At 61.4% G+C, this 112,281-nt stretch carries 111 protein-coding genes, 2 tRNA genes, 1 other RNA gene, 1 pseudogene and 1 riboswitch (2 of these 116 running past the window's edge); of the genes and pseudogenes, 44 read left to right on the top strand and 71 right to left on the bottom strand.

Annotated elements, in window-relative coordinates; translation table 11 throughout:
* The 4 genes from BFN67_RS01070 to BFN67_RS01055 all read left to right on the top strand — a co-directional run.
* Positions 1 to 233, top strand: the end of a protein-coding gene (locus BFN67_RS01070; RefSeq protein WP_080917926.1) for a helix-turn-helix domain-containing protein. 310 nt of this gene lie to the left of the window's left edge; the window shows 233 of its 543 coding nt (coding positions 311–543); the start codon falls outside the window, past its left edge; the stop codon is at positions 231 to 233.
* A 34-nt stretch (positions 234 to 267) separates the two neighbouring features.
* A complete protein-coding gene (locus BFN67_RS01065; RefSeq protein WP_080917726.1) occupies positions 268 to 2,721 on the top strand; it encodes a GcvT family protein in 2,454 nt (817 codons plus the stop codon).
* A 1-nt stretch (position 2,722) separates the two neighbouring features.
* The gene (locus tag BFN67_RS01060; RefSeq protein WP_080917725.1) at positions 2,723 to 3,904 is read left to right on the top strand and encodes a pyridoxal phosphate-dependent aminotransferase; all 1,182 of its coding nucleotides are present in this window, start codon (positions 2,723 to 2,725) and stop codon (positions 3,902 to 3,904) included.
* Between the two features lie 121 nt (positions 3,905 to 4,025).
* The gene (locus BFN67_RS01055; protein WP_080917724.1) at positions 4,026 to 6,470 is read left to right on the top strand and encodes a GcvT family protein; all 2,445 of its coding nucleotides are present in this window, start codon (positions 4,026 to 4,028) and stop codon (positions 6,468 to 6,470) included.
* 3 nt (positions 6,471 to 6,473) lie between these two features.
* On the opposite strand, the gene BFN67_RS01050 is transcribed toward BFN67_RS01055, so the two are convergent.
* From BFN67_RS01050 to BFN67_RS01025, 6 genes are read right to left on the bottom strand one after another with little or no spacing between them, the layout of a single operon-like run.
* Positions 6,474 to 7,058, bottom strand: coding sequence for an NAD(P)H-dependent oxidoreductase (locus BFN67_RS01050; RefSeq protein WP_080917723.1), 585 nt, complete (start codon positions 7,056 to 7,058; stop codon positions 6,474 to 6,476).
* Between the two features lie 13 nt (positions 7,059 to 7,071).
* Positions 7,072 to 8,475 (bottom strand): FAD-binding oxidoreductase, encoded by a 1,404-nt coding sequence (locus BFN67_RS01045; RefSeq protein WP_080917722.1) that lies wholly within the window; start codon positions 8,473 to 8,475, stop codon positions 7,072 to 7,074.
* A 2-nt stretch (positions 8,476 to 8,477) separates the two neighbouring features.
* On the bottom strand, positions 8,478 to 9,812 hold the full coding sequence (locus tag BFN67_RS01040; protein ID WP_080917721.1) for a cytosine deaminase: 1,335 nt from the start codon (positions 9,810 to 9,812) through the stop codon (positions 8,478 to 8,480).
* On the bottom strand, positions 9,784 to 10,635 hold the full coding sequence (locus BFN67_RS01035; RefSeq protein ID WP_080917720.1) for an ABC transporter permease: 852 nt from the start codon (positions 10,633 to 10,635) through the stop codon (positions 9,784 to 9,786). Before BFN67_RS01035 ends, BFN67_RS01040 begins: the two co-directional genes overlap by 29 nt.
* Positions 10,632 to 11,444 (bottom strand): ABC transporter ATP-binding protein, encoded by an 813-nt coding sequence (locus tag BFN67_RS01030; protein ID WP_245295119.1) that lies wholly within the window; start codon positions 11,442 to 11,444, stop codon positions 10,632 to 10,634. The genes BFN67_RS01035 and BFN67_RS01030 overlap by 4 nt, the downstream gene beginning before the upstream one ends.
* Before the next feature lie 35 nt (positions 11,445 to 11,479).
* Positions 11,480 to 12,484 (bottom strand): ABC transporter substrate-binding protein, encoded by a 1,005-nt coding sequence (locus BFN67_RS01025; RefSeq protein WP_080917718.1) that lies wholly within the window; start codon positions 12,482 to 12,484, stop codon positions 11,480 to 11,482.
* A gap of 251 nt (positions 12,485 to 12,735) precedes the next feature.
* Between BFN67_RS01025 and BFN67_RS01020 the strand changes: the two genes are divergently transcribed.
* Positions 12,736 to 13,119, top strand: a complete 384-nt coding sequence (locus BFN67_RS01020; protein ID WP_080917717.1) for a RidA family protein — start codon at positions 12,736 to 12,738, stop codon at positions 13,117 to 13,119.
* A gap of 40 nt (positions 13,120 to 13,159) precedes the next feature.
* Positions 13,160 to 13,963 (top strand): creatininase family protein, encoded by an 804-nt coding sequence (locus BFN67_RS01015; protein WP_080917716.1) that lies wholly within the window; start codon positions 13,160 to 13,162, stop codon positions 13,961 to 13,963.
* Positions 13,964 to 14,183: 220 nt separating this feature from the next.
* On the opposite strand, the gene BFN67_RS01010 is transcribed toward BFN67_RS01015, so the two are convergent.
* Both BFN67_RS01010 and cobD read right to left on the bottom strand, forming a co-directional pair.
* On the bottom strand, positions 14,184 to 14,693 hold the full coding sequence (locus tag BFN67_RS01010) for a tyrosine phosphatase family protein (protein ID WP_080917715.1): 510 nt from the start codon (positions 14,691 to 14,693) through the stop codon (positions 14,184 to 14,186).
* A complete protein-coding gene (gene cobD / locus BFN67_RS01005) occupies positions 14,693 to 15,748 on the bottom strand; it encodes a threonine-phosphate decarboxylase CobD (RefSeq protein ID WP_080917714.1) in 1,056 nt (351 codons plus the stop codon). The genes BFN67_RS01010 and cobD overlap by 1 nt, the downstream gene beginning before the upstream one ends.
* On the opposite strand from cobD, the gene cbiB reads away from it, so the two are divergent.
* Positions 15,747 to 16,718 carry an adenosylcobinamide-phosphate synthase CbiB gene (gene cbiB / locus BFN67_RS01000; protein ID WP_080917713.1) on the top strand — a complete coding sequence of 324 codons (972 nt, stop codon included), beginning with the start codon at positions 15,747 to 15,749 and terminating at the stop codon, positions 16,716 to 16,718. The genes cobD and cbiB overlap by 2 nt on opposite strands.
* Here cbiB and cobO read toward each other — a convergent pair whose 3' ends face one another.
* Genes cobO through BFN67_RS00985 form a run of 3 tightly spaced genes read right to left on the bottom strand, consistent with a single transcriptional unit; the run spans position 16,719 to position 19,083 of the window.
* The gene (cobO, locus tag BFN67_RS00995; RefSeq protein ID WP_080917712.1) at positions 16,719 to 17,333 is read right to left on the bottom strand and encodes a cob(I)yrinic acid a,c-diamide adenosyltransferase; all 615 of its coding nucleotides are present in this window, start codon (positions 17,331 to 17,333) and stop codon (positions 16,719 to 16,721) included.
* Positions 17,333 to 17,848, bottom strand: a complete 516-nt coding sequence (gene cobU / locus BFN67_RS00990; protein ID WP_080917711.1) for a bifunctional adenosylcobinamide kinase/adenosylcobinamide-phosphate guanylyltransferase — start codon at positions 17,846 to 17,848, stop codon at positions 17,333 to 17,335. Before cobU ends, cobO begins: the two co-directional genes overlap by 1 nt.
* Before the next feature lie 35 nt (positions 17,849 to 17,883).
* The gene (locus BFN67_RS00985; protein ID WP_080917710.1) at positions 17,884 to 19,083 is read right to left on the bottom strand and encodes an MFS transporter; all 1,200 of its coding nucleotides are present in this window, start codon (positions 19,081 to 19,083) and stop codon (positions 17,884 to 17,886) included.
* A gap of 235 nt (positions 19,084 to 19,318) precedes the next feature.
* Between BFN67_RS00985 and BFN67_RS00980 the strand changes: the two genes are divergently transcribed.
* Both BFN67_RS00980 and BFN67_RS00975 read left to right on the top strand, forming a co-directional pair.
* Positions 19,319 to 20,326: a heparan-alpha-glucosaminide N-acetyltransferase gene (locus BFN67_RS00980; protein WP_080917709.1), complete on the top strand. Its 1,008-nt coding sequence runs from the start codon at positions 19,319 to 19,321 to the stop codon at positions 20,324 to 20,326.
* On the top strand, positions 20,323 to 20,799 hold the full coding sequence (locus BFN67_RS00975) for a methyltransferase family protein (protein WP_080917708.1): 477 nt from the start codon (positions 20,323 to 20,325) through the stop codon (positions 20,797 to 20,799). Before BFN67_RS00980 ends, BFN67_RS00975 begins: the two co-directional genes overlap by 4 nt.
* Before the next feature lie 51 nt (positions 20,800 to 20,850).
* Here BFN67_RS00975 and BFN67_RS00970 read toward each other — a convergent pair whose 3' ends face one another.
* Positions 20,851 to 21,237: a MerR family transcriptional regulator gene (locus BFN67_RS00970; protein ID WP_080917707.1), complete on the bottom strand. Its 387-nt coding sequence runs from the start codon at positions 21,235 to 21,237 to the stop codon at positions 20,851 to 20,853.
* 128 nt (positions 21,238 to 21,365) lie between these two features.
* Entirely contained in the window at positions 21,366 to 22,784 is a 1,419-nt protein-coding gene (gene mgtE / locus BFN67_RS00965; protein ID WP_080917925.1) for a magnesium transporter, read from the bottom strand.
* Positions 22,785 to 23,060: 276 nt separating this feature from the next.
* Here mgtE and BFN67_RS00960 point away from each other — a divergent pair, with 276 nt between their 5' ends.
* Both BFN67_RS00960 and BFN67_RS00955 read left to right on the top strand, forming a co-directional pair.
* Complete coding sequence (locus BFN67_RS00960) at positions 23,061 to 23,405, top strand: hypothetical protein (RefSeq protein ID WP_080917706.1); 345 nt, start codon at positions 23,061 to 23,063, stop codon at positions 23,403 to 23,405.
* A gap of 264 nt (positions 23,406 to 23,669) precedes the next feature.
* Positions 23,670 to 24,638, top strand: coding sequence for a DUF6242 domain-containing protein (locus BFN67_RS00955; protein ID WP_080917705.1), 969 nt, complete (start codon positions 23,670 to 23,672; stop codon positions 24,636 to 24,638).
* Positions 24,639 to 24,667: 29 nt separating this feature from the next.
* On the opposite strand, the pseudogene BFN67_RS00950 reads toward BFN67_RS00955, so the two are convergent.
* The 3 genes and pseudogenes from BFN67_RS00950 to BFN67_RS00940 all read right to left on the bottom strand — a co-directional run bounded on the left by BFN67_RS00950 (position 24,668) and on the right by BFN67_RS00940 (position 27,430).
* Positions 24,668 to 25,491: pseudogene (locus BFN67_RS00950) on the bottom strand (IS5 family transposase).
* A gap of 77 nt (positions 25,492 to 25,568) precedes the next feature.
* Entirely contained in the window at positions 25,569 to 26,537 is a 969-nt protein-coding gene (locus BFN67_RS00945; RefSeq protein WP_158083452.1) for a D-glucuronyl C5-epimerase family protein, read from the bottom strand.
* Positions 26,538 to 26,833: 296 nt separating this feature from the next.
* Positions 26,834 to 27,430 carry a TMEM175 family protein gene (locus BFN67_RS00940; protein ID WP_280951301.1) on the bottom strand — a complete coding sequence of 199 codons (597 nt, stop codon included), beginning with the start codon at positions 27,428 to 27,430 and terminating at the stop codon, positions 26,834 to 26,836.
* 210 nt (positions 27,431 to 27,640) lie between these two features.
* Between BFN67_RS00940 and BFN67_RS00935 the strand changes: the two genes are divergently transcribed.
* Positions 27,641 to 28,132: an EF-hand domain-containing protein gene (locus tag BFN67_RS00935; RefSeq protein WP_080917702.1), complete on the top strand. Its 492-nt coding sequence runs from the start codon at positions 27,641 to 27,643 to the stop codon at positions 28,130 to 28,132.
* Between the two features lie 112 nt (positions 28,133 to 28,244).
* On the opposite strand, the gene BFN67_RS00930 is transcribed toward BFN67_RS00935, so the two are convergent.
* Positions 28,245 to 28,329 (bottom strand) — tRNA-Leu (locus BFN67_RS00930).
* A gap of 212 nt (positions 28,330 to 28,541) precedes the next feature.
* On the opposite strand from BFN67_RS00930, the gene lipB reads away from it, so the two are divergent.
* Positions 28,542 to 29,285 (top strand): lipoyl(octanoyl) transferase LipB, encoded by a 744-nt coding sequence (lipB, locus tag BFN67_RS00925; protein WP_080917924.1) that lies wholly within the window; start codon positions 28,542 to 28,544, stop codon positions 29,283 to 29,285.
* Positions 29,286 to 29,558: 273 nt separating this feature from the next.
* Here lipB and BFN67_RS00920 read toward each other — a convergent pair whose 3' ends face one another.
* The 22 genes from BFN67_RS00920 to BFN67_RS00815 form a co-directional block, all read right to left on the bottom strand.
* A complete protein-coding gene (locus BFN67_RS00920; protein ID WP_192856741.1) occupies positions 29,559 to 30,248 on the bottom strand; it encodes an ABC transporter ATP-binding protein in 690 nt (229 codons plus the stop codon).
* Entirely contained in the window at positions 30,245 to 31,471 is a 1,227-nt protein-coding gene (locus BFN67_RS00915; protein WP_080917922.1) for a lipoprotein-releasing ABC transporter permease subunit, read from the bottom strand. The genes BFN67_RS00920 and BFN67_RS00915 overlap by 4 nt, the downstream gene beginning before the upstream one ends.
* Positions 31,472 to 31,548: 77 nt before the next feature.
* Positions 31,549 to 32,877, bottom strand: coding sequence for a proline--tRNA ligase (gene proS / locus BFN67_RS00910; RefSeq protein ID WP_080917701.1), 1,329 nt, complete (start codon positions 32,875 to 32,877; stop codon positions 31,549 to 31,551).
* Between the two features lie 572 nt (positions 32,878 to 33,449).
* On the bottom strand, positions 33,450 to 33,722 hold the full coding sequence (locus BFN67_RS00905; RefSeq protein ID WP_080917700.1) for a DUF1467 family protein: 273 nt from the start codon (positions 33,720 to 33,722) through the stop codon (positions 33,450 to 33,452).
* On the bottom strand, positions 33,719 to 34,123 hold the full coding sequence (gene mce, locus BFN67_RS00900; RefSeq protein WP_080917699.1) for a methylmalonyl-CoA epimerase: 405 nt from the start codon (positions 34,121 to 34,123) through the stop codon (positions 33,719 to 33,721). Before mce ends, BFN67_RS00905 begins: the two co-directional genes overlap by 4 nt.
* A 115-nt stretch (positions 34,124 to 34,238) precedes the next feature.
* Positions 34,239 to 35,909: a ribonuclease J gene (locus tag BFN67_RS00895; RefSeq protein ID WP_080917698.1), complete on the bottom strand. Its 1,671-nt coding sequence runs from the start codon at positions 35,907 to 35,909 to the stop codon at positions 34,239 to 34,241.
* Positions 35,910 to 35,928: 19 nt separating this feature from the next.
* Entirely contained in the window at positions 35,929 to 36,753 is an 825-nt protein-coding gene (locus BFN67_RS00890; protein WP_080917697.1) for a biotin--[acetyl-CoA-carboxylase] ligase, read from the bottom strand.
* A 4-nt stretch (positions 36,754 to 36,757) separates the two neighbouring features.
* Positions 36,758 to 38,191, bottom strand: coding sequence for an NADH-quinone oxidoreductase subunit NuoN (nuoN, locus tag BFN67_RS00885; RefSeq protein ID WP_080917696.1), 1,434 nt, complete (start codon positions 38,189 to 38,191; stop codon positions 36,758 to 36,760).
* A gap of 12 nt (positions 38,192 to 38,203) precedes the next feature.
* Positions 38,204 to 39,709 carry an NADH-quinone oxidoreductase subunit M gene (locus BFN67_RS00880; protein ID WP_080917695.1) on the bottom strand — a complete coding sequence of 502 codons (1,506 nt, stop codon included), beginning with the start codon at positions 39,707 to 39,709 and terminating at the stop codon, positions 38,204 to 38,206.
* Positions 39,709 to 41,682 (bottom strand): NADH-quinone oxidoreductase subunit L, encoded by a 1,974-nt coding sequence (gene nuoL / locus BFN67_RS00875; RefSeq protein WP_080917694.1) that lies wholly within the window; start codon positions 41,680 to 41,682, stop codon positions 39,709 to 39,711. Before nuoL ends, BFN67_RS00880 begins: the two co-directional genes overlap by 1 nt.
* 3 nt (positions 41,683 to 41,685) lie before the next feature.
* Positions 41,686 to 41,994, bottom strand: a complete 309-nt coding sequence (gene nuoK / locus BFN67_RS00870; protein ID WP_080917693.1) for an NADH-quinone oxidoreductase subunit NuoK — start codon at positions 41,992 to 41,994, stop codon at positions 41,686 to 41,688.
* 1 nt (position 41,995) lies between these two features.
* Complete coding sequence (locus tag BFN67_RS00865) at positions 41,996 to 42,616, bottom strand: NADH-quinone oxidoreductase subunit J (protein ID WP_080917692.1); 621 nt, start codon at positions 42,614 to 42,616, stop codon at positions 41,996 to 41,998.
* A 178-nt stretch (positions 42,617 to 42,794) separates the two neighbouring features.
* The gene (gene nuoI, locus BFN67_RS00860) at positions 42,795 to 43,286 is read right to left on the bottom strand and encodes an NADH-quinone oxidoreductase subunit NuoI (RefSeq protein ID WP_080917691.1); all 492 of its coding nucleotides are present in this window, start codon (positions 43,284 to 43,286) and stop codon (positions 42,795 to 42,797) included.
* Positions 43,286 to 44,329, bottom strand: coding sequence for an NADH-quinone oxidoreductase subunit NuoH (nuoH, locus tag BFN67_RS00855; RefSeq protein ID WP_080917690.1), 1,044 nt, complete (start codon positions 44,327 to 44,329; stop codon positions 43,286 to 43,288). The genes nuoI and nuoH overlap by 1 nt, the downstream gene beginning before the upstream one ends.
* 2 nt (positions 44,330 to 44,331) lie before the next feature.
* Positions 44,332 to 46,413, bottom strand: coding sequence for an NADH-quinone oxidoreductase subunit NuoG (nuoG, locus tag BFN67_RS00850; protein WP_080917689.1), 2,082 nt, complete (start codon positions 46,411 to 46,413; stop codon positions 44,332 to 44,334).
* Positions 46,413 to 47,045 (bottom strand): NADH-quinone oxidoreductase subunit E, encoded by a 633-nt coding sequence (locus BFN67_RS00845; RefSeq protein WP_139788966.1) that lies wholly within the window; start codon positions 47,043 to 47,045, stop codon positions 46,413 to 46,415. The genes nuoG and BFN67_RS00845 overlap by 1 nt, the downstream gene beginning before the upstream one ends.
* Positions 47,042 to 48,346: an NADH-quinone oxidoreductase subunit NuoF gene (gene nuoF / locus BFN67_RS00840; protein WP_080917688.1), complete on the bottom strand. Its 1,305-nt coding sequence runs from the start codon at positions 48,344 to 48,346 to the stop codon at positions 47,042 to 47,044. The genes BFN67_RS00845 and nuoF overlap by 4 nt, the downstream gene beginning before the upstream one ends.
* 13 nt (positions 48,347 to 48,359) lie before the next feature.
* The gene (gene nuoE / locus BFN67_RS00835; protein WP_080917687.1) at positions 48,360 to 49,436 is read right to left on the bottom strand and encodes an NADH-quinone oxidoreductase subunit NuoE; all 1,077 of its coding nucleotides are present in this window, start codon (positions 49,434 to 49,436) and stop codon (positions 48,360 to 48,362) included.
* A complete protein-coding gene (locus tag BFN67_RS00830) occupies positions 49,436 to 50,626 on the bottom strand; it encodes an NADH-quinone oxidoreductase subunit D (protein ID WP_080917686.1) in 1,191 nt (396 codons plus the stop codon). The genes nuoE and BFN67_RS00830 overlap by 1 nt, the downstream gene beginning before the upstream one ends.
* The gene (locus tag BFN67_RS00825) at positions 50,627 to 51,229 is read right to left on the bottom strand and encodes an NADH-quinone oxidoreductase subunit C (protein ID WP_080917685.1); all 603 of its coding nucleotides are present in this window, start codon (positions 51,227 to 51,229) and stop codon (positions 50,627 to 50,629) included. It abuts the gene before it with no gap.
* Between the two features lie 5 nt (positions 51,230 to 51,234).
* Positions 51,235 to 51,816 carry a NuoB/complex I 20 kDa subunit family protein gene (locus tag BFN67_RS00820; protein WP_080917684.1) on the bottom strand — a complete coding sequence of 194 codons (582 nt, stop codon included), beginning with the start codon at positions 51,814 to 51,816 and terminating at the stop codon, positions 51,235 to 51,237.
* Positions 51,807 to 52,172 carry an NADH-quinone oxidoreductase subunit A gene (locus tag BFN67_RS00815; protein WP_080917683.1) on the bottom strand — a complete coding sequence of 122 codons (366 nt, stop codon included), beginning with the start codon at positions 52,170 to 52,172 and terminating at the stop codon, positions 51,807 to 51,809. Before BFN67_RS00815 ends, BFN67_RS00820 begins: the two co-directional genes overlap by 10 nt.
* Positions 52,173 to 52,486: 314 nt before the next feature.
* On the opposite strand from BFN67_RS00815, the gene BFN67_RS00810 reads away from it, so the two are divergent.
* The 4 genes from BFN67_RS00810 (at position 52,487) to cobT (ending at position 56,340) form a co-directional block, all read left to right on the top strand.
* Positions 52,487 to 53,686: a winged helix-turn-helix domain-containing protein gene (locus BFN67_RS00810; protein ID WP_080917682.1), complete on the top strand. Its 1,200-nt coding sequence runs from the start codon at positions 52,487 to 52,489 to the stop codon at positions 53,684 to 53,686.
* 128 nt (positions 53,687 to 53,814) lie between these two features.
* Positions 53,815 to 54,014: riboswitch (cobalamin riboswitch) on the top strand.
* A gap of 32 nt (positions 54,015 to 54,046) precedes the next feature.
* Positions 54,047 to 54,472 carry a DUF1636 family protein gene (locus tag BFN67_RS00805; protein ID WP_192856740.1) on the top strand — a complete coding sequence of 142 codons (426 nt, stop codon included), beginning with the start codon at positions 54,047 to 54,049 and terminating at the stop codon, positions 54,470 to 54,472.
* A gap of 74 nt (positions 54,473 to 54,546) precedes the next feature.
* The gene (cobS, locus tag BFN67_RS00800; RefSeq protein WP_080917681.1) at positions 54,547 to 55,305 is read left to right on the top strand and encodes an adenosylcobinamide-GDP ribazoletransferase; all 759 of its coding nucleotides are present in this window, start codon (positions 54,547 to 54,549) and stop codon (positions 55,303 to 55,305) included.
* 24 nt (positions 55,306 to 55,329) lie between these two features.
* A complete protein-coding gene (gene cobT / locus BFN67_RS00795) occupies positions 55,330 to 56,340 on the top strand; it encodes a nicotinate-nucleotide--dimethylbenzimidazole phosphoribosyltransferase (RefSeq protein ID WP_080917680.1) in 1,011 nt (336 codons plus the stop codon).
* Between the two features lie 205 nt (positions 56,341 to 56,545).
* Here cobT and BFN67_RS00790 read toward each other — a convergent pair.
* Both BFN67_RS00790 and BFN67_RS00785 read right to left on the bottom strand, forming a co-directional pair.
* Positions 56,546 to 56,621 (bottom strand) — tRNA-Lys (locus tag BFN67_RS00790).
* Positions 56,622 to 56,723: 102 nt separating this feature from the next.
* The gene (locus BFN67_RS00785; protein ID WP_080917679.1) at positions 56,724 to 57,650 is read right to left on the bottom strand and encodes a PhzF family phenazine biosynthesis protein; all 927 of its coding nucleotides are present in this window, start codon (positions 57,648 to 57,650) and stop codon (positions 56,724 to 56,726) included.
* A 103-nt stretch (positions 57,651 to 57,753) separates the two neighbouring features.
* Between BFN67_RS00785 and BFN67_RS00780 the strand changes: the two genes are divergently transcribed.
* From BFN67_RS00780 to BFN67_RS00770, 3 genes are read left to right on the top strand one after another with little or no spacing between them, the layout of a single operon-like run.
* Positions 57,754 to 59,028 (top strand): efflux RND transporter periplasmic adaptor subunit, encoded by a 1,275-nt coding sequence (locus BFN67_RS00780; RefSeq protein ID WP_080917678.1) that lies wholly within the window; start codon positions 57,754 to 57,756, stop codon positions 59,026 to 59,028.
* Positions 59,029 to 59,034: 6 nt separating this feature from the next.
* On the top strand, positions 59,035 to 59,739 hold the full coding sequence (locus BFN67_RS00775; protein WP_080917677.1) for an ABC transporter ATP-binding protein: 705 nt from the start codon (positions 59,035 to 59,037) through the stop codon (positions 59,737 to 59,739).
* Positions 59,736 to 60,944, top strand: coding sequence for an ABC transporter permease (locus BFN67_RS00770; RefSeq protein ID WP_080917676.1), 1,209 nt, complete (start codon positions 59,736 to 59,738; stop codon positions 60,942 to 60,944). Before BFN67_RS00775 ends, BFN67_RS00770 begins: the two co-directional genes overlap by 4 nt.
* Here BFN67_RS00770 and BFN67_RS00765 read toward each other — a convergent pair.
* Positions 60,930 to 61,670: an NUDIX hydrolase gene (locus BFN67_RS00765; RefSeq protein WP_080917919.1), complete on the bottom strand. Its 741-nt coding sequence runs from the start codon at positions 61,668 to 61,670 to the stop codon at positions 60,930 to 60,932. The genes BFN67_RS00770 and BFN67_RS00765 overlap by 15 nt on opposite strands.
* Before the next feature lie 209 nt (positions 61,671 to 61,879).
* On the opposite strand from BFN67_RS00765, the gene BFN67_RS00760 reads away from it, so the two are divergent.
* Positions 61,880 to 62,353: a BA14K family protein gene (locus BFN67_RS00760; protein WP_080917675.1), complete on the top strand. Its 474-nt coding sequence runs from the start codon at positions 61,880 to 61,882 to the stop codon at positions 62,351 to 62,353.
* A 96-nt stretch (positions 62,354 to 62,449) separates the two neighbouring features.
* On the opposite strand, the gene ilvC is transcribed toward BFN67_RS00760, so the two are convergent.
* The 9 genes from ilvC to BFN67_RS00715 all read right to left on the bottom strand — a co-directional run bounded on the left by ilvC (position 62,450) and on the right by BFN67_RS00715 (position 72,049).
* Positions 62,450 to 63,469, bottom strand: coding sequence for a ketol-acid reductoisomerase (gene ilvC, locus BFN67_RS00755; protein ID WP_080917674.1), 1,020 nt, complete (start codon positions 63,467 to 63,469; stop codon positions 62,450 to 62,452).
* A gap of 25 nt (positions 63,470 to 63,494) precedes the next feature.
* Positions 63,495 to 64,136, bottom strand: coding sequence for a TetR/AcrR family transcriptional regulator (locus tag BFN67_RS00750; RefSeq protein WP_080917673.1), 642 nt, complete (start codon positions 64,134 to 64,136; stop codon positions 63,495 to 63,497).
* A 91-nt stretch (positions 64,137 to 64,227) separates the two neighbouring features.
* Positions 64,228 to 66,141, bottom strand: a complete 1,914-nt coding sequence (locus BFN67_RS00745) for a potassium transporter Kup (protein ID WP_080917918.1) — start codon at positions 66,139 to 66,141, stop codon at positions 64,228 to 64,230.
* 116 nt (positions 66,142 to 66,257) lie between these two features.
* On the bottom strand, positions 66,258 to 66,998 hold the full coding sequence (locus tag BFN67_RS00740) for a pyridoxine 5'-phosphate synthase (RefSeq protein WP_080917672.1): 741 nt from the start codon (positions 66,996 to 66,998) through the stop codon (positions 66,258 to 66,260).
* 88 nt (positions 66,999 to 67,086) lie between these two features.
* Positions 67,087 to 68,214, bottom strand: coding sequence for an ATP-dependent DNA helicase (locus tag BFN67_RS00735; RefSeq protein WP_080917671.1), 1,128 nt, complete (start codon positions 68,212 to 68,214; stop codon positions 67,087 to 67,089).
* A gap of 61 nt (positions 68,215 to 68,275) precedes the next feature.
* Complete coding sequence (locus BFN67_RS00730; protein WP_080917670.1) at positions 68,276 to 68,824, bottom strand: NADPH-dependent FMN reductase; 549 nt, start codon at positions 68,822 to 68,824, stop codon at positions 68,276 to 68,278.
* Positions 68,825 to 69,002: 178 nt separating this feature from the next.
* Positions 69,003 to 69,599, bottom strand: a complete 597-nt coding sequence (locus tag BFN67_RS00725) for a LysE family translocator (RefSeq protein ID WP_080917669.1) — start codon at positions 69,597 to 69,599, stop codon at positions 69,003 to 69,005.
* A gap of 23 nt (positions 69,600 to 69,622) precedes the next feature.
* Positions 69,623 to 70,195 (bottom strand): acetolactate synthase small subunit, encoded by a 573-nt coding sequence (gene ilvN, locus BFN67_RS00720; RefSeq protein ID WP_080917668.1) that lies wholly within the window; start codon positions 70,193 to 70,195, stop codon positions 69,623 to 69,625.
* Positions 70,196 to 70,267: 72 nt separating this feature from the next.
* Entirely contained in the window at positions 70,268 to 72,049 is a 1,782-nt protein-coding gene (locus tag BFN67_RS00715) for an acetolactate synthase 3 large subunit (RefSeq protein WP_080917667.1), read from the bottom strand.
* Between the two features lie 375 nt (positions 72,050 to 72,424).
* Between BFN67_RS00715 and BFN67_RS00710 the strand changes: the two genes are divergently transcribed.
* The gene (locus BFN67_RS00710) at positions 72,425 to 74,248 is read left to right on the top strand and encodes an ATP-binding protein (RefSeq protein ID WP_080917666.1); all 1,824 of its coding nucleotides are present in this window, start codon (positions 72,425 to 72,427) and stop codon (positions 74,246 to 74,248) included.
* 44 nt (positions 74,249 to 74,292) lie between these two features.
* On the opposite strand, the gene BFN67_RS00705 is transcribed toward BFN67_RS00710, so the two are convergent.
* Positions 74,293 to 75,084, bottom strand: coding sequence for a GGDEF domain-containing protein (locus BFN67_RS00705; RefSeq protein WP_080917665.1), 792 nt, complete (start codon positions 75,082 to 75,084; stop codon positions 74,293 to 74,295).
* A gap of 128 nt (positions 75,085 to 75,212) precedes the next feature.
* Entirely contained in the window at positions 75,213 to 76,169 is a 957-nt protein-coding gene (miaA, locus tag BFN67_RS00700) for a tRNA (adenosine(37)-N6)-dimethylallyltransferase MiaA (RefSeq protein WP_080917664.1), read from the bottom strand.
* Between miaA and serB the strand changes: the two genes are divergently transcribed.
* Positions 76,147 to 77,034, top strand: coding sequence for a phosphoserine phosphatase SerB (serB, locus tag BFN67_RS00695; RefSeq protein ID WP_139788965.1), 888 nt, complete (start codon positions 76,147 to 76,149; stop codon positions 77,032 to 77,034). The genes miaA and serB overlap by 23 nt on opposite strands.
* A complete protein-coding gene (locus BFN67_RS00690) occupies positions 77,031 to 77,606 on the top strand; it encodes a GNAT family N-acetyltransferase (protein ID WP_080917663.1) in 576 nt (191 codons plus the stop codon). The genes serB and BFN67_RS00690 overlap by 4 nt, the downstream gene beginning before the upstream one ends.
* Before the next feature lie 46 nt (positions 77,607 to 77,652).
* Here the strand turns inward: BFN67_RS00690 and BFN67_RS00685 are convergent, their stop codons facing one another.
* From BFN67_RS00685 to modA, 9 genes are all read right to left on the bottom strand, one after another.
* On the bottom strand, positions 77,653 to 79,164 hold the full coding sequence (locus tag BFN67_RS00685; protein WP_080917662.1) for a DegQ family serine endoprotease: 1,512 nt from the start codon (positions 79,162 to 79,164) through the stop codon (positions 77,653 to 77,655).
* 126 nt (positions 79,165 to 79,290) lie between these two features.
* Positions 79,291 to 79,476, bottom strand: a complete 186-nt coding sequence (locus BFN67_RS00680; RefSeq protein ID WP_080917661.1) for a DUF2065 domain-containing protein — start codon at positions 79,474 to 79,476, stop codon at positions 79,291 to 79,293.
* Positions 79,477 to 79,479: 3 nt separating this feature from the next.
* Positions 79,480 to 80,421 (bottom strand): protease modulator HflC, encoded by a 942-nt coding sequence (hflC, locus tag BFN67_RS00675; protein WP_080917660.1) that lies wholly within the window; start codon positions 80,419 to 80,421, stop codon positions 79,480 to 79,482.
* On the bottom strand, positions 80,421 to 81,527 hold the full coding sequence (gene hflK, locus BFN67_RS00670) for an FtsH protease activity modulator HflK (RefSeq protein ID WP_080917659.1): 1,107 nt from the start codon (positions 81,525 to 81,527) through the stop codon (positions 80,421 to 80,423). The genes hflC and hflK overlap by 1 nt, the downstream gene beginning before the upstream one ends.
* Positions 81,528 to 81,692: 165 nt before the next feature.
* On the bottom strand, positions 81,693 to 82,214 hold the full coding sequence (locus BFN67_RS00665) for a dihydrofolate reductase (RefSeq protein WP_080917658.1): 522 nt from the start codon (positions 82,212 to 82,214) through the stop codon (positions 81,693 to 81,695).
* 199 nt (positions 82,215 to 82,413) lie between these two features.
* Positions 82,414 to 82,755 carry a winged helix-turn-helix domain-containing protein gene (locus BFN67_RS00660; protein WP_080917657.1) on the bottom strand — a complete coding sequence of 114 codons (342 nt, stop codon included), beginning with the start codon at positions 82,753 to 82,755 and terminating at the stop codon, positions 82,414 to 82,416.
* An 83-nt stretch (positions 82,756 to 82,838) separates the two neighbouring features.
* Entirely contained in the window at positions 82,839 to 83,951 is a 1,113-nt protein-coding gene (modC, locus tag BFN67_RS00655; RefSeq protein WP_080917656.1) for a molybdenum ABC transporter ATP-binding protein, read from the bottom strand.
* Complete coding sequence (gene modB, locus BFN67_RS00650) at positions 83,948 to 84,652, bottom strand: molybdate ABC transporter permease subunit (protein WP_080917655.1); 705 nt, start codon at positions 84,650 to 84,652, stop codon at positions 83,948 to 83,950. The genes modC and modB overlap by 4 nt, the downstream gene beginning before the upstream one ends.
* Positions 84,653 to 84,661: 9 nt before the next feature.
* A complete protein-coding gene (gene modA / locus BFN67_RS00645; RefSeq protein WP_080917916.1) occupies positions 84,662 to 85,459 on the bottom strand; it encodes a molybdate ABC transporter substrate-binding protein in 798 nt (265 codons plus the stop codon).
* Positions 85,460 to 85,621: 162 nt separating this feature from the next.
* Here modA and BFN67_RS00640 point away from each other — a divergent pair, with 162 nt between their 5' ends.
* Complete coding sequence (locus BFN67_RS00640) at positions 85,622 to 85,828, top strand: TOBE domain-containing protein (RefSeq protein ID WP_080917915.1); 207 nt, start codon at positions 85,622 to 85,624, stop codon at positions 85,826 to 85,828.
* Positions 85,829 to 85,841: 13 nt separating this feature from the next.
* Here the strand turns inward: BFN67_RS00640 and gcvA are convergent, their stop codons facing one another.
* Positions 85,842 to 86,720 carry a transcriptional regulator GcvA gene (gene gcvA / locus BFN67_RS00635; RefSeq protein WP_080917654.1) on the bottom strand — a complete coding sequence of 293 codons (879 nt, stop codon included), beginning with the start codon at positions 86,718 to 86,720 and terminating at the stop codon, positions 85,842 to 85,844.
* A gap of 169 nt (positions 86,721 to 86,889) precedes the next feature.
* Here gcvA and speB point away from each other — a divergent pair, with 169 nt between their 5' ends.
* The 5 genes from speB to BFN67_RS00610 all read left to right on the top strand — a co-directional run bounded on the left by speB (position 86,890) and on the right by BFN67_RS00610 (position 91,897).
* Positions 86,890 to 87,948 carry an agmatinase gene (gene speB / locus BFN67_RS00630; RefSeq protein WP_080917653.1) on the top strand — a complete coding sequence of 353 codons (1,059 nt, stop codon included), beginning with the start codon at positions 86,890 to 86,892 and terminating at the stop codon, positions 87,946 to 87,948.
* A 65-nt stretch (positions 87,949 to 88,013) separates the two neighbouring features.
* On the top strand, positions 88,014 to 89,102 hold the full coding sequence (locus BFN67_RS00625; RefSeq protein ID WP_080917652.1) for an ABC transporter substrate-binding protein: 1,089 nt from the start codon (positions 88,014 to 88,016) through the stop codon (positions 89,100 to 89,102).
* Positions 89,103 to 89,194: 92 nt separating this feature from the next.
* On the top strand, positions 89,195 to 90,232 hold the full coding sequence (locus BFN67_RS00620) for an ABC transporter ATP-binding protein (protein WP_080917651.1): 1,038 nt from the start codon (positions 89,195 to 89,197) through the stop codon (positions 90,230 to 90,232).
* Positions 90,233 to 90,242: 10 nt separating this feature from the next.
* Complete coding sequence (locus tag BFN67_RS00615) at positions 90,243 to 91,097, top strand: ABC transporter permease (RefSeq protein WP_080917650.1); 855 nt, start codon at positions 90,243 to 90,245, stop codon at positions 91,095 to 91,097.
* A complete protein-coding gene (locus BFN67_RS00610) occupies positions 91,094 to 91,897 on the top strand; it encodes an ABC transporter permease (protein WP_080917649.1) in 804 nt (267 codons plus the stop codon). The genes BFN67_RS00615 and BFN67_RS00610 overlap by 4 nt, the downstream gene beginning before the upstream one ends.
* Positions 91,898 to 91,915: 18 nt before the next feature.
* Here the strand turns inward: BFN67_RS00610 and BFN67_RS00605 are convergent, their stop codons facing one another.
* Both BFN67_RS00605 and BFN67_RS00600 read right to left on the bottom strand, forming a co-directional pair.
* Entirely contained in the window at positions 91,916 to 92,710 is a 795-nt protein-coding gene (locus BFN67_RS00605) for a thymidylate synthase (RefSeq protein ID WP_080917648.1), read from the bottom strand.
* Between the two features lie 157 nt (positions 92,711 to 92,867).
* Positions 92,868 to 93,179 carry a DUF2853 family protein gene (locus BFN67_RS00600; protein ID WP_080917647.1) on the bottom strand — a complete coding sequence of 104 codons (312 nt, stop codon included), beginning with the start codon at positions 93,177 to 93,179 and terminating at the stop codon, positions 92,868 to 92,870.
* Positions 93,180 to 93,360: 181 nt separating this feature from the next.
* On the opposite strand from BFN67_RS00600, the gene ssrA reads away from it, so the two are divergent.
* The 5 genes from ssrA (at position 93,361) to BFN67_RS00575 (ending at position 95,538) form a co-directional block, all read left to right on the top strand.
* Positions 93,361 to 93,716: a transfer-messenger RNA gene (ssrA, locus tag BFN67_RS00595) on the top strand.
* A 93-nt stretch (positions 93,717 to 93,809) separates the two neighbouring features.
* Positions 93,810 to 94,355 (top strand): AAA family ATPase, encoded by a 546-nt coding sequence (locus BFN67_RS00590; RefSeq protein WP_204842108.1) that lies wholly within the window; start codon positions 93,810 to 93,812, stop codon positions 94,353 to 94,355.
* Positions 94,356 to 94,518: 163 nt separating this feature from the next.
* Positions 94,519 to 95,049, top strand: a complete 531-nt coding sequence (locus tag BFN67_RS00585; RefSeq protein ID WP_080917645.1) for an SspB family protein — start codon at positions 94,519 to 94,521, stop codon at positions 95,047 to 95,049.
* Positions 95,050 to 95,064: 15 nt separating this feature from the next.
* Entirely contained in the window at positions 95,065 to 95,250 is a 186-nt protein-coding gene (locus tag BFN67_RS00580; protein ID WP_080917644.1) for a DUF4169 family protein, read from the top strand.
* Between the two features lie 57 nt (positions 95,251 to 95,307).
* Positions 95,308 to 95,538, top strand: coding sequence for a ribbon-helix-helix domain-containing protein (locus tag BFN67_RS00575; protein WP_080917643.1), 231 nt, complete (start codon positions 95,308 to 95,310; stop codon positions 95,536 to 95,538).
* A 2-nt stretch (positions 95,539 to 95,540) separates the two neighbouring features.
* Here BFN67_RS00575 and BFN67_RS00570 read toward each other — a convergent pair whose 3' ends face one another.
* Entirely contained in the window at positions 95,541 to 99,320 is a 3,780-nt protein-coding gene (locus BFN67_RS00570) for an AsmA family protein (protein WP_080917642.1), read from the bottom strand.
* 245 nt (positions 99,321 to 99,565) lie between these two features.
* On the opposite strand from BFN67_RS00570, the gene BFN67_RS00565 reads away from it, so the two are divergent.
* On the top strand, positions 99,566 to 100,198 hold the full coding sequence (locus BFN67_RS00565) for a DUF1326 domain-containing protein (protein ID WP_080917641.1): 633 nt from the start codon (positions 99,566 to 99,568) through the stop codon (positions 100,196 to 100,198).
* Positions 100,199 to 100,213: 15 nt separating this feature from the next.
* Positions 100,214 to 100,984, top strand: a complete 771-nt coding sequence (locus BFN67_RS00560) for a DUF2182 domain-containing protein (protein ID WP_080917640.1) — start codon at positions 100,214 to 100,216, stop codon at positions 100,982 to 100,984.
* A gap of 76 nt (positions 100,985 to 101,060) precedes the next feature.
* Here BFN67_RS00560 and BFN67_RS00555 read toward each other — a convergent pair whose 3' ends face one another.
* Positions 101,061 to 102,476: an FAD-binding oxidoreductase gene (locus BFN67_RS00555; protein ID WP_080917914.1), complete on the bottom strand. Its 1,416-nt coding sequence runs from the start codon at positions 102,474 to 102,476 to the stop codon at positions 101,061 to 101,063.
* A gap of 109 nt (positions 102,477 to 102,585) precedes the next feature.
* On the opposite strand from BFN67_RS00555, the gene BFN67_RS00550 reads away from it, so the two are divergent.
* The gene (locus tag BFN67_RS00550; protein WP_080917639.1) at positions 102,586 to 103,071 is read left to right on the top strand and encodes a thioesterase family protein; all 486 of its coding nucleotides are present in this window, start codon (positions 102,586 to 102,588) and stop codon (positions 103,069 to 103,071) included.
* Positions 103,072 to 103,311: 240 nt separating this feature from the next.
* Positions 103,312 to 103,506 carry a hypothetical protein gene (locus tag BFN67_RS00545; RefSeq protein WP_080917913.1) on the top strand — a complete coding sequence of 65 codons (195 nt, stop codon included), beginning with the start codon at positions 103,312 to 103,314 and terminating at the stop codon, positions 103,504 to 103,506.
* A gap of 11 nt (positions 103,507 to 103,517) precedes the next feature.
* Here the strand turns inward: BFN67_RS00545 and BFN67_RS00540 are convergent, their stop codons facing one another.
* Both BFN67_RS00540 and BFN67_RS00535 read right to left on the bottom strand, forming a co-directional pair.
* Positions 103,518 to 103,766 carry a hypothetical protein gene (locus BFN67_RS00540; protein ID WP_080917638.1) on the bottom strand — a complete coding sequence of 83 codons (249 nt, stop codon included), beginning with the start codon at positions 103,764 to 103,766 and terminating at the stop codon, positions 103,518 to 103,520.
* Between the two features lie 199 nt (positions 103,767 to 103,965).
* Positions 103,966 to 104,841, bottom strand: coding sequence for a dienelactone hydrolase family protein (locus tag BFN67_RS00535; RefSeq protein ID WP_245295118.1), 876 nt, complete (start codon positions 104,839 to 104,841; stop codon positions 103,966 to 103,968).
* A gap of 148 nt (positions 104,842 to 104,989) precedes the next feature.
* Here BFN67_RS00535 and BFN67_RS00530 point away from each other — a divergent pair, with 148 nt between their 5' ends.
* The 3 genes from BFN67_RS00530 (at position 104,990) to BFN67_RS00520 (ending at position 109,949) form a co-directional block, all read left to right on the top strand.
* Positions 104,990 to 105,427 carry a hypothetical protein gene (locus BFN67_RS00530; protein WP_080917637.1) on the top strand — a complete coding sequence of 146 codons (438 nt, stop codon included), beginning with the start codon at positions 104,990 to 104,992 and terminating at the stop codon, positions 105,425 to 105,427.
* Positions 105,428 to 105,521: 94 nt separating this feature from the next.
* Positions 105,522 to 108,200 carry an ATP-dependent helicase gene (locus tag BFN67_RS00525; RefSeq protein WP_080917636.1) on the top strand — a complete coding sequence of 893 codons (2,679 nt, stop codon included), beginning with the start codon at positions 105,522 to 105,524 and terminating at the stop codon, positions 108,198 to 108,200.
* A gap of 465 nt (positions 108,201 to 108,665) precedes the next feature.
* Positions 108,666 to 109,949, top strand: coding sequence for a DUF2778 domain-containing protein (locus BFN67_RS00520; protein WP_245295117.1), 1,284 nt, complete (start codon positions 108,666 to 108,668; stop codon positions 109,947 to 109,949).
* Positions 109,950 to 109,960: 11 nt separating this feature from the next.
* On the opposite strand, the gene BFN67_RS00515 is transcribed toward BFN67_RS00520, so the two are convergent.
* Positions 109,961 to 110,602 carry an LbetaH domain-containing protein gene (locus BFN67_RS00515; protein WP_080917634.1) on the bottom strand — a complete coding sequence of 214 codons (642 nt, stop codon included), beginning with the start codon at positions 110,600 to 110,602 and terminating at the stop codon, positions 109,961 to 109,963.
* Positions 110,603 to 110,658: 56 nt separating this feature from the next.
* Complete coding sequence (locus tag BFN67_RS00510) at positions 110,659 to 111,123, bottom strand: CreA family protein (protein WP_139788990.1); 465 nt, start codon at positions 111,121 to 111,123, stop codon at positions 110,659 to 110,661.
* A gap of 191 nt (positions 111,124 to 111,314) precedes the next feature.
* On the opposite strand from BFN67_RS00510, the gene BFN67_RS00505 reads away from it, so the two are divergent.
* Positions 111,315 to 111,896: an SCO family protein gene (locus BFN67_RS00505; protein WP_080917632.1), complete on the top strand. Its 582-nt coding sequence runs from the start codon at positions 111,315 to 111,317 to the stop codon at positions 111,894 to 111,896.
* Between the two features lie 15 nt (positions 111,897 to 111,911).
* Positions 111,912 to 112,281: the beginning of a 50S ribosomal protein L11 methyltransferase gene (locus tag BFN67_RS00500; protein ID WP_080917631.1), read on the top strand. The gene runs 506 nt beyond the window's last position; the window shows 370 of its 876 coding nt (coding positions 1–370); its start codon is at positions 111,912 to 111,914; the stop codon falls past the right edge of the window.

The raw sequence follows: 112,281 nt of genomic DNA, 5'->3' as shown, positions 1-112,281 counted from the left end.
AGATGGTTCGCTCCGAATTCGCCGCCGGCGCCGAGCTTGCGGCGCCCAACCTGCGCCAGACGGAGGAAGCCGGCTACGTCGTGTCCGGCGTCTTCGAGATCGAGATCGACGGCATATGGCACCGGCTGACAGCCGGCGACAGCTTCCGCTTCGAGAAGAAACCCCACCGCTGGCGCAATCCCGGCACGGAACCCGCAGTGGTGATCTGGGTCGTGTCGCCGCCGGTTTATTGAATGGCCGTTTGTTGAATGGAACGGGGAGGAAAAAATGGCTGATCTTCCGGCACGCGCCCGCGTGGTCATCATCGGCGGCGGCGCCGTCGGCTGCTCCTCGCTCTATCATCTCGCCAAGGCCGGCTGGACCGACTGCGTGCTCCTGGAAAAGAACGAGCTGACCTCCGGCTCGACCTGGCATGCCGCCGGCAACGTGCCGACCTTCTCCACCTCCTGGTCGCTGATGAACATGCAGCGCTATTCGACCGAGCTTTATCGCGGGCTGGCGAAGGCAGTGGACTACCCGATGAACTACCATGTCACCGGCTCGCTCAGGCTGGCGCATACCGACGAACGCATGCGCGAATTCCAGCGCGCCAAGGGCATGGGCCGCTATCAGGGTATGGACATCGAGGTGATCGGCGCCGACGAGATCGTCAAGCGCTATCCCTTCATCGACACGCACGGCCTGAAGGGCGCGCTCTACGACCCCAACGACGGCGATATCGACCCGGCACAGCTCACGCAGGCGCTGGCCAAAGGCGCGCGCGACATGGGGGCGAAGATCGTGCGCTTCTGTCCCGTCACCGGCGTGCGGCAAGAGAACGACGAATGGGTCGTCGAGACCGAACAGGGCGAAATTCGCTGCGAGATCGTCGTCAACGCCGCCGGCTACCGCGCCGCCGAAGTGGGAAAGATGTTCGGCCGCGACATCCCGATGATGGTGATGAGCCATCAGTACATTCTGTTCGAGGAAATCCCCGAGCTGGCCGCGTGGTCGAAGGAAGCCGGCCACAAGCTGCCGCTGCTGCGCGACGTCGACACCTCCTGGTATCTCAGGCAGGAAAAGAACGGCATGAACCTCGGCCCCTACGAGCGCAACTGCCGCGCCCATTGGGCGAATGCCGACGACCCGATGCCGGTCGACTTCTCCTTCCAGCTCTTCCCGGACGATCTGGAGCGGCTGGAATGGTATTTGAACGACGCCGTCGAGCGCGTGCCGATCCTCGGCACGGCGGGGCTTTCCAAAGTCATCAACGGCCCCATCCCCTACGCACCGGACGGCAACCCGCTGATCGGCCCGATGCCCGGCGTACCCAACGCCTTCGAAGCCTGCGTCTTCACCTTCGGCATCGCGCAGGCGGGCGGTGCCGGCAAGGTGCTGGCCGAATGGGTCACGCAGGGCGCCACCGAATGGGATATGTGGAGCTGCGATCCACGCCGCTTCACCGCCTTCGCCTCGGCGCCCGACTACGCAGTGGCCAAGGGCAAGGAGATCTACGGCCACGAATACGCCATCTCCTTCCCCCGCCACGCCTGGCCGGCGGCGCGCGGCCGGAAACTCTCGCCGCTGCACGACCGGCTGAAGGCGCTGGGCGCTGAGTTCGGCGCGGCCAACGGCTGGGAGCGCGCCAACTGGTACGCCCATCCGGGCGACGACACCTCCGAGGAAGCCACGCAGACATTCCGCCGCGAAGGCCCCTGGCAAAAGCGCATCCGCGAGGAATGCCATGCCGTACGCGACGCCGCCGGCATCCTCGACCTGCCCGGCTTCTCGCGCTTCCGCCTTGCCGGCGACGGCGCGCGCGACTGGCTGGCGACGCAGATCACCGGCATCGTGCCGAAGCCCGGCCGCATCGGCCTCGGCTATTTCGCCGACGACAAGGGTCGCATCGTCACCGAAATGTCGATCATGGCGATCGAGGAAAACCTGTTCTTCCTCATCACCGCCGCGGTCGCCGAACTGCACGACTTCGAGTGGCTGCGCAGCCATCTGCCGCAAGGCACGGCACTGACTCTGGAAAATGTCACCGAGCGGTTCTCCTGCCAGATCCTCTCCGGGCCGAACTCTCGTGCCATTCTGGCCGAGGTGAGCGACGCCGACCTTTCCCTACCCTGGCTCACGCACCAGTCATGCCAGATCGCCGGGCGCTGGCTGCAACTGGTGCGAGTCTCCTTCGCCGGCGAATTCGGCTGGGAACTGCACACCAAGGTGGAAGACACCGCCGCCGTCTTCGACGCCGTATGGGCCGCTGGGCAGAAGCACGGCCTGAAACCCTTCGGCATGTTCGCGCTGGATTCGCTGAGGCTCGAGAAAAGCTACCGCGCCTGGAAGCAGGACCTTTCGACCGACTACACGGTGCTGCAAGGCGGGCTGGAGCGCTTCGTAAAGTGGGACAAGCCCGACTTCCGCGGCAAGGCGGCACTGGCAAACGAAAAGCAGCAGGGCGTGAAAAAGCGCTTCGTCACGCTGGTGGTGGAAAACCCCGGCGAGTGCGACGCGCCCTACATGGCGACGCTCTGGCACGACGGCAAGATCGTCGGCGAAACCCTGTCAGGAGGTTGGGGGCACCGGGTGGACAAGTCGATCGCGCTGGGCATGATCCGGGCCGACCTCGCCGAGCCCGGTTCCACCGTCGAGGTCGAGATCTTCGGCGATCGTTTCAAGGCGGTCGTGCAGAAGGACGAGCCGCTGTGGGACCCCAAAAACGAACGGTTGAGAAGCTAGGATGCCCCACCCTTCATCCCGCATTTCCAACATCATTCCGTCCGGCAAGGACGGCTGGGAGGTGCATTTCGCCGCTTGGCAGCGCAAGGAGGCCGGCGAGCCGATCGTCATGCTGTCGGTCGGCGACCACGATTTCGATACGCCCGCCGAGACGGTGGAAGCCTGCGTCGGCGCCGTGCGCGGCGGCCATCACCATTATACGCCGCTGCCCGGCATACCGGCGCTGCGCGATGCCATGGCGCGCATTTCAACGCAGTGCACCGGCGTCGAAACCGGCGCCGACGAGGTGATCGTCACGCCGGGCGGACAGGCCGCGCTCTACGCCGCCGTGCAGGGCGTGCTCGACCGGGGTGACCATGCCATCGTCGTGGCGCCCTACTACGCCACCTATCCCGGCACCTTCCGCGCGGCGGAAGCCGACTTCACCGTGGTCGAGACGCGCGCCGCGAACGGCTTCCAGCCGGATGCGGGGGCAATCGAAAAGGCTGTCAGGCCCAACACCCGCGCCATCCTCATCAACACGCCGAACAACCCGACCGGCGCCGTCTATACGCGCGCGGCCCTTGAAGGCCTGGCCGATGTCTGCCGCCGGCACGATCTCTGGCTGCTCTCCGACGAGGTCTACTGGACGCTCGGCGGCGGCGAGCATGTCTCGCCGCGTGCCCTGCCCGGCATGGCCGAGCGCACGCTGGTCATCAATTCCATGTCGAAAAGCCACGGCATGACCGGCTGGCGGCTCGGTTGGCTGACCGGTCCGGCCAACTTCATCGCGCTGACCGTCAACCTCAATCTGGTCACCACCTACGGCCTGACCGATTTCGTCAGTCATGCGGCGATCGAGGCGCTGAACAACGGCTATGGCGTCAGGGAGATCGCCGAACGCTATGCCGGCCGCCGTACCGTGTTCCTCGACGCCGTGCGCGGCATGAACGACGTCACCGTGCGCGGCTCGGAAGGCGGCATGTACGCCATGCTCGACATCTCCGCTGTCGAGCCGGACGACGAAAAATTCGCCTGGGCCTTCCTGGATGCCGAGAAGGTCGCCGTCATGCCCGGTTCCTCCTTCGGCGAGGCGGCCGCCGGCCATATCCGCATCAGCCTGTGCCAGCCGGAAGACGTGCTGCGCGAGGCAGCGCAACGCCTGCGCCGGTTTGCCTCCACCTATCGGAGCAAGGCGGCGTGACAGTCAATCTCCCCCTTACCGTCTCGGCTTCGCCGAGCCACCTCTCCCCCGGGCAGGGGGAGAGGTGGCACGCGCAGTGTGACGGTGAGGGGGTGTTTTCCCTCGAAGCGAGTTGTTCAGCATGACCTCCCTTCCCTCCAAAGCTCGTGTCGTCATCATCGGCGGCGGCGTCGCCGGCTGCTCGGTTGCCTATCACCTCGCCAAGCTCGGCTGGACCGACATCCTGCTGCTTGAGCGCAAGCAGCTCACCAGCGGCACCACCTGGCATGCCGCTGGCCTGATCGGGCAGTTGCGCGCGTCCTCCAACATGACGCGGCTCGCCAAATACACGGCCGACCTCTACGTCAGGCTGGAGGAGGAGACCGGCGTCGCCACCGGCATGCGCCAGTGCGGCTCGATCTCGGTCGCGCTGACCGAGGCGCGCAAGGAGGAACTTTATCGCGGAGCTTCCATGGCCCGCGCCCGCGGCGTCGATGTCGAGGAGATCTCGCCGGCCGAGACTAAGGAAAAATACCCGCACCTGGAAATCTCCGACGTGGTCGGCGCCGTCTTCATCCCGAAGGACGGCCAAGGCGACCCGGCCAACATCACCCAGGCACTGGCCAAGGGCGCGCGCATGAACGGCGCCCGCATCGTCGAGCAGGCCAAGGTACTGGAAATTCACAAGGACAAAGGCCGCATCACCGGCGTCACCGTCGAGCATGAAGGCGAGACGACCCGCATCACCTGCGACCACATCGTCAACTGCGCCGGCATGTGGGCGCATGGCGTGGGGGCGATGGCGGGCGTGACCGTGCCGCTGCATGCCTGCGAGCATTTTTATATCGTCACCGAGGCGATCCCCGATCTCGGCCGCCTGCCGGTGCTGCGCGTGCAGGACGAGTGCGCCTACTACAAGGAGGACGCGGGAAAGATCCTGCTCGGCGCCTTCGAGCCGGTGGCGAAGCCCTGGGGCATGAACGGCATCCCGGAAGACTTCTGCTTCGACCAGTTGCCGGAGGATTTCGACCATTTCGAGCCTATCCTCGAAAAAGCGGTGAAGCGCATGCCGCTGCTCGCAACCGCCGGCATCCACACCTTCTTCAACGGCCCGGAAAGTTTTACCCCGGACGACCGCTATTATCTCGGCGAAGCGCCGAACCTGAAAAACTTCTGGGTCTGCTGCGGCTTCAACTCCATCGGCATCCAGTCGTCCGGCGGTGCCGGCATGGCGCTGGCTGAGTGGATGCAGGACGGCGAGGCGCCGTTCGACCTGTGGGACGTCGACATCCGCCGCGTCCAGCCCTTCCAGGGCAACAAGACCTATCTCTACAACCGCTCGGTCGAGACGCTCGGCCTGCTCTATGCCGACCATTTTCCCTACCGCCAGCCGGCCACGGCGCGCGGCGTGCGCCGCTCGCCACTGCACGAGCACCTCAAGGCGCGCGGCGCCGTCTTCGGCGAGACCGCCGGCTGGGAGCGCGCCAACTGGTTCGCTCGGCCAAGCCAGGAGCGTGAATACCGCTATAGCTGGAAGCGGCAGAACTGGTTCGACAATGCCCGCGACGAGCACATGGCCGTGCGTACCGGCGTCGGCGTGTTCGACATGACGTCCTTCGGCAAGATCCGGGTCGAGGGCCGTGACGCGCTGGCCTTCCTGCAAAAACTGTGCGCGAACGACATGGACGTCGCACCCGGCAAGATCGTCTATACGCAGATGCTCAACGCGCGCGGCGGCATCGAAAGCGACCTGACGGTCACGCGACTTTCCGAAACCGCCTTCTTCCTCGTCGTGCCGGGCGCCACGCTGCAACGCGACCTCGCCTGGCTGCGGCGGCATCTCGGCGACGAATTCGCCGTCATCACCGACGTCACCGCTGCCGAAAGCGTGCTGCCGGTGATGGGGCCGAAAGCGCGTGAATTGATGCAAAAGATCAGCCCGAACGATTTCTCCAACGAGGCCTTCCCGTTCGGCACCGCGCAGCAGATCGAAGTGGGCATGGGCCTCGCCCGCGCCCATCGCGTCACCTATGTCGGTGAACTCGGCTGGGAGCTTTACGTGCCGACCGACCAGACCGCGCATGTCTTCGAGACGCTGGAAGAGGCCGGCGCCGACCTCGGCCTGAAACTCTGCGGCCTGCACACGCTGGATTCCTGCCGCATCGAAAAGGCCTTCCGCCATTTCGGCCACGACATCACCGACGAGGACAACGTACTGGAAGCGGGACTCGGTTTCGCCGTGAAGACGGCCAAGGGCAGTTTCATCGGCCGCGACGCGGTGCTGAAGAAGAAGGAAACCGGGTTGAATCGCCGGCTTGTCCAGTTCCGCCTGAAGGATGCGGAGCCGCTTCTGTTCCACAATGAGGCGATCGTGCGCGACGGCAGGATCGTCGATACGATCACCAGTGGCAATTACGGGCATTATCTCGGTGGCGCTATCGGCATGGGCTATGTGCCCTGCAAAGGCCAAAGCGCGGATGACGTGCTGGCCTCAAGCTATGAGATCGAGATCGCCGGCGAGCGGTTTGCGGCAGAAGCTTCGCTGAAGCCGATGTACGATCCGAAGTCCGAGCGGGTGCGCGCCTGAATTTCAGAATGCCTCAAGCCGCCGCCTGACCTTGGCGAGAAACCGGCGGCGGCTTTCGGGCGTTGAAGTATCCATGCGATAATGGGCCAGGAACAATGTGCGGCAGCGCCAGCCGCACAGGGCGCGGATGCCGCGCAGGATGGTGTTGCGGCCAGGATGCCCCATAACATAGGACCACCACAGCGGCGCGCCGCATGTGGTCAACACCGCGATCTTGCGGATATGCCCCATCAGCGGCACGATCCCGCCTTGCGGTGCAAGTGCGAATACCACATCGTTCGCCCAGACCCGGTCAAGCCAGCCCTTGAGCATGGCCGGCAGGCCGTACCACCATGTCGGATAGATAAAAACGATGGCCTCGGCCCATTTCAGATGATCGATATGAGCCTGTAGCGCAGGATCGTCCGGCGCGTGCTGATTGTAGATACGCCGCTCCTGATCCCGCATCACCGGGTCGAAATTCTCGCCATAAAGGTCGACGACGCGCGCCTCCCAGCCCTTCGCGGCAAGCGCCTCAAGCGCCGTGTCACGCACCGCCGCACAAAAACTTTCCGGCACCGGATGACAATAGACGACGAGGACTTTCATCGACGACCCTACCTCATCCCGCCCTTTCCAGCCCCTTGAACAGGAAGGTGCGGCCGCTGTGATAATCGTAGTCCGGGTTTTCCCAGGCGATCATCTTGCCGGGATTAAGCAGCCCCTGCGGATCGGCCTCGCGCTTGAAGGCAAGCTGCACCTTGTCCGTCTGCTTCATGCCGCCTTCCTCCAGAGTGTAGCGGTGCGGATTGAAGATCGGGCAGCCATTCTCCTCGAAAATGCGAATGATCTCGTCCAGCCGTTCCTCGGTGGTGAACTTCACCAGATTGAGGCCGAAACAGGTGACATTGCCATCGAAGCGCACGAATTCCAGATGCGAGAACACCTCGTCGGGAAACATCCCGTCCATCTTCTCCACCAGCGCCAACTGGTTGGGGAACGGATAGAGAGATTGCAGATAGGTGATCGACGGATCGACGCGCAGCGCTCTCAGCGTGGTGTGGTTCCACGCCAACTCATAGGTCGGCGGCAGGCCTTTCTTCTCCTCCGGCGCATGGTCGGCGGCGTTATAGGCGATCGTTCCGCCTTGCTTGCGCGTGAAAGCGAGGAAGGCGTCGAGCGCATGCGGCGCCACCATGACGAGACACACGCTTTGCTCCTCAGCCAGAAACTTCTGGTGGCGCTTGAAATAGAGCCACGGTACGGGCGCCGCGATTGGCGTGATCAGCTTGGTGAGGATGCCGTCCTGGCAACCGAGCGCATTACCGTAACGCGCGGCGTCCATGAATGTGTCGAAGCCGACGATCACGTCCACCCAGTCATAGCCCGCCGTCAGCGGCATCTCGACTTCGGTGATGATGCCGTTGGTGCCGTAGGCGTGGGTGACCTTGTGCAGATCCTCGCCGGTCAATTCCAGCACACGCGGTTCGGCTTCCATGGTGACGACGCGCAGCCGGATGATATTGCCGAAATCGCGCAGGCCGCCGAAATTGATCGAACCGACGCCCCCCGAACCGCCGGCGATGAAGCCGCCGATGGAAGCCGTGTTGTAGGTGGAAGGATGCAGGCGCAGTTCCTGCCCGGAATGTGCGCGCGTCGCCCTGTCGATATCGGCGAGGATCGCGCCCGGTTCGCACGCGACCCGGCCCGACGAAATTTCCTTCACCGCGCTCATTTCGGCAAGATTGAGTACGACGCCGCGTGAAAGCGGCATGGCCTGCCCGTAATTGCCGGTGCCGCTGCCGCGCGGCGTAACCGGCACGCCATGCTTGTGGCAGGCCGAAAGGACGCGCACGACCTCGGCTTCCGTTTTCGGCGAAACAACCAGATCGGCCGTGACCTCCTCAAGTTGCCGTTTAAGAACGGGGCTGTACCAGTAGAAATCACGGCTTTTTTGCTGTACGAGCTTTTCGTTGTCTTCGATCTTCAGCCCGTCGAGGTCGCGTTTCAGCGCGGCAATATCCATTCTCACACCATCATGTCATCGAGTTCGGCATAATCCGGCAGCGCGGCATCGATGGCGCGCCCGTCGCGCACCACGACGCGATCCGCTTCCGGCCGCGACAAAAGCTCCGTCCAGCTTCGGCCCTTGAAGACAATGAAATCGGCCGGGCCTCCGGCGCGCAACACCCCCGCGCCATCCAGCCCCATCGCGTCGGCAGGCGTTTCCGCAACCGCCTTCGGCCAATCGCCGACCGGGTGGTCGAGATGCAGGATGCGGGTCGCCTCGCGATAGACCTCCAGCATGTCGAGGTCGCCATAGGCATAGAACGGATCGCGCGTGTTGTCGGAGGCCACCGCCACTGGAATGCCCCTCGCCTTCATTTCGTGCAACAGAGTGACACCACGCCAGCGCGGCGTGGTGGCCTCAGTGCGGCGATCCTGCAAATAAAGATTGCACATCGGAAGGGACACGACGGCCAGGCCGGCTTTCGCGACTATATCGAGCGCGGCGAGAACCTCGGCATCTGGCTGGCGCGCCAACGAACAGCAATGGCCGACCAGCATCCTGCCCTCGAAGCGATGCCGCAATGCCGCCTCTGCGATTTTGCGCAGGGAGGCGGCCTCGACCCTGTCCGTCTCGTCGGCATGGAAATCGAGGTCGAGTCCATGCTTGATCGCCAGCGAAAACATATGGTCGAGCAGCGCATCGAGGTCCGGCACCATATAGGTGACGGCGCCAAGAATGCCGCCGGCCTTTGCGACGCGCCGCGCAAGCCCGTCGAACCAGGCCGTTTCCCGCACGTCCTCGATGCCGATCAGGCTCGCCGCCTGCAATTCGATGCGCCCGCGCCATTTATCCCGCATCGCCTCGAAAACCGGCCACGAGATTTCGTCCTGCGGCGCGGCGGAATCGAGATGCGTGCGCAGCGCCCTGGTGCCGTGCGCGTAGGCTGAGCGCAGGGAAAAATCCATGCGCCGCGCCACATCCTCGGCGTTCCAGCGGTCGCACCGGTCGGTTTCATTGGCGGCAAGCGCGCCGATAAAAGACCCGTCCGGATTGGGCGAGCGCGGCCAGATATGACCCTTGTCGATATGAGTGTGGCAATCGACGAAGCAGGGCAGAACGATACGGCCTTTCAGGTCGATGGCGTTTACCTGCGGGTGGGATTGGCGGTTGGAAATGCTCGCGATCCTGCCATCGACGACTTCGATGTCCGCCAGCGCGAAGCCGTCGCCGTCGAACGCAACCTCAAATCCCGGTGTGAGGGATGAATGCAGGCGCGCATCGGTCAGGCGGTAATCGCCGCTTTGCGGGATCGGCGGCACGCCCTCACCTCTCCTGCTTGATCGCGCTTTCATGCCAGCGCCGCAGGATGAGGTGCGAAATCAGCGACAGCACGAGGAAGATGACGATGCCGGCCAGCGAAATCAGGATCAGCGCAGCGAACAGGCGCGGCGCATTGAGCCGATAGCCCGCCTCGATGATGCGCGAGGCAAGGCCGGACGACTGGCCGGACGCGCCGGCGACGAATTCGGCCACCACCGCGCCGATCAGCGACAGGCCACCGGCGATCTTCAAGCCGCCGAGGAAATAAGGCATCGCCGCCGGCAGCCGCAGATAGCGCAATTGCTGCCAGCGGGTCGCGCCGTTCAGCCGGAACATGTCGCGCAGATTGCGGTCCACCGAATTCAGCCCGAGCGTGGTGTTGGACAGGATCGGGAAGAAAGCGACGATCCAGGCGCACAAAAGCAGCTTCACCGTCTGGTTGGCGACGTAAATGTTGATCAGCGGGAAGATCGCGACGATCGGCGTCACCTGCAGCACGATGGCGAAGGGGAAGAACGACATTTCCACCCATTTCGACTGGGTGAACAGCACCGAAAGCCCGACACCGCCGATCACCGCCAGAAGCAGGCTCAGAAATGTGATCTTGAGCGTCACCAGCAGCGAGGAAAACAACAGGCCGGCATCGCTATACATGGTCTGCATGACGACGCCGGGGCGCGGCAGGATGTATTTCGGAATCTCGTTCCACACGCAGATGCGATCCCACAGAAAGACCGCCAGCACCATGATGGCGAGCGGCAGCACCCAGCGGCCGATGCTCTCCAGCTTTTCCTGGCGCAGACGTCGCACCTCCTCGGCATCGACCAACGGGGCCGGGCTGTCGATCGCCGTCATATCCCGGCCTCCTTGGCGTCACCCGCTTTGGCATTGATCGCGGCGACCAGCACGTCGGACGCCTTGCGGCACAGAGAGGCATAGCTCGCGGACGTACGGAATTCCTCGTCGCGCGGGTAAGGCGCATCGACGGTCATTTCCTCGAAGACCCGCCCCGGCCGTGCCGCCATGACGACGATCCGGCTCGACAGGAACACGCTTTCGAAAACGCTGTGCGTGACGAAAACCACAGTGAACCGCTGATCCTGCCACAGTTCCAGCAGGTCGTTGTTGAGCTTGAAACGGGTGATCTCGTCCAGCGCCGCGAACGGTTCGTCCATCAAAAGTACGCGCGGCTTTGTCACCAGCGCGCGGGCGATGGAAACGCGCATCTTCATGCCGCCGGAAAGCTCGCGTGGAACGGCGGTGGCGAAGCCGGCCAGATGCACGCGCTCCAGCAGTTCCATGATCGCGGGCGCCGCCTTGGCCCGAGACACGCCCTTGAGGCGCAGCGGCAGCCAGACATTGTCGAAGACGTTGGCCCAGGGCAGCAGCGTCGGTTCCTGGAACACGAAGCCGACCTGTGAGCGGTCCAGCCCGCCGCCGCGCCAGTCGAGCAGGCCGGAGGTCGGGCTGGAAAGTCCGGCGATCAACCTGAGCGCCGTTGACTTGCCGCAGCCCGACGGACCGAGCAGGCTGAGGAAATCGCCTTCCGCCAGCGTCATGTCGACGCCGTTCAGCGCCGTCACGCCGTTCGAAAACGCCTTGCCGACGCCACGCAGCGTCAGCAAGGCAGGCTCGACGCCCGAAGCGCCTTGCGGCGTGGTCATGACATCCTTTTGCAACATGATCGCCGGCACGGGTCCTATTTCTTCAGGTCGAGGCCGACGCCCTTGTTGACGAAGATCAGCGTGTAGGCCTTCTTGACGTCGATGCCGGCGGGGATCGCCTTGGCCTTGACCATCTTGTCGTAGAAGCTCTGGATGCGTTCGTCGCTCATGGCGCCGATGCCGAGTTTTTCGGAATCGCCTGAATCGACAATGCCGTATTTCTTCATCTGCGCGATGGAGAAGGCGATCTGCTCGTCGGTGATGTCGGGGTTGTCCTTCTTGATGGCGGCATTCGCGGCCGAATTGTCGCCATAGAGGTAATTGTACCAGCCCTTGGCGGAGCCATCGACGAAGCACTGCACGACCTCAGGGCGCTTGTCGATCGTTTCCTGCATGGTCTCGATGGTCGAGGCATAGGCATTGAAACCGTTGTCGGCAAGCAGGAAGACGTTGGGCTCGAAACCACCCGCCTTCTTCACCGCATAGGGTTCCGACGTCGCGTAGCCCTGCATGATGGACTTCGGATTGGCGATGAACGGCGCGGCATTGAACGTGTAGGGTGCGCGTTTTTCCGGATCGAAGCCGTATTCGGATTCCATCCATAAAAAGAAGCTCTGCATGCCCTCGTCGCCGATGATGTATTGCTCGGCCTTGGGCAGGTCCGCCCATTTGTCCAGCCCCTGCCCCGGATGCGACATGATCACCTGCGGGTCTTTCTGGTAGCTGGCGGCGACGACACGCAGCGGAATGTCCTGCCGCACGGCATCGAACGCCTGCAACATGTTGCCGCCCATGTAGAAATCGATCTTGCCGGCGAGCAGCAACGGCCGGCCGCTCACTTGCGGGCCGCCCTGCATGATGGTGACGTCGAGCCCGCAGGCCGCGTAGGTGCCATCCAGCATCGCCTGATAATAGCCGCCGTGCTCGGCCTGGGCGAGCCAGTTGGTGCCGAAAGTGACCTTCTCGTTTGCCGAGGCGCCAAATGCGCTTGCGGCCAGAACCGCAACGGTGCCCAGCGCGATCTTCATCTTCCCGTTCATCGATAATCCCCTCGATCTGCGCCGCGCGCCAGAACTCAACCGAAAATGCACGATTTCTAGCCGCCACCACGTGGTGCCACGCTATCGGCCCAGCAGTACTGTGCGGTAAAACATGCTGCGGGCGCACCGTGCCAACTTTTTTTTGGCCTGTCCACAATATGCCGCAGTCATGAATGCCGGAACTTGAAGCCCGATCCATTCCCGGCGTAGAGACATGCACGCGACGCTGCCGCGCCCAAAGGAGAACCGCTGTGTTCAAATCTCTGACGCCAAAGACGATCAAGCCGCCCTTCGCCCGCTACAGCCACGGCATCGAGGTGCCGGCAGGGCAAAGGCTGATATTCTGTTCCGGCCAACTCGGCATCGCCCCCGACGACGAGGTGCCGGAAGAGCCCGGCGCGCAGGCCGAATTGTGCTTCGCCAATATCGCCGCGATCCTGAACGATGCCGGCCTGCGCCTCGCCGACATCGTGCGCATCAATGCCTATGTCACCGACCGCGCTTTCATGCGGCCCTACATGGACGTCCGTGATCGCCTGTTCGGCGATCCGGCTCCTGCTTCGACGCTGATGATCGTGTCGGGCTTCTCGCGCCCGGAATTCAAGGTCGAGATCGAAGTCATCGCGGCAGGCTGATGCCGCTTGCGCCAATAGCCCCAATCGAAAGGCCACAGGAATGAACGGACAGAAAAGACGCGTCTGGTGGGGCGATTATCGCACGACCGAATACAACAGGATCGACCCGGAAGCGACGATTGCCGTCCTGCCGGTCGCGGCAATCGAGCAGCATGGTCCGCATCTGCCGGTTTCGACCGACAGTGCAATCATGAACGGCATGCTGGAGACGGTGATCGAACGCCTGCCGGACGATCTCGACATTCGCATCCTGCCGGTGCAGTCGATCGGCAAGTCGAACGAGCATCTTCATGCGCCGGGCACGCTGACTCTGCCTGCCACCACGCTGATCGAAGCATGGACCGAACTCGGGCTTTCGGTGGCGCGGGCCGGCGTGAAGAAGATCGTCGTCGTCAACTCGCATGGCGGCAATGAGGAGATCATGGGCATCGTCACGCGCGAATTGCGCGTGCGGCAGAACATGCTTGCGGTAAAGACGAGCTGGCAGCGCTTCGGCCGCCCGGCCGGCATGTATAGCGAGCAGGAAGACCGCTACGGCATCCATGGCGGCGACGTCGAAACCTCGCTGATGCTGCATTTCCGCCCCGAACTCGTCGATATGGGCAAGACCGAGAATTTTGCGTCGAACGTCACGCGCGCCGAACAGCGTTTTTCGCTGCTGCGCCACACCGGCACGCATGCCTTCGCCTGGATCGCCTCGGACCTCAACCCCAACGGCGTGGTCGGCGAAGCGGCGATTGCAACGGCGGAAAAGGGCAAACTGACCGCCGAGATGCAGGCGGACGGCTTCATCACGCTATTGAAGGATATCCGCGACGCGCGGCTGGCCGACTGGCTTGCGTGACGCGGCTTATACCGGCGGTTTCCATATTCGACCCTTGCGTTTGGGTGCGTCCTTCGAGGCCCGCTTCCGCCTTCGCCCTGCGGGCTTCGGCGAACGGGTCGCGGGCACCTCAGGATGAGGGGGTTGCGCCAACGGTCCTCATCCTGAGGTGCTCGCCCACAGGGCGAGCCTCGAAGGGCGCACTGTAGAGACAATGGAGCAGACGTCAGCGCTTTTGGCGTTACACCTCGACAGGGAACGCAAAAGGCGTTCCCTCATAGGCATCAGCCCCTCGACCGATGGCGCGGATCGCCTCGATCATGCGGCCCTTGCGCTCAAGCAGCATGTCGGCCACCGCGATCAGCCGCGGATTGGGCGTCGCCGAAGGCGAGAGTGCCCGCAGAGTCCGCGCCATTTCAACCTCGTCGCGTTGCGGGGCAAGCGCGGCAGCGGCGATATAGGCGGACGCCGTCGAGCGGCTGATGCCGGCATAGCAATGGGCGACCATCGGCTGCCGTCCATCCCAGCGGCGGGCGAAGTCTATCAGCCGCCGCACATGCACCTCGCCCGGCATGGTCATGTCACCCTGCGGTTCGATGATGTCGTGCATCACCAGATGCAGGTGGTGTTCCGGCAGGATGGCCGCCGGCCGTGTCATGTCCATGTTTGCCGACAGCAGCGAAAGCAGCCAGTTGGCCTTCGATTGCGCCACGGTTTCCTCAAGCCTCGACAGCGGGCAGACATGGATCATCAACGAACGGTCTCCTCCGCATTGGCCGGCAGCGCGGCTGCCCGCTCCGATAGCGCCGTTTCGAGGCGCTGCCACTCCACCGCGCTGCCCGGCAATCCGGCACGCAATGCGCGCGGCCTGTCGGCGAAATGGCGAAGCAGGATGCCACGCTCGCCGAGCGCGCGGAACAGGTCCCCCGCATTCGGCAGGTCAAGATAACGAAACAGTGGGCAACCGCCAGCCACAACAATGCCGAAACGGGAAAAAAGCGCATCCAGCCGCTCGGCTTCGCTCGCCAGTGTCGCGCGCATGTGCGCCTGCCACTCGACATCGGCAAGCGCCCGAACGCCATATTCGAGCGCCGGCCCGGCCACCGCCCACGGCCCGAACAGGGCCTCCAGCCGCGCGGTGATGGCGGCAGGCGCCAATGCAAAGCCAAGCCGCAGTCCGGCGAGGCCGAAAAACTTGCCGAAGGAGCGCAGAACAACGAGGCCGGCGTGCCCGACGGCCCCGGCAAGGCTCTCGGCGCGCGGGCCAACGTCCATGAAGGCTTCATCGACCACCAGAATGCCGCCTTTTGCGGCAAGCCGGCCGGCAAGCGCAAGCAGATGTTCGCGTGAGACGACCCGACCGTCCGGGTTGTTCGGGTTGACGACGATGGCGAGATCGGCCTCAGCCAGCGCCTCGAAATCGCCAATTTCGGTCACGGTATGGCCGGCAAGGGCGGCCGCGCGCGCGTGTTCGGCATAGGTCGGCCCCAGCACCATGGCCCTGCCCGGCGGCATCAAGCTGGCGATTTGCGGCAAAAGGCTCTGCGTGCCTGGCGCCGCCATGACATGATCGACGGAGGGTACGCCATAGGCCAGCACCGCCGCAGCCTTCAGGTCTTGCAAGCGTGCGGCTTCCGGCAACCGCGCCAGTGCGCTGGTGGGCAGATCGAAAAGCGGATAGGAGTGCGGATTGATCCCGGTCGAAAGATCGACGAAAGGCTCGGGCGCATGGGGAAAAAGCGCGCGGGCCCGGCCAAGGCTTCCACCGTGATCGACCGCCGCCACCGTTTCGCCGAATGCCTTCATGTCCGTCCTGATCGCCTTTCTATCACTGCTTGTCGAAGTCCGGTTCGGCTATCCCGACCGCATCTTCCGCATGATCGGCCATCCTGTAACGTGGCTTGGCGCGCTGATATCTTTTTTCGACCGCCGGCTCAATCGCTCCATCGATACCGACTCCGCGCGTCGCATGTCGGGCGTCATCGCGCTATTGGCCATCGTTCTGGTCCCGGCTTTGCTCGCCGGCTGGATATCTAGCCTGTTCACTGCCCTGCCGTTCGGCATCGGCGTGGTGCCCGTGGCCGTGCTGGCGAGCGCGCTTCTGGCGCAACGCAGCCTCGACCTTCATGTCGAGGCGGTTGCCGACGCGCTGGACAGCGGCGGGCTTGAGGAAGGCCGCTGTGCCGTCTCGATGATCGTCGGCCGCGACCCCGAAACGCTGGACGAAGCGGGCGTGTGCCGCGCGGCGATAGAAAGCCTTGCCGAGAATTTCTCCGACGGCATCGTGGCACCCGCCGTCTGGTTGGGTGTCGGCGGCCTTCCCGGCGGCGTTGCCTACAAGGCGGTCAATACCGCCGATTCCATGATCGGCCACCGCACACAGCGCCACGAGGCCTTTGGCTGGGCGGCGGCACGTTTCGACGACCTCATCAACCTGCCCGCCTCGCGCTTGTCCGTGCTGCTGCTGGTGCTTGCAAGCTTTGTCGTCGACGGCGCCGACCCCGCCGGCGCATGGCGCGCGATCCGGCGCGATGCCGGCAAGCACCGTTCGCCCAATGCCGGCTGGCCGGAAGCGGCAATGGCCGGCGCGCTGGGCCTGGCGCTGGCCGGGCCGCGTGTCTATGGCGGCGTTCTGGTGCCGGATCATACGATGGGCGACGGCAGGCGCGATGCCAATGCCGGCGATATCCGCCGTGCGCTGAGGCTCTGCCGGGTGGCCGATGCGCTGCTCATTGCGCTGTTCGGCCTGCTTTCGGTGATCCTGCTTCTGGCGTGATTAGAACTCGATGCCCCGCTGCGCCTTCACGCCGGCCGCAAAATGATGTTTCACCGAGCCCATTTCCGTCACCAGGTCGGCGGCTTCCACAAGCGCCGGCTTGGCGTTGCGCCCGGTGACGACGACATGAAGCTCGCTGCGCCGGCCGTTCAAATCGGCAACGACGCTGTCCAGGTCGAGATAGTCGTAACGCAATGCGATGTTCAATTCGTCGAGCACCAGAAGGCTGATCGTCGGGTCGGCCATCAGCTCGAGCACCTTTGCCCAGGCGGCTTGAGCCGCCGCCACATCGCGCTTCAGATCCTGCGTTTCCCAGGTAAAACCCTCGCCCATCGTGTGCCAGGCGACCTGATCGCCGAAGGCGGCGAATGCGTCCTTCTCCCCGGTGTGCCATGCACCCTTGATGAACTGCACGACGCCGACTCGTCTGCCATAGCCCAGCATACGCAGCGCCAGCCCAAAGGCGGCGGTGGATTTGCCCTTGCCCGGCCCAGTATTGACGATGAGCAAGCCCTTCTCGATGGTCTTTTTCGCCACTTCGGCATCCTGGACAGCCTTGCGCTTGGCCATCTTGGCGCGGTGTCGTTCCTCCGTGGCAATATCCGTATCCGTCATCATTTTACCCTGAGCGGCAGCCCCGCCACCATCATGAGCACCGTATCGGCAACCGAAGCGACCTGCTGGTTCAGCCGGCCGGCGGTGTCACGGAAACGGCGTGCGAGTTCATTTTCGGGCACGATCCCCTGCCCCACTTCGTTGGAAACCACGAACCATGGCCCACGCGGGTGCCGCAGCACGTCTGCAAGCCGCGCGGATTCGGCATCGACATCGTGGCCGGCAAGCATATGGTTGGTCAACCACAGAGTCAGGCAGTCGATCATTAGCGGCCTGCCCGCCGGCACGGCGTCGAGCGCCCCGGCAAGATCGAGCGGCGCATCGAGCGTCGACCAGCCCTGGCCGCGCCGGGCGCGATGATGGGCGATACGCTCCCCCATCTCTTCATCATAGGCCTGTGCCGTGGCGATATAGGTCCAGGGAGCGGCATAATCCGTGACGAGTTGTTCCGCATATGCGCTCTTTCCCGACCGCGCGCCGCCAATCAGCAGAGTGAGTGCTTTTTCGTCGGACAAGATCCGTCTCTCCAGTCCTGGCTCGTTCGGGCCGGCTATAGGCGTTTCGGCAGATAGAGCCAAGTGACTACGCCGCAGACCGCCGTCAATATGCCGAGCGTGGCAAAGACCGACCCAAGCCCGAAAAACGACAGCACGACCGAATAGACCAACGGCGGCGTCAGTTCCGAAAAATCGAGATAGGTGCGATAGACCGCCGCCATCTGCGGCCGCTCATAGGTGCGCACCGCCCGCATGAATGTGGTCGAACCCACGGCATCGACGCCAATGGTGAAGAAGGCGCCGGCAAGCAGGAAGCCTGCCGTCACCAGCGGTGCCGCCGTGCCGATCGCGCCGGCGATGAACAACATCACCGACATGCCGGCGAACGCCAGCGTGATGACGCGGCGCGCTCCGAATTTCTTGCCGGCCCTGCCCCAGTAGATCGCCACGAACAGCAGCGCATTGCCGGCCGAGACCAGCAAGCCGCTGGCAAGCTCGCCCTGTCCGGTAATGACCATGAACAGTGGCCCGTAGACGAAGAAGGTCGTCCAGTAGCAGGAACGCCCGAAGGCAATCAGCCAGGCCAGCCGCAAGCGCGGCTGGGCGATAAAGCGGCCGATATTGGCGAAAGGGTTCACCGCCCGCGTCTTGCCGGCGGCTATCATCCGGTTATCGCTCAGCCGGTAGAACCAGAACAGCATCAGCAAAGCGAGCGCAAAGATTGCGACGGCGCCATGCGCGGCGTAGATGCCGAAACGGCTGTAAAGAAAGATGCCAAGCGTCGGCCCGGTGGTCCAGGCGATCATCGACCACGCCATGCGCAGCGACTCCGCCTGGATCAGATCGGTCTTGCGGATATGGTCCATGATATAGAGATTGAGCGTGATCGACAGCGCGCTCGCCCCCATGACGCGGCACAACATGCCGAGAAACTGCCCCGCCAGCGAATGCGTGACGAAGAACAGCGAGCCGACGGCAAGCAGGACCGCGCCGGCCGAATAGACCCAGCGCCGGGCGAAATGCTTGATCAGCATCGGCATGAACAACGTCACCGACAGGCCGAGCAGCGAAACGACGGTATAGAGAACCGAGACCTCCTGCTCATTGTGCAGGATCTCGTAAGCCTGGATCGGAATGACGCTGGTGACGGTGGCCCGCGCGAACGATTCGGTCGCATAGAGCGAAGCGAAGGTGCGCGCGCCCGCCGGCTTGACCGCCGGCAGCCAGATCGGGTGGCGAACGTGAGTGGCCATTGGCCCTCCGAGGCCGATTCGCGGACTGAATTTTCCGGGCGATAGTGCCCTTTGCAGCCATGCGTCCGGTAGCGGGAAACCGACGCGCCACGCCCAAAAAGCGAAGTTGGACAAAGACTTCCAGGCTGTGGCCCAAGGCAATGACACAACCATGCCCGGCTTTCCCTTTCTGTATTCCCGCCAAAGGCCGTGCTAGACGATAGGCACAGCATCATCGCAGCGATTCAGGACAGGCATGGCTTCCGATCAGGTCGAAACTTCCCGGCGGTCGCGCGGCCGGATCGCCGTCATCGACATCGCGCGCGGCCTCGCTCTGTTGGCGATGGCCAGCTATCACTTCACCTGGGACCTTGAATTTTTCGGCTATGCCCCTGCCGGACTTACCGAATTCGGCGGTTGGAAGCTCTATGCGCGCGGCATTGCCTCGAGTTTCCTGATCCTTGTCGGAGTCAGTCTTTATCTGGCGCATGCCAGAGGCATCCGCTGGAACGGCTTCTGGAAGCGGCTTGCCATGGTGGTTGCCGCCGCGCTGGCAATCACTATCGTTACCCGCATCGCGGTGCCCGACGGCTTCATCTTCTTCGGCATCCTGCACGAGATCGCGCTGGCCAGCCTGCTTGGGCTGGCCTTCCTGCGGCTTCCGGCATTGCTGACGCTGATCATCGCGGCCCTGGTGATTGCCGCGCCCCATTATCTGCGCTCGACCGCCTTCGATCATCCCGCGCTATGGTGGATCGGCCTTTCGACAATTCCGCCGCGCTCAAACGATTTTGTGCCGGTTCTTCCTTGGTTCGGCGCCGTTCTGGCCGGGCTGGGCATCACCAGGCTGGCCGATGCCGCCGGCATTCTCGATCGGTTGGCCAAGGTGCCGGCGCCGCGCGCGGCAAAACCGCTCACATTCATCGGAAAACACAGCCTCGCCTTCTACCTTATCCACCAGCCGGTGCTGATCGGCTGCGTCTGGCTGTTTTCCCAGATGGTGCCGGCCCCGGCCGAAAACCGGCAGGTAAACTTCCTCAGTTCGTGCCAGGCTTCGTGCGAGCAGAAACGCGACAGCGCGTTCTGCAACCGCTATTGCGGCTGCATGCTGGAGACGCTGCAAAGCGAAGGAAGCCTCGACAAGCTTTATGGCGGAGAGCCAAGTGCGCAATTCAAGACGCATATCGGCGAAATGGCCAGCGTATGCACGTTGAAGACGGACAGCGCCGAAATGGGTGTAGACATCGGAGGGAAGTCCAAATGACGGAAACAGGCGCAAAATCGGCTCATATTCCGTGGCCGCCGCTGATTTCCCTCGCGGGTGTCGTCATAAGCATCGTCCTTGGCCTGTTCTATCCGCTGCCGTGGATTGGCGGCGTGCTGGCCGACCTGCTCTTTGCCATCGGCGGCCTTATGATACTGGCCACGCTCGCGCTCTGGTTCACCGCCATCCGCCTGATGATCCGCGCCGGCACGACGCTCAACCCGACCGGAACGCCCGAGCATTTCCTGACCAATGGGCCGTTCGCGGTCAGCCGCAACCCGATCTATCTCGGCAATGTTGTCCTGCTGCTCGGCCTCGGCCTGATGACCGGAAATCCGTGGTTCTTACTGTTGGCTTTCATTGTTGGCTTTTTGACCGCCAAACTGGCCATTGCCGGCGAGGAACACATACTCGCCGCCAAATTCGGCAAGCGTTACCGCGACTATTCCAGGCGTGTCCGCCGCTGGATCTGACGAAAAGCACGCCGAACCACGTCCCGGCATTGTTGCAGACATTGTTGCGTCTCAGGTGTTGACGCCAAGCTCCGCCAACCGCTCGACGCAAGCCTCTTCCGCGTGGTCGAGTTCGGCCAGCGTCTCCTCGAGGTCGCGCCGTTTCTGGCGCAGATCCTCCCGCTTTTCCTCGATGCGCCGGATCATCAGCTTGAGCTGGCCGACCTCGCCCGGCGGCTCCTTGTACATCTGGACAATCTCGCGAATCTCGCTGATCGAGAAGCCGAGCCGCTTGCCGCGCAGGATCTGGCGCACGAGATGGCGGTCGGAAGGCCGAAACAGCCTTGTGCGCCCTCGCCGCACCGGATGGATCAGCCCCTCGTCTTCATAAAAGCGCAGGGTGCGTGTGGAAATACCGAACTCGCGCGTGAGTTCGGTGATCGAATAATATTCCCGCATGGTTCTCCAGGCGCCAGCGCCTCCGTTCCCGTCTCGCCCGGAGCGGGCCGGACATCGACGAGCCTCTGCCGGCGAATGGACGCCACTTCGCACGCACTTTACGTAAAAGTCAAACAGCAAGGCGTGGTTCAGACCGGCCCGAACCACCAGGTCGCCAGACCGAGAAAGGCGAAGAAGCCGACCACGTCGGTCACGGTCGTGACGAAGACCGCCGAGGCCACGGCCGGATCGACATGCAACCGGTCGAGCAAAAGCGGAATCAGGATTCCGGCCAATGCGGCGACGAACATGTTGATGATCATGGCGGCTGCGATGATGCCGCCAAGGTTGGGGTCCTGGAACCATGTCGCCGCGACGATGCCGATCAGCACGGCGAAGATCACGCCGTTGATGAAGCCGACCCCCATCTCGCGGCGGATGATGCGCCAGGCATTGTAGATGTCGAGATCGCGCGTCGCCAATGCCCGCACGGTGACGGTCATGGTCTGCGAACCGGCATTGCCGCCCATGCCGGCCACGATCGGCATCAGCACGGCGAGCGCCACGATATGCTCGATGGTGCGGTCGAACAGGCCGATCACCGACGCCGCCAGAAAAGCGGTGAACAGGTTGACCAGAAGCCACGGCACGCGCGAGCGCGAGGTCGAGAAAACCGAATCGGACAGTTCCTCATCGCCGACGCCGCCCATGCGCAACAGGTCTTCTTCCGCCTCCTGCTGGATGACATCGACAACGTCGTCGATGGTGAGAATGCCGACCAGCCGCTCGTTTTCATCCACCACGGCGGCGGACAAGAGATCATATTGCTCGAACTCGCGCGCCGCCTCCTCCTGGTCCATCGTGGCCGGGATGGCATGGCGGGTTTCGTGCATGACTTCCTCGACCTTCACCGCCCGCTTGGTGCGCAATATCTGGTCGAGATCGATCGCGCCCAGCAGTTTGAAGCCGGGGTCGATGACGAAGATCTGGGTGAAACGGTCGGGAAGATTGTTGTCTTCGCGCATATAGTCGATGGTCTGGCCGACGGTCCAGAATGGCGGCACGGCAACGAACTCGGTCTGCATGCGCCGCCCGGCGGTTTCTTCCGGGTAATCGAGCGAGCGCCGCAGCCTGATGCGTTCGGTGAACGGCAGTTGCGCCAGGATCTCGTCCTGGTCCTGCTGGTCGAGGTCTTCCAGAATATAGACGGCGTCGTCGGAATCGAGCGCCTGCATCGCCTGCGCGATCTGCGCATTGGGCAACCTGTCGACGATATCCTGGCGAATCGTGTCATCGACCTCGGTCAGCGCCGAGAAGTCGAAATCCGCGCCGAGCAGTTCGACCAGCGCCTGCCGCTGCTCGGGCTGCAGCGCCTCCAGAACGTCGCCCAGTTCCGACTGGTGCAGGTCGCCGACCTCATGCTTGAGGGTCAACGTGTCCCTGTCGGCGATGGCCGCCCCGATATGGGCGAGAAAAGGCGCAAGGACGACGCCGTCCTCATCATAGATTTCGGCTTCGCCACGCTCTGAGACATATGGAGCGGGATTTTGCGCTTCCTGGCCGTCCATCATGATGCAAGCTGCCGGAGTTCATAAACAAAGCAGGAATTAGCCCGTAAGTCGCGGGCATTTCAAACGAAATACACGCGTGTCGCCAATTCACGTTCATTCTGGCCGGCTCTTTTTCCAGCCATGTGACAGACGGCAGACGCCGCCACCGTTTGCGCCCCAACGCAAGAGAGGAAAAAGGAACAGCGTCCCGCATTTCGAACAGAGCTGTTCAGCAACCGTTCAGCCGCTGTTTCGTTGACTGTCATTGGCGGGACGAAAGGACAGGAGTCTACAATGGATCGGAGAACATTCCTCACCGGAATTCTCGGCCTGACGGGAGCCGCGGCAGTCGCGACGATTGCAGGACCTGCGGATGCCCTTGCCGGTGTGCCGAACACGCGCGGTATTCTCGATGAACTGGAAGCGTTACCGGCCAACGCCGCCGACAATGGCGAGGAAGCAACGGTCGAACTGGTCGACCATCGTTGGGGCCACTGGCGTGACCGCAGGCATCGTCATCATCATCGCCGGCGGCACCGGCGGCGTGTATGGCGGCGCGTCTGCCGTCGCTACTGGCACCATGGCCGTTGGCACCGGCGCTGCCGCCGCGAACGCGTATGGGTCTGGCGCTACGGATGACCAACTCCGAAACCCCGGCCGAACCAAGCCGGGGTTTCTTCTTACAGCCGCAGGAAACCGCGAGCCGCAGGTGTCACGCAGAGGCCGTTTTGCAACAGCGAGACCCGAAGCTGTTCGGATGGGCGGCGGGTGAAGTGGCTCGTACAACAGCCTTAGTGAAAGCCAAGGCCCGACGACAGTCGCCCCCGACGCAGGGAAAAGAAAAGGCTCGTGTCCGTTAGGAACCGTCGTAATCCGTGCTGGCAATTTCAGTATCTGAACGGTATGAAGCTTCCCGTGAATAGGCGGGACGTTCTCACATTTTTGGCAGGCGCGGGAACCACGGCGATCATCGGCGGGGTTGGGGCGGAATTCATACACGATCCGGATTGGATCGAAGTGACGCCTGACGAAGATCAGTTCGAGATAAGGGATTCGGCGCGGGGCTTCATCTACCAAGACAAGCTGTGGCTATGCGGCGGCTACATGGTTGGGAATGTTCCGCGCCGCGATCTGCTTTCGTCCGACGACGGCATCAACTGGACAATGGTAAATCCATCGACGCCCTTCGCGGCCTATTCGCCCATCACGGCTCACGAAGGAAAGATGGTCGCGACCTACCCGACCGTGATGACCTCGGTTGACGGGGTAATGTGGCAAGAGCATGAGTGCACCGGCGATCTGCCGCCGCTCGGCTCGGAAAAGCCGATCCTCTCGTTCAACGGCAAGCTTGTATTGCTGACCGACAAGGGAAACTTCATTCTGGCCGGAAACACATGGAAACGCGTCTCAAGCCCATTTGAAAACCGGCTTGCGTTCAGATCTGTGGTGCATGGTGGCCGAATCATCGTTGTTGGCGGCGCCTTGAAGATTCCAAACAAGGTGCCAGAACGCGGATACGATAAGATGACCTCGCTCAACGAGGTGTGGGCCTCGGATGATCCCGAGAACCCTAAATCATGGGAGAGATTGGCCGCCAATGCGGAATGGCGTGACCGCATGTGGCCTGGTTTTGTTAGCCATGAAGGGTGGCTTTACATCATCGGTGGCTACGTCAATCAGATTGGCGAGAACGTGGGAAATATCTGGCGCTCCAAAGATGGCGGAATGTGGGAAAGAGTTCCGACCAAACACCGCCCGCCGGCCCGACATGCACCAACCGTATTTTCCCACAGCGGGAAAATCATCCTGCTTGCCGGCAACACCAATGCGGGGACGAGCGTACAAAATGATATTTGGATTATGTATATCTAAGTGTCTGAATCAAAATGAGCGCGGTGTTTTCAAGGCCTTACAAGCCTGCGGGTGAGCAGGCGGATATTTGCGATGAAGACCCATGCCTCGGCGGACGCGATGGTTCATTCAAAGTCCTTAGCCAGCCTTCGGCAGCGGCCAAGCGACGCGAATTTGCGCTCAACGACCCACCGTCGCGGCAGCACCTCGACGCCTTTTGCACTGTCCGAGCGCTTGATGATTTCCAGCGTCAAGGTCCCGACCTGTTGCGCCGCTCCCTCAACTTCGGCTCGGCATAGCCGCCATCGGCGAAGACATGACGCAGCCACGGCCAACGTTCAAGGATCGATTTCAGGACAGCCAGTGCGCCGTCCCGATCTTGAATATCGGCGGAATGGACGACCAGCCCCACCAGCAGGCCGAGGGTATCGGTGATGATATGGCGCTTGCGGCCCAGAACCTTCTTGCCGGTATCAAACCCACGAATTCCACCGCTTTCGGTGGTCTTGACTGACTGGCTGTCGATGACGCCGGCGGTGGAACTGACCTCTGGGCCTTCCCTTTCCCGCGCGGCCACCGCCAGTTCGTTGTTGATCGTGTGCGCCAGGTCCTTGTCACGCCAACGATAGAAGTATTTCTGCACGGTCGAGGACGGCGGAAAGCCCTTAGGCAAAAGCCGCCACGCGCCGCCCGAGGACGCCATGTACAAAAGCGCGTTCACCACTTTGCGCAGGTTCGTCTTGCGCGGACACCCAATGCGGTTCGGTGACGATATCAGCGGCTCGATCTGCGCCCATTCTTCATCGGTCAGGGCGCTTGCATAGCGACGGCAACGCCGCTCATAGTGCGGCCGAGTGGTTTCGGTTTAAGGCATCGTGATCTCCATCGAATCTCAGCAATCCGACGGAATCACAACCTACTGAAATCACTCAACCCTTTTTGGAACGGACACTAAGGCGCTTGATTAACGTATTTCCGCCAGCGGCTATCTACTTCATGAAATAATTGGACGTGGGTTACGCTATACAGCGCGCTCAGTAGTTCCAAGTGGACTTTGTGATATCGCGCCGCAACGTGCGGCGGGACTTGGACCAGATATTTTGGCTGTGTTATATAATATAGATCGTAAGACGAGAAATTACCGAGGTCATACAGGGGTAAAATTTTCTCGAGGGTCTTTATTCCATCTTTGAACAATCTATTGGCGGTTTTTGATCCTGTAATTGTAGACCAGTCGTATAATCCAATAAGGGTAAACATATATCCATTTAGAGTGTATGTATGAGGATCTGTTATATATTCTTCAAAAAATATGTAATTGGATAATGCCGGGTCGAGATCCGCAAGAGTCGTCATTGGACCATCTGGATGCTTTACCTGAAGGAACGAAAGGGCAGCGTTCCCGGCCTTAAGGTATCTATTGTCGCCTGTTTTCTTCCATCCCCTGGAAAGTACACTCAACGCCTGTCCTTGCGCCATTCCTGAAACCCATCCGGGTGCATAGTTGGCGGTCATCATATATGGCCTGAATTGGAAATAGTAGGGGAAAGCCCCGTCACTCCGCTGCAGATCAATCAATTTGTCTGCCGCCTTCTTGAGACCGGAGATGTCGCCTTGCGCGTCCTTTGCGAGGCCGAACTGCGCGATTGTGACTGGATTGTATTGAAATTCTTCTCCATATCGGACCATGGGAAGACCATCGGCATCGAGCTTGATCCTCCCTGCTGTCCTGAATGATTTTTTGGCATAACTGAGATATGGCCCGACGCTCGAATAGTCGAACGATCCGGCTACCATCTTGCTATCTTCGTAGATCTTAATTTCCTTGGCGATGGACTGCCGTGCAGCGTCGGATAACTCGGCTGAATAAGCGGCAGAACATGCGGCCAGAAATATAGATGCAACAAGAAGAGGGCGCATATGAGAGTCCTTAACAGCAGAGCGAAGCCTAGAAGGCAACGCCGGCCAAGGCAAGCATAGCCGCGCCGGCTGAATAAAAGGAAACGACATGAGAACCAGCCCAGTAGGGCGGGCCGCTATCGGTCGCCGTGAAGGTACGAAGTGACCGCCAATCCCGATCCGGCTACAGGCGGCGAACCATGGACGATTGGCACTAGTCATACGTCCGCGACCGGCGCGCCGAAGGCCACGGCAAAGCAGGCAACTTTGGCGAGACTGGAAACAAGTAAGACGTCGCTTCGGCGGGGTTTTCGGTTTTAGGCGGGCGGTGCTTTATCTGTCACGCGACGTCTTGCCAGAACCGGCGACGCAAGATTGACGAGATAGGCGAGCATCGCATAGTCGACATTGATCTGCGCGATCATGATCGAAAGAATGGCTGACGCGATCAGTACCAGATAGCCGGAAACATCGCTTAACGAGAATCGGCGGCCTGCATCACGCGCCGATACCAGCCCGGTGCCTATAGCCGTCAACGCCAGGAAGATCATGTTGCCGCTATACGTCCAGATCGCCGGCGCGAAGTCGTATCGTCCAATGACGAGCATTGAAAACGGCATAAGTGTTACAAAGAACAGGTGAGCCAGCACCATCCACACAAATGGGCGGCTGGCCGCCGGAAGGTCGTCTCCCTTGACGCGCCATATCCAGAAGCCCGCGAGCACCACGAACGTTATGACATAGGCGAGAAAGGTATCGCTGAGGTCGAAGAGCCCTTGAGCAAGTTCAGCGGCGTTGCGAGGTTTGAAATCGTCGGGAAGTTCGACATTCACCACGAGCAAAGTCATCGCGAACGCGAAGACACCATCCACGAAAGAATCCAACCTCGCTTTGGGAAAAAGTCTGTCGGTCACGTCCCTGCCACCTGTGCCGCCTAGATGCTATCCCGTCGACGTCCTCGACAAAAGGCCCCCTTGCAGCCTCCCAGGCGGAAGTCACCCGAGGTCCTCCTGAACATTACGAATGTTTAATCCCCGCATTCATCCGGTATTCATGCCCCAAACTCGATATTTCCCGTGCGTTCTCCCAAGGCGTGCCTGAAACAACGAAATGGAGTTTAAGTAATGAAACGTATCGCTGCTTCCGTTATTTTTATGGCCTCGATGGCGACGGTCGGATATGCCTTCGCTCAGGATAATAATCAGGCCGAGACCAACCAGGTTTCGGTTGATACGCCCAAAGACGGCAAGAACTTCAAGCACGGCCCGATCGACCTGGAGAAATTCTCGCGCATGGACGCACTGAAAGGCGCCGACACCGATGGTGACGGTACGCTGTCCCGCGAGGAGATCGAGGCGCATGTGTTGAAGCAGATTGTCCAGCGCCGGGCCGACCGCCTGGAACACCGGCTCGATGTAAACAGTGACGGCAAGGTGACGCTGGATGAAATCCAGAAGCAGAAGGCGAAGGAATTCGCTGCTCTGGACCGCAATGATGACGGCAAGATCGACCGCAAGGAACTGCGGGCCGCGCATCACGGCAAGCATGGCTGGCATGGAAAGCACCATGGCAAGCACGGCTGGCATGGCCCGAAGCACCATATGCCGAGCAAATAAGGGCATGGGCCAGACAGGGCGGGCAGTCTGCCCTGTCTGCGCCGATTATCCACGGCCGCCGCCAAGCCTGTCATAGCTCGCACGGATACAGGATAAATCGCTGGAAAGTCTTTGGTGCGGTCGAGAAGACTCGAACTTCCACGGGTTGCCCCACAGCGACCTCAACGCTGCGCGTCTACCAATTCCGCCACGACCGCACGCGGTAGAAGCCGGAAGCATCCGGCTCGCGGCGTGTAGCAAATCGCTCTCCACGAAACAAGGGTGCCGCGCGCAATATTCGCAGCCGAATATGCATTTGCCGCGGTTTCAGGAACGCTTCCCCGCCGGCTCCAATATGGCGCCGCCTTTAAGCCTGAACTGGACGTTTCAGCGCATTGCCGCCATATGGGGAAGATATCCGGAGTCTCCCATGCCCGACCGCAGCCAGATCGCCACGTCGTTCCTTCCAGCGCCCGGCTCAACCGCAGTCGAATGGCGAATCGAGCCGGGGCTCACCGCCTACCCTGACGCGCTGGCCTTCATGGAAGCGCGTGTCGAAGCCATCCGCACCGGCACGCAAGGCGAACTCATCTGGCTGGTGGAACACCCGCCGCTCTACACCGCCGGCACCAGCGCCCGCACGGAAGACCTCATCGAGCCGGATCGCTTTCCGGTCTTCGCCGCCGGGCGCGGCGGCGAATACACCTATCATGGTCCCGGCCAGCGGGTCGCCTATGTCATGCTCGACCTGAAACGAAGGCGCGAGGACGTGCGGGCCTTCGTCGCCGCCCTGGAGCAATGGATCATCGAAACGCTCGCCGCCTTCAATGTACGTGGCGAACGGCGCGAGGACCGTGTCGGCGTGTGGGTGGTGCGGCCCGACCGGCCCCAGATGTCCGACGGCACGCCTGCAGAAGACAAGATCGCCGCCATCGGCATCAGGCTGCGCAAATGGGTCAGCTTCCACGGCATTGCCATCAATGTCGAGCCGGAGCTCGGCCATTTCGGCGGCATCGTGCCCTGCGGCGTACAGGACCATGGCGTTACCAGCCTCGTCGATCTCGGCCTGCCCGTAACCATGGCGGATCTCGATGCGGCATTGAAAGCGGCCTTCGAAGAGGTGTTCGGTCCGGCCTCCGCCATAGCCTCCACGACGCTTCAGAAAGCCGGCTGAATCACATCGCGCCGATCCAGATCGCCATGGAAACGAGGAAGGTGCTCATGCAGACCAGCGAGACAACGTCCTGAACGAAATCGGCCATAACTCTCTCCTGTTTTTAGTATGTTCGTAATTTGTTCTATTTTTGTTCAAATGTCAACGGCAGGAAACGCCACGCCGGCGTAACGCGCCGGCACGGTTAAGAATCAGTTATGGAGACGAGCAGAGAGAGCCGCGTCAAACGGCTGCGACTATGGGAAAGTCCGGCGGCAGGCGCATAAGGCGCGCTTAAAGCGGAACGACCTTGCCGTCGGCCAGGGTGACGCGCCGGTCCATGCGCGCGGCAAGCTCGTGATTGTGGGTCGCGATCAGCGCCGCGAGGCCGGATTGCCGGACCAGCGCCTCCAGCGCCTCGAAGACATAGGACGCCGTGACGGGGTCGAGATTGCCGGTCGGCTCGTCGGCCAGCAGGACCAGCGGCGCATTGGCTACCGCGCGGGCAATCGCCACGCGCTGCTGTTCGCCGCCGGAAAGCTCGGCCGGCCGGTGATGCCCGCGCTTGCCGATCTGCATATAGTCGAGCAGTTGCGCCGCCCGCTTTGCCGCCTCCTCGCGCGGCAGGCCCCTGATGAGTTGCGGCATCATGAGGTTTTCAAGCGCCGAGAATTCCGGCAGCAGATGGTGGAACTGGTAGACGAAACCGACATCGTTGCGGCGGATCGAGGTGCGCTGGTCGTCCGACAGGCGGCCGCAGGCGCGCCCCGCCAGGATCACGTCGCCGGCGTCGGGCCGTTCCAGCAGCCCGGCCGTGTGCAGCAAGGTGGATTTCCCCGTGCCCGACGGCGCCACCAGGGCGACGATCTCACCGCGTCTCAGCGAAAAATCGACGCCGCTCAGGATGGTGAGTTTGTCCGAGCCCTGCACATAATGCCGCTCGACACCCTTCAACTCGATCACGGCATCCGAAGCGGCCATCATTCATACCTTAGAGCTTCGACCGGATCGAGCCGCGCGGCCCGCCATGCCGGGAAAAGAGTGGCCAGAAAGGAAAGCACCAGCGCCATCGCCACCACCGAGATCGTCTCGCCGGCATCCATCTTCGCCGGCAGCTGACTGAGGAAATAAAGCTCCGGATTGAACAGCACCGTCCCGAGAATCCAGGAGAAGAACTCCCTGATGCGCTCGATATTCATGCAGATAACGACGCCGAGCGCCACACCGGCAATCGTGCCCACCACGCCGATCGCCGCGCCCGTCATCAGAAAGATGCGCAAGATCGCCCCCCGTGTCGCGCCCATGGTGCGCAGGATGGCGATGTCGTGGCCCTTGTCCTTCACCAGCATGACAAGGCCCGAAATGATGTTGAGTGCCGCCACCAGCACGATCAGCGTCAGGATCATGAACATGACGTTGCGCTCGACCTCGAGCGCGGAAAAGAAGGTGTGGTTTCGCTGGCGCCAGTCGGTCATGTAGATCTGGCGTTGCGCCGCCGCTTCGATCTTCGGTTTCAGCACGTCGACATTATCGGGGTTGTCGACATAGACCTCGATGGCCTGTGCCTTGCCTGCCATGTTGAAATAGAGCTGGGCTTCCGAAAACGGCATATAGATGATGGAACTGTCATATTCCGACATGCCCACCTCGAAGATGGCGACAATCGGGTATGCCTTGACGCGCGGAGTCGTGCCAAACGGCGTGACGTCGCCGTCGGGCGAGATCAGCGTGATCGAATCGCCGATGCCGAGGCCGAGATTCTCCGCCATCCGGCTGCCGATGGCGACGCCGTCGCTTTTATCGAAATCGGCAAGCGACCCCTGCTTGATGTTCCTGGAGACGATCGACACCTTGGCCAGATCCTCGCCGCGAATGCCGCGCACCAGCGCGCCGGTTCCGGAACCGACATTGCCCTGGGCAAGCACCTGTCCGTCGATCAGCGGAATGGCGTATTTGACGCCGGGCACGTCGTTGATGCGCCCGGCCACGGCCGCATAGTCCTCAAGCGGCAGATCGACCGCGGTGATGACGACATGGCCATTGACGCCGAGAATGCGGGTCAGGAGCTCGGCCCGAAATCCGTTCATCACCGCCATCACGACGATGAGCGTGGCCACGCCCAGCATGATGCCGAGGAAGGAGATCGAGGCGATGACGGAGATCACCGTCTCCTTGCGGCGCGAGCGCAGGTAGCGCCAGGCCACCATGCGCTCGAAGCCGGAAAACGGCCCGGCGCCGGCGGCCTTGCCCTGCTTCGTCGGCGCGGCGGTTGCGGCGGTGCTGCTCACGCGGCATTCTCCAGCGAAGCCAGTAGATCCTCGACCTTTCGGACGTCGCGCTCGCCGGTCGCGCGCGACTTCACCTCGACGGTGCCATCGCCAACGCCGCGCGGCCCGACGATCACCTGCCATGGCAGGCCGATGAGGTCGGCGGTGGCGAATTTCGCGCCTGGGCGCTGGTCGGTGTCGTCATAGAGCACCTCGCGCCCGGCTTTCTCATAGGCGGCGTAGAGCTTCTCGCAGAGCGCGTCGCAACCGGCATCGCCCGGCTTCATGTTGATGAGCGCGACATCGAACGGCGCGACGGCTTGCGGCCAGATGATGCCGTTCTCGTCATGGCTGGCCTCGATGATCGCCGCGATCAGGCGGCTCGGGCCGATGCCGTAGGAGCCCATCGAAACGAAATGGTCCTTGCCGTCCGGCCCGGTCACCTTGGCGCCCATCGGCTTGGAATATTTTTCGCCGAAATGGAAGATGTGGCCCACCTCGATGCCGCGCGCCGAAACCTTGTCTTTATCGGCAACCGCGTTCCAGGTTTTCTCGTCATGCATCTCGTCGGTGGCGGCGTAGGGCGTCGTCCATTCCTTGACGATGCTTGAGATCTCCGCATCGTCGGTGAAGTCGGTATCGGCGCCCGGAACCAGCAGCGAAAGATAATCACGATGGCAGAACACCTGGCTTTCGCCGGTATCGGCCAGGATGATGAATTCGTGCGAAAGGTCGCCGCCGATCGGGCCGGTATCGGCGCGCATCGGAATGGCCTGCAGGCCCATGCGCGTGAAGGTGCGCAGATAAGCGACGAACATGCGGTTATACGCCGCCTTCGCGCCCTCGAAGTCGAGGTCGAAGGAATAGGCATCCTTCATCAGGAATTCGCGCGAGCGCATGACGCCGAAACGCGGGCGCACCTCGTCGCGGAACTTCCACTGGATGTGGTAGAGGTTGAGCGGCAGGTCCTTGTAGGAACGCACATAGGAACGGAAGATTTCCGTGACCATCTCCTCATTGGTCGGGCCAAAGAGCATGTCGCGCTCGTGCCGGTCCTTGATGCGCAGCATCTCCTTGCCGTAATCGTCGTAGCGTCCGCTCTCGCGCCACAGGTCGGCCGACTGGATGGTCGGCATCAGGATTTCCAGCGCGCCGGCGCGGTTCTGTTCCTCGCGCACAATGCGACAAACCTTGTCCAGCACTTTCTTGCCCAGCGGCAGCCAGGAAAAGCTGCCGGCGGCCTGCTGGCGGATCATGCCGGCGCGCAGCATCAGGCGGTGCGAGACGATCTCGGCCTCGCGGGGATTTTCTTTGAGGATGGGCAGGAAATAGCGCGACAAACGCATGAATTGATCCGTGAGAGAGGATGGCAACGCCTGAATCGGCGCAAAGGCTTTTCTGTCCCGGCTTCATAGCGATTTCATGGCCGGATGGAAACCCGCGCGGCCCGCTCATCACCATGCATTTCCCGGCCGAATACCGGTCAAACGGTAACGGTCATGTTATTGTGCAGTGCAGCACATGAATATCTGTTTCTACGCAAAATTTTCCGTGACTTTTTGTCTCGCCTTGGTCTAGTGTTCCCCGATAACTGAGAAAGTGGAGAACAATCTACTTTCCCCACGCGATCAAGTCTTGGGAGGATGCGATCCAGGCGCGGTAATTCGCTGCCGCCGGAAACGGATAACGGGTCGGGCGCGTTTAATTGCAAGGCTTCGTGCCTTGCATTTTTTTTGCGCGATCAGTCGGTTCAGAAAGGAAGTTCACACCGTGGTGTAAACGGCAATGCCGAAACGCGCGCCGTTGAATCCCTTGGCGCGCCTTCTGCGACAAGCGAGAGCATTTCCAGCACGAGTGTGGAGCGGTTCGCCGGTTCAGTAAAAACCGGAACCGCTCGAGTTGGCGCTATGCCTGCGGATTAAGAACTGTAATCCGGGACAATGCGTGGAAAGTCGCTCACCCCAAATTGCAGCACATCGACGACCAGATAGAGCACGCCGATAAAGACCAGGGTCAGCAATGTAGTCCACAACATCGCCCGCAGCATATGCGGACCGCGCGGCGCACTGGCAACGGTGCCTAGCGTCACGTTCTGGTCCTCCTCCTGGGTTTTCAACCCGAAGGGCATGACTAGAAACAGGATCAGCCACCAGAAGATGAAATAGGTGGCGACATAGGCAATCCAGTTCATGACTGCTCCAGTTCAACCAATGTGCCGGAAAAATCCTTGGGGTGGAGGAACAGCACCGGCTTGCCATGCGCTCCGATCTTCGTCCTGCCGTCTCCAAGCACCCGCGCGCCGGACGCCTTGAGTTGCGCGGCCACCGCCTCGATGTCATCGACTTCGTAGCAGACATGGTGCATGCCGCCCAGCGGGTTCCTGGCAAGGAAGGCGGCAATCGGCGAGTTCTCGCCCAAGGGCTCCAGCAATTCGACCTTGGTGTTGTCGAGTTCCACGAACACCACCGTCACGCCATGTTCCGGCAAAGCCTGCGGCGCGCCGACGCGCGCGCCCAGCACATCACGATAAGTGGCCGTGGCGGCGTCGAGATCCGGCACCGCTATGGCGATATGGTTCAGCCGCCTGAGCATAAGTCTCTCCCTGCGGTCGAAACGGCACTGGGCAATCGGCAGTCGGATCGAGCGGGGCGAACGCAGGCCCGTTGTCTTTTTCCTGCTGCCGGCTGTCCATTGCCGACTGCCGCTTCTACCGCGTCACGAACACCGTCACCAGCGGCTTCTTGCCCCAGGCCTCGTTGGCGGCGGCACGCACCGCGCGGCGCACGGCTTCCTGCACAAGGTCCAGGTCTTTTCGCCTTTGGCGCGGTATGGAGTCCACCGCGCCGATTGCCGCATCGGCCATCAGGTCTTCAATGAGTTCGCCCTGCGCATCCGCTTCAGCCACGCCGATGGCCACAAGATCCGGGTCTCCCGACAGTTCATAGCGATCATCGAGCACGACATTGACCGCAACATGGCCGGCAAAGGAAAGTTTGCGCCGGTCGCGAACGCCCATGGCCTCGTCGGTGCCGACCAGCCGGCCGTCCTTGTAAAGCCGGCCATAAGGCACCTTGTCGATGACTGTAGCAGCACCTGGAGAAAGCCGCAGCATGTCGCCGTCGCGCACATGCGCCACCTGGCCGATGCCGGACATCGCCATCAGCGAGCCTTGCGCCGCCAGATGCGCCGCCTCGCCATGCACCGGCACGCCGATTTGCGGGCGCACCCATTCATACATGCGCTTCAACTCCGAGCGCCTCGGATGGCCGGAGACATGCACCAGCGCGTTGCCATCCTCGATGATCTTCATGCCGAGGTCGATCAGGCGGTTCTTGACTTCAAGGATCGCCTTTTCGTTGCCGGGAATGGTGCGCGAGGAGAAGATCACCGTGTCGCCGGCCGTGAGCGCCACCGATTTCATCTCGTCGCGCGATAGCTTGGCAAGCGCCGCCAGCGGCTCGCCCTGGCTGCCGGTGCAGATTACGACAAGGTTCTCGCGCGGGACGAAACCGTAATCCTCCTCCGAAATGAAGTCGGGAAGCCCGTCCATATAGCCGAGTTCGCCCGCCACATCGACGACGCGCTTGAGCGAACGCCCGAGCAGCAGGCACTGGCGCCCGGCATCGCGCGCCGCCTTGGCAATCGAAACGACACGCCCGACATTGGACGAGAAAGTGGTGACGGCCACCCTGCCCCTGGCCTGCTGGATCACCCCCTTCAAGCCTTCGCCGACCGCCTCCTCCGAAGGCGAGTCGCCATCCCGCAATGCATTGGTGGAATCGCACATCAGCGCCAGCACGCCCTTGTCGCCATAGGCCCTGAAACGCGCTTCCGCAGTCATCGGTCCGATGGTCGGCGCGGGGTCGATCTTCCAGTCGCCGGTATGAACGACCGTGCCGGCCGGCGTGGTGATTGCCAACGACATAGGCTCGGGGATCGAATGCGTCACCGGGATCGCCTCGATTTCGAACGGCCCCATGGTGAATGTCTCGCCAGCCCGATAGACCGTGACCGGAATTTTCGGTGCGTTCTGTTCGCCCTGCCGCTTGGCTTCCAGCAAGCCGGCGGCAAACGGCGTCATCCACACCGGCGCTTTCAGCTTCGGCCAGATGTCCAGCAACGCTCCATAGTGGTCTTCATGCGCATGCGTAATGACGATACCGCGCAGCCTGTCGATATTGTCTTCTAGGAAACGGGTATCGGGCAGGATGAGATCGACGCCGGGATGCGCCGCATCGGGAAAGGTGACGCCGACATCGACGACCAGCCATTCGCGCGCATGCGCCGGTCCATAGCCGTAAAGGGCGAAATTCATGCCGATCTCGCCGACCCCGCCAAGCGGCACGAAGACGAGTTCGGCCTGATCGTTCTTTGCCATCGATATTCCTTTCTGGCGGTTAGCCGGCACCGGCGCTGGCGACCGCGCCGAAATGCACGTCGCCGGCCGCTATCGTCAGCAAATTGCCGCCGTGCTCGCGGATCACGAAACGGCAATCCTCGTCAATGGTCTCGAAGGTGCCGCGCACCACGCTCCCGTCAATCCTGACAGCAACCTCGCCGCCGAGCCCGGCTGCATGGTCGAGCCAGCGCCTGCGGATTGCGCCCAGCCCCCTGCCCTCGTTCCAAAGCCGGGCATTGGCGCTCCACGCATCCGACAGCGCCAGGAACAGGGTTTCGGCATCGCCAGCCGCGCCCAACGCCTGCAACGATGTGGCTGGATAGGGCAGATCGGGCGGATACGCCACCACATTCACGCCGATGCCGATGGCAACGGCAAAGCGCCCGTCGCCAAGTGCAGCCGATTCCAGCAGGATGCCGGCCAGCTTGGCGCCGGAAGCCAGCACATCGTTCGGCCATTTCAGTTCGAAACGGTTTGTCCCCTGGCTGGCGCCGTCCAGCCCGATGGCGATACGCCCCTTCGGCACGACCGCTTCGAGCGCATCGGCCAGCGCCAGACCGGCAACGAAGCCCAACGTCGCCGCCAGGCGCAACTCGCTGCCGACCAAAACAAGCAGGGTCGCGGCCAGATTGCCATGCGGCGTAGCCCAGGCGCGGCCTCGCCGGCCCCTGCCGCTTTCCTGCATCCTGGCTACGACCCACAGATTTCCGGCATCGCCGTCGCGGGCGTGGTCGAGAGCCAGCGCATTGGTGGAACCGACCGTATCGTGGGCCTCCAGCCGAAAACCTTCCGCTACAGCCGTGGGCGCGAGCCTGAAGGCCATCCGGTCAGAAGAACGATCTGGCCGCGGCTTCGGCATAGGTGCTGATCGGCCCGCCGATCAGCACATAGAACAGCACGAACGCCCCGGAGAGGCCGAACACGAAGCGCAACTCACCAGCCATCGGCAGGAAACCGCCAGCCGTCTCGTCGAACCACATGATCTTGATGATGCGCAGATAGTAAAAGGCGGCCACGACCGAGGTCAGGACGCCGATGACGGCCAGCGCGTAAAGGCCGGAATTGATGGCGGCGAGGAAGACGTACCACTTGGCCCAGAACCCGGCCAGCGGTGGAATACCGGCCAGCGAGAACAGCAGGATGGTCAGGATGGTCGCCATCCACGGATTGGTCGAGGCGCAGCCGGCAAGATCGTCGATCCGCTCCACTTGCCCTTCCTTGCGGCGCATGGCGATGATGAAGGCGAAGGTGCCGAGCGTCATCGCCACATAGATCAGCATGTAGATGACGACGCCGCGTATGCCGGCCTCGCTGTCGGCGGCTAGCCCGACAAGGCAGAAGCCCATATGGCCGATCGAGGAATAGGCCATCATGCGCTTGAAATTGCGCTGGCCGATCGCCGCGAACGAGCCCAGCACCATCGACGCGATGGAGATGAAGACGATGATCTGCTGCCATTCGGAAGCGGCCGGCGCAAAGGCGTCCATCGTCACGCGCAGGATCAGCGCCATGGTCGCCACCTTGGGCGACACCGCGAAGAACGCGGTGATCGGCGTCGGCGCGCCTTCATAGACGTCGGGTGTCCACATATGGAACGGCACCGCCGAAATCTTGAACGTCAGGCCGGCAAGAATGAAGATCAGGCCGAACAGGGCGCCGAGTTGCCGCTCGCCGGTGACGGCCGCCGCGACCTTGGCAAAGTCGATCGAGCCGGTATAGCCGTAGGTCAGAGAAATGCCATAGAGCATCATGCCGGTGCCGAGCGCGCCGAGGACGAAATATTTCAGCCCCGCCTCGCTCGACCGCGCGCTTTCGCGGTTGATGGCGGCGACCACATAGAGCGCCAGCGATTGCAGTTCGAAGCCGAGATAGAGCGCAAGCAGGCTGTTGGCCGAGATCATCACCATCATGCCGAGCGTCGAAAGCATGACGAGCACGGGATATTCGAAATTGTCGAAGCGCTCGACCTTGGCGAAACCAACATACATGATGAGCGTGAAGGCCGATCCGGCCAGCGTCAGCACCTTCATGAAGACGGAGAAATCGTCCTGCACATAGGCGCCGGCAAAGGCCGTGCCATGCGCCTGCGCCACCAGTATCCACACGGCCGCGAGCGCCAGAATGGCCACCGCAAGGCCAGTCACCGCCGTGCTGGAATTGCCGCGCGAATAGGCGCCGACCATCAACAGCACCATGGCGCCGACCGCAAGGATCAGTTCCGGTGTCGAGAGCGAAAGGCTGGAGAGAAGATCCATGGTCATGCTTTTCTCCGGTCAGTTCGCCGCCGCGGTCTGCGCGGACCCGATGGAAGCGGTAACGTTGGTGACGAGTGCGTTGACCGAGGCAGAGGTCACGTTGAAGATCGGTGTCGGATAGACGCCGAAGAAAATGATCAGCACGATCAGCGGATAGAGGATCGCCTTCTCGCGGCCGGACAGGTCGAGCATGCCCTTGAGGTTTTCCTTGGTCAGCGCGCCGAAGACGATCTTGCGATAGAGCCACAGCGCATAGGAAGCCGAAAGGATGACACCGGTCGTGGCGAACACGGCCACCCAGGTGTTGGCCCTGAAGGCGCCCAGCATCGTCAGGAACTCGCCGACGAACCCGGTCGTGCCCGGCAGGCCGACATTGGCCATGGTGAAGATCAGGAACGCGACCGCATATTTCGGCATGATGTTGACCAGGCCGCCATAGGCGGCGATCTCGCGTGTATGCAGGCGGTCATAGATGACACCGACACACAGGAACAACGCGCCCGACACCAGCCCGTGCGACAGCATCTGGAAGATCGCGCCCTGAATGCCTTCCGGATTCAGCGCGAAGATGCCCATGGTCACGAAGCCCATATGGGCGACGGAGGAATAGGCGATCAGCTTCTTCATGTCCTCCTGCATCAGCGCCACCAGCGAGGTGTAGATGATGGCGATCACCGACAGCGTGAAGACGAGCGGCGCGAAATAGGCCGAGGCATCCGGAAACATCGGCAATGAAAAACGCAGCAGACCGTATCCGCCCATCTTCAACAGGATGCCGGCCAGGATGACCGAGCCAGCCGTCGGCGCCTCGACATGAGCATCCGGCAGCCAGGTGTGCACCGGCCACATCGGCATCTTCACCGCAAAGGAAGCGAAGAAGGCCAGCCACAGCCAGGTCTGCATGTTCTGCGGGAAATGATGCGCCAGGAGCGTGGGAATGTCCGTGGTTCCGGACTGGTAGAGCATCGCCATGATGGCAAGCAGCATCAGCACCGAGCCGAGCAGCGTATAGAGGAAGAACTTGAACGAGGCGTAGACGCGCCTTTTGCCGCCCCACACGCCGATGATGATGAACATCGGGATCAGGCCGCCTTCGAAGAAGACGTAGAACAGCACGATGTCGAGCGCGCAGAACACGCCGATCATCAGCGTCTCCAGCAGCAGGAAGGCGATCATGTACGCCTTGACCCGCACCTGGATCGATTTCAGCGACGCCGCGATGCAGATCGGCATCAGGAAGGTGGTGAGGATGACGAACAGCATCGAGATGCCGTCGACGCCCATGTGATAGGAGATGCCGGAATCCAGCCACTCATGCTTTTCCACCATCTGGAAGCCGGCTTCGCCGTTATCGAAGCCGAACCAGATGAACAGCGAGACGACGAAAGTGACCAGCGTCGTCAACAGCGCGATGGAACGAATGTTGCGGCGGCCGTTCTCGCTGTCATCCTGAATGAACAGGATGAGCAGCACGCCGACCAGCGGCAGGAACGTGACCGTCGAGAGAATTGGCCAATCGGTCATTAGAGCATCATCCAGGTGACGAGAGCCGCAACGCCGATCAGCATGGCGAAGGCGTAGTGATAGAGATAGCCGGTCTGCAATTTGACGACGCGGTTGGTGACATCGACCACGCGGGCAGAGATGCCGTCAGGGCCGATCCCGTCGATGACCTTGCCGTCGCCGGTCTTCCACAGGAAGTGGCCGATATTCTTGGCCGGCTGCACGAACAGGAATTCGTAGATTTCGTCGAAATACCACTTGTTGAGCAGGAACGCGTAGAGCATGCGATGCCGCCCGGCGACCTGCTCGGGCATCTCCGGCGAAGTGATGTAGAACTTGTAGGCGACCAGGAAGCCGATGATCGTGACGACGATCGGCGCAAGGGAAACCCAAAGCGGCACGTCGTGCATCTCGTGCAGAATGTGGTTGTCCGGCAGGGTGAACAGGGCGGCCTTCCAGAAGGCTTCATAGCCCTCGCCGATGAAATAGGTCGAGAACAGGACGCCCGCGAACAGCGCGCCCGCCGCCAGCACATAAAGCGGCACCAGCATGACCGACGGTGATTCATGCACATGATGCATCACCTCCTCGCTGGCGCGCGGCTTGCCATGGAAGGTCATGAAGATCAGCCGCCAGGAGTAGAAGCTGGTGAAGGCCGCGCCGATGACCAGCATCACGAAGGCGAACGCCGCCACCGGATTGTGGCTGACGAAGGAGGCCTCGATGATGGCGTCCTTGGAGAAGAAGCCGGCGGTGCCGATGACTGTCAGCGGGATGCCGACACCGGTGAGCGCCAGCGAGCCGATCACCATCATCCAGTAGGTCGTCGGGATCAGCTTGCGCAAACCGCCCATATTGCGCATGTCCTGCTCGTCGGAAACGGCATGGATGACCGAGCCGGAACCGAGGAAGAGCAGCGCCTTGAAGAAGGCGTGGGTGAACAGATGGAAGATCGCCACGCCATAGGCACCGACGCCCAGCGCCACGAACATGTAGCCGAGCTGCGAGCAGGTCGAATAGGCGATGACGCGCTTGATGTCGTTTTGCACCAGGCCGACCGAGGCGGCGAAGAAAGCGGTGAAGGCACCGATGAAGGTGACGATCGTCAGCGCCGTATGCGACAGTTCGAACAGCGGCGAAAGCCGTGCCAGCATGAACACGCCGGCCGTGACCATGGTCGCGGCATGGATCAGCGCCGACACCGGCGTCGGGCCTTCCATCGCATCCGGCAGCCAGGTATGCAGCGGCATCTGCGCCGACTTGCCCATCGCACCCATGAACAGCAACAGGCACACGATGGTGATGGCCGCCTGCTTGTCCAGCGCGTAGCCAAGGAAGTTCAGCACCGTGTCGCCTGCCGGGGCGCCTTCAGCCGGAAGATAGGTCGCGGCATTGGCGAAGATGGTGCCGAGATCGAGCGTGCCGAACAGAACGAACACGCCGAATATGCCGAGCAGGAAGCCGAAATCGCCGATGCGGTTGACGACGAAGGCCTTGATGGCGGCGGCATTGGCCGACGGTTTCTTGAACCAGAAACCGATCAGCAGATAGGACGCAAGGCCCACCCCTTCCCAGCCGAAGAACATCTGCAGCAGATTGTCGGCGGTCACCAGCATCAGCATGGCGAAGGTGAACAGCGACAGATAGGCGAAGAAGCGAGGCCGGCTGGGATCGTGGTGCATGTAGCCGATCGAGTAGATGTGAACCAGAGCCGAGACGGTATTGACCACGACCAGCATGACGACGGTCAGCGTGTCGATACGAAGCGCCCAGGACACATCGACGCCGCCGGCATGGAACCAGGTCATCATCGGAACGGTGAACACCTCGCCGGTGCCGAAGCCGACGGTGAAGAAGGCGACCCACGACAGCACGGCCGCGATCACCAGAAGACCCGAGGTGATGGCCTCGGATGCCTTGGCGCCCAGCGAATTGCCGAACAGCCCTGCGATCAGAAAGCCGATAAGGGGAAGGAATACGATTGCCTGATACATTCCTCAGCCCTTCATCATATTCACGTCTTCGACCGCGATCGTGCCGCGGTTGCGGAAGAAGACCACGAGGATGGCAAGCCCGATGGCGGCTTCAGCCGCTGCCACCGTCAGGACGAACAGCGCAAACACCTGGCCGACGAGATCGTGCAAGGTCGCCGAGAAGGCGACAAAGTTGAGATTGGCCGCCAGAAGCAGCAACTCGATCGACATCAGGATCACGATCACATTGCGGCGATTCAGGAAGATGCCGAAGATGCCCAGCGTGAACAGGATAGCCGAAAGGGTCAGATAATGTCCGATGCCGACCGTCATGTCAGATCCCCTTGCCCGTTTCGACTTTCTTGATCTCGATGGCATTCGCCGGCGTGCGCGCGACCTGCTCCGGGATCGACTGGCGCTTGACGCCGGCCTTGTGGCGCAGCGTCAGGACGATGGCGCCGATCATGGCGACCAGCAGCACCATGCCCGCGACCTGGAAGTAATAGATGTAGTCGGTATAGATGATGTCGCCGAGCGCGGCGGTGTTGCTGCGCACCAGAAGGTCCGGAATAGGCTGCGCCGCCGAGGCGAGCAGCTTCGGCTCGAAGATGTAGCCGCCCGTCACCACGATCAGTTCTGCGACAAGAATCAACCCGACCAGAGCGCCGATCGGCGCATATTGCAGGGCGCCGGTCTTGAGTTCGGCGAAGTCGACGTCGAGCATCATCACGACGAACAAGAACAGCACCATCACCGCGCCGACATAGACGATCAGCAGGATCAGCGCGAGGAATTCGGCGCCGGCCAGCAGGAACAGTCCGGCGGCATTGAAGAAGGTAAGGATGAGGAACAGCACCGAATGCACCGGGTTGCGCGCCGAAATGACCATGAAGGCCGATCCGATCGCGACAAGGGCGAATAGATAAAAGAAGACCGCCGCCAGTCCGTGCAACATGGGCTTTCCCCGGTTTCCTGTTTGCGACTCCACCAAGCCTGTGGCCGTGAAATCGCGTGGTTCTTAGCGAAGCGGTGGCACCGCGTCCATGCGCAATGCCGCCGCCAATTTTTCATCCCCTTCTTCCGCGCCCGCGCAAGAAGCCACCCCAAAGGCAGCGGGATGGGATGATCTCAATTCATCGATACGGCGCGTCGAGTTCGATGTTGCGCGCCAGTTCGCGCTCCCATCGGTCCCCGTTCGCCAAAAGCTTATCCTTGTCATAGTAAAGTTCTTCGCGCGTCTCCGTCGCGAATTCAAAATTCGGCCCCTCGACAATGGCGTCAACCGGGCAGGCTTCCTGGCAGAAACCGCAATAGATGCATTTCACCATATCGATATCGTAGCGCACGGTGCGCCGCGTGCCGTCATTGCGGCGCGGGCCGGCCTCGATGGTAATGGCCTGCGCCGGGCAGATCGCCTCGCACAGCTTGCACGCGATGCAGCGCTCCTCGCCGTTCGGATAGCGGCGCAGCGCATGCTCACCGCGGAAGCGCGGGCTGATCGGCCCCTTCTCGTGCGGATAGTTGATCGTCTCCTTGGGCGCGAAGAACTGCTTGATCCCGAGGACATAGCCGATGACGATGTCCTTGAGGAGCAGCGACTTGGCGGCTTGTGACAGAGCACCCATCAGGCAAACCCCGTGATCTTGAGGAAGGCGGCGGTGATGACGACCATCGCCAGCGAAATCGGCAGGAAGACCTTCCAGCCCAGACGCATCAACTGGTCATAGCGGTAACGCGGCAGCACGGCCTTCGCCATCGAGAAGATGAAGAACACCAGCAGCATCTTCAGCACGAACCAGATCAGGCCGGGCACCCAGGTGAAAGGCGCGACGTCGATCGGCGGCAGCCATCCGCCCAGGAAAAGGATGGTGGTCAGCGCGCACATCAGCACCACGGCGACATATTCGCCGAGGAAGAAGAGCAGAAACGGCGTCGACGAATATTCGACCATATGGCCGGCCACCAGTTCCGACTCGGCCTCGACCAGATCGAAGGGCGGCCGGTTGGTCTCGGCCATGGCCGATATCATGAACACGATGAACATCGGGAACAGGCCAAGCCAATGCCAGTCAAACAGCGTATTGGGCAGGCCGAGCCGCGTGCCGATACCGTCGGCCTGCGACAGCACGATGTCGGAAAGGTTGAGCGAGCCGACGCAAAGGAGAACGGTGACGATGACGAAGCCGATGGAGACCTCATAGGACACCATCTGCGCGGCCGAGCGCAAGGCGCCGAGAAACGGATACTTCGAGTTCGAGGCCCAGCCGCCCATGATGACGCCATAGACTTCAAGCGAGGAAATGGCGAACACATAGAGGATGCCGACATTGATGTTGGCGATTGCCCAGTTCTCGCTGACCGGGATCACCGCCCAGGCCGAAATGGCCAGCACGGCGGAAACCAGCGGCGCCAGCAGGAATACGCCCTTATTGGCGCCGGACGGAATGATCGGTTCCTTGAAGACGAATTTGAAAAGGTCGGCGAATGCCTGGAGCGTACCCCATGGCCCGACCACGTTCGGCCCGCGCCGCAACTGCACCGCCGCCCAGATCTTGCGGTCTGCATAAAGGATGTAGGCCACGAAGATCAAAAGCACGACGATCAGCACGACCGACTTCAGAAGAATGATCAGCGCCGGCAGCACGTAGAACGAAAAGAAGGAATCCATGTCTATTCCGCCGCCTGCTTGAAATCACCCTTGGCGAGCGCCGAGCATTCGGCCATCACGGCCGACGCCCGCGCGATCGGGTTGGTGAGATAAAAATCCTTGACCGGCGACGTGAACGCGCTCTTGCCCAGGCGCCCGCCCAGCTTCGCTACCTTGACGAGTTCGCCTGCGCTGCCCGCCTCGATCTGGTCGATCCGGCCGAGATGCGGATGTTCGGCGTAGAGCTTCGCGCGAAGCTGCGCCAGCGAGTCGAATGGCAGCTTATGGCCGAGAACATCGGAAAGCGCCCTCAGGATCGCCCAGTCTTCCTTCGCCTGTCCCGGTGCGAAACCGGCGCGGTTGGCCATCTGCACGCGCCCCTCGGTGTTCACATAGGTGCCGGATTTCTCGGTGTAGGCGGAGCCCGGCAGGATGACATCGGCGCGATGCGCGCCGGCATCGCCATGCGTGCCGATATAAACGACGAAACCGGCCGCGATCCCGCTCATGGCGATCTCGTCGGCACCGAGCAGGAACAGCACGTCGCTCCCGCTCATCATGCCGGCTACATCCTTGCCGCCCTCGCCGGGCACGAAACCGACATCGAGCGCGCCGACGCGGGCAGCCGCCGTGTGCAGTACGGCAAAGCCGTTCCACTCCGCACTCACCGCACCAACCGCATTTGCCAGCTTGGCTGCCTGCCCGAGCACCGCGGCGCCATCGGCACGAGTCAATGCACCTTGTCCAACGATGACAAGCGGATGCTTGGCTTTCTTGAGAAGCTGGAAGAACTTGCCATTGCCATCGGCAAGATCCTTGAGCGTTTCAGGGCCTGCGCCGAGTTGCTCGTAATCGTAGCGCAAATCACCCATCTCGCCGATCACGCCGACCGGCAACGGGCCGGCGCGGAAACGCTTGCGAATGCGGGCATTGAGCACCGAAGCCTCGAAGCGGGGATTGGAGCCGATAATCAGCACCGCGTCCGCCTGTTCTATGCCCTCAATGGTCGGGTTGAAGATATAGCTGGCTCGGCCGAGCGCCGGATCGAGGGTCGCCCCATCCTGCCGGCAGTCGATATTGGTCGAGCCGAGTGACGCCATAAGCTGCTTCAGCGCATAGATTTCTTCCACCGCAGCCAGATCGCCGGCAATCGCGCCGATCTTGTCGGGCGCCGCTTTCGCCACCGCATCCTTGATCGCGGCAAAAGCTTCCGGCCAGCTTGCCGGCATGAGCTTGCCGTTCCTGCGCACATAGGGCCGGTCCAGACGTTGCGTCCGCAACCCGTCCCAGATGAAGCGGGTCTTGTCGGAAATCCATTCCTCGTTCACCGCGTCATTGTTGCGCGGCAGGATGCGCATCACTTCACGGCCGCGCGAATCCACGCGGATCGCCGAGCCGACGGCATCCATGACATCGATCGACTCGGTCTTGGTCAGTTCCCACGGCCGCGCCTGGAAGGCATAGGGCCGCGCGGTCAGCGCGCCGACCGGACAGAGATCGATGACATTGCCCTGCAATTCCGACGTCATCGCCTGTTCGAGATAGGTGGTGATCTCGGCGTCCTCGCCGCGGCCGATCAGGCCAAGCTCGGAAATGCCGGCAACTTCGGTGGTGAAACGAACGCAGCGCGTGCAGTGGATGCAGCGCGTCATGATCGTCTTGACCAGCGGGCCGATATATTTGTCTTCCACTGCGCGCTTGTTTTCCTTGAAGCGCGAGCCGTCGGTGCCGAAGGCCATCGCCTGGTCCTGCAAATCGCACTCGCCGCCCTGGTCGCAGATCGGGCAATCGAGCGGATGGTTGATGAGCAGGAATTCCATCACGCCCTCGCGGGCCTTCTTGACCATCGGCGTGTTGGTGAAGATTTCCGGCGTCTCGCCGTTCGGGCCGGGGCGAAGATCGCGCACGCCCATGGCGCAGGACGCCTGCGGCTTGGGCGGACCGCCCTTCACTTCGATCAGGCACATGCGGCAATTGCCGGCGATCGACAGCCGTTCATGGAAGCAGAAGCGCGGGATCTCCGCCCCTGCTTCCTCCGCCGCCTGCAGCAGCGTGTAGTGATCGGGGACTTCGATCTCTTTGCCGTCAACCTTGAGCTTTGTCATCAATTGCTCCCGGCGTTCTTCGCCTGACGGCCGAGCGCCGCCGCTTGATTGATCCAGCCATCACGCGCGATACGGCCGCTGAAACCGACATAATCCTCGATCCAGGCGGTATCGTCGGCGCTCCAGGCCGCGATCTGTTCATAGGTCCAGATGCCGAGGCCGTTCAAAACCGCTTCCAGCTTCGGCCCGATGCCGGCAATCGCCTTGAGATCGTCCGGGACTTGCGGCCTTGCAATTGCCGCCGGCTGCCGCAGCGCCTCCTGAGTAGGCTTCACCGGGGCGGTTGCTGTCAGCGCCTCGCCCGCCGCCTCCGCACTGGTTTGCGCAATATCGCGCGCATAGGCGTTTGCCTGCTGCATCACCGCCCTGGCCCTCGCGCGTGCCTTGCCGGACGATGCTTTCGGCACGGCGGCATCATTAACTGCCTCGCCGCCCGACATGGCATCGAACATACGCTGCGAGCCTTCGATCGCTGCCGACAGTGCGCCCATCCAGACGCCGAAGGCATGGCTGGCAAACCCGACGCCGAGCGCCGACATGGCCGCGACCCCGGCAACGGGATGCGCCAGAAGATTGGCTGCTCCTGCCATGTCCGGCGGCAGAACCGCGGTAGGTTTGCTCTCCATCGTCATTCTGCGGCCGCCAAAACCGGCTCCGCCCGGTGCGCGTTGCGGGTAAATTCGTCTATGCGCCGCTCGATCTCCGGACGGAAATTGCGGATCAGGCCCTGGATCGGCCAGGCCGCCGCGTCGCCGAGCGCGCAAATGGTGTGGCCTTCGACCTGCTTGGTGACGTCGAGCAGCATGTCGATCTCGTGCTTCTGCGCTTCGCCGCGCACCAGGCGCTCCATCACCCGCCACATCCAGCCGGTGCCTTCGCGGCACGGCGTGCACTGGCCGCAGCTTTCATGCTTGAAGAAGTAGGACAGCCGCGCGATCGCCTTCACGATATCGGTGGACTTGTCCATCACGATTACCGCCGCCGTGCCGAAGGACGATTTCAACTCGCGCATGCCGTCGAAATCCATCTGCGCGTCCAAAATATCCTCGCCCTTGACCACCGGGCAGGATGCGCCGCCGGGAATGACGGCCAAAAGATTGTCCCAACCGCCGCGGACGCCGCCGCCATGGGTTTCCACCAGCTCGCGGAAGGTGATGCCCATGGATTCCTCCACGGTGCATGGCGTGTTGACGTGGCCGACCAGCATGAACAGCTTGGTGCCCACATTGTTCGGACGGCCAATGGAGGAGAACCAGGCCGCGCCGCGCCGCAGGATCGTCGGGGCGACCGCGATGGATTCGACATTGTTGACGGTCGTCGGGCAGCCATAGAGGCCGACATTGGCCGGAAATGGCGGCTTCAGACGGGGCTGGCCCTTCTTGCCTTCCAGGCTCTCCAGCAGCGCGGTTTCCTCGCCGCAAATATAGGCGCCGGCACCGTGATGGAGGTAAATATCGAAATCATAGCCGTTCTTGTTGCCCTTGCCGATCAATTTGGCCTCATAGGCCTCGTCGATGGCGCGCTGCAACGCCTCGCGCTCGCGGATGAACTCGCCGCGAATATAGATGTAGGCAGCCACCGCGCCCATGGCGAAACCGGCCAGCAAACAGCCTTCCACCAGCGTATGCGGGTCGTGACGCATAATGTCGCGATCCTTGCAGGTGCCGGGCTCCGATTCGTCGGCATTGACCACCAGATAGCTCGGGCGCCCGTCGCTCTGCTTGGGCATGAACGACCATTTCAGCCCGGTCGGGAAGCCGGCGCCGCCACGCCCGCGCAGGCCCGACGCCTTCATCTCGTTGATGATCCAGTCGCTGCCCTTGGCGATGATGCCGGCAGTGCCGTCCCACGCGCCGCGCGACATCGCTCCGGCCAGCGATCTGTCGAAGCGGCCGTAGATATTGGTAAAGATGCGGTCCTTGTCTGCAAGCATCGTTTCTCGCTCCTTAGACCGGCTTCTTGCCGAACACACGGGTGTACTCGGCCACGCCGCCCTTGGCGAGCGCCTTGGCCTGCTTCACCCAGTCCTCGCGCTCGATACGGCCGTGGAAATTGAGGTAGGCATCGACCCAGCCCCGCTCGGCCTTCTTCCACGAAGCCACCTGCGCGAAGGTATAGATGCCGAGCTCGTGCAGGATCGCCTCGTTCTTCGGCCCGATCCCGGAGATCAGCTTGAGATCGTCCACCGCCGTTGGTTTATCGATACCCTTGGGGCGGTCCTTGTGATCGAGCGACGGCTTGGCCGTGCCGGCCGCCTTCTCGGCTTTCGCGCTGGCCTTGACCGGCGAAGGCGATTGTACCGCCTCATTCGTTTCGGCCGCATCCGTCTTGTGCCGCGCCGCCTTGGAGGGCGGCACCTGTGCGGCCTTGGCCACGCCTGTCGCTTTTGCGCGAGTCGACTTCAGAACCGCCTTCTCGTCGGCAAGCGAAGTGAAGCCGCCCTGTGGCGCCGAATAGAATCGATCGATCTGTGGGCCGGCCTCGATGGTGTCGCCCTTGCCGGCCTCGAACGCATCGATGATCTCGGCAAGCCGCTCCGGCGTCAGATCCTCATAGGTATCCTTGAACACCATGATCATCGGCGCGTTCACGCAGGCGCCAAGGCATTCGACCTCCTCCCACGAAAGCGTTCCGTCCTCATTGGTATGGAACTGCTCGGGATGGATCTTCGAGCGGCACACATCCATCAATTCGCCGGCGCCGCGCAGCATGCAGGGCGTGGTGCCGCAGACCTGGATATGGGCGCGCGTGCCGACAGGCTTCAACTGGTATTGCGTATAGAAGGTCGCAACTTCGAGACCGCGAATATAGGGCATGTCGAGCATGTCGCAGACGGATTCGATGGCCGCCTTCGTCACCCAGCCCTCCTGATCCTGCGCCAGCATGAGCAAGGGGATGATCGCCGACTGCTGCCGGCCCTTCGGATATTTCGCGATCCATTTCTTCGCCGCCGCCGCGTTCGCCTTGTTGAAGGCGAAGTCGGCGGGCTGGAATTCCGGTTCTGCGAGACGGCGGACACTCATTAGCGATCGACCTCACCAAAGACGATGTCGAGGGAACCGAGGATGGCGGTGACGTCGGCCAGCATGTGGCCGCGGCACAGGAAATCCATGGCCTGAAGGTGGGCAAAACCCGGCGCGCGCAGCTTGGCGCGATAAGGCTTGTTGGTGCCGTCCGACACGAGATAGACGCCGAATTCGCCCTTGGGGGCTTCCACCGCCGCATAGACCTCGCCGGCCGGCACCTTGTAACCCTCGGTGTAGAGCTTGAAGTGGTGGATGAGCGCTTCCATGGAGCGCTTCATCTCGCCACGCTTCGGCGGCACCACCTTGCCGTCGAGATTGGAAACCGGACCGACCGATTCCTTGCCGAGCAGCAGATCGACGCATTGGCGCATGATCTTCGCCGACTGGCGCATCTCTTCCATGCGGATGAGATAGCGGTCGTAGCAATCGCCATTCTTGCCGATCGGAATGTCGAAATCCATCTCGGCATAACATTCGTAGGGCTGGCTCTTGCGCAGGTCCCAAGCGGCGCCCGAACCACGCACCATGACGCCCGAGAAGCCCCAGGCCCAGGCATCCTCCAGCGAGATGACACCGATATCGGCGTTACGCTGCTTGAAGATGCGGTTTTCCGTCAGAAGGACATCCAGATCGTCGACCGATTTCAGGAACGGGTCGATCCAGCGGCCGATATCCTCGATCAACTGCTGCGGCAAATCCTGATGCACGCCGCCGGGCCGGAAATAAGCCGCATGCATGCGCGAACCGGAAGCACGCTCGTAAAACACCATCAGCTTTTCACGCTCGACGAAGCCCCACAGCGGCGGGGTCAGCGCGCCGACATCCATGGCCTGCGTCGTCACATTGAGAATGTGCGACATGATGCGGCCGATCTCGGAGTAAAGCACGCGGATCAACTGGCCGCGCTTCGGCACCTCGATGCCGAGCAGCCGCTCGGCGGCCAGCGCGAAGGCATGTTCCTGGTTCATCGGCGCGCAATAATCGAGCCGGTCGAGATAGGGCACGGCCTGCAAATAGGTCTTGTGCTCCATCAGCTTTTCGGTGCCGCGATGTAAGAGCCCGATATGCGGATCGACGCGATCGACCACCTCGCCGTCCAACTCAAGCACAAGACGCAACACGCCATGCGCAGCAGGGTGCTGCGGGCCAAAGTTGATGTTGAAATTACGGACGGAAGTTTCAGCCATTTACTGTTTCGCCTTCTCGTCGCCCGGCAGCACGTAATCCGTACCTTCCCACGGCGAAAGGAAATCGAAATTGCGGAATTCCTGCTTCAATTCCACCGGTTCATAGACCACGCGCTTGGCCTCGTCGTCATAGCGAACCTCGACAAAGCCGGTGAGCGGAAAATCCTTGCGCAGCGGATAACCTTCAAACCCGTAATCGGTGAGGATGCGGCGCAGATCGGGATGACCGGAAAACAGAACGCCATAAAGGTCGTAGGTTTCACGCTCGTACCAGTCGGCACCCGGCCACACACCGGTAACGGAGGGCACCAGCGTCTCCTCGTCGGCATGGACCTTGACGCAGATGCGCAGGTTTTTGGTCGGCGACAGAAGATGGTAGACGACGTCGAAACGCTGCGCGCGATTAGGATAATCGCAGCCCGAAACATCGATGATCGAGACGAACCGGCAGCGCTCGTCATCGCGCAGGAACGTCGCAATCTCGACGATATCCCCCGGCGCGACCCGTACCGTCAGTTCTCCGAATTCCTGCACGCTGTCGAGAACGACATCGCCCAGGCTGGTCTTTATATGCGCGGCGAGATCGCCGAGTGCTTCGCTCATAACGCTCACCGTTCGATCGTGCCGGTCCGACGGATTTTCTTCTGCAAAAGAAGAATGCCGTAGAGCAGCGCCTCGGCGCTGGGCGGACAACCCGGAACGTAGATATCGACGGGCACGATGCGGTCGCAGCCGCGCACCACCGAATAGGAGTAGTGATAATAGCCGCCGCCATTGGCGCACGAACCCATGGAAATCACGTAGCGCGGCTCGGGCATCTGATCGTAGACCTTGCGCAGCGCCGGCGCCATCTTGTTGGTCAGCGTGCCGGCCACGATCATCACGTCGGACTGGCGCGGGCTGGCGCGCGGCGCGACGCCGAAACGCTCGCTGTCATAGCGCGGCATGGAGGTATGGATCATCTCCACGGCACAGCAGGCGAGACCGAAGGTCATGAACATCAGCGACCCAGTGCGCGCCCATGTGATCAGCGCGTCGGTCGAGGTGACCAGAAAGCCCTTGTCGGCCAGCTCATCGTTGATCTGAAGGAAATAGGGATCGTCCGATCCGACCGGCCGGCCGGTATTGGGATCGATGATGCCCTTGGGTTTCGGCGCGACGAGCGTACCGGAATTGTCGCTCAATCCCATTCCAGCGCTCCCTTCTTCCATTCATAGGCAAAGCCGATGGTCAGCACCGCCAGGAATACCATCATGGACCAGAAGCCGAGCATGCCGATCTCACCGAAGGAAACCGCCCAGGGAAACAGGAACGCCACTTCCAGGTCGAAGATGATGAACAGGATCGACACCAGATAGAAGCGGATGTCGAACTTCATGCGGGCATCGTCGAAGGAATTGAAGCCGCACTCGTAAGCCGACAATTTCTCCGGATCGGGATTGCGGTAGGCGACCAGAAAAGGCGTGACCAGAAGGGCGAGCCCGACGACGAGCGCCACGCCGATAAAAATGACCACCGGCAGATATGAACTCAACAGAGCATTCATGTTGCGACTTTCCGTTGGCGGCCTATCCGCCCCATGCCCGGCATCGGTCCGAAGGCAAATGCGACAACGTCGCTAAACCGTTTTAGGCCCATGCTGCAACGCGGCGAGGGTTAGCGCAGTGGTTTCGGCGAAGCAAGTCAAACCTTGTTCAAAAAAAGTCGTCGGTGGAAGCAGAGACAGGAAAACGGCTCCAGTACACCGGCTTTTGATTTCCTTCACTTTTTACTCCACTTATTCTCCTGACATCGAAACCGGTCATCGCCTGCTATGATGTTGAAGAATCGTCGCCACAGTCGGAAATCCAGCCGCTTCCCATGAAGGAAAAACTTTCACTTGGCCTGGCTCGCCGCGTCGCCCTGGCCGCACAGGGCTTCGCCGACCCGGCACCTTCCGGATCGCCGGACAGGCGCCATCTGGCGCGCGTTCTTGCAAGAACGGGCCTGTTCCAGATCGACTCGGTCAGTGCCGTGATACGCGCGCACTACATGCCGCTTTATTCCCGGCTCGGCCCCTACCCGCTCGCCCTGCTCGACAAGGCGACATTGACACGCAAGCGCACGCTTTTTGAATATTGGGCGCATGAGGCATCTTATCTGCCGGTGACGACATACCCGCTCATGCGCTGGCGCATGGAGCGCGCCGCGTGCGGACAGGACATCTATTCCGGCCTCGCTCGCTGGGCAGAAGCCAACAAGGCACCGATCGAGACCATCTATAATGAGGTCATGCAACGCGGCGCGCTTGCCGCATCCGACATTGATGGCCACAAGGGCAGCGGCGGCTGGTGGGGCTGGAGCGAGGCCAAGCACGCATTCGAATGGCTGTTCTGGGCCGGTCGTCTCACCACCGCCTATCGGCGCGGTTTCGAGCGCGTCTATGATGTGCCCGAGCGCGTGCTGCCGCAGGCGGTGCTCGACCTGCCCACCCCCTCCCCGCAGGACGCACACCGCGAACTGCTGCGCATTTCGGCGAAGGCACATGGCATCGCCACCTATGCCTGCCTGCGCGATTATTTCCGCCTTTCGCCCGCCGACACGAAGCGCGGCATCGACGAACTGGTCGAGAACGGTGAATTGCTGCCGGTTAGCGTCGAGGGCTGGAACAGGCCGGCCTTTCTGCACAGGGATGCGCGGTTGCCGCGCAAGATCGAGGCACGAGCCCTGCTCGCGCCCTTCGATCCGCTGGTATTCGAGCGCAGCCGCGCCGAAAGCCTGTTCGGCTTCCGCTATCGCATCGAAATCTATACGCCGGCACAAAAGCGCCAGTATGGTTATTACGTCCTGCCTTTCCTGCTGAATGAAGCGATCGTCGCCCGTGTCGACCTCAAGGCGGACCGGCCTGCCGGCGTCCTGCGCGTCCACGCCGCCTATGCGGAACCGGACGCTCCGCCCGACACAGCCGCCGAACTGTTCGAGGAATTGAAGCGCATGCGTGACTGGCTGGGCCTCGAGCGGATCGAGATCACGCCCGCTGGCGACCTCGGTTCTCTGTTGAAGCGCCATGCGTTCCATTGAATGCACAGTGCTCCGCCATTTTTCGAGGGCATCGGAGTAATCCGAAAACCGGATTCGACTTTTCAGTCCGATGCTCAGGCCGACATCGCCATGTCGTAACCGCGCGTTGACAGCGCAAGCGCCCTCGGCCTAAATCCGCGCCGGATGGTCCTCTCTCGGCAAACGGAGAGGCTAAAAGGGAATGCGGTGCGGGCGAAAGCCCAAATCCGCGGCTGTCCCGCAACTGTAGGCGACGAGCCAAGGCCGGAAACCACTGGGATTTTCCTGGGAAGGCGGCATGAGGCGACGACTCGCAAGCCAGGAGACCTGCCATCCCAAACAGACAAATCCGATCGCCCGGCGGGTTTCCGGGCATGGAGTATGGTTTTGGACCAAGACGGCGGTTTTTCGGCTGAAGCGGCGGATGGTTTGTCCCCGCCCCGCGTCATGGCGCCGGATGTGACGATCGTCGTCTGCACCACCTGCCGCGACGCCACCGGTTCCGACGCACGCCCGAGCGCCGGCGAGTTGCTGGCCGAGGATGCTCGCCACGCCGCCGCGCAAGAAAACATCGACATCCGCACTGTCGAGTGCCTTGGCAATTGCAAGCGCCGATTGTCCGCCGCGTTGTTGCGCGATGGCTGCTGGAGCTATGTCTTCGGCGATCTGACGCCACAAAGCGGCAGCGATCTTGTCGCGGGAGCAAAACTGTTCGCTATGTCCACCGATGGCATCTTGCCCTGGCGCGACCGCCCCGATTGCCTCAAGCGCGGTCTTGTCGCCCGTATCCCTCCCCCGATGCGTTGAAGGTCAGCTTATGACCACGCCCACCGCCTACGTGACCAGTACCGCCGTGTCTTTTCCGACTCGAAAGGCATGAAATGAATCGGAGCAACACCATTTTTCGCGATGTCGCGCTCTGCCTCGTTTTCTTTACGCGGCTGCCGCTGCCGGTGATCGACTTCCGTGAAAGAAAACTGGCCGATGCCATCTGGGCGGCGCCCATCGTCGGACTGGTCGTCGCGATACTTGGCGCTGTCGCCTATGCGATCGCCGCCCGCTTCGGCGTTGCGGCCGGACCGGCCGCCGCCCTGGCGCTTGCCGCCATGATCGTCGCCACCGGCTGCCTGCACGAGGACGGCCTTTCCGACATCGCCGACGGTTTTGGCGGCGGCAGGACGCGCGAGCGCAAGCTGGAAATCATGCATGACAGCCGTATCGGCGCATATGGCGCCGCCGCTCTCGGCCTGTCACTGCTGATCCGCTGGAGCGTGCTCTCGCAACTCGCCGGCCCCGGTGAGGTTCTGGCGGCACTTGTCGCGGCCCATTGCGCCTCGCGCGCCACGTTCGGCGCCTTCCTGCGGCAATTGCCGCCGGCGCGCGATGACGGTCTTTCCGCAACCATCGGGATCGTTTCATCGCAAACCGCGACGATCAGCCTCGCGCTCGGTGCCGCCGCCCTTCTCTTCCTCGGGATTGGCGCAGCCGTTGCGGCAATCGTTCTGCTCGGCTTGATCTTTCTCGCCTTCAAGGCGTTCTGCCGCGCTCAGATCGGCGGTCATACCGGCGATGCCGCAGGCGCGCTCCAGCAATTCGGAGAGATCGCCGTGCTGCTCGTTGCGTCCGTTTCCCTGTCTTGACTCTGTTTCGGAGATTGCCGCCCCATGCCTTTCAAATCGCTCGAAGAATTACGCTCGTCATGCCTTGATCTCCCATCCGGCAGCGACGCCTCGGCCAAGGCTGTCGCCGCCCGCCAGGCCATTTTGACCAAGCCCCAAGGCAGCCTTGGCCGGCTGGAGGAAATCGCCGCCTGGCTGGCGCGCTGGCAGGGCCGCGACATGCCCCGGCTGGAGCAGGTAAAAGTGTTCGTCTTTGCCGGAAATCACGGCGTTACCGCGCAAGGCGTCTCGGCTTTTCCCCCCGAAGTCACCGTCCAGATGGTCGCCAATTTCGCCGGCGGTGGTGCTGCGATCAACCAGCTTGCCCGCATCGCAGGGGCGCAACTCGCCGTGATCCCGCTCGACCTCGAACACCCGACCGGCGATTTCACGACCGGCACGGCCATGGACGACGACGCCTTCCTCGCCGCGGTTTCCACCGGTTATCACGCAGTGACGGAGGACACCGATCTCGTCTGTTTCGGCGAAATGGGCATCGGCAACACCACCCCTGCGGCGGCGATTTCGGCCGCACTTTTCGGCGGTGGCGCCGAAAAATGGACCGGGCGCGGGACAGGCGTGGACGATAGCGGCCTGCGCCGCAAGATCGCGGCGATAGAGGCAGGTTTGAGCCGCCACGCAGCGGCGCTTTCCGACCCACTGCGCGTTGCGGCCAGTCTTGGCGGGCGCGAACTCGCGGCAATTCTGGGCGGTGTGCTGGCGGCGCGCCACCGCAATGTGCCGGTGCTGCTTGACGGTTTCGTCTGCACGGCTGCGGCAGCGCCATTGGCCGAGCTTCATGCCGAAGGCCTCGCCCACACGCTCGCCGCGCATGTTTCGGCCGAGGCTGGCCATCGCAGCCTGCTGGAAGCGCTCGGCCTTGCTCCCCTGCTCGATCTCGGCATGCGGCTGGGCGAAGGCTCCGGGGCTTGCCTCGCGGTCAACGTCGTACGCTCGGCACTGGAATGCCACGCCGGTATGGCAAGCTTCGCCGAAGCCGGCGTATCGCAGGAGTAGCCTATCTGACCGGCGGCACCGGCGCGGGATGAGGCGGCGGTGCCGGCGGTGGCTGCTGATCCGGCTGCGGATCAGGAAATGGGCTCGGCATGGGGCCGGGTCGGCCAGGCGTTTTCATCGGCATTCTCCCTTTCGGGATGAACGGCACGGTGCAAGCAACGTTCCTTGGAGAACCGCTGAAAATCTCATCTGCTGGAAAAATCTATGGTGGGTGTGCACAGGATCGAACTGTGGACCCGCTGATTAAGAGTCAGCTGCTCTACCAACTGAGCTACACACCCACGCGACCGGCAGCGCCGACCGTGGGGCGCATATAACCGCCGGTTTTGGCGCTGTCCAGCCCCGCATGAATGTTTCCGCACAATTCCCCGAATTGATTGCCGTCACAGAAACAACTGCCCCTCGGCGAACTTAACAGCATGACCGCCGATGCGGGCGCTGGCCAGCTTTGCCGCCTCGACGTCGAGTTCCAGCCTAATTCGGGAAGGTCGCCCCATCTCAAGCCCCTGCTCGATCCAGAAGCGCGACATGCCGTCGCCGGGACGATCGAAATGCATGATGGCGCCGGCGAAGGCCGCTGCCGCCGAGCCGGTCGCAGGATCTTCATAAGAAGGGTTTCCCGGCACGAACATGCGGGCATGAAAAGCACTGTCCTTGTGCACCGTCTCGCGGCAATAGACATAAGGGCTGGCATAGGCCAATTCGCTTTTCTTCGGCGCGAGATCGGCCCAGGCTTCATTGTCCAGCCTTGCCCTTGCGGCAGCATCGAGACCGGCGACCGGGATCGTCACATAAGGAACACCGGCCGACCAGAACGCGACACGGTGATTCTCGAATCCGATTTCATGCGGGCCGAGGCCAAGGGCCGCGCCAACCGCCTCGCCATCGGCCGACAGCTTCAATGGTTCCGGCAGTTTTGCAAGGTCGAACTCGGCAAAGGTTGCGCTGCCCTGCCGACTCACCGCGCAGCGGATGAGGCCGATATTTTCCTCCAGCACGAAGATGCCGGCCTGATTGCCCCTCTTCGCCTCCGCGGGCTCCCCCGCCTCTGCCAGCGCCACCGCCGCACCCACGGTGGGATGGCCGGCAAACGGCATTTCGTAATCGGGCGTAAAGATGCGCAGGCGCGCGCGATGCCTCTCGCTTTTCGGCGGCAACACAAAAACCGTTTCGGACAGGCTGAACTCGCGCGCGATGCGCTGCATCGCATCCGTGTCCAGACCATCTGCATCGAGCACGATGGCAAGCGGGTTTCCGGCCAGCCGGTCCTTGGTAAAAACGTCATAAAGCTGGTAATTTCTTGCGCGCACCGCTGCTCCTGTCCCGAAGATGAGCAAAATTTAATTTGAAATCCCGATCATGACGGCCGATTTGTGCAACGATCGGGACGCTTTAGCCTTATAGGGGTCCGTCATGGACCAACTTGTCAATCCGCCAACAGCGGAAACCGCCGCCGTCGAAGCCTCCCTTGGACTGAGCGGCAAAGGCCGCAGGCGTCACCGCCTGTGGTCCTATGTGCTGGCCGCTATACTTCTTCTGGCGGCAATCGCCGCCGGTTACCTGTGGTATGGTCAGTCAGGCAATTCGGTCGAATATACAACCGCCCCCGCGGCCAAGGCGAGCTTCACAGTCGAAGTCTCGGCCACCGGCACGCTGCAGCCGCTGACCCAGGTCGATATATCGAGCGAACTGTCCGGCATCGTGCGTTCCGTCGCGGTCGACGAGAACCAGGAGGTCAGGAAGGGCGACGTGCTTGCCGCACTCGACACCACCAAGTTGCAGGTTCAGATCGAGCGGGCAAAGGCATCGGCCAGGGCCGCGGAAGGCAATGTCGAGGATGCCCAAGTCACCTTGCGGGAGAACGAACAGGCGCTGACACGCACCGCTGCCCTGGCCAAACGGGGCATGGCGGCGGAACAGGCTCTCGATACGGCAACGGCGGCCAGGGACAGGGCCAAGGCGGCGCTCGATAGTGCCGAAGCCAATCTCGCCATTGCCAATGCCGATCTCAAGGCACAGCAGACAGACCTTGCCAAAAGCACCATTTACGCGCCCATCGACGGCATCGTCCTGACCCGCTCGGTCGATCCCGGCCAGACGGTCGCATCGTCGTTGCAGGCGCCGGTCCTGTTCGTCATCGCCGCGGACCTGAAGAAGATGGAACTGAAGGCAGCCATAGACGAGGCCGATATCGGCGCCGTCGAGCCCGGCCAGTATGCCCGCTTCACCGTCGATGCTTTTCCGGATCGCCCCTTTGAAGCCAGGATTCGTGACATTTCCTTTGCATCCGTCACGACCGACGGTGTCGTGACCTATGATGCGCGGCTGGACGTCGCCAACGATGAAATGCTTTTGCGCCCCGGCATGACGGCAACCGTCTCCGTCGTGACCCGGCAGGCCAAGGATGTTCTGTCGGTGCCTTCCACCGCCTTCCGCTATAAGCCGCCGCAGATGCGCGAACGCGGGTTCAGTTTTCTGAACATGTTCACCGGCCGCCCTCGTCGCGGTCGCCGCCCGCAAACGGAACGACCGCCTGCGGATGGTTCGCGCACGCTCTACATTCTCAAAGACGGCAGCCCCCATGCCGTTCAGGTCAGGACAGGCGCCACGGACGGCGAACTGACCGAGATCGTATCGGGGCTTGCCGAAGGCGACGAGGTCATTACCGCTTCACAGCAGCGGAGCTGATCCGCCATGGCGCCGCCGCTCATTACCTTTGACAAGGTCCGGAAGACCTATGGCGAGGGCGAAGCCAGGGTCAACGCGCTTGCCGGCGTCGATCTCGTCATCCCGGCGGGCGAATTCGTCGCCATCATGGGGCCGTCCGGCTCCGGCAAATCGACCTCGATGAACATCATCGGCTGTCTCGACACGCCGAGCGCCGGCACCTACGCATTCATGGGCGTCGATGCGGGGCGGCTTGATCGTGATCGCCGCGCTATCCTGCGCAATCTCTATATCGGTTTCGTTTTCCAGGGCTATAATCTGCTGCCGCGCACAACGGCGGCCGAAAATGTCGAGCTGCCGCTGATCTATCGCGGCGTTGCCGCCGCCGAACGCAGGGAACTGGCGATGCGCGCGCTTGCCGAGGTCGGCCTCACAGGGCGCGAACATCATACGCCGGCGGAGCTTTCCGGCGGTCAGCAGCAACGCGTGGCGATCGCGCGCGCCATCGTCAGCCGACCGACACTGCTCGTTGCCGATGAACCGACCGGCAATCTCGATACCGCGCGCAGTCACGAGATCATGGAATTGCTCACGCGCCTCAACCGGGAATTGGGCCTCACCATCGTCATGGTCACGCATGAGGCGGATATCGCGGACTACGCTCAGCGGACCGTGCATTTCCTCGACGGAAATGTGGAATCGATGGCGCTGAACAAGGAGAAAGCGGGATGATCTGGGAAACCGTTCGCCTGGCATTACGCTCGGTGCGCCGAAACGCGCTACGCTCGTTCCTAACGCTTCTGGGCATCGTCATCGGCGTTGCCGCCGTCATCGCCATGTTGACGATTGGGTCCGGCACGACGCAGAAGGTCAAGAGCGATATCGCCAAGCTTGGCTCGAATCTGCTGGTGGTACGCTCCGGCCGTGCGGGCGGGCCGAGCGCCAACGGCAACCCGGTGCGCCCGCTGAACGACCGCGACGTCGCGGCGCTCGTGAAGCATCTTTCAGGCGCACGCGCCATTGCGCCGGCCTCGCAAAAGCAGGTTCGCGTCGTCTTCGGCACCCAGAACCTCGTCGCCGGAGTGACCGGCACCACCACCGACTATCTGGCGGCGCGCGATTGGAAGCTTGCGTCGGGCCGCAGTTTTTCCGATTCCGAAACCCGTAGCGGCACAGGCGTATGCCTGATCGGCGAAACGGTGCGCCAGCAGTTCTTCGGCGCAGGCGATCCGGAAGGCCAGATGATCCGTGTCAACCGCACCGGCTGCAAGGTGATCGGCCTGCTTGAACCCAAGGGATTTACCGGGTTTGGACAGGATCAGGACAATGTCGTGCTGATGCCGCTGCTTGCTTACCAGCGCCGCATTGCCGGCAATCGCGATATCGAATCCATTTATGTCGCGGCAGACGAGACGACGCCGACGACAGTGCTTCTGCCCCGTGTCGAGGGCATTTTGCGCGATACCCGCCGCATTACGCCTGACCAGGACGACAATTTCTCCATCCGCGACATGACCCAGATCGCCGATGCCATGGCCTCGGCGACGACGACGATGACCGGCATGCTGGGCGCGGTCGCCGGTGTCAGCCTGCTGGTCGGCGGCATCGGCATCATGAACATCATGTTGGTTTCCGTCACCGAACGCACCCGCGAGATCGGCATCAGGCTGGCGATCGGTGCGCATGAGAAGCACATTCTCATCCAGTTTCTGGTCGAGGCGACGGTTCTGTCATTGCTCGGCGGCATTATCGGCGTGCTGCTCGGCCTGTCCCTCGCCGGCATAGCGTCACTGACGCTCGCCATTCCGTTTGCCCCCAGTCCGGCAACGATCCTGCTGGCTGTCGGCTTCTCGGCCCTGATCGGCATGGTGTTCGGCTTTTTCCCTGCCTTGCGCGGCGCTCGCCTCGATCCGATCGATGCGCTACGGCACGAATGATGGCGCAGTGCGCGTGCCGAAATGCCAGCGCACGATGGCCGCCATGTGGTCCATCGTGCCTTCAGGCAGCGGATCGGGGCCACGAATGATCACCGGCCCTTCGATTTCAGGATCGTTTTCGGCGGCAACGAAGGCCGCAACTTTTGCGGCCACGGGATCGGCGGCCTCGTCCAGCCAGTAGCGCCGGAACAACACCGTCGAGCCGCCTTCGGAATAGATGTGATAATCGGCTTCGCGGCGTGAACAGGTGATGTCGAGCCCGGTTTCCTCCATCACCTCGCGCTGCATATTGCCGTGCGCATCGACACGTCCATCGACGAAATCATCCGGCTCGAACGAGCCGGCGGCAAAATGGACCCGGCCGGGATTGGCCGTATGCCGGCCCATCCTGATGGCGACAAGCGCACCATCCGCCGAGACCAGCGCCGCGTGGGCGTAGCAATGCTCGATATCCGGGCTGCCCTTGTTCTTGCGCCAATAGAGCATTGTGGCGAAGCGCACGGCATGGCAACGCCCGGCCAGGCGGCCTTCACGATCCAGAACGAGTTCGGAAAGAAGCACCGTCGTGCCATCGAACAAACGCGGATTGGCGGCATGTTCCTGTTGCCAGTTCGCCTCTATGGCATCCGCATTCGCCAATTCAAACGGATGCGGGCCACAATCCAGCCGAACGTCTACGGATGTCACCGGTGCAACCGTGGCACGCGGCAGTTCGAATTTTGCCATATCCGGATATCTCATGCCTTTGGCGTGTCCCTGCCCACCCGAGGAATTCACCCGCGTTTGCCTGCTCGCAGAAAAGAAAACAAGAAGCGAAACGCACAAGCGTGTTGCATCGGCTTGCCGCGGGAACCGAAACGTTCATCATACGTTCAGGCACAAAGCCCCAGTATGAAATGGATATGTGCGGGGGCGCGCATTTCTGGAGAGTGACGATGAAACCGCTCTTTTCTCATTCGTTCAAAATCGGCCTGGCCGCATTCGGGCTGACGGCCGCACTGTCCCTGCCCGCGGTAGCCGGCCCCATATCGCAACCGGTGCCCTCGGTTCCGGCCGCGAGCACGCCCGCGCAGATCGTTCCCGTGCGCGACAGTTGGGCCGGCGGCAACGATCACCACCGTTGGCGGCGGCATTCGTACAACCGACACCACTGGCGCGGCCACCGCTGGCATAGGCGCCATTATCGGCATCGCCATTGGCATGGTGGTTCCGGAATCTATTTCGGCCTCGGCGCGTTCGGGCTTGGCGCCCCGTACTACTACAACGACCGTTATTATCGGCCACGTCGCGTCCATCGGGGCAGTGCCCATGTTCGCTGGTGCTATGCCCACTATCGCAGCTACCGCGCCTACGACAACACCTTCCAGCCCTATCACGGCCCGCGGCGCCAGTGCCGCTCGCCTTATTGAAGAATATGCGGGATCGGCCCCCACGAGGGTCACAAAAACCGGCGGATCGCTCCGCCGGTTTTTCTTGTTAAATAAACCAGAACCCGATCTGAAAAATCAGTTCTTGGCCTTGTCGACCAACTGATTCTTGGCAATCCACGGCATCATGCCGCGCAGTTTCGCACCGACCTGCTCGATCTCATGCTCGTCGTTCAGGCGGCGGATGCCCTTGAAGCGCGCCATGCCGGACTTGTACTCCTGCATCCATTCGGAGGTGAACTTGCCCGTCTGGATATCCTTCAGGACGCGCTTCATCTCGGCCTTGGTCTCGGCGGTGATGATGCGCGGGCCGGAAACATATTCGCCCCACTCGGCCGTGTTGGAGATCGAGTAGTTCATGTTGGCGATGCCGCCCTCGTAGATCAGGTCGACGATCAGCTTCACTTCGTGCAGGCACTCGAAATAGGCCATTTCGGGCGCGTAGCCGGCTTCCACCAGCGTCTCGAAACCGGCGCGGATCAGTTCGACCAGGCCGCCGCACAGCACGACCTGCTCGCCGAACAGGTCGGTTTCGCATTCTTCGCGGAAATTCGTCTCGATGACGCCCGAACGGCCGCCGCCGATGGCGCAGGCATAGGACAGCGCCAGATCGTGCGCGTTGCCGCTGGCATCGTGATCGACCGCGATCAGGCATGGCACGCCGCCCCCCTTCTGGTATTCGCCGCGCACCGTATGGCCGGGACCTTTCGGCGCCACCATCACCACGTCGATGGTCTTCTTGGGCTCGATCAGGCCGAAATGCACGTTGAGGCCGTGCGCGAAGGCAATTGCGGCGCCGTCGCGGATATTCGGCGCAATCTCATTCTTGTAGATATCGGCCTGAAGTTCGTCGGGCGTCGCCATCATCATCAGGTCGGCCCATTTCGCCACCTCGGCGACACTCATCACCTTGAGCCCGTCGGCCTCGACCTTCCTGGCGGTCGCCGAACCCGGCTTGAGGCCGATGGCGATCTCCTTGGCGCCGGAATCCTTGAGATTGAGCGCATGGGCGCGGCCCTGAGAACCGTAGCCGATGACGGCAACCTTCTTGCCCTTGATCAGATTGAGATCGGCGTCGCGATCGTAATAGACACGCATTTCCTGTCCTTCCCGTGTTTGAATTTCACTGAACTTGCTGGTCTTTCCTGGCCCCGTAGAGGGCGAGAAACTGCTGTGTGGCGCGGATGGCGTCGCTTTCGATCGCGGCTTCGGTCAGGCCGGGCCAATCGCCAAGCAACAGCCGGATCTGCACATCGCGCGCCACCAATCCGAAAAATGTGCGAAACGCCGTCTCCGCGTCCTCGAAGACAAGATGTCCGCTGCGCTTGCCGGCATCGAGAACAGGTTTCAACCGCTTGGCCAGCGCGAAGCGCCCATTGTCGAGAACGATGGCGCCAAGATTGTCCTTGCCCGATCCCGCATGGCCGATCGCGACACGGTTGAGGGCGACGGACGTGTCGCTCGAAATCACCTTCAGCCAGTCGCGGGCATAGCCCTCCAGGCTTTCGGTCAGGGAAACGAGATCAAGCTTCTTCTGATCGACCGGCACGACGCGAACCTTGGAGGCCTGCCACTGGACCGTCGCCGTCAGCAGGCCGTCGCGATCGCCGAACCATTTGTAGAGTGTTTCCTTGGAGCAGCTTGCCCGCCGCGCCACCGCAGCCATGGTCAGGCTGTCGCCCTCCTCCACCAGAAGACGCAAGGCCGTGTCCAGCACATCGCGCTGGCGCGGCGTAAGTTCTCCCATCTCTGCGGTGTCGGCCATCTGCCTATACGCCTCAAATCAGAGTACCGTACGTTACGGTTCTGATCGTCTATGGCGCATTGCCTGCCTCATGGCAAGCCGGAAAGACCGGTCAGATCGCCACCTGGGTCCCGATTTCCACCACGCGCCCCGTCGGAATCTGGAAATATTCGGTGGCGTCGGCCGCGGAGCGCGCCAGGCCGATGAAGAGCTTGTCCTGCCATGTCGGCATGCCCGAATTGGGCGATGCCTTCAGCGAGCGCCGCGACAGGAAGAACGACGTCGTCATGATGTCGAATTTCCAGCCCTGCTTGCGGCAGATCGCCAGAGCACGCGGAATATTTGGCTGTTCCATGTAGCCGAAGGTCAGCGACACCCGCATGAAAAGCGGATTGATGGTTTCCATCTTGACCCGCTCGGCATCCGGCACGGTGGGTTGCGGCGCCGTCACGACCGAAAGGATGACGTTCTGCTCATGCAGAACCTTGTAGTGCTTGAGGCTGTGCATCAGCGCCGTCGGCGCGCTCGTCGGATCGCTGGTCAGAAATACGGCGGTGCCGGCTACCAGTTGCGGCTTTTTCTTCAGCAGATTTCCGGCGAGGAAATCAAGCGGCACTTCATTGCGTCGCGTCTTGTCGAAAAGATAGCGGCTGCCCCTGATCCAGGTCGCCATGATCAGCCCCATGACGCAGGCGACGGTGATCGAAACCCAGCCGCCTTCCGCGATCTTGACGACATTGGCCGAGAAGAAGCCCAGATCGATGACGCCGAACAGGATTGCCAGGGCGAGCGCGCCTGCAAGTTGCCATTTCCACATCCAGCGCATCACGACGAACAGCAGGAAGGTCGTCATCAGCATCTCACCGGTGACGGAAATGCCGTAGGCCGAGGCCAGAGCGCTGGAACTGCCGAAACCGACCACCAGCAGCATCACCGCCACGGCGATGATGAAATTGACGCGCGGCATATAAATCTGGCCGAGTTGCATCTCTGACGTATGCTGGACCTCGATGCGCGGCAGAAGATTGAGTTGCACGGCTTGCCGGGTCAGCGAAAACGCGCCCGAAATCACCGCCTGGCTGGCGATCACCGTGGCTGCGGTTGCCAGCCCGACCATCGGCGCGATTCCCCAGGAAGGCAGCATCTCGAAAAAGGGCATGTCGGGGACGATGCCACGGGACAGCACATAGGCGCCCTGCCCGAAATAGTTCAGCAGCAGGCACGGAAAGACAATCGAGAACCAGGTGAGAACGATCGGCCGCCGCCCGAAATGGCCAAGATCGACATAAAGAGCCTCGGCGCCGGTGACGGCCAGAAACACCGCGCCAACCGTAATGAAGGCCACGTCCGGTTCGTTGAACAAATAGATGACGGCGTGATACGGATTGACCGCCAGAAGCACGGACGGGTCGTCCCAGATGTGCACAAGGCCGGCCAGGCCGATCATCAGGAACCAGATCGCCATGATCGGGCCGAAAACAACCGCCACGCGCCCGCTGCCGAATTTCTGGACCGAGAACAGCAGCGCCAGAATGACCAGCGTGATCGGGACGACATAGGCATCCAAGGTCGGCGTTACCACCTCGATGCCTTCGACGGCCGAAAGGACGGAAATGGCCGGGGTGATGACCGAATCGCCGAAGAACAGGGCCGCTCCACACAAGCCGATGACGAGTATCGCCTTCGAGCCGGCAGGATAGGCGGTGCGTGCCAGCGCCATCAGCGATAGCGTGCCGCCCTCGCCCTTATTGTCGGCGCGTAGCACGAAGGCGACGTATTTCACCGTCACGATGATGGTGAGCGCCCAGAGGATCAGCGACAGCACGCCCAGCACGTCTTCGCGGATAAACGTGTCTCCGGAGGCATGCAGGGCCTCGCGGAAGGCGTAGATCGGGCTCGTGCCGATATCGCCATAGACGACGCCCAGCGCACCGATCATCAAAACCTTGGTGCTGTGCTGCGCCGCCTCGCCTTGGCTCGGCTGCTCGACAGGCCCTGCCTCACCATCGTTCCCGGCAAACGCCATGGGCGACACTCCGTTAGAGCGCGGTGCTCTACTCTTGCTGCAACGCAATATCAAGTGCCTCGGGATTGAGACATGCACGCGACAGCTAGGGTCAGGACCCTAGGTTGCCCGCATTATCACCAACCACATGCGTGGAGGAATCTTCTGACGGTCTCCGCCATGCCATACTCCAGCGCATCGGCCGTCAATCCATGCCCGATCGACACTTCCGCCAGATCGGGAATGCGCCTGGACAGCGCCGGCAGATTGGCGACGACGAGATCGTGCCCGGCATTGACACCAAGCCCTGCGGCCCGCGCGGCATCGGCGGTTTTTCCGAGCTTTTCCAATTCTTTGGCCGCCTTTTCTGAATCGGAATGGAAACCGCCATAGGGGCCGGTATAGAGTTCGATACGATCAGCGCCGGTATCTCGCGCGGCGCCCACCCCATCCGGATCGGCGTCTGCGAACAGAGACACGCGCAGTCCGTTTTTCTTCAACCGCTTGACGACCGGCGAAAGGAATGCGGCCTGCTTCGCGAAATCCCAGCCATGATCCGACGTCGCCTGAGCGGGATCGTCAGGCACCAGCGTCACCTGGTTCGGTTGGCTCTTTTCCACAAGTGCCAGAAAGTCGTCCGTAGGGTAGCCTTCGATGTTGAATTCGGCCTGCGGAAATTCATCGTCGATCAGCGCACGCAAGTCGGGAAGATCGGAAAAGCGTATGTGCCGCTGATCGGGCCTTGGGTGGACGGTCAGGCCATGCGCGCCGGCGCCAAGCGCAATGCGCCCCAAATGGGTCACGCTTGGCCATGGCAGGTCGCGCCGGTTGCGCAGCATGGCGATGGCATTGAGATTGACCGACAGTTTCGCAGGCACCCTTGCCTCCCGGATATTTCACAACGCCTCTATAGCGTCTTTGGTGGGTACGGATAGCGGATTTCGGTATTCCAGCCTCAGCAATCGCTTACCGCACGATTGTCAGCCGCTCGGCAGCACGGGTGATCGCGGTATAGAGCCAGCGTTCGCGATTATCCTTGAAAGCCCAGCTTTCATCGAAAAGCACGACATCGTTCCATTGCGAGCCCTGCGCCTTGTGCACGGTGAGCGCATAGCCATAGTCAAAATCGTCGAAGCGCTTTTTCTGCTGCCACGAGATTTCGGCATCCGTGTCCTCGAAAGCCGCCTTGAGCAGCTTGATCTTGGCGACGCCGCGATCCGGATCGTCCTCTTCCGGCGATACCAGCAGATTGATGCCGGGCTTCACCGTTTCGCGCGATGCGGTCATCACTTTCCACAGCGAGCCATTGAGCAGCCCCTTGGCCGGGTCGTTGCGCAGGCAGACAAGCTTGTCGCCGGCTTGCGGATAGTCGGCCGTAAAACCTTTCAGTTCGCGTAACCGGCGATTATAGCGCCGGCGCGTGCGATTGGTGCCGACCAGCACCTGATCGGCATCGATCACCAGATCCTGCGTCACCTCATCCTTGCCGATCACGCGCGCGGTGCCATAATCGCCGCGCATGAATTCGCGCCCCTCACGCACATCGAGCGCCAGTTGGATGATCGGGTTGTCGCGCGCCTGCCGATGGATTTCCGTGAGCAGGAAATCGGGTTCATGCTCGGTAAAGAACCCTCCGCCGGAAATCGGCGGCAACTGGCCGGGATCTCCAAGCACCAGGATCGGCGTGCCGAAGCTCATCAGGTCGCGCCCCAGTTGCTCGTCCACCATCGAGCACTCGTCGATGACGACCAGCGCGGCCCTGGAAATCGGGCTCTGTCGATTGAGCGAAAAGGTCGGATTGATCGACGTCTTGCCGGTCGTTTCGTCCTCGACCGCCTCCTCGCCGCGCGGCCGGTAGATCAGGGAATGGATGGTGCGCGCATTGACCGCACCCCTGGAGCGCAGCACCTGCGCGGCCTTGCCGGTGAAGGCGGCGAACTGCACCTGGCCATCGACATGCTCGGCGAAGTAGCGCGCCAGCGTGGTCTTGCCGGTACCGGCATAGCCGAACAGCCTGAAGATCTGCGGCTTCCCGGCCTTCAGCCATTTCGCGACGGCCTTGAGCGCCTCATCCTGTTGCGGAGAAAATTCCATTGCATCGAAAGACAGGATTCGCTCGGCAAGGGCAAGATGCCGGAAGTCGAAGACAGATGTGCTACTTCTGCCTGTTGTGCTCGATGAATGAGAGAAAAGCCTTGCCGAAATTGGCGAGAAATTCCCGTGTATCCTCGTTGACGAGTTCGCCCTTGTCGTCGAACAGGCTGGCGGCGTTGCCGATATAGGCTTCGGGCTGCGCCATGACAGGCATGTTCAGGAAAGCCAGCGACTGCCGCAGATGATGATTAGCGCCGAACCCGCCGATCGCGCCGATCGACGTCGAAATGACCGCCGCAGGCTTGTTCAGCAAGGCACCCTGCCCGTATGGGCGCGACGCGACGTCAATCGCGTTCTTGAGCACACCAGGCACCGAACGATTATACTCGGCGGTGACGAACAGGATCGCATCGGCCGCTGAAATGCGCTCGCGAAATGCCGTCCAGTCAGCCGGTGGATTCGCCTCCAGATCCTGATTGAAATAGGAGACCGCGCCGATATCGAGAAAATCGAACTCTGGTCCCGGTGCCAGCTTGGCGATGGCGCGTGCGGTTTTGCGGCTGAAGGATTCCTTGCGCAGGCTTCCGACGAGAACGGCTATGGTGGTCATGACAGTCTCCTGAATAAGGGTCTCGATCTATGATGCGGCCCTGAGAGGGCTTGGCGTGGGCGGCGCGCGGTCAGGCGATCATCAACGCGTCGGCAGCGGAAATAGTTGCCACGCCCTCCGCAAGAAGGATTTTCCGTGCCGATGCAAGAAGACCTGCGCCCGTCACGGCTCGAACCGCCTATTGCAGCATCGGCCACAAGGTTGCCGCCAGAAGAATGCCCATGGCGATGTTGAACCGTTTCAGCCGGATCGGGTCCGACAGGAAGCCACGCAGAGCGGTGCCAAAGCCGGCCCACACTGAAACGCTGGGCAAATTCACGATGCCGAAGGCGGCCGCAATCAGGAAGACGGAGAGAAAAGGGCGCTGCGGATTGCTATAGACGGCCATGGCCGTCACCGCCATCACCCAGGCTTTCGGATTGACCCATTGAAATGCCGCGGCGTCGAAAAAGCCCATCGGTCGAGCCGCGCTATCGCCTCCGGCGTCCAGTGAGCGCGCCATGGCGATCTTCCAGGCAAGGTAAAGCAGGTAGGCGCCTCCGGCGATCTTCAGCGCCGTATGCAGGACAGGAAACGCAATCAGCACCGCACCGAGGCCAAAGCCGACCGCCAACAATAACACAACAAAACCGATGCCAATTCCCAACATATGCGGGACCGAACGAACGAAGCCAAAATTGACCCCGGACGTCAATAACATCAAGTTGTTAGGTCCCGGCGTGATTGAGGTTACGAAGGCATAAACCAACAATGCAGCCAACATTTCGGAAGACATGGCAAAAACCACATTGAAGGCCGCTACATGCCCTGCCCGCCGCGGTTCATGGCAGCTACACCGGTGCGACAAATTTCAATCAGGCCCAGCGGCCGCATGATGGCGATGAACTGATCGATCTTCGAACTCTTGCCGGTGATCTGAAAAATGAAATGCTCGGTGTTGGCGTCCACGACATGGGCGCGAAAGGCGTCGGCAAGGCGAAGCGCCTCGACGCGGGCATCGCCGGTCCCCGATACCTTGATCAGCGCCAATTCCCGCTCCAGCGGCCGTTCCTGCCCCAATTCCCGCGAACGCACGGTAAGATCGACGACCCGATGAACCGGAACGATGCGCTCCAACTGATGCTTGATCTGCTCCAATACATGCGGCGTGCCGCTGGTCACGATGGTAATGCGCGACAGATGCGTTTCATGCTCGGTTTCCGAAACCGTCAGGCTCTCGATGTTATAGCCGCGCCCGGAAAACAGGCCGATGACGCGGGCAAGAACGCCGGGCTCGTTGTCGACCAGAACCGAAAGCGTGTGGTTTTCCGACGCCTGTGTTTCCTTGGCTATGAAATAGGCCGATCCGGTCGGCTGAAGCTGTGCATTCATGTTGATTCTCGATCTTGATTTTATTCGCTAACATTCTGATTCTGCACGGCTTCGCCGGCGCCAATCAACGGTCTAAACCAGTTCCCTGCCCTTGGCGTCGATGGCGTTGGCCACGGCCTCGTCGGTCGCCTCGTCAGGCAACAACATCTCGTTGTGCGCCTTGCCCGAAGGGATCATCGGGAAGCAATTGGCCAGAGCCGCGACATGGCAATCGAACAGTACCGGCTTGTTGATCGAGATCATCTCACGGATAGCATCGTCCAGTTCACCGGGCTTCTCGCAGCGTATGCCGTGGCCGCCATAGGCCTCCGCCAGTTTGACGAAATCCGGCATGGCTTCGGTGTAGGAATGCGATAGCCGGTTGCCATGCAGCAATTGCTGCCATTGGCGTACCATGCCCATATACTGGTTGTTCAGGATGAAAATCTTGATCGGCGCGTTGTGCTGCACCGCCGCCGACATTTCCTGAATGGTCATCTGCACCGAAGCGTCGCCGGCAATGTCGATCACCAGTGCATCCGGGTGAGCGATCTGCACGCCGAGCGCCGCCGGCAGGCCGTATCCCATCGTCCCCAAGCCGCCGGAAGTCATCCAGCGGTTCGGTTCGTCGAAATGGAAATATTGCGCCGCCCACATCTGGTGCTGGCCGACCTCGGTCGTGATGTAGGTATCCTTGCCCTTTGTCAGTTCAAACAGCCGCTCGATGGCGTATTGCGGCATGATGACATCGGGATTGGTTTTATAGGCAAGCGAATCGCGCGCCCGCCAGCGTGCAATCTGCTCCCACCAAGGATGAAGCGCCTTCTTGTCGGATTTGACGGTGGCGCGCCACAGCCGCACCATATCTTCGAGCACCCGACCGCAATCGCCGATAATGCCGATATCTGCACGAACATTCTTGTTGATCGAGGAAGGATCGATGTCGATGTGGATTTTCTTGGAGTTCGGCGAAAAGGCATCCAGCCGGCCGGTGATGCGATCGTCGAAGCGCGCGCCGATGCACACCATCACATCGCAATCATGCATGGCCATATTGGCTTCAAAGGTGCCGTGCATGCCCAGCATGCCGAGCCAGTTCTTGCCCGAGGCCGGATAAGAACCCAGCCCCATCAGCGTCGACGTGATGGGAAAGCCGGTGAGTTCGACCAGTTCGCGCAGCAGATGGCTGGCCTCTGGTCCGGAATTGATGACACCGCCACCGGTATAGAGAATTGGCTTCTTCGCGCCTGCCATCAATTCGACGGCAGGCTTGATACGGTCGAGATCGCCCTGGACCTTCGGATGATAGCTGGTGCGCGGCGCCGTCTGCGGCGGGACATAGATGCCCTTGGCGAATTGCACGTCCTTTGGAATATCGACCACCACCGGACCCGGACGACCGGTCGTTGCGATATGGAATGCCTCATGCAGCGTCTTGGCCAGGTTGTTGACGTCCTTCACCAGCCAATTGTGCTTGGTGCAAGGGCGTGTGATGCCGACCGTATCGCATTCCTGAAAGCCGTCGGAACCGATCAGCGACGTCGGCACCTGCCCGGTGATGCAGACAAGCGGAATGGAATCCATCAACGCATCCTGCAATGGCGTCACCGCATTGGTGGCGCCCGGTCCCGATGTCACCAGCATGACACCCGCCTTGCCGGTGGAACGCGCATAGCCTTCGGCAGCATGGCCGGCGCCCTGCTCATGGCGAACGAGAATGTGGTTCACCTGATCCTGCTGGAAAATCTCGTCATAGATCGGAAGCACCGCGCCGCCCGGATAGCCGAAGACATGCTCGACGCCATTGTCGATCAGCGCCTGCACCACCATTTCGGCGCCCGTCATTTCGCGCCGTTCACTTTGTCCGTTGCTCATCGGTCCGTTCCGTCTTTCATCGCCAACTCAGGCATTTGGTTCGTCTAGTCTTGTTTCCGGAAATAAAAAAGGCCCCCGGAAGGGAGCCTGTGCAGCGCATGGGAGGATTTCGCCCGGCGGTTACACCGCCTTGCCCACGCGCTTTCCTACTACGAGAATGAGTTTCCTGTTCATGGGCGCGGACAGTAAGGGCAAGATGCAAGTTCTGTCAACGGACTTCATTGTTTTGATGCGTCGTGAATTCAGCGCGCCGTCAGCCCATCGCGGCTACTGCCCGGATTTGCTGCTTTTGCTTAATTGCTCTTAAACCATCCCCCCAAACCCCGCTTTAACGCGGATCCGCTAGATCATCCGCAGGGACCGGGGACAATTTGCATGTTCATTCAACGCGAGGCTTCGGAAGCCACATCACAGGAACGCCGTGACGTCGCCCAGGACGACCGGCGCATACTGGGCCATATCGTGCAGTGCGACGGCGCGCGCGCCGTCATCGCCGCCTATGCCAGCGAGGGGGACAGCCCGATCACCGGTCGCTGGTCAGTCGGCAGGATGATCTCGATCAATCTTGGCACCTCACGCATCGTCGGCATGGTCCATGCCATCGCCAAGCCGGACCACGTCTGGATCGAGGAATCCACCAATCCGATCGAAGTGCATGTCGAACTCGTTGGCGAAGTGCGCGACGGCGCGACGCCGGAAGCAAACCCGGTGTTCGACCGAGGCATCGCCACCTATCCTCATATCGGCGCCATCGCGCATCGTATCCGCGCGCGCGATCTGCAAGCCGTTTACGACCTTGCCGGGCGCCGAACCATCACGATCGGCACTTTGTCACAGGACGAGGAAATCAACGCCAACATCGCCATCGATGACACGCTGTCGCGCCACTTCGCCATTGTCGGCACCACCGGCGTCGGCAAATCGACTGCCGTCTCCTTACTGTTGCGCAAGGCGGTGACGGCGCGGCCGGACCTTCGCGTTCTGATCCTCGACCCACACAATGAGTTTGCAGCGGCACTGCCGGAGCACTGCGTAACGATCGATGCGTCGAACCTCGACCTGCCGTTCTGGCTGTTTCGGCTGGAGGAATTTGCGGAAGTGCTGTTTCGCGGCCGCGAAGCGCCGCCGGAGGAAACCGACATCCTGCGCGATCTAATTCCGGCGGCCAAATCGCTCTATCGCAATCCCAATGCCGGCGCCTATTTGCGTCGCGGCGCAGATAGCCTGACCACCGACTCCCCCGTGCCTTACCGGATCGCCGACCTCATCAAGCTTATCGACGAGCGGATTGGTTTGTTGGAAAGCAAAAATGAACGCCCGGCGCTGAAATCGTTGAAATCGCGCATCGAACAAGCCGCGTCCGATCCGAACTATCGCTTCATGTTCAATTCGCGCCTGATCGAGGACACGATCCACGAGACGATCGGCAATATATTCCGAATTCCGATGAACGACCGTCCGATAACTTGTTTCGAGATGGCCGGCCTGCCTTCGGAAGTGGTGAACTCGGTGTGCTCGGTGTTGGCGCGTCTCGCCTTCGATCTAGCCGTCTGGAGCGAGGGTCGGCTGAAACTTCTCCTGCTGTGCGAAGAAGCGCACAGATATATGCCGGCCGATGCGCGGCGCGGCTTTGCCCCGACCCGGCATGCCCTTTCCCGCATTGCCAAGGAAGGGCGCAAGTATGGCTGCTATCTCGGCATCGTCACACAACGGCCAGGCGAACTCGACCCGACGATCCTGTCACAATGCTCGACCTTCTTCGCCATGCGACTCGCCAACGAACACGACCAGGAGATCATCCGCTCCGCGATAGCGGATTCTTCCGCGTCGGCACTGACATTCCTGTCTTCGATCGGCCAGCGTGAAGCCATCGCTTTCGGCGAAGGTGTGGCTACCACGATGCGGCTGAAATTCGAGAAACTCGACGCCGCCTTGCTGCCTGGCTCCGCACAAAGCGCAAATCCTGACGCCGGTGCCTCAAGCCCAGACGTCGATCTGTTCGCAATCGTGGAACGGCTGCGCAATGTGCCGAAGCCGCAGCCCACATTCAGTTCCGCCGAGCCCTCCGGCATTGCACGGCAGGCAGGCGATCCCGGCTTTCACCGGCCTGCCATGCCTCGTCTCCAGCCCGATGAAGACTTCGACCAGCGCTATGGATTGAGACCATCCACCTTTGGCTTGCGCCAGCAAGGCGATTAAACAACATAAGCATTCGTTCCTGACGCCGACGACGCCGACCCCACTCAAGCGCAGACGCGGTTACGCCCCATCCGCTTGGCTTCGTAAAGCTGCCTGTCGGCGCGGCGATAGAAATCCTCCGCCGGCTCCTTGCCGTCCCAGACCGCCAGGCCGACACTGGTAGTGATCCTGAGACGGACATTGCCCGACATCACCGCCATGCCGGCAACCGCGTTGCGGATGCGCTCGGCGAACCTGGCCAACGGTTCGGCGTCCATGTTGGGGGTGACGACGGCGAATTCCTCGCCCCCCAGGCGGGCGACGACGTCGTGATAACGTGTCATGCCCTTGAGGCATTTGGCGACCGCCTTCAGCACGTCATCGCCTACATCGTGACCATGAGTATCGTTGACCTGCTTGAAATGATCGAGATCGAGGATCATCAGCCCGACTGGTCTGCCGATACGCTTGAACTCCCCGATATATTCGCGCAACGCATCATCGAAATAGCGCCGGTTCTGCATGCCTGTCAGGGCATCCGTCAGAGCCGCGTGTTCCAGCGTTTCCGAGCGCGCGCTGAGCGAAACAGTCATGGCGCGCAGCTTTTTTTCTTCTCTCACCTGCTTGCGGATCAGCGGATAGATGAAGAAGACGCCAAAGAACAAGGCCGTCGCCACCAGCACGCCAATGGCCGAAAGCAGCCTGTTGAGATAGGCGACTCTTGCGCCGCCGATCGGATCCACCGCGCCGGCAGGTATGGTCTGCAAATAGTCATAGGCATGCAAAGTCACCACGCCTGCTGCGAGGATGACGATGATAAAGACAAAGAATGCCGATTCCGCCGGGTGGAAACGCATCGAAAACCCAATAGAGACCTGTCCACCTCCTTATGGCATTCGAGGCCTTACGGAGGGTTAACCCTGGCAACCCTGGCGCGAAATCTACCCGTTTCGAACAGCCGATCCCGGCTTGCGAACAACCGGATTTATGCTTCCTTCAATCCGTTCTCTGCCTTCGCGATTCGCTGCCATTGCGGCCCGAGTTGATGCCGAAACCAGGTGGTTTGTCGCTTTGCATATTGTCTCGTTGCGGTCTTGGCGCGCTGAACGGCTTCATCCAGGGTCATCTTACCCATCTGCGCCGCCAGCAATTCGCGCACGCCGATCGCCTTCATCGCAGGCAGCATCGGGTCGAGCCCCAAAGCGCCCAGCCGCTCGGCTTCCGCAAACGCGCCCTGTTCCATCATCATGTCGAAGCGCTTTTCTATACGCGCAACCAGTTCACTCCGATCCGGTTCGACGACGATGAAACGGGCGCTCAGCCCGTCGATCAAAGGGCGGCCGACACCGGCCTGCCAGTCCAGGATCGACCTGCCGGACACGTCGATCACCTCCAATGCCCGCACAATGCGTTGGCCATCGGTCGGCCGTAGCTGCTCGCCAGCGGCGGGATCGCGCAGGGAAAGCATTTCATGCAGGGCCGCGGCACCCTTTTGGTGGAGTGCGGCACGCCAGCGATTGCGGATGACAGCCGGAATATCCGGCATTTCGGCGATGCCCTCGACGAGAGCGCGAAAGTAGAGACCGGTGCCGCCAACGAAGATCACAGGCCTCCCGCTGATCGCACCATTGCCGACCAACCGTTCCACATCTCGCAGCCACATGCCGGTCGAATAGGCTTGCGCGGGATCGACATGGCCATAGAGCCAATGCGACGCACGGGCCAATTCCTCCGCGCCGGGGCGAGCGGTCAAAACATGCAGGACCGAATAGACCTGCATGGAATCCGCATTGACGATAACGCCGCCATTGCGCTCCGCAATGGCCAACGCCAGCGCAGACTTGCCGCTGGCCGTTGGCCCGGCTATCAGGATCGCTCCCTCAAGCCGGCGCGCACCGGCCTTGCTACCGGATCGCTCGATGCCGCTCGTTGCCACGCTCATTTCCCATCCTGCCAACCCTGTGCTGTCGCAAGAACTGGCGAATATGGCTTCGGCAGCCCTCGGCGCAAGCGCCCCGATATGGTTGGCGCAAGGCATTGCCTGCGATCTCTCTCTACCGCAAGAGGCGGACATCAGTTCATCGGCGATCAATTTGCGCCGGGCATTGGCCGGTGAACCAATCGATATCGTGGTGCAGCCAGTCACGAACCGCCGCAAGAGAATCCTGGTCGCCGATATGGATTCGACCATGATCGATCAGGAATGCATCGATGAACTGGCCGACGAAATCGGCGCCAAGGAGCGTGTCGCGGCCATCACGGCGCGCGCCATGAATGGCGAAATCGCCTTCGAGCCGGCTTTGCGGGAGCGCGTCGCATTGCTGAAGGGTATCCATCTCGACGTGATCGACCGTATCATCGACAACAGGCTGACACTCGCTTCCGGCGCACGCGCGCTGGTCCAGACGATGCGCAAGAATGGTGCATGGACGGCATTGGTCTCCGGCGGCTTCGACATTTTTACCCGTCGGATTGCCGAAAAGCTGGGCTTTCACGAAGATCGCGCCAACCGCCTGATGGACGCATGTGGCCGGCTTTCCGGCGAGGTTGCGGAACCGATCCTCGGAGGACAGGCCAAGGCCGACGCGCTCCTGGAGATCGTGACGAGGCTGAATCTCACGCCGGCGGATGTCATCGCCGTTGGCGATGGCGCCAATGATCTCGATATGATCCGTCTTGCAGGTGCGGGGGTGGCGCTGCACGCAAAACCCGCCGTCGCTGCTGCCGCAGGGCTGCGCATCGACCATGGCGACCTTACCGCCCTGCTTTACATGCAAGGCTACCGCCAGACTGAGTTTGTGGAATGAAACCGATGCACACCGAGCGCCTCATCCTGCGCAATTGGCAGGAGCGGGATCGCAGCCTTTTCCACCGTATCAACTCCGATGAGCGGGTCATGGAGTTCTTTCCATTCAGGCGCACGCGCGCGCAATCAGACCCCAAGATGGACGAATTCCGCGCGACTATCGAAGCTGACGGCTATGGCTGGACGGCCGTCGAAATCGCGGCCACCGGCGAATGCATCGGCTTTGTAGGACTGAACGGAACCGACCATATCGATTTCCTTCCAGCCGGCATGCTTGAGATCGGCTGGCGGATCGCGCCGGAATTCTGGGGGCGCGGCTACGTCATCGAAGCAGCTCAAGCATGGCTCGCCCATGCTTTCCAGTCCCTGCATCTGAACGAAGTCGTCTCATTCGCCGTTTGGAACAACCGGCGTTCCATCGCGGTCATGGAACGCCTCAACATGAGCGCCGATCCGACCATGGATTTCAACCATCCGTCGGTTCCCGAGAGCCATCCGCATTTGAAGCGCCACGTCCTTTACCGCATGACAAAAGAAAATTGGATCGAAAAACGGAAAAAGGTGGCCGGATAGCCGCCTTTTTCCGAACAAAAACCGACATTTGCCCGAACGGGCGGAATCAATCCATGCGCACCGTGACGAAGCGCAACTCGCCGCTTTTCGAGGCCAGCATCAAGAGCGCATTCTTGCGGCCCTGGTCCTTGAGGGCCTTGATCCGATCAAGGACATCCTTGGGTGCGGATACGGATTCCTGCGCAATTTCGGTAATGACGTCACCCGCCTTGATACCCCGTTCGGCGGCAGCCGAATCCTTGGCAACGTCGGTGATGACCACGCCGGATACATCGGCGGCAATACCGAATTTGGCACGTATATCGTCGCTGAGTTCGCCGATCGTCATGCCAAGCACAGAGGTGGTTTCAACCGCCTGATTCTGGTTTTCGGCGCTTCCCTCTTCCGTATCCTGATCTTCTTCCTCGCCGGCCGCTGCATTGGCGCTATCCTCAAGCCTGCCCAGCGTGACCTTGATCGTCTGCTCTTTGGCCTTGCGCACGACCACGACATCGACCGTCTTGCCGACCGGGCTCTCGGCGACGATGCGCGGCAGGTCGCGCATCTCGTCAATATCCTTGCCATCGAACTTGACGATGACGTCTCCGGGCTGGATCGTGCCATTGTCAACGGGCCCGCCCTTCATGACACCGGCCACAAGCGCGCCTTTGGCATCTTTCATGCCAAGACTCTCGGCAATGTCTTCCGTCACCGGCTGGATACGCACGCCGAGCCAGCCGCGCCGCGTCTCGCCATATTGCTGCAACTGATCGACGACATTGGCAGCGAGTTCCGAAGGAATGGAGAAGCCGATGCCGATCGAGCCGCCCGATGGCGAGATGATCGCCGTGTTGATTCCAATGACCTCGCCGTTCATGTTGAACAGCGGCCCGCCCGAATTGCCGCGATTGATCGCTGCGTCGGTCTGGATGAAGTCGTCATAGGGGCCGGAATTGATGTCGCGGTTGCGTGCCGACACGATACCGAGCGTGACCGTGCCGCCAAGCCCAAACGGATTGCCGATCGCCATCACCCAGTCGCCGATGCGCATCTTGCTGGAATCGCCGAACTTCACCGCCGTCAGTTTGTGTCCTTTGGGATCGACCTTGAGCAGCGCAATATCGGTCTTCGGGTCGGTTCCGATCAGTTCGGCTTTCAGGGTTACGCCATCGGAGAAATTGACCTCGATGGAATCGGCATCGGCGATGACGTGATTGTTGGTGACGACAAAGCCCTCGGCATCAATGACAAACCCGGATCCGAGGGATTGGACCTTTTGCGCCTCGCTCTGGCCACCACGATCCTTGAAAAAGTCCTTGAAGAAATCCTGAAAAGGCGAACCTTCCGGCAATTCCGGCATCGGCACAGCGCCAGGACCATCGTTGCCCTTGATCGTCTGTGACGTGGAAATGTTGACAACGGCCCCGAGCAGACCGGCCGCCAGATCGGCCACCGAGGCCGGACCGTTGGTCGGCGGCATCGAAGTGGCGGATGCGGTGAAGGGAAGCGAGCCGATCAAGGCAGCCGCGCTTACCACGAGCAGAGCTTTTCTTGCCGGTGAAAGAATGTTCGATGTCATGGCCGTCTCCGGTCTATCGCGAAAATCGGCACGCGCAGGCGCAGCCGCATTCGACTAGGTGGGCATGAAATAAAGCAGGTTCATGGCTTTGGCCATCCATGCAGTAAAAATGCACCTGAAGTCGGCCTATCCACGAACAAGCCATACAATGCCCACGCCTATGGCAAGCGCCACCAGTCCGGCGACCCTCAGCATTGATTCCGGCATCGCCAGAATCTCACCCGCCAACCGCTTGGCGAGTTGGGGAAAGCCGCAATAGATCAGGCCTTCCACAACAAGCACCAGGCCGATGGCGGCCAGGAAATCCGGCACGCGCTATTGGCCCGTGCCGGTTTGCGACGCCGGCGCCTGTACCGGAGACTTTGCATCCGCAGGCAGTCTGCTGTCCGGATCGCGGAAATACCGGAAGAACTCCGAATTCGGCGAAAGCACCATGGACGTGCCGCTCTTGTCCAGAGCGGTGCTATAAGCCTCCAGCGAACGATAAAAATCGAAGAAGGCCGGGTCGCGGGTGTAGGCATCAGCATAGGTGGCGCTACGCTGGGCATCGCCCTCGCCGCGCAGAATCTCCGCTTCCTTTTTCGCCGCAGCCAGGATCTCCACGACTTCGCGGTCGGCACGGGCACGGATGCGCTGCGCCGACTCGTTACCGCGAGCCCTAAGCCGCTCCGCTTCCGCCAGGCGCTCGGCCTTCATGCGATCGTAGGTCTGCTGCGAAATCTCCTTGGTCAGGTCGGTGCGACGGATACGCACGTCCACGATCTCGATACCGAGAGAGGCAGCGTCAGGCCGCAACTGGTCGCGCACCTCGCGCATCATGTCTGCGCGTTCTTCCGAAAGGGCTGCCTCGAACCCACGCAAGCCATAGACGCGACGCAATGCTGCATCGAGACGCGTCTTGAGCCGCTGCTCGCCCAGCTCGATGCTGCCCGAAACGGCAGAACGGAACACACGCGGGTCCGCAATGCGATAAGCGATGAAGGCATCGACCTCGTAGAACTTGCCGCCCGAAACCTGCACGCGGATATTGTCCAGGTCGAAACGCAAAATCCTGTCTTCGATCAACTGCACATTATCGGCATCCACGAAGCCGAATGGCAGCTTGAAATAAATGCCCGGTTCGGTTTTCACGGCGACGATCTCGCCGAAGCGTATTACGATCGCCTGCTGGCGCGCGTTCACCACGAAGATGGACGAATAAGCCAGGTACAGGATGACCACAATGGCCACGATGATGGCAGGGAAACGATTGGACATCACTGGTTCCCCCCCGTAGCCGGCGCGTTTGCCGCTGGCGCCTTCGGCTGCAATGCCGGCAGCGGAAGGTAAGGCAGAACCCCCTGCCCGCTGTTTGGCTCCACGATGACCTTGCTCGAATCCTTCAGCACTTTCTCCATGGTTTCCAGATAGAGGCGCTGGCGCGTAACCTCGGGCGCCTTGATATATTCGTCATAGATCGCGATGAACCGCTTGGACGCGCCTTCGGCCTCCTGTACCACGCGGTTCTTGTAGGCAGCGGCCTCTTCGCGAACATGGGCGGCTTCACCGCGTGCGGCGCCAAGCTGCTTGTTCGAATACTGGTTGGCCTGTTCGACGAATTTGTCTTCGTCCTGTTCTGCCCGCTGCACCTCGTCGAAGGCATCGGCAACTTCACGCGGCGGCGCGGCGTCCTCGATGGAGATCGCATTGATGGTCAGGCCGGCCTTGTAGGTATCCAGCGTGGTCTGGATGATCTGGCGCACATCGTTGGCGATGCCCTCGCGATCATCACGGAAGATATCGTCTGCCGGGCGCCGCCCAACGGACTCGCGCATCGCGCTTTCCGCAACCTGCCGCAGCATACCGTCCGGATCCGACACGTCGAACAGATAGGCTCTGGGGTCGGAAACCTGGTAGGCAACTGAAAACTGAACATTGACGATATTCTGATCGCCGGTGAGCATCAGGCCCGAATCGCCGTTTCCACGGCTGCCTTCACCAATATCGACCAGTTGTTCGGAAATCTTGGCCGTCTCGACCGTCTCGATCGGCCACCAATGGAAATGCAGGCCGGGCTCGGAAAGATCGGGTTTGGGCTGGCCGAAACGCAGTTCCACAGCGACCTCGTCCGGCTGAACCGTATAAACGCTTTTGTAGGCCCAGAATGCGAGAGCCAGAACGACGATCAGCAAAATGAAAGTCGTGTTGCTGTGCCCACTGCCCGGCAGAACGCTGCGCAATTTGTCCTGTCCGCGACGGATGATGTCTTCCAGATCGGGAGGCGAGCCTTGTGGACCGCTTGGTCCTTTTGGTCCCTGCCCCCAGGGGCCGCCATTGCCGCCACCCCAAGGGCCGCCACCACCGCTCTTGTCATTCCAGGGCATGAATGTCCTTTCGTGTGGATTTTCGATGCGCCACGGAAATGACGTCGAACCCCTTCTTGTCAGTCGTCTTTCTATAGGGGTGCGTCGGCGCGCTTTCAACGCGTGGACCGCGCCTACAACACATTTGCGTCACAATAACGGGCGCCCGCGACCCTTTGTCGTCATTCATGTGGCCCGAACGCGCCTTTCATAGATCGTGTAGCGCGTCGCAAAGCTGTCCTTCTCGCCGGCGGGAACATTAACGGAACTGACGTTGCGCCAATGCGCCGAATCGATGGGTGGAAAGTGGGCATCTCCCTCAATCGAGGCAAGCACATGCGTGACGTGAAGCCGATCGGCCAAAGGCAGCGCCTGCCGATAGATTTCGGCGCCGCCAATGATGCAGATCTCGTCGGCCCCGGCCATGCAAGCGGCGCGAGCTCGCGCCAGCGTCAACGCATCATCAAGTGAATGCACCACTTCCGCGCCTTCCGCCTTGTAGTCGCGGTCGCGTGTCACCACGATATTCAAGCGCCCTGGCAAAGGCCGGCGCGGAAAGCTCTCCCAGGTCTTGCGGCCCATAACGATGGGTTTTCCCATCGTATCGGCCTTGAAACGCTTGAGGTCGCTGGACAACCGCCATGGCAGCCCGCCCTCGCGACCGATCACGCCATTCTCGGCAATGGCCACATAAATGGCGATGTTCATTGACGCCTCCGGTTGCGGCGCGATCCTATCGGTTCCGCACCCACCTGCAAGACCCGCTCAAGCGGTTCGTCACTTCCGGGTAACCTTTTTCTCGATCAGGCGAGAGAGCGATGCGCAATATCCTCATCATCGGTAGCGACACCGGCAGCCCGACACCCTGCCCCTTCAGCCCATCAGCCGGTCTGTGCGGCTTTTGGCCTTAGCCGGCGTCGATCTCGGCCTGCAACGCCTCCATATGAGCGGTAGCCGCCGAAGTTGCGGCGCGTTCGATGGCGCGATAGCGGCTGACAACAGCCAACCCGACGGGCGTCAATTGCGCGCCACCACCACGCCGTCCGCCGGTTTGCGCCGCCACCAGCGGTTTGCCGAACACCCGATTCATGTCTTCGACAAGATCCCACGCATGCTTGTAGGACATTTCCATGCCGCGCGCCGCCGCCGAAATCGAACCGAAAGCAGCAATCTGCTCAAGCAGTTCGATCTTGCCCGGACCGACGCGCCCATCGGGGTCGAGATTTATACGCAAACTCAATGACGGCATTCATGACCTCCAGTCGAGCCGCCAAGATAGCTATTCACCCGGCCGTTGTCGCTATTCCAAATCGCCATAGCGCAACTCTAACATTAAAGATGAACCTCGCCACCGTGGCGGACACCGGTGTTGCCCCGGTCGAAGCTCATTGTCTTGACGATAGCGAAGACAACCAGTCCAGGCTCCAAATTCAATGCCTGTCGCGATTGTTCCGTGATGCGCGCCAGAAGCGGCGCACCGCCACAATCCATTCGCACCTCCACAGTCGCACGGCCCTCCGGTTCAATGGCGACAATTGTGCCTGCAAGGGTGTTCAGGGCGCTCAACCCTTCGGGCCTCCGAGTCGCAACCATAACATCACGCGCGCGGATACGGATGCGCACCGGCACGCCGATAGCGGCATCGAGACGGGGCACGCGAATTTCGCCGGCGGGCGAGCCAAGGATTGTCATGGCATAGTGTTCGTCATGACGCATAACATGGGTTTCGAGCATGGATCCGCCCTCTCCTCGCTCTTCGGCCGGCAGCAGATCCAGACGTTGCACGATATCGGCTGTCTTGCCGGATGCTGCCACCCGACCCTGCGCCAGAACGACGACATCGCTGGCCAGCCGCGCAACCTCGGCAATGGAATGGCTGACATAGACGATCGGAATTTTCGTCTCGTCGCGCAAGCGTTCTATATAGGGCAATATCTCGGCCTTGCGCGCCTCATCGAGCGAGGCCAATGGCTCGTCCATCAAAAGCAGCTTCGGGCTGGCCAGCAAAGCCCGCCCTATCGCCACACGCTGCTTTTCACCGCCGGAAAGCTTTCCCGGCCTTCTGTCGAGCAGCGGGCCGATGCCTAGCAACTCGACCACGGAGTTCATATCCGCATAGCGCTCGGTCGTTGGCGTGAACCAGCGGCCATAGCCGAGATTGCTCTTCACGCTCATATGTGGAAACAACCGCGCATCCTGGAACACCATGCCGATACGTCGCCTGTGCCTTGGCACGAAGATGCCCGCCTGCGTATCGAGCAATACGCGCCCCTCTGCCTCGATATGCCCCTGATCCGGCTTTACCAATCCGGCGATCATATTGATCAGCGAAGTTTTGCCCGATCCCGATGGGCCGAACAGGGCTGTCAGCCTGCCTGTGCCCATGAAACCGGCTTCGAGCGAGAAGTTTCCCTGCCGATGACTGATCTGAACGGAAACGCTCATTCACTATCCAGCCGTTTTCCTGCGCGCCGAGCCAACGCCTCGGAAGCGATGAGCGCGACCATGGAGATGATGACGCTGATCAGGGTAAGCCGCAGCGCGCCGGCATCGCCGCCCGGCACCTGCGTCAGTGTGTAGATGGCGGATGGCAATGTCTGCGTTTCATTGGGAATATTTGAAACAAAGGTGATGGTGGCGCCGAATTCGCCCATCGCCTTGGCAAAGGACAGGATTGCCCCGGCGATGATGCCGGGCAGGGTCAGCGGCAGCGTGACTGTAGCAAAGACCAGAACCGGATGGGCGCCGAGCGTGCCCGCCGCCGCTTCCAGCTTACGATCCACCCCTTCGATGGAAAGACGGATCGCGCGCACCATCAACGGAAAGCCCATGATACCGCAGGCCAATGCCGCACCCGTCCAGCGGAAGGAAAAGACAATGCCGAACCAGTGCTCGAAAAATGCCCCGGCGGGCCCGTTGCGGCCGAAAGAGAGCAAAAGCAGGTAGCCCGTCACCACGGGCGGCAGCACCAGTGGCAGGTGCACCAGCCCGTTGATAAATCCCTTGCCCCAGAAACGGCCGCGAGCCAGCAGCAGCGCGATCAGAATGCCCGGCGGCAGGCTGAACAGCATCGCTACCGTCGCCACCTTGATGGATAGCTGAACCGCGTTCCATTCATCGGGCGTGAGGTCCAGCAGCCAGGTCATAGGGTATCTTTAGTTTGTTGCCGGTGTAAGAACCGTGAAGCCCTGCGCCTCAAACAGCTTGCGGGCCTTGTCGCTTTGCATGCATTTCAGGAAGGTCGATGCCTGCTCATTTTTCGAATCGGCGGTTTCGGCTGTCGGATAGATGATGGGAGGATGCGAATTTTCCGGAAATGTGCCGATTACCTTCACGCCGGGCTCGGCAACGGCATCGGTCGCGTAGACGATGCCGAGGGGTGCCTCGCCGGTGGCCACCAGTTTCAGTGCCGCGCGCACATTCTCGGCCTGCGCCAGCTTGCCTTCGACCGATGACCAGATGCGGAGCGATTCCAGCGCCGCCTTGCCATATTTGCCAGCCGGCACCGCCTTCACATCGCCGATGGCAAGCCTGCCCTCACCCAGCAAAGCCGCGAGATCAAATCCCTCGGCAATCTTTGCTTCCGCCGTGCTGTCCTTCGGCGCGACCAGCACGATCTGGTTGCCGAGCAGTTTCACCTCGGTGCCGGCCTTGATCAGTTTCTTGTCCGCCAGATACTTCATCCAGGCGAGGTCGGCCGACACAAAAATATCCGCGGGCGCGCCATTCTCGATCTGTTTCGCCAGCGCCGAGCTTGCCGCATAGGAAATCAACGCCGGCCCGCCGCCATCCGGCGTGCAGGCTTTGTTGACGTCATCGAGAGCGTTCTTCATGCTTGCCGCAGCGAACACCACAACGTCGCCATCAGCGGCCCGCGCAGGAGCGAATGCCGCAACCAGCGCCACGATGCCGCCAGCCACAGCCAGAGCCTTCAATCCATAAGTCATACGCATAGCGCCCTCTTCCATTCATTTCTTTGAAAATCGCCAAATCGATATATCCAAATGAATATAACAATGGAAGGAATTTTCGGGCATAGAAGGGAAATCTGTTTGATCCATGGATCGCACATCATATACCGGCAGAATAATGAACACCCCGCGCCGGAGGCTCCGATGAAGATCAGTGCTCGCAACCAGTTTCATGGCAAGATCGTCGGTATCGAAAAAGGCGCCACCACCGCCCATGTCCGCATCGATATCGGCGGAACGATCGTGACAGCCTCGATCACCAACAATTCCGTCGAGGAATTGAAACTTGCGGTTGGCGGCAGTGCGTATGCCGTGGTCAAGGCTTCGGACGTCATGGTCGCCGTCGATTGACGGGTTGGCCGTTCTAAACTTTTTGTTCGAACAGCCAATCGATGAAGGTCCGCACGACCGTCGCGGACTTCATCTCGTTGCGGCACACGACATAAAAGGCGTCCACGGCCGGCACCGAAAGCCCGAAGGGCGCCACCAACTGTCCGCGGGCGAGCAGGCTGCTGGCGGTAACGGAATCGCCAAGCGCGACGCCATGGCCGTAGATGGCAGCCTCGATGGACAGCCGCGCATCCGTAAAATAATGCCGCCGCCCTCGTTCGAGATGGAGGGCATCGGCCGCCGCGAACCAGGTGCGCCATTCGCGCCCATCGTCGCCATGCAGGATGACATGATCGGCAAGATCGCGGACCGATCGCAGCGGCCTGCTGTTGATCAGGGTCGGGCTGGCGACCGGGAACAGGTCGAGGTCGGACCATTTGCGCAGCCAGCAATCGCTCCAGCTACCATCACCATAGTGAACGCACAGGTCGATATCCGGCGAGTGGATGTCCTGCGGCTCGTTTGATGGGACCAATGTCAACTGGACGCCGGGATAGCGTTCCGTGAATTGATCCATCCTCGGGATCATCCACAAGGACAGTAGCGCCGGCACGCATGATATGCTGAGTGTGCCGGCACTCGCAGGCCGCGTCAGCCTCTGCGTCGCCGCCGCTATGTCTTCAAAGGCATTCGACACTGTCGGAAGCAGTTCCGCGCCATGCGGCGTCAGCTTCAGCCTTTGGCCGGCACGATCGAACAATTTCACGCCAAGCGCCTGCTCCAGCGCCTTCACCTGATGGCTGACCGCGCCATGCGTGACATTCAGTTCCACTGCCGCCTTGCTCAACGAAGCATGGCGGGCCGTTGCCTCGAAAGCGCGCAACGGATTAAGCGGAGGCAGGCGTGGCGCCATCAATCAAGCCTTATTGTTAGTTTTTCTCACATGGAGCGCTATAAGAATCTCAATTGATTTTCCACTCCACCTCTCCGAAAATTCACTTTGGAAAGCTTGAAAAATGAAGTGCCGACGGAGAGCCTCGCGGAACCATCGAAGCGCCGCATTGGCATAATGGAGGCAGACCATGGGTTTCGACAGCAGCAAACTGGATGCACTGCGCACGAAATATGGCGAGAGCCATGGCGGCGAACTGTTCGACCCCAAATTCCGGCGCGTCGCCGACAAGATATTCTCCGAGACCGGAACGCGGATGGCTCCCTATGCAGGCGTGCCGACCTTCCTCGCCGCGGCCTATCGCGACGTGGCGGCGGAAAATCCCGATTTCGGCGATTTGCAAGTGGCCATGCTCGGCATACCCATGGACCTTGGCGTAACCAACCGGCCGGGTTCGCGCTTTGGGCCGCGCGCCATGCGCACCATCGAGCGAATCGGCCCCTACAATCATGTGCTCGATTGCGCACCGACCCACGATCTGCGCGTCGCCGACATTGGCGACGTACCCTTCCGCAGCCGCTACCGGCTTGAACTCAGCCATGAGGACATTGAAAAGCGCGTCGGCCAGATCGTCGAAGCCGGCGTCGTGCCGCTCTCCGTCGGCGGCGATCACTCCATCACCCACCCGATCCTGAAAGCTGTTGGCAGGAAGGCACCGGTCGGTCTCATCCACATCGACGCCCATTGCGACACGGGCGGCGCCTTCGACCAGACCAAGTTTCATCATGGCGGCCCGTTCCGCAACGCGGTGCTCGACGGCGTACTTGACCCGACCCGCACGATCCAGATCGGCATACGCGGCTCCTCCGAATATCTTTGGGAGTTCAGCTACGAATCCGGCATGACCGTCATTCATGCCGAGGAAGTCACCGGACTCGGCATTCCCGCCATCATCGAACGCGCGAAGAAAATCGTCGGCGACGGCCCGACCTACCTGACCTTCGACATTGACAGCCTCGATCCCTCCTTCGCTCCGGGCACCGGAACGCCGGAGATCGGCGGGCTGACGACGCGCGAAGTGCTCGAACTCGTGCGCGGCCTCAAGGGAATCAACCTGGTCGGCGGCGATGTCGTCGAGGTCGCCCCGCAATATGATGCCACCACCAACACGGCGCACGCCGGCGCACAGGTTCTGTTCGAGATTCTCAGCCTGATGGTGTTCAGCCCGACTGTGACGAAGAACGCGTGACGCGGCCGTGGCGCAATGCTCTAATAACGAAAATCCGGCAAAGCCGAACCATGGGAGGTAAAAGCATGAACTCCATATTGAAGACCAGCATCAGCCGGCGCGGCGTCCTCGGCGCCGGCGTGGCGGCTGCGGGCATGCTCGCCATGCCATCCGTCCTGCGTGCACAGGACAAGTCGCTCAAGGTTGGCGTCTATGGCGGCTATTTCAAGAAGTCCTTCGACAGCCATATCTTCCCCGACTTCACCAAGGAAACCGGCATCGCCGTGGAATCCGTGGCGGAGCCGACCGGCGAGGCCTGGCTGGTCCAACTCGAGCAGGCAGCCAAAGCCGGTCAGGCACCGGCTGACGTTTCCATGATGTCGCAGGTGGCGACGCTGAAAGGCCAAGCCGCCGGCCTATGGCAGACGCTCGACACCTCGAAATTCAAGAATTACGGCGACCTGCTCCCCCGCTTCGTCAACAAGGCCGACGATGGCACTGTCTATGGCATCGGGGCGGTTGCCTGGTACATCACGCTCGTTACCAATACCGACGTTTACAAGGAAGCGCCGACCTCATGGGCCGCCTTCTGGGACAAGGCCAATGCCGACAAACTCGGCCTGTTGGCGCTGGTGTCCAATTCTTTCCTGCTGGAAGTGACCGCCAAGACCTTCATGGCCGGCACCAACGCGCTCGATACCGAGGAAGGGCTGGACAAAGCCTTCACCAAACTGGCCGAGGTAAAGCCGAATGTAAGGCTCTGGTATCGCGATGAGGCACAGTTCGAGCAGGCGTTGAAATCCGGCGAGATCCCGATGGGCCAGTATTACCACGACGTCACCGGGCTTGCGATCGCGGACGGCTTTCCTGTCCGCTCCACCTTCCCGAAGGAAGGCGGCATTCAGGATTCGGGCAGTTGGGTCATTACGCGGCCCTCCAAGAAAACCGAAGAGGCCCATGTCTTCATCGACTATATGAGCCAGCCGAAGATCCAGGGGCTGATGTCGCGCAAGGTCGGCACCGCGCCGACCCTCAAGCGCTCGGTGCTGGACCTGACCGACGAGGAGTTTGCGGCGGTTTCGTCGGAGATCGAGCCGATCATCCCGCGCTACGACCTCTATGTCAGCAAGTCGGACTGGCTGAACCAGAAATGGACCGAGATGATCGTCGGCTGACGGCGCCGGCAACAGCCCCGGCGGTCTGCCTTGACCTCACGGTCAAAGGATGAGACTGCCGGCGGTGCCAATCGACCAGCCAAGGATGATCGATGTCGGGACTGTCCCTGAACGCCATCACCAAGACCTTCGGTGACTTCAACGCCGTGGATGACGTCTCGCTGACTGTGCCGCACGGCACTTTCGTATGTCTGCTTGGTCCCTCCGGCTGCGGCAAGACCACGCTGCTGCGCATGGTCGCCGGGCTGGAGGAACCCACTGCCGGCTCCGTCGTGTTGGACGGTGCCGACATTACGGCGGTTCCCACCCACAAGCGCAATCTCGGCATGGTGTTCCAGTCGCTGGCGCTGTTCCCGCATCTGTCGGTGGGCGACAACATTTCCTACGCCTTGCGCATCCGCGGCGCTTCCAAGGCCGAGCAGGCCAAGCGCGTCGAGGAGTTGCTGGCGTTGATCGATCTGCCCGGCTTCGCCGCCCGCCCGGTGGCGAAACTTTCCGGCGGCCAGCGTCAACGCGTGGCCATCGCGCGCGCCCTGGCGCTTTCGCCGAAACTCTTTCTTCTGGACGAGCCGCTGTCGGCCCTGGATGCCAAGTTGCGCGAGGCCATGCAGGTGGAACTGCGCCAGTTGCAGCAGCGCCTCGGCATCACCACCATCGTCGTGACCCACGACCAGCGCGAGGCCATGACCATGGCCGATCTCGTGGTCGTCATGGGCAAGGGCAAAATCTTGCAGGCCGCGCGGCCCATCGACATCTACCGCAAGCCGGCCGACGCCTTCGTCGCCGACTTTATCGGCATGACCAATCTCCTGCCCGCCGAGATCGACAAGGCCGGCCGCACTGTCGTGCTGGACGCGGCCATACCCGAACTCGCCATGCCATCCGGCATGAGCAAGGCCTCGGTCTCGATACGGCCGGAGGATGTGCACCTCACCGCCCCCGGCAACGGCGTTCTCGACGGCACCGTCAGCTTCGTGCGCGACCTCGGCGGCACCATCGAAACCTTTATAGATATCGGCGGCACCGCGATCATAGCCGTCGCAACGCCGCGTGAACGACCGAATGTCGAGGTCGGGCAGGAGGTCGGCATCGAACTGCCTGCCGAATGCTGCGTGGTGGTCAAATCGTGAGTCAGGCGCGATGAGACGCGAGCCGCCACGCACCCTCGCCGACTATGCGCCGCTGGCTTTTCCGGCACTGATGCTGATCGTCTTCTTCATCGTCCCCTTTTCGACGATGATCGCCGTCAGCTTCTTCAAGCGCAACCCGGCGAGTTTCTACACACCGGATTTCGTCTTCGACAATTACGAGCGCTTCCTGTCGGTCTTCTTCGGCTCCGTTCTGGCGTTCTCGCTGATGCTGGCGATCCTGGTGGCCGTGTGCTGCGTCGCGATTGCGTTTCCGTTCACCTATCTGCTGACCAAATGCGGACGCCGAACCCAAACTGTCTGGCTAGTCGGCCTGCTCTCGGTGCTGTCGCTGTCCGAAGTCATCATCGGCTTTTCATGGTCGACACTGCTTTCGCGCACCGCGGGCATCACCAATCTTCTGGTCGCGATAGGGTTGATGGACCAACCCGTCGCGCTGCTGCCGAGTTTCGGCGCCGTGCTGACCGGCATGGTCTATCAGGCCCTGCCCTACACAATCCTCGTCCTTTACCCGGCGCTGGTGCGCCTCGACCCGACATTGATCGAAGCCGCGCGCACGCTTGGCGCATCCCCGCCGCGCGCCTTCTTCAACGTGGTCACACCTGCCTTGCGCAACACCATCGTGGCAACACTGATCATGGTGTTCGTCTTCGCCCTCGGCTCCTATCTCCTGCCGCAGATCCTCGGACGGCCAAGCAACTGGACGCTTTCGGTGCTCATCACCGACCAGGCCATCTACCAGTCCAACATGCCCTTCGCGGCGGCCATGGCTGTGTTCCTGGTATTGATTTCGCTGGCGCTGGTGGGATTGACCCTGTTGGTTGGCCGCAGGGAGCATGCGCTATGACCGCCCGGCTTCTGCGCCGCATCTATTTCGCGCTTGTCGGCCTGTTTCTGGCCGCACCGCTCATCGTCGTCGCCGGTGTGTCGATCAACGAGAAGCAGACGCTTGCCTTTCCGCCGAAGGGCTTTTCGCTCTCGTGGTATGCGCAAATCTTTACCGATCCCGAATGGCGATTGGCCTTGATCCATTCACTGACGCTGGCCGTCTGTTCGGCCGCAATTGCCGTCGCCATAGCCCTGCCGCTGGCCTGGTTCCTGTGGCGGCGCATAGCGCCCTGGGCAAACATCTTTCAGGTGCTCGGCCTCGCGCCGTTCGTGCTGCCGCCGGTCATCACCGCGCTCGGTTTCCTGTCGTTCTGGGCAACGCTCGGTCTGTTCGGCCAGTTCTATACCGCCATCATCAGCCATGGCATTTTCTTCGTCACCCTGCCGCTGGTGACACTCTCGCTCGGTTTCGCCTCCATCGATCGCGCATTGGTGGAGGCCGCTTCAACGATGGGCGCCGATGACCGCACCGTGCTCAAAACCATCGTTCTGCCGCTGATCCTGCCCTATCTGGTCTCAGGCTATGCCTTCGCCTTCGTGCTGTCGCTCAACGAATATATCGTCGCCTATATGACCATCGGCTTCACCAGCGAAACCCTGCCGATCAAGATCTTCAATTCGCTGCGCTATGGCTACACACCGACCATGGCTGCCGTATCGGTGTTCTTCGTCGTCGTGGCGGCAGTCGTGTTCGGCGCCATCGCCCGCTTCGGCGACATTCGCAAACTGCTGGGTGCCTTGGGCACGCAGGAAAGTTGACGCGGACCGGTTAAGAACTCAGACCGCGATCGGTGCTTTGATCGTGGCATCGGCGACGTAGTTTTCCAGCCGGAAATCCTCATAGCGGAAGGCAAACAGATCCTTCATCTGTGGATTGATCCACATTATCGGCAGCGGCTTCGGCGTACGGCTCAATTGCTGGCGCGCCTGCTCGTAATGGTTGGCATAAAGATGCGCATCGCCCAACGTATGAATGAAATCGCCCGGTTTCAAACCCGCCACCTGCGCGACCATCATGGTCAGCAGGGCATAGGAGGCGATGTTGAAGGGCACGCCAAGGAAGATATCGGCGGAGCGCTGGTAGAGCTGGCAGGAAAGCCGACCCTGCGAGACATAGAATTGAAACAGGCAATGGCACGGCGGCAGCGCCATGGAATCCACGTCAGCCGGGTTCCATGCCGAAACGACCAGCCGCCGCGACTGCGGGTTCGTCCTGATCTCGGCAATGACCTCGGCGATCTGGTCGATTGTGCCGCCCCGCCCATCCGGCCATGAGCGCCACTGCTTGCCATAGACCGGGCCGAGGTCGCCCTTGTCATCCGCCCACTCGTCCCAGATGGTGACGCCGTGGTCGTTGAGATATTTGATATTGGTATCGCCAGCCAGGAACCAGAGCAGTTCATGGATGATTGATTTCAGATGCAATTTCTTGGTCGTGGTTACGGGAAAGCCGCGTGAGAGATCGAACCGCATCTGGTAGCCGAACACCGAGCGCGTGCCGGTGCCGGTGCGGTCGCCGCGGTCGGCGCCATTATCCAGAACATGCCGCAAAAGGTCGAGATATTGACGCATCGGTTTCACCGAGGATTCGTGACCGCCAATTCTATCTCACCTTCCATGAATATGACACAAGATGCGCGACAAAACGCACAGCTCTATGCAATGACGGAAAGCCAACATGCCAGCGCGCATCGCGCGCCAGCCCTCGCGGCATTTCCGGCCAGATATCTTAAAGCGAGGCGAGCTTGCCCAACTCCTTGGCGACCAGGTAATAATAGGTCACGCGGCTCTTGGTATGGTCCGCAGCCATGGTCTTTGCGACGGCAGCGACAGCAGCTTCAGCCTTGGCGGCATCGACACCGAGTTTCTTGACGCCCCAATTGTCGCGAACGCGGTCGAGTTCCGCCTGATCGCTCGTCGCCACCAGCGAGGAATCACGGTTCCTGAGTGCTATTCCCAGATGCTTCACGATCTTGTCCACCACGGCGGAATCGGCACCGGCGTCATATTTCTTCACATCAGCGAGATAGTCAGTCGTCATTGAAAAATTCCCCTCGTCGGAGCCACGAACATTTTTCCAACCAGGAGGCAGCTCTCCCGCAGTTGCGCGTCAGAGCGGAATCTCCTTGCCGGATTGGTAATTTGTGGCGAGAGCGGCCTTGGTGTCAAGCCTCGCGCGAGCCCGGCCCCCGCCAGCGGATTGCTGCGATAAACCCGGCGATGGTCTTCCATTTTCAGGAGCGTGCTCTTATATTCGTCTCGTCGGCTTGACCGACTATGGCGATAAACAGACGATGAAATAAGCCGTTCGGACCCGGGGGCGGTACCCGGCGCCTCCACCAAAAGCCGCAGCGATGCTGCGATTTCTGATGGGGGCGAAATAGGATCGACGAAGGTGTAAAGATCGTACTTTTGCCCGGCATTGTACCACCGTTATCGGGCTAAACTTGTAGTTGCAAACGACAACTATGCGGAAGCACGTCTCGCAGCGTAAGCTGTGCGATCGCTTCAAATTAAGCCCTAGTGGTTCGCACTTCTAGGCGGGGTCCGGAGGCACCTGGCAACAGAAGCCTCCACTTCCCCTTCACGATATTTCCACGAGTCCGACCTCGGCTGGCCTGTGCCAGGCCGGACACAGGCCATCATATTTTTCTGAAACATGGAGACGACAATGAACGGCGCCGAGCGCTTCTTCGTGCTGAGCGGCGGTCCGGGCGCGGGCAAGACGACATTGATCGAAGCGTTGCGCGCCAACGGCTTCGCCACCACCGAGGAAGCCGGTCGTGGCGTGATCCAGGCCGAGATGCAAAGCCGCGGAAATGCACTGCCTTGGATCGATCCCGCACGGTTTGCCGAACGCATGTTCGAGTGGGAGTTGGCGTCCTACCGCCATGCCGAGCGGCAGGACGGCCCGGTCTTCTTCGACCGGGGCCTGCCGGACACTCTGGGCTACCTGCGCCTTGAGGGATTGGGCGTGCCGATCTTGATGGAGGACCAAGCGTCGCGCCTGCGATACCACGCACGCATCTTCATCGCCCCGCCGTGGAAAGAGATCTATGGGCAGGATGAAGAGCGCCGACAGAGTTGGCAGCTTGCCGTGCGCACTTATGAGATCATGGCTGAAACCTATGTGGAACTGGGCTACAGCCTTGTTGAACTGCCACGCGCGCCGGTTGCCGCACGAGTGGAATTTATACGCCGACAGACAGGATTTTGAACCGGGACGGCGATGATCCTCCGATACGTCGCGGCCATGAACTCAAAGGAATTATCGTTGCCGCCCCTCCCCTTGGCCGTCACGCCTTCTATATCCGGTTTACGTTGCCCCGAAGCTTGATTACAGCTAGACGGACAATTCAACGGAACCGCAGCACCACCACATGGCCGACGACCACATCCGCTACGACATTCTTGCCCAGGAGGCTTTGCGCGGCGTCATGCGCAAGGTGCTGGCCGAGGTCGCGCGCACCGGCCTTCCCGGCAATCACCACTTCTTCATCACCTTTCTGACAGGCGCGCCGGGGGTTCGCATTTCGAGCCGCTTGCGCGAGCGTTACCCTGATCAGATGACCATTGTCGTCCAGTTCCAGTATTGGGACCTGAAGGTTTCCGATACCGGCTTCGAGATCGGCCTCTCTTTCTCCGATATTCCTGAGAAACTTGAGATTCCCTTCTCCGCCGTGCGCGGCTTCTATGATCCGTCGGTCAATTTCGAACTGGAGTTCGACGTAAAGACCGAACCGGCCGCCGCTGAACCGGCGGAAAGCCAGGAACCAGCCACGCCGCGTGCCGTGGAAAAGAAACCGGAGCGCCGCAAGAAGGCCGCTGAAAGCGAGAAAAAGACCGAAGACGACACTGCTACCGGAAAAGGCGCCGATGTCGTGTCGCTCGACGCCTTCCGCAAGAAATAGCGCGGGGGAAACCGCATGGCAGAGATCGTCAATCTACGCCAGGCGCGCAAGCACAAGGCACGTCAGGAAAAGGAAAAGGTGGCGGAACGCAATCGCGCCATTCACGGACGGGCGAAGGCCGAGCGTGAAACGGAGCGCCTGCTTTCACAAAAGACGGAGCGCTTCCTCGACGCCCACCGCCGCATGCCAAAGGGCGAATAATCCTTCAGCGGCGCGCAATAAATTCACGCACACCGCCAATAAAGGGGCCGCCGCATCATGGCCGCAGTTGAAAAACGCTCGGTCACCATCCGTGGCCATCGCACCAGCTATTCGCTGGAAACGCCGTTTTTCGATGAACTCGTCACCATCGCGGCAGTCCGCACGATGCCCCTCGCCACTCTTATCGCGGAAATCGACGAAAGCCGCGCGAGAGAAACCAATTTGTCGTCGGCAATCAGGCTTTACATTCTGGCTTGGGTGAAAACCGGAGAAACACCGCCAGCTTAACGTCAGCCGCCGCCAAGCGACTTCAGCAAATTCTCGATGGAAAACCGGCCTGGAGGCGGCTTTGGCGCAACCGGGGCCGCAGGCGCAGGATTGTCGTTGGCAGGCGGCAGCGACGGATGCTCGATAGGCGCGGCCTGTTCGGCCGCCTTGCGTTCAGCCTCCAGCCGCTCCCTCTCTTGCGTTGCAATCCGCATCGCCTCCTCGGCCGCCTCGGCTGCCTTCGCTTCCGCCTCAGCCTTGCGGCGGGCCTCCTCTTCCTGCTGGCGGCGCAGTTCCTCCGCCGCTCGGGCGCGGTCCTCCTGCAAATTCGCGTAATAGCGCGCTTCGCGCCGCAGGCGCTGCTTTTCAAGCAGCGAGGCTTGCATGGCCTCCACCCTTCGCTGCTCCTTTTCCAGCGCGCGCTGGGTCAGAAACTGGGCCAGCGGCCCGGTATCAAAACTGCGCTTTGCCGAACCGATCGGGCCTTCGACCGTAAAATTGACCACCGGTTCCGAGCCGACCAGCGCTTCCTCGCCCGGTCTGTAGGCGATCGCGCCACTGGCAGCCACCATCGTCGACCCCAGATCGGCACTGACATTCGCCGACAGCTTCGCATTGGGATTTTCCAGCGTAAGCGGTGGCAGCCGCAGCATCCCGCCGGCGATGGTGAACGCGACGTCGCCGTCTTCGGCCTTGAACGTTCCGTTGCTTGCGATCTCGGGTGCGAAGCCCGCCGTTTTGGCCGCGTCGATATCGCGCCCGATCGCGTCTGCCCTTGCGATGATGGCCGGAAAACCGTCCGGATTGATGCCCTCGATCATAAGATCCTTGAACGACATCGCCCCGGAGCCTGCCAGCGCGCCAATCATCGCATCAACCGATTTTCCGCTGGTGGTCACACTGGCTGAAACGTCGCCCGTCCCCGAAAGGCCAGAGCCGGGCAAGGCTCTGGCGAGATCGGCGCCGGCAAGCGATATCTGCGACGAGAACAACCCGGTGCCGCCATTGTTCTTGAGGTCGAACCCGCCCGAAAGGTCTCCGCCGAACAGTTTCGCCTTGAGATCGGCAAGGTGGATGCCCCCATCATCGAGCTTCGCGGCAAAACGCGCGTCATAGGCAACGGCAAACGGGCCAACGGCAAGCGTGGCGGCATTCAGACCAAAGTCTGCCGTGAACGGTGCATATGACCTGTCCGCGAAAGACACTGTCGGCCACGCCCTGCCGGAAGGTGCGAAAGCCCGCTCACCCATCAGCATGGCGGCCGCTGAGCCGAGGTCCAGTTCATCGAGAGTGAGCGCACCGGCCAGATGCGGCTTGCCCGCAACCATCGCCGCTTCCACATCTCCCGAAACGGCCAGTTCGTTGACCGTCCCGTCAATCCCTTTCAGGCTCAAACGGCCATTGCCATAATCCATATCGCCCGCGAGTTGCACCGAACTGCCCAATCCCATGCCCGGAAGCGCCACGCTCGCGGTCATCAACCAGGGCTCGATATCGGCGGCCTCAAGGCTGACATGCCCTTTCGCGGCCGGGCCTTGCGCCGCCGCCGTGACCGTACCTTTGAAGCCGGCCGTGAAATTCTCGCCCGCGAAATTGAGCGTCGCCTGCATCCCCCCGGCGAGTGAACCCCTGGCGTCGATATCCGTGCTTGCCTTTCCAACCACGCCAAGCGGCAGAACCGGCAGGCCGTAAAGCGCCAGCAGCGCCGTGGCATCTTCATTGCGGGCGTTCAATGACAGGGTGAAAGGCGCCTCGTCGAGTTGCCCCAATACGCCTCGACCGGACAAGGAAGCGGAAAAGGCGGAGCCGCCAGCCTTCCCTTGCGCGCTGATCGCGAGCCCTGTCGTGCCGTCGCCATTGTCGGCGGCACTTGCCACCACGTCGAGGCGAGAATTCTGGAACAGGTCCGGATAGGCCCTGCCCCGCGCTGCGAGCCCTTGCAGCAGCATGTTGCCGGGATAGCGCGCCGCCGCCATGTCGATGAGCGGGTGCAGATCGAGCGCGATGACCGAAGCATCGATATCTCCCGTCGGGTTGGCCGGAAAGTCCTTCACGCGCCCGGTTGCGCTGATCGACGCACCCGCCAGACCGCCAATGGACAGCTTGTCGATTTCGAGAACGCCCTTGCGAAGCCTCAGCGTCGTATCGACCGTATCGGCCTTCAACCCACCGGCATCGACCGGTCCGGCCTTGACCTTGAAATCGAGATCATAGTCGGAAAAGCGATTGGCCCCCTTGTCGCTGACGAACAGCGAGGCGAAAGCGGTGAGACCTTCGAAATCGAGTTGCCCGCCTTCCAGCCGAATGTCGACCGACGGACGGGCGTCCTCGGCCTCGTTCGCGACAATGCCACCGCGAAAGCTCGCCTTTCCAAGAACAAGTTCCAGTTCGCTAAAAATCTGTTTTGCGTCGGCCAGATCGACCTTGGCCTTGAAGCCGGCCGCGGGCAGTTTGCGGATTGCCTCATCGACATCCTTGGCAAGCCATGCGGCAAAGCCGGAAGGTTGACCGACGGCAAGCAGCAGGGAGCCCTTGAAGCCGAAATCGCCTTCGGTTTGAAGCAAGCCGTCGGCTTCCAGCGTCGTGCGGCCCGGCAAAGTGGCGGCCAGCGAGTTGATCTTCCAGCCGCCCGGCATCGGCTCCGCGGAAACATGCACGTCCCGGATCGTCGTGTCGCCGGCGACCACGGCGGGAAGCTTCACCTCCACTTTGCCCGGAATTGTCGGTTGCGGCAGACGGGCAAGTGCCGTCTCCAGCGCGGCGATGCGCTCGCTCAGCGTGATACCGCCTGCCGTGTCGCCGCCTACAGCCTCGTCGAACTGGACCTGAGCGCCACTGGCTTCGATGGAGAAATGCGGCGCGGCGCCGAGATCGACCATGGCCTTGCCCTCGGCCGTGTAAGGCGCATCCAGCGGACCGGTCTCGAATCGGAATTCATCGACAGCCAGTTGCCGATGATCGAGTTGGAATTTGCCGCGCAGCCGGTAGCCGGGCTCGGCAGGAGCCTTGTTGCCTCCCGGTTTTGCCGTTTCGCCAGTATCATCCGCGAGATGCTTGACGTTGCGGTCGACACCCGCAATGCGAAAATCGCCGGAATAGCTGATGGCGCCCTTCTCGACCGTCGCATTACCGTCGGTCTCGATCTCCAGCGGGTAGGCATCGGGATCGGCCTTGATATGAACGCGCAGTTTGCCGTCTTCACCCACGCGCCCGGTCGAGGCGGAAAATGCGGTCTGCAATCCGTCGAGGTAGAGCGAGCCATCCATATGCCACGGCCCTGTGAGCGAGCGTGCCGAAACGGTCGAATTGATCTGCGAAATCACATGGCTGCGCGCGCCGGCGGCATGACGCAAGACAATTTCGCCTTCGGTAATGCTCATCCGCTCAATCGACACCTGCCTGACGTCGAAGGGATTGGAAGGCCGGATCGCCCAATCCACGGTGCCATCGGCAGCAATATCCATCACCGCCTTTGGCCGCACCAGCCGCATATCGAAGATCAGCACCTCGCCGCGCAGGAACGGCGCCAGTTCGGCATCCATGGAGAAAGTTTTGATTGTCATCGCCGGCTGCCCGTCCGGCCCGCCGGCAACGGACACGTCGTTGAAGGTCACGGATGGAAACGGCAGCAGCCGCGCCGAGGCGGCTCCATGCACCGTAACCTCGCGTCCCAGCACCGCACTCGCCTCACGCTCGAAATCGGCACGGTAGCTTGTCCAGTCGATAAAATGCGGCACCACCAGCGCCGCGAGCAGCGCCAGCACCAGAAGGCCGCCGAAAATTACAAACAGACGGGCAAGCATTGGCCCTGATCTTCCCCCATTGCCGTCAGGTTCGTGCGCACTCTACCCGCATCGCCGTGTCGATAAAGAGGCAAATCGTGCAAGACGCGGAAGACCATGAACTGGTCATATTGCCTTTGCCGCGCATCGTTTTCCCTTCATCTGGTCGTTATCAAGCCTGCGGATTCATGCTATTCTGAGCGATCCGGCTCTATGCCGGTCTTTCGCCCGCCGTCTTCGACGGACGAGAAACATGGGAGGAAGAGATGACATCTGCGAACTGGCGTTTGGAAGGTGAGTGGATCAAGAACTGCAATTGCGCATTTGGCTGCCCCTGTGACTTCAACGCAAGGCCGACTTTGGGTCATTGCGATGGCCTTGTCGCGATGCGTATCGTCAAGGGCCACTTCAACGAAACGAAACTCGATGGCCTATGCTTCGCGGTGACCGTTCGCTTTCCGGGAGCACTGCATGAAGGAAACGGCCAGGCCCAGCCGATACTCGATCAGCGGGCTACACCGGCACAAAGAGACGCGTTGGGCGCGATCCTGTCGGGGGAGAATTCCGCCGAAGGCACCCTGTTTCATATCTTCAGCCTGATCGTCACTCAAATGCACGATCCCGTGGTCGCGCCGTTCGAATTCAATTTCGACAAGCAGGGGCGTACCGCGCGGCTGGTTATCCCCGGCGTGCTGGAAACCGAGGTCGAGCCGATCAAGAATCCGGTGACAGGCGCACCACATCGTATCCAGGTGCTCATGCCGGAAGGCTTCGAGCATCGCGGAGCGGAAGTGGCATCGTCCAACATACGCAGCACCGGGGCGATCAGGTTCGAAACGACAGGCACGCACAGTTCGCTGGCCCATGTCGTCCAGACCCCGCAAGGCGTGGCGGCCTGACCGACAGGTGGTGCCATGCTCGCGGGCCTGCACCGGCATGACCGTGCGATCATCGTGGCCCTGTTGCTCGGGGCCATGGCGATCTCGTTGGCATATCTGTTGATCGGAACCGAAACTCCCATGCCGGAAATGGCCGGCATGGCGATGCCCGCCAGATCGTGGACGCCGGGCTATCTCGCCGTAACGCTGGCGATGTGGCTGGCCATGATGACGGCGATGATGCTGCCGAGTGCCGTTCCGATGCTCCTCTTCTACGATTCGATCGCGCAAAAGCGCCGCGCCGGATCGACCACTGTCGGCCTTACCACCCTCTTCGGCCTTGGCTATCTCGTCGTTTGGCTCGGATTCAGCATCGGCGCAGTAGCCCTCCAATTCGCGCTCGACAAGGCCGCCCTGCTCTCGCCTGCGATGCGGACGACCAACATCGCGCTTGCCGGCGCCATGCTGATCGCGGTAGGCGTCTATCAATGGACGCCATTGAAGCAAACCTGTCTGCGCAAGTGCCGCTCGCCGCTCGATTTCGTCCTGACGCAATGGCGAAGCGGCAATGGCGGCGCCTTCCATATGGGCCTTCGCCACGGCATGTTCTGCCTCGGCTGCTGCTGGATGCTGATGCTGCTTCTGTTTGTCGGCGGCGTCATGAATTTTGCATGGATCGCCGGCATCGCGCTGTTCGTCCTGATCGAAAAGCTCGCCCCCGCCGGTCATTGGATCGGCAGGGCCGCCGGTGTCGTCTTGATTGTCTGGGGGATAGCTTTGTTGGCCTCGTTCGCCGCCGTGGACTGACCTGGGCGGCCAGACCCTGCCGGCGAGGCTACTCTCGCTAGATCGCGACTGCGGGCAGCCATCTTTACGGCACCGACTAGGACTCTTGCGGCAGGATCTTGCCCGGATTGAGGATATTCAGCGGATCGAGCGCCTGCTTGATGGTGCGCATGACATCGACACCGTGGCCGAGTTCATGGCGCAGAAAGCCGGTCTTGCCCTGGCCGATGCCATGCTCGCCTGTGCAGGTGCCGTCCATGGCAATGGCCCGCCTGTTGAGGCGCGCTACAAACCTTTCCACCAAGGCGATCTCGTCAGGGTCGTTCGGGTCCATCAGCGCCATCGCGTGGAAATTGCCGTCGCCGGCATGGCCGACAATCGGCGCGATCAAACCCATTTCCTCGATGTCGGCTTCGGTTTCGGCCACGCATTCCGCCAGCCGCGAGATCGGCACGCACACATCGGTCGACAGGCTCTTGGCACCGGGCCTCAGCGTCAGCGTCGCCCAGTAGGAGTCGTGACGCGCCTTCCAGAGCTTGTTGCGCTCCTCGGCCAGCGCCGTCCAGTGAAACGGCCCGCCTCCATTTTCCTCCGCGATCATGCCGAATGTCTCGGCCTGCTCCGCAACGCCCGCATCGGTGCCGTGGAATTCCACGAACAGGCACGGGCTTTCGGGGTAGTCGAGCTTCGAATAATTCTTCATGGCCCGCATTTGCAGCGCGTTGACCAGTTCGATCCGTGCGACCGGAATGCCCATCTGGATCGTTGCGATGACCGCGCGGGAGGCGGCTTCCAGGGTTGGAAATGGGCATACACCGCCTGAAATCGCCTGCGGGATGCCCTGCAGGCGCAGCGTCAGCGCCGTAATGATGCCGAGCGTGCCTTCCGAGCCGACCAGAAGCCGTGTGAGGTCGTAGCCCGCCGAGCTTTTCTTCGCCCGTTTGCCTGTCGTCACCATCTGCCCGTCCGCCATGACTGCCGTCAGGGACAGCACCGTTTCGCGCATGGTTCCGTAGCGCACGGCATTGGTGCCCGAGGCGCGCGTCGCCGCCATGCCGCCGAGAGACGCATTGGCGCCGGGATCGATGGGAAAGAACAGGCCGGTGTCGCGCAGATACTGGTTGAGGTCCTCGCGGGTGATGCCCGGCTCGACCGTGCAGTCCAGATCCTCGGCATTCACCTCGATCACGCGGTTCATCCGCGTCATGTCGATCGAAATGCCACCGCCCGGCGCGTTGGTATGGCCTTCGAGCGACGAACCGACGCCGAATGGAATGACCGGCACGCAATGCGCGGCGCAAATGCGCACGATTTCCTGAACGTCCGCCGCCGATTCGACGAAGACGACACCGTCCGGCGGCTGGTTCGGGATATAGGTCGTGGTATGCGCGTGCTGCGCCCGGACCGCCTCTCCCGTCTGCAGGCGCTCGTCGAAACGTTGTTTCAGGATACCCAGGGCCGCGGCAATCCCCGCCTCGTTGCGCTCGATGGGCATCAGGTCGCTCAGGGCCATGCTTTCCTCCGTAAACAGGCCAGAACGGCCCTTGTTCAGCATTTATAGATCGCTACTGTCCCTGCCACCCGGCTCTGGCCAGCGCAACCCACCACGCACAGGAATGATTATGATCATGCAAGCCCCGCTCGTCTCCCACGCCATGGACATCGAAAAGGACTGGATCGACTATAACGGTCATCTCAATATGGCCTATTACAACGTCCTGTTCGATCGTGGCTCGGATCTGGCCTTTGACGCGCTGGGGCTTGGTGCGGCTTATGCCAGGGAGCGCAAACTCACCATCTACACGGCCGAGGTGCATGTCTGCTATGTGCAGGAACTGCATCTTGGCCATCAGGTCACGGTTTCCTTCCAATTGCTGGACCACGACGAGAAGCGCTTGCGCGCCTATCAGGAAATCCGCCATGTCGACGGCTGGTTGGCTGCCACTTCAGAACAACTTGCATTGCATGTTGACATGACCGGCCCAAAGGTCGCTCCCTTCCCGGCAGACGTGATGGCCAAACTCGAAGCCATGAGCAAGGCGCAAGCGGCGCTGCCGATGCCCGAGCGCGCCGGCCGCTCCATAGGCATCCGCCGCAAGACGGCCTGAGCGGTCATCTCCCGTTAACCTTAACCAATCTTGAACGTGCATAAGCCGGATCGCGCATTGAACGAATCGGCAGCACGGTCGAATGTCATTACGTTGTGCGGGATGGCGGGAGTTAGAGTATCGGACCGAAAAGTGGAACCCGGTTTTCGGGTCATTCCGATGCTCAATCAAAGTGTTGGAGCGTCATTTTGTGCGTTCGATTGAACGCACAGCGCTCCAAGGCCGACTCGAGGAATGGAAATGAAGATCGACATCGACGCCGAAGCCGACCGTCTGGCCGCCGATCCGCAAATCACCGATTATGACTTCTGGCGCTCGCTGAAGAATCTCAACAACGAGATCTTCCAGATTTCCTACAACAACAAGCCGATTCCCTTCGCCATGGTGCGCCGCCGCGCCATCCTCAAACAGGCGCGTTCAAAGCGTGGCGACTGAACAGCCAGCGTTCAAAACGTGTAGGCGAATGTGGAGGCAACGGCCATCACCACTGCTATGGCGACAAGCACCGCATAAGCGCGCGGCAGATCGAACAGGATGGCATGCCCCGCGATCCACGCGGCAAAACCGGAGCCAAGCGCGAAAAGAAAGCCGTTGCGATCGTGAGCGGCAAGATTGGCCGCCATCAGGCCACCGACGCACAGTGTCCCGAACACGATGATGACAGCGATGGCCGCCTTGTCGAAATTGTCGTCCATTTCCAGTCCTCTAACCGCCGACCGCTTCTCATAGCGGGAAAACACGCCGCGCGCATGGCGAATATAGATCAGACTTCACCCTTCGCGCGCAACCGGGCAATATCGAATCCCCGGCTGCATTGCGTAAAAGCCACGGTCCCTGCCCGTTCGTCCAAAGCCGGAAACGCCATGGAGCGAACCTGAATGGTCGCGCCGCGCTTTAAGCCAGTTTCTTCTTCAGGAATTCGATCGTGCGTCCCCAGGCCAGGTCCGCCGCCGGCTTGTCGTAGCGGGCCTGCGACGTATCGTTGTTGAAGGCGTGATTGACGCCTTCATAGACGAAGATCGAATATTCGACATGCGCGTCATCCAGCGCCTTCCTGAACGGTTCGATACCGGCATTGATGCGCTGGTCCAGACCGGCATAATGCAGCATCAGCGCCGCCTTGATCCTGGACACATCCTCTGCTTTGGGCTGCGCGCCGTAATAGGCGACGGCGGCGGCAAGATCCGGCGCATGAACCGCCAGTTGGTTGACCGTGCCGCCACCCCAGCAGAAGCCGACGGCGCCAACCTTGCCGTTGCCGTGCTCATGGTCCTTGAGGTAGCCCACGGTGGCGATGCCGTTGTCCACGGTCACGGCCGGGTCGAGTTTGGCGAACAATGCCCGCGCGGCATCCTCATCCGCCGGCGTGCCGCCCAACGGCGACAGGAAATCCGGCGCCAGTGCGACGAATCCCTCGAGCGCGACGCGTCGGGCAACATCGCGTATATGCGCGTTCAGCCCTCGGTTTTCATGCACCACCATAACGGCGCCAAGCTTGCCTGCCGGTTCGGCCGGATGCACGAGATAACCCTTTAGCTCGCTGCCACCGCTCGGCCAGGTGACATCCTTGCCCGTAAGACGCGGATCGTCTTCGGCGATGACCGCCGCCTTGGCTGCGTTTGCTGCCAGCAGCGGCGCGATGGCCGCCGCTGCCGCGCCGGAACCGGCCAGCCGCGTCAGGGTATTCATGAACCGGCGACGGTCGAGAGTAAGATGGGTATATTCGTCATAGGCATCGATCATCGCCTGGGTGATCGGCGGTGTCTTCATCGCTGGTCCTCCTCGCAACCCTGGAAATGTCACGAACAGGATAGAGGCCGTCGAGGCCGGATTCGAATCACGTCGAAGTGAATGGCGACATGCGCGCGGCACTTCCATTGTAAGAGCATCGTCGCCGCCTAAAAATGGGAAACCTGATATGAACGCCCAGGAGATCATCGACACTATTTCCGCCAAAGTCGGGCTCGACCAGGCCACGACCGAGCGCACCGCCGGCATCATTTTTTCCGTTTTCCAGCACGAAGCGGAAGGCACCGGCGTCGCCGAGCTTTTCGCCAGGATACCTGGGGCCGAGACGCTCGCGCAGCAGTATGATGTCATGGCCAATGCGAACGCCAACACCGGCGGCGGCCTTATCGGCTCGCTGGAATCGGCGCTGGGCAGTGCGCTCGGCGAAAAAGCCGGCGCGCTGATCAATGGCCTGTCGCAACTCAAGTCGTCGGGCCTGAGCCTCGATCAGATCCAGCAGGCCGGCACTGTCCTGGTGCAGCAGGCGGAAGAGGCAGCCGGTCCCGACATCACCAACAAGGTTCTCGATTCCGTTCCCAGCCTGAAAGGCCATCTTGGCCTTGCATGATCAAGCCATGAAGGCGCCACCTTTACCCAACCTTTCGAGAACAAAACGGACACGCTCCTAGCCTTTCACTGCCGAATCACTACATTCGGATGCGATGTCCGGCTTTCCCGACGATATGCCCTTTTTCGACGAACCTGCGCCGAAGCCACAGAGCGAGGCTGCGGGGGGCGGAGCTATGGGCGGTATCGCCGCACGTGCGCTTGCCGCGCGGCAAGGCCATGGCAACGCACCGGATTATCTCAAAGGCCTCAACCCGGAACAAAGGCTGGCTGTCGAAACCACGGAAGGCCCGGTTCTGGTGCTGGCGGGTGCCGGCACCGGCAAGACCCGCGTGCTGACCACGCGCATTGCCCATATCCTGGCCACAGGCAGGGCTTGGCCCAGCCAGATTCTCGCCGTCACCTTCACCAACAAGGCCGCGCGCGAGATGAAGAACCGCATCGGCCTCCTGGTCGGCGAGGCCATCGAAGGCATGCCCTGGCTCGGCACCTTCCATTCGATCGGCGTGAAACTGCTTCGCCGCCATGCCGAACTCGTCGGCCTGCGTTCCGATTTCACCATTCTCGATACGGACGACGTCACCCGTCTCATCAAGCAATTGATCCAGGCGGAGGGGCTCGACGACAAGCGTTGGGCGCCACGTACCTTCGCCCAGATGATAGACGGCTGGAAGAACAAGGGGCTCGGCCCCGACGAGATCGCCGAAGGCGATGCGCGCGCCTTCGCCAATGGCAAGGGACGTGAACTTTACCGATCTTATCAGGCGAGGTTGACGACGCTGAACGCCTGCGACTTCGGCGATCTCCTGCTGCATCCGATCCGCATCTTTCGCAAGCATCACGATGTGCTGGCCGAATATCATCGCAAGTTCAAATACATATTGGTGGACGAGTATCAGGACACCAACACCGCGCAATATATGTGGTTGAGGCTGCTGGCACAAAGGCCGTCCTTCGAGGCTCCGCTACGCTCCACACCTCAGGATGAGAGGAGCGATCCGACCAACAGCCCAGCGCGCGACCGCGCGCCGCCCGACTTTTCGGGCGCGACCGCGCAGGGCCAGCCGCCAAAGGCGGCGACGCGGCCCGTGAGCGAAAACAAAGTCAATATCTGTTGCGTCGGCGACGACGACCAGTCGATCTATGGCTGGCGGGGCGCCGAGGTGGACAATATCCTGCGCTTCGAAAAGGATTTTCCCGGCGCGACCGTTGTCAGGCTGGAGCGGAACTACCGTTCAACCGCTCATATTCTGGGCGCCGCCGCTCATCTCATCGCCCATAATGAAGGGCGGCTGGGCAAAACATTATTCACCGATCGCCCCGATCCGGAGGACCCCAAGGTCAACGTCCACGCGGCATGGGATTCCGACGAGGAAGCGCGCGCTGTCGGCGAGACCGTCGAAGTCTACCAGCGGCAGAAGCACAATCTCAACGACATGGCGATCCTGGTTCGCGCGTCCTTCCAGATGCGTTCCTTCGAGGATCGCTTCATCGAGATCGGCCTGAATTATCGCGTCATCGGCGGGCCGCGCTTCTATGAACGCCAGGAAATCCGCGATGCGCTGGCCTATCTGCGCGTCGTCGCCAATCCCGGTGACGACCTGGCCTTCGAGCGCATCGTCAACGTGCCGAAACGCGGCCTCGGCGAAGCCGCCGTCCGGCAGGTGCACGATACGGCCCGCGCCTTGCGCATTCCCATGCTGGAAGCAGCCGGCAACCTCGCCGAAAGCGATGAACTCAAGCCCAAGCCGCGCGCGGCTTTGCGTGAGGTGGCCGCCAATTTCGCCCGTTGGCAGAGCGCACTGGAAACCACGCCGCACACTGAACTGGCAGAAACCATCCTGGAGGAAAGCGGCTACACGGCAATGTGGAAGAACGATCGTTCCGCCGAGGCGCCGGGACGGCTGGAAAATCTGAAGGAACTGATCCGTTCCATGGAGGAGTATGAGTCGCTGCGCTCCTTCCTGGAGCATGTCGCGCTCGTCATGGATGCCGAGCAGAACGAGGAGCAGGACGCGATTTCGATCATGACCCTTCATTCCGCCAAGGGCCTGGAATTCGAGACCGTCTTCCTGCCCGGTTGGGAAGAAGGGCTCTTTCCTCACCAGCGCGCACTCGATGAAGGGGGCCGCTCGGCATTGGAAGAAGAACGCCGCCTCGCCTATGTCGGGCTGACGCGAGCCAAGAAGAACCTGCATCTCTGGTTTGTCTCCAATCGGCGCATCCACGGCCTGTGGCAATCGACCATTCCATCCCGCTTTCTCGATGAACTGCCCGAAGCGCATGTCGAAGTGGCCGAAGGCGGCAATTCCTACGGCGGCTACGGTAATTCCTATGGCGGCGGCTTCTCTGCCGGACGCCAGAATCCTTACGGCGCGTCGCGTTTCGACTCGGTCGGATCGGCTTCGGGCGGTTCGTTTTCCAACACCTATGCAACACCGGGCTGGGCACGCGCGAAGGCCAACCGCACGGAAGCGACCGACCGCAACTGGGGTTCGCGATCCGGCCATCAGGTCGAGCGCATTGGCTATGGCGAGGTCGATTCCGGCTATGGCGCGGGGCGCACCAGTGTCAAAGGGCGCACGATCGAGGGCGAACTCGTCGCCAAATCGGTCGCCGATACGCCCTCGGCCTTCCATGTTGGGGATCGGGTTTTCCATCAGAAGTTCGGCAACGGCAATGTCGCTGCCATCGACGGCAACAAGCTCACCATCGATTTCGACCGGGCCGGCCAGAAAAAGGTTCTGGATGGTTTCGTCACTGCGGTTGGCTGACTCCTGCCGACGATTCCAATTGTAAAATGGGCAATTACACCTCGATTTCAGCCCGATTGGCGTTGTTTTCTTGACTTCCGCAACGGAAGCAGGCAGCAATCGAGGTCGGAAAGGTGGCTCCTGCCGCCGATGGGTATGGGGATTTTAAGGTCTACGGAGGGTTTTTCGACCAGAGGGGGCAGGCAAAGGGTTTGGTTAACCATCTTTGTCCATTCTTGAATCAAACGGCAACACGCAACGGGCGCACTGAGGCGCCGGGAAAACACGCATAAGCGTTTGAGCGCGATTGCGAAGTTTTCAGTTTGCCGGTTGAAAAGATTGGTTGGCATGTCGTTTTCAGGTCGGGACACATCAATTGCTGGAGGAAGTCGGTTCGCAAGGGCATGCGGGTGCCTCGCGCGCTGCGTTGTCGTCCCCGGTGCAGGTCTGGCTTTCGCCCTGTGGTCCGCAGCGACCATCGTCGGCGTGTCCTCCGCCACGAATTCGCTCGGCTCCTCCACCAGTTTCCTGCCCGACAAGCTTTCGTCGCTGAACGCGAACTTCACTTTGCCGCATACGCACATTCCGCAGAGTGCAGAAAGCGTGCAGCCTGCCGGCGGCGGTCACTGGCCTACGGTCGTTCTGCAATCCGGCAAAGCCAGCCGGACCGCCTCTGCCAACGCCGGTGAACTGCCGCAGATCGTCGTCAAGCCCGGCGAACGCTTCGACCGCATCGCCATGCAGGCCTCTCTCACACCGCAAAAGCTCGCCGACCTCCTGCGGGGCGAACCGCACGCGCCCTCCCCGCAATTGACATTGGATGCGCCGTCGAGAGAACGCTTCCATGAGGATGCGGATGTTCTCCAGGCAAACCCGGCGGCAGAACGATTCGGTCCCCGGATGGCCGAGACCGATCGATCTTCACGGCTCGCACTCGCGCTTTCCGGCAGCGCCGAAGTCGAACTGGTGGCTTTCGCCGCCTCCACCTCGCCCTTGGTCGAGCGCCCCGATGGCGTCTATGTCGCACCAAGGGAGGTTCTGGAAGCCAGTCTTGAGACCGGCAGTTCGCTTCTGGACGCCTTTCCGGATGTTGTTCCTCTGCCAACAATCCGCCCAACGTTAAGCGAAGCGCGGATAGCCGCGGCTCCCTCGGCCGCTGCGGCCGATTCCGCCGCATCTACGCGCCCTCAACCACAGAAACTTGCTAAAGCACCCGCCAAAACCGACTCCGGCGACGAAAAAGGTGCGTCACATTCCAACAATGCACTTGCTTATGCAAAACCGGACAATCCGACGTCCAGCTTCGGTCAGGCGTTCAAGAATCTGTTTTCGCCAAGACCCCGCCGCAATGGCGGCGTCGCGGTCTACGATATCAGCGCGCACACGGTCTATATGCCCGACGGCCAGCGCCTCGAAGCGCATTCGGGCCTGGGCAAGATGGTGGACGATCCGCGCTACGTAAAGGTCAAGAATCGCGGCCCAACGCCCCCCAATACCTACAATCTGGTCATGCGCGAGTCGCTGTTCCATGGCGTCGAGGCTATCCGTCTGCTCCCTGTCGACGGAAAAAACAAGTTCAATCGAAATGGCCTGCTGGCGCACACCTATATGCTTCGCGGCGGGCTTGAACAATCAAACGGCTGCGTCGTGTTCGAGCATTACGACCGCTTCCTGAAAGCGTTCAAGAAGGGCGAAATCAGGCAACTTGTTGTCGTTCCCGGCAACGGACGCGCAAGGATGAGACTCGCCTCCTACGGGCGCGGCGCGTAAGCCGAGCACGATCAGGAGCTCGCACTCTCCCAGCGATCGAGAAAGGTTTCAATCGGAAGCGTCTGCATGTCGGGGATTGCCCGCGCCAGTGTTTCCACCGGCCAATCCCACCAGGAGAGCGCTTCGATGCGCTCGGCAATGGCCGGCGCAAAGCGCGGACGCAATAGTCGCGCCGGCACGCCGGTCACGATCGAATAGGCCGGAACGTCCTTGGTCACCACTGCATTGGCGCCTACCACCGCGCCGTTGCCGATGCTGGCACCGGGCATCACCACCGCCCCATGACCGATCCAAACATCATGGCCGACACACACACACTTTGCCCGCCGGCGCTCGCGAAAATCGGCATCAATGCCGAGCCAGCGAAAATACTCATTCGGGCGATAGCTGACCTTGTGCGTGGTCAGCCGCTCCATCGGATGCTCCAGCGCATTGATGCGGCTGTTGGCGGCGATGGAGCAGAACTTGCCGATGGTTGCATAGATCGCCTCGGCATTGCGCTCGAAATAGGAAAAGTCGCCGACCGTCACCTCGCGCAGGATCACCCGCTCACCGATGACTGCATAGCGGCCAAGACGGCAGCCCTTCAGTTCCGCAGTCGGATGGGCACGCGGCTCGGAATCCCTGCCAATCAAATCGTTAGGTCGGTCCATGCGCCGCCTTTACGCTGGGCCGAACGTCCCTGCAAGTCGGGGGCATTCGGGCCGATTCACTTGGGCTTGCCCTTCGTCCACACCACGTTTTGCTTATAGAGCGGTACCGTGGATAGCGACATTTTCGCCGAACCGCCCTGCACCTGCCGCGTATGCGAGAGATAGACAAGCGTGTCATTGCCCTTGTCGTAAATGCGATTGACCACCTGTTTCTTCCAGATCAGGCTGATCCCCTGCTTGAAAACCTCTTCGCCCTTCTCACTAAGATCGATATCGCCAATGGTGATTGGTCCGGTCTGCTGGCACGAGATCGCCGTGTTGGAAGGATCCTCGAACCAGTTACCTTCTTTCAGCCGGTCGATCATGCTGCGATCGAAATAAGCAACGTGGCATGTCACCCCGTCCACCTTGGGATCCTTTATCGCCTCGACGACGATGTCATTACCGATCCAGTCCACTCCCACCTTCCCAACCTCGTCGGCTATAGCCGGACTGATACAGGCAGCAAAAGAAAGAACCATGATGCCGCGACGCAATTTGCCCAAAGTGGTTCTCCTATCCAGAGTTCGCCGGCAAGACATGGGCCGCCTCGGCAGGCTTTGCAAGTTTGCAGGAACGGCAGACGGCGCTTGCGGCAACAGGGCACCTTTGCCCCGCTTGCCAAACGGGTTAGAGACGGGCGCAGAACAGACAAGCACCCGGAGCCCCTGCCATGATGCGCTCGATCCTGATCGGCATTGTTGTCCTGATGGCTGCCGGCATCGGCTGGCTGAGCTTCAACTGGTATCGCGGCCACTATGGCGGCGAGGCATTCGGCGCTTCCTTCGCACTCACGGACCAGTCCGGACAGCCGATCACCGAGAAGGCTTTTCGCGGCCATCCGAGCGCCATTTTCTTCGGATTCACCCATTGCCCGGAGGTGTGTCCCACCACATTGTTCGAACTGGCCGGCTATTTGAAAACCCTCGGCGACGAAAGCAAGAACATCCACGTCTTTTTCGTCACCATCGATCCGGAACGCGACACGCCGACGGTCATGAAAGCTTATGTCAGCAATTTCTCGGACCGGATTGTCGGCATCACCGGAGAGCCTGACAAGGTCTACGCCATGGCCAAATCCTTCGGCATCTACTGGAAGAAGGTACCCACTGACGGCAACGACTACACCATGGATCACACGGCGTCGGTGCTTCTGCTGAATTCCAAGGGGGATTTCGCCGGTACGATCGCCTATGGCGAAGACCCCAAAAACGCCATCGCCAAATTGAAACGGCTGGCCGCCAAAAATAGCTGACAGCACGGGATCGCCATGCCTCAGAGCCGCCTTTACCTGACTGCTTCCAAAGCCGAGGCGGACCGCATCTTCGCTCTCCTCGAAACCGCCTTCGAGGAGGATGGCCTGCCGATCGCCATGCTTGAACTGGACGAAGCCAACGACATTCACGAAGTGTCCGTCTATACCGAGGCCGAAAATGCGGACGATGTGACTGCGCGCATAAATGCCGCCTTGTCCGACCTTGCCTTGTCCCCGACAATCGAGCGGGAAGACGTCCCCGAGATCGACTGGGTGGCCAAGTCGCTGGAAGGGCTGAAACCCGTACGCGCCGGTCGATTTTTTGTTCACGGCTCCCATGATCGGGACCAGCGCCAGCCAAACGACATCGCCATCGAAATCGAAG

This window comes from Manganibacter manganicus, assembly GCF_002075885.1.
Taxonomy (GTDB): domain Bacteria; phylum Pseudomonadota; class Alphaproteobacteria; order Rhizobiales; family Rhizobiaceae; genus Mesorhizobium; species Mesorhizobium manganicum.
This window is presented reverse-complemented; position numbering and strand designations above follow the sequence as displayed.

Bases quoted from the DNA above. Each gene is read 5' to 3' on its own strand.
- BFN67_RS00600 (WP_080917647.1), bottom strand. From the start codon at position 93,179: ATGACGACTGACTATCTCGCTGATGTGAAGAAATATGACGCCGGTGCC.
- BFN67_RS00570 (WP_080917642.1), bottom strand. From the start codon at position 99,320: ATGCTTGCCCGTCTGTTTGTAATTTTCGGCGGCCTTCTGGTGCTGGCG.
- serB (WP_139788965.1), top strand. From the start codon at position 76,147: ATGCCGCTCGTTGCCACGCTCATTTCCCATCCTGCCAACCCTGTGCTG.
- BFN67_RS00820 (WP_080917684.1), bottom strand. From the start codon at position 51,816: ATGGGATTGAGCGACAATTCCGGTACGCTCGTCGCGCCGAAACCCAAG.
- BFN67_RS00970 (WP_080917707.1), bottom strand. From the start codon at position 21,237: ATGCGGGAATATTATTCGATCACCGAACTCACGCGCGAGTTCGGTATT.
- BFN67_RS00565 (WP_080917641.1), top strand. From the start codon at position 99,566: ATGACATCTGCGAACTGGCGTTTGGAAGGTGAGTGGATCAAGAACTGC.
- BFN67_RS00815 (WP_080917683.1), bottom strand. From the start codon at position 52,172: ATGAATGCTCTGTTGAGTTCATATCTGCCGGTGGTCATTTTTATCGGC.
- modB (WP_080917655.1), bottom strand. From the start codon at position 84,652: ATGACCTGGCTGCTGGACCTCACGCCCGATGAATGGAACGCGGTTCAG.
- BFN67_RS00545 (WP_080917913.1), top strand. From the start codon at position 103,312: ATGAAGATCGACATCGACGCCGAAGCCGACCGTCTGGCCGCCGATCCG.
- lipB (WP_080917924.1), top strand. From the start codon at position 28,542: ATGCCCGACCGCAGCCAGATCGCCACGTCGTTCCTTCCAGCGCCCGGC.
- BFN67_RS00920 (WP_192856741.1), bottom strand. From the start codon at position 30,248: ATGATGGCCGCTTCGGATGCCGTGATCGAGTTGAAGGGTGTCGAGCGG.
- nuoH (WP_080917690.1), bottom strand. From the start codon at position 44,329: ATGGATTCCTTCTTTTCGTTCTACGTGCTGCCGGCGCTGATCATTCTT.
- BFN67_RS00665 (WP_080917658.1), bottom strand. From the start codon at position 82,214: ATGAACATCGCCATTTATGTGGCCATTGCCGAGAATGGCGTGATCGGT.
- BFN67_RS01010 (WP_080917715.1), bottom strand. From the start codon at position 14,693: ATGATCCATGTCTGCCCGCTGTCGAGGCTTGAGGAAACCGTGGCGCAA.
- modC (WP_080917656.1), bottom strand. From the start codon at position 83,951: ATGAGCGTTTCCGTTCAGATCAGTCATCGGCAGGGAAACTTCTCGCTC.
- BFN67_RS00540 (WP_080917638.1), bottom strand. From the start codon at position 103,766: ATGGACGACAATTTCGACAAGGCGGCCATCGCTGTCATCATCGTGTTC.
- BFN67_RS00560 (WP_080917640.1), top strand. From the start codon at position 100,214: ATGCTCGCGGGCCTGCACCGGCATGACCGTGCGATCATCGTGGCCCTG.
- BFN67_RS00810 (WP_080917682.1), top strand. From the start codon at position 52,487: ATGAAGGAAAAACTTTCACTTGGCCTGGCTCGCCGCGTCGCCCTGGCC.
- speB (WP_080917653.1), top strand. From the start codon at position 86,890: ATGGGTTTCGACAGCAGCAAACTGGATGCACTGCGCACGAAATATGGC.
- BFN67_RS01035 (WP_080917720.1), bottom strand. From the start codon at position 10,635: ATGACGGCGATCGACAGCCCGGCCCCGTTGGTCGATGCCGAGGAGGTG.
- BFN67_RS01015 (WP_080917716.1), top strand. From the start codon at position 13,160: ATGAACGGACAGAAAAGACGCGTCTGGTGGGGCGATTATCGCACGACC.
- BFN67_RS00935 (WP_080917702.1), top strand. From the start codon at position 27,641: ATGAAACGTATCGCTGCTTCCGTTATTTTTATGGCCTCGATGGCGACG.
- BFN67_RS01050 (WP_080917723.1), bottom strand. From the start codon at position 7,058: ATGAAAGTCCTCGTCGTCTATTGTCATCCGGTGCCGGAAAGTTTTTGT.
- BFN67_RS00580 (WP_080917644.1), top strand. From the start codon at position 95,065: ATGGCAGAGATCGTCAATCTACGCCAGGCGCGCAAGCACAAGGCACGT.
- cbiB (WP_080917713.1), top strand. From the start codon at position 15,747: ATGTCCGTCCTGATCGCCTTTCTATCACTGCTTGTCGAAGTCCGGTTC.
- BFN67_RS00780 (WP_080917678.1), top strand. From the start codon at position 57,754: ATGGACCAACTTGTCAATCCGCCAACAGCGGAAACCGCCGCCGTCGAA.
- BFN67_RS00805 (WP_192856740.1), top strand. From the start codon at position 54,047: ATGGTTTTGGACCAAGACGGCGGTTTTTCGGCTGAAGCGGCGGATGGT.
- cobT (WP_080917680.1), top strand. From the start codon at position 55,330: ATGCCTTTCAAATCGCTCGAAGAATTACGCTCGTCATGCCTTGATCTC.
- BFN67_RS00880 (WP_080917695.1), bottom strand. From the start codon at position 39,709: ATGACCGATTGGCCAATTCTCTCGACGGTCACGTTCCTGCCGCTGGTC.
- BFN67_RS00960 (WP_080917706.1), top strand. From the start codon at position 23,061: ATGGATCGGAGAACATTCCTCACCGGAATTCTCGGCCTGACGGGAGCC.
- ilvC (WP_080917674.1), bottom strand. From the start codon at position 63,469: ATGCGTGTCTATTACGATCGCGACGCCGATCTCAATCTGATCAAGGGC.
- nuoI (WP_080917691.1), bottom strand. From the start codon at position 43,286: ATGGGTGCTCTGTCACAAGCCGCCAAGTCGCTGCTCCTCAAGGACATC.
- modA (WP_080917916.1), bottom strand. From the start codon at position 85,459: ATGCGTATGACTTATGGATTGAAGGCTCTGGCTGTGGCTGGCGGCATC.
- BFN67_RS01060 (WP_080917725.1), top strand. From the start codon at position 2,723: ATGCCCCACCCTTCATCCCGCATTTCCAACATCATTCCGTCCGGCAAG.
- BFN67_RS01025 (WP_080917718.1), bottom strand. From the start codon at position 12,484: ATGAACGGGAAGATGAAGATCGCGCTGGGCACCGTTGCGGTTCTGGCC.
- BFN67_RS00985 (WP_080917710.1), bottom strand. From the start codon at position 19,083: ATGGCCACTCACGTTCGCCACCCGATCTGGCTGCCGGCGGTCAAGCCG.
- BFN67_RS00745 (WP_080917918.1), bottom strand. From the start codon at position 66,141: ATGGCGTTTGCCGGGAACGATGGTGAGGCAGGGCCTGTCGAGCAGCCG.
- BFN67_RS00865 (WP_080917692.1), bottom strand. From the start codon at position 42,616: ATGTTGCACGGACTGGCGGCGGTCTTCTTTTATCTATTCGCCCTTGTC.
- BFN67_RS00530 (WP_080917637.1), top strand. From the start codon at position 104,990: ATGAACGCCCAGGAGATCATCGACACTATTTCCGCCAAAGTCGGGCTC.
- nuoN (WP_080917696.1), bottom strand. From the start codon at position 38,191: ATGACCATGGATCTTCTCTCCAGCCTTTCGCTCTCGACACCGGAACTG.
- BFN67_RS00710 (WP_080917666.1), top strand. From the start codon at position 72,425: ATGTTCATTCAACGCGAGGCTTCGGAAGCCACATCACAGGAACGCCGT.
- BFN67_RS00605 (WP_080917648.1), bottom strand. From the start codon at position 92,710: ATGCGTCAATATCTCGACCTTTTGCGGCATGTTCTGGATAATGGCGCC.
- BFN67_RS00550 (WP_080917639.1), top strand. From the start codon at position 102,586: ATGATCATGCAAGCCCCGCTCGTCTCCCACGCCATGGACATCGAAAAG.
- nuoL (WP_080917694.1), bottom strand. From the start codon at position 41,682: ATGTATCAGGCAATCGTATTCCTTCCCCTTATCGGCTTTCTGATCGCA.
- BFN67_RS00535 (WP_245295118.1), bottom strand. From the start codon at position 104,841: ATGAAGACACCGCCGATCACCCAGGCGATGATCGATGCCTATGACGAA.
- miaA (WP_080917664.1), bottom strand. From the start codon at position 76,169: ATGAGCGTGGCAACGAGCGGCATCGAGCGATCCGGTAGCAAGGCCGGT.
- BFN67_RS00615 (WP_080917650.1), top strand. From the start codon at position 90,243: ATGAGACGCGAGCCGCCACGCACCCTCGCCGACTATGCGCCGCTGGCT.
- cobO (WP_080917712.1), bottom strand. From the start codon at position 17,333: ATGACGGATACGGATATTGCCACGGAGGAACGACACCGCGCCAAGATG.
- proS (WP_080917701.1), bottom strand. From the start codon at position 32,877: ATGCGTTTGTCGCGCTATTTCCTGCCCATCCTCAAAGAAAATCCCCGC.
- BFN67_RS00825 (WP_080917685.1), bottom strand. From the start codon at position 51,229: ATGAGCGAAGCACTCGGCGATCTCGCCGCGCATATAAAGACCAGCCTG.
- BFN67_RS00895 (WP_080917698.1), bottom strand. From the start codon at position 35,909: ATGGCAAAGAACGATCAGGCCGAACTCGTCTTCGTGCCGCTTGGCGGG.
- BFN67_RS01030 (WP_245295119.1), bottom strand. From the start codon at position 11,444: ATGACCACGCCGCAAGGCGCTTCGGGCGTCGAGCCTGCCTTGCTGACG.
- BFN67_RS00945 (WP_158083452.1), bottom strand. From the start codon at position 26,537: ATGCGCCCTCTTCTTGTTGCATCTATATTTCTGGCCGCATGTTCTGCC.
- BFN67_RS00505 (WP_080917632.1), top strand. From the start codon at position 111,315: ATGATGCGCTCGATCCTGATCGGCATTGTTGTCCTGATGGCTGCCGGC.
- BFN67_RS00725 (WP_080917669.1), bottom strand. From the start codon at position 69,599: ATGTCTTCCGAAATGTTGGCTGCATTGTTGGTTTATGCCTTCGTAACC.
- BFN67_RS00715 (WP_080917667.1), bottom strand. From the start codon at position 72,049: ATGAGCAACGGACAAAGTGAACGGCGCGAAATGACGGGCGCCGAAATG.
- BFN67_RS00765 (WP_080917919.1), bottom strand. From the start codon at position 61,670: ATGGCAAAATTCGAACTGCCGCGTGCCACGGTTGCACCGGTGACATCC.
- BFN67_RS00590 (WP_204842108.1), top strand. From the start codon at position 93,810: ATGAACGGCGCCGAGCGCTTCTTCGTGCTGAGCGGCGGTCCGGGCGCG.
- nuoG (WP_080917689.1), bottom strand. From the start codon at position 46,413: ATGACAAAGCTCAAGGTTGACGGCAAAGAGATCGAAGTCCCCGATCAC.
- mgtE (WP_080917925.1), bottom strand. From the start codon at position 22,784: ATGGACGGCCAGGAAGCGCAAAATCCCGCTCCATATGTCTCAGAGCGT.
- mce (WP_080917699.1), bottom strand. From the start codon at position 34,123: ATGCTCAGGCGGCTGAACCATATCGCCATAGCGGTGCCGGATCTCGAC.
- BFN67_RS00775 (WP_080917677.1), top strand. From the start codon at position 59,035: ATGGCGCCGCCGCTCATTACCTTTGACAAGGTCCGGAAGACCTATGGC.
- BFN67_RS00515 (WP_080917634.1), bottom strand. From the start codon at position 110,602: ATGGACCGACCTAACGATTTGATTGGCAGGGATTCCGAGCCGCGTGCC.
- BFN67_RS00610 (WP_080917649.1), top strand. From the start codon at position 91,094: ATGACCGCCCGGCTTCTGCGCCGCATCTATTTCGCGCTTGTCGGCCTG.
- nuoE (WP_080917687.1), bottom strand. From the start codon at position 49,436: ATGAGTGTCCGCCGTCTCGCAGAACCGGAATTCCAGCCCGCCGACTTC.
- hflK (WP_080917659.1), bottom strand. From the start codon at position 81,527: ATGCCCTGGAATGACAAGAGCGGTGGTGGCGGCCCTTGGGGTGGCGGC.
- BFN67_RS00620 (WP_080917651.1), top strand. From the start codon at position 89,195: ATGTCGGGACTGTCCCTGAACGCCATCACCAAGACCTTCGGTGACTTC.
- BFN67_RS00770 (WP_080917676.1), top strand. From the start codon at position 59,736: ATGATCTGGGAAACCGTTCGCCTGGCATTACGCTCGGTGCGCCGAAAC.
- BFN67_RS00955 (WP_080917705.1), top strand. From the start codon at position 23,670: ATGAAGCTTCCCGTGAATAGGCGGGACGTTCTCACATTTTTGGCAGGC.
- BFN67_RS00760 (WP_080917675.1), top strand. From the start codon at position 61,880: ATGAAACCGCTCTTTTCTCATTCGTTCAAAATCGGCCTGGCCGCATTC.
- BFN67_RS00685 (WP_080917662.1), bottom strand. From the start codon at position 79,164: ATGACATCGAACATTCTTTCACCGGCAAGAAAAGCTCTGCTCGTGGTA.
- BFN67_RS00510 (WP_139788990.1), bottom strand. From the start codon at position 111,123: ATGGTTCTTTCTTTTGCTGCCTGTATCAGTCCGGCTATAGCCGACGAG.
- BFN67_RS00525 (WP_080917636.1), top strand. From the start codon at position 105,522: ATGTCCGGCTTTCCCGACGATATGCCCTTTTTCGACGAACCTGCGCCG.
- gcvA (WP_080917654.1), bottom strand. From the start codon at position 86,720: ATGGCGCCACGCCTGCCTCCGCTTAATCCGTTGCGCGCTTTCGAGGCA.
- BFN67_RS00730 (WP_080917670.1), bottom strand. From the start codon at position 68,824: ATGACCACCATAGCCGTTCTCGTCGGAAGCCTGCGCAAGGAATCCTTC.
- BFN67_RS00915 (WP_080917922.1), bottom strand. From the start codon at position 31,471: ATGGTGGCCTGGCGCTACCTGCGCTCGCGCCGCAAGGAGACGGTGATC.
- BFN67_RS00980 (WP_080917709.1), top strand. From the start codon at position 19,319: ATGGCTTCCGATCAGGTCGAAACTTCCCGGCGGTCGCGCGGCCGGATC.
- BFN67_RS01045 (WP_080917722.1), bottom strand. From the start codon at position 8,475: ATGGATATTGCCGCGCTGAAACGCGACCTCGACGGGCTGAAGATCGAA.
- BFN67_RS00750 (WP_080917673.1), bottom strand. From the start codon at position 64,136: ATGGCCGACACCGCAGAGATGGGAGAACTTACGCCGCGCCAGCGCGAT.
- BFN67_RS00660 (WP_080917657.1), bottom strand. From the start codon at position 82,755: ATGCCGTCATTGAGTTTGCGTATAAATCTCGACCCCGATGGGCGCGTC.
- BFN67_RS00975 (WP_080917708.1), top strand. From the start codon at position 20,323: ATGACGGAAACAGGCGCAAAATCGGCTCATATTCCGTGGCCGCCGCTG.
- BFN67_RS01065 (WP_080917726.1), top strand. From the start codon at position 268: ATGGCTGATCTTCCGGCACGCGCCCGCGTGGTCATCATCGGCGGCGGC.
- nuoK (WP_080917693.1), bottom strand. From the start codon at position 41,994: ATGACGGTCGGCATCGGACATTATCTGACCCTTTCGGCTATCCTGTTC.
- hflC (WP_080917660.1), bottom strand. From the start codon at position 80,421: ATGTCCAATCGTTTCCCTGCCATCATCGTGGCCATTGTGGTCATCCTG.
- BFN67_RS00555 (WP_080917914.1), bottom strand. From the start codon at position 102,476: ATGGCCCTGAGCGACCTGATGCCCATCGAGCGCAACGAGGCGGGGATT.
- BFN67_RS00830 (WP_080917686.1), bottom strand. From the start codon at position 50,626: ATGGCTGAAACTTCCGTCCGTAATTTCAACATCAACTTTGGCCCGCAG.
- BFN67_RS00735 (WP_080917671.1), bottom strand. From the start codon at position 68,214: ATGGAATTTTCTCCGCAACAGGATGAGGCGCTCAAGGCCGTCGCGAAA.
- BFN67_RS01040 (WP_080917721.1), bottom strand. From the start codon at position 9,812: ATGAAAGCGCGATCAAGCAGGAGAGGTGAGGGCGTGCCGCCGATCCCG.
- BFN67_RS00705 (WP_080917665.1), bottom strand. From the start codon at position 75,084: ATGCGTTTCCACCCGGCGGAATCGGCATTCTTTGTCTTTATCATCGTC.
- BFN67_RS00640 (WP_080917915.1), top strand. From the start codon at position 85,622: ATGAAGATCAGTGCTCGCAACCAGTTTCATGGCAAGATCGTCGGTATC.
- ilvN (WP_080917668.1), bottom strand. From the start codon at position 70,195: ATGAATGCACAGCTTCAGCCGACCGGATCGGCCTATTTCATAGCCAAG.
- cobD (WP_080917714.1), bottom strand. From the start codon at position 15,748: ATGAAGGCATTCGGCGAAACGGTGGCGGCGGTCGATCACGGTGGAAGC.
- BFN67_RS00575 (WP_080917643.1), top strand. From the start codon at position 95,308: ATGGCCGCAGTTGAAAAACGCTCGGTCACCATCCGTGGCCATCGCACC.
- BFN67_RS00585 (WP_080917645.1), top strand. From the start codon at position 94,519: ATGGCCGACGACCACATCCGCTACGACATTCTTGCCCAGGAGGCTTTG.
- BFN67_RS00905 (WP_080917700.1), bottom strand. From the start codon at position 33,722: ATGAACTGGATTGCCTATGTCGCCACCTATTTCATCTTCTGGTGGCTG.
- BFN67_RS00690 (WP_080917663.1), top strand. From the start codon at position 77,031: ATGAAACCGATGCACACCGAGCGCCTCATCCTGCGCAATTGGCAGGAG.
- BFN67_RS00625 (WP_080917652.1), top strand. From the start codon at position 88,014: ATGAACTCCATATTGAAGACCAGCATCAGCCGGCGCGGCGTCCTCGGC.
- BFN67_RS00845 (WP_139788966.1), bottom strand. From the start codon at position 47,045: ATGACGATGGAGAGCAAACCTACCGCGGTTCTGCCGCCGGACATGGCA.
- cobS (WP_080917681.1), top strand. From the start codon at position 54,547: ATGAATCGGAGCAACACCATTTTTCGCGATGTCGCGCTCTGCCTCGTT.
- BFN67_RS00890 (WP_080917697.1), bottom strand. From the start codon at position 36,753: ATGGCCTTCAGGCTCGCGCCCACGGCTGTAGCGGAAGGTTTTCGGCTG.
- BFN67_RS01055 (WP_080917724.1), top strand. From the start codon at position 4,026: ATGACCTCCCTTCCCTCCAAAGCTCGTGTCGTCATCATCGGCGGCGGC.
- nuoF (WP_080917688.1), bottom strand. From the start codon at position 48,346: ATGCTTGCAGACAAGGACCGCATCTTTACCAATATCTACGGCCGCTTC.